The organism is Francisella philomiragia, assembly GCF_018135955.1.
GTDB lineage: Bacteria > Pseudomonadota > Gammaproteobacteria > Francisellales > Francisellaceae > Francisella > Francisella philomiragia.
On record NZ_CP063138.1, the window covers coordinates 57,672 to 173,014 of the forward strand.

Below are 115,343 nucleotides of genomic sequence, written 5' to 3' on the forward strand. Positions count from 1 at the left end.
TGGGATTAACAGTACCAGCAAGTAAGTATAGAGAAAAAATGCAAAACCATAGCATGTATGGAACACATCAGCGAATAGCTAAGCATATACAAGCGTATGGAGATAAGGCTTAAATCTATATCTCTTTTTATAGTCTCTATTTCGAGGGTATTAAAATGGGCAGACAAAAAACATTAGAACTTCTGTTATTAATATTAGCAGGAGGAGTTATATATCCAATAGTTTATCTTAGGCAAAACTTTCAGGATCAAATGCTTGCAACCTTTAATATAAGTATTTTTCAATTGGGTAATTTGTATTCAATATTGGGCTTATCATTTTTCTTGGGATATGTTCCTGGTGGTTGGTTAGCAGATAAGATTTCGATGAAAAAGCTAATTACATTCTCTCTAATTGGTACAGGCTGTATTGGTTTTTATTTTTCAACTGTTCCATCTTTTTACTCTTTATGCTTTGTATATTTAGGATGGGGTATAACTACAGGCTTATCCTTTTCTGCAGCCTCTTTGAAACTGATAAATATCATTGCTGGTAAAAATGCTCAAGGTAAGTTTTTTGGAGCCTTTGAGGGAGGTAGAGGTCTTGTTGAAGCTATATTAGCAACAGCTGCAGTATATATTTATTTTATAACCGCGAAGAAAACTTCCGATAAAGATCCTCAAGCTTTAATAAATGTCATATTAATGTATTCTGCTATTTGTATTTTTGTCGGTATAATTTTTTGGTTCTGCTTCAAGCAAAGTCCAGATATAAAGAAAATTGAGAGAATAGTTAAAGGTAATTTATTAGAGAATTTAAAGATTATATTTAGAAATAGAAGATTTAAATATGTTGTACTTATAATTTTTTGTGCATATCAAGTATTTTGGTCAACATTTAGTTTCTCAGGTTATTTAAATGAATCAGGATTTGGATTAACGACCTATATGGTTGGAGGCATTATTGCTTTGAAACTTTGGACAAAGCCTTTTGGTGCAATGTGTGCTGGAATTTTTGCTGATAAGTTTTGTATATTAAAAACTCTGCTATTAATCATGATTTCTTTGTTTTTATTGAGTATTTCAGCTATAGCTATACCTATGTTTTTTAACAATACCTCGATAATTATTGCTATTATAATGTTGTTTGGAATAGTAACTTATGCAGCAAGAGGAACTTATTGGTCTACTATAGAGATGTGCGATTTTCCAAAAGAGATATTAGGTTTAGCTATAGGTGTGGCAGCAATGTTATCTTTTTCACCAGATATATTATTACCTATACTAAATGGATACTTATTAGAAACCTATCCCGGTGTATTAGGGTATCAGCTATATTTTGTGTATATGGCTATAGTCTCTTTAATTGGTGTCTACTCATGCATTGCTTTTTATAGATTAGATAAGAAGATTAAAACTAAGGCTTATGCAGAAAATTTTAGTGATTATGAAATATAATTAAGATAAAAAAATGGCACAAATCATCGAACTGCTAAGCATATGCGAGAATATGGTCATAGAGTCTAGTTTCTAGTAAATATCCTATCAGTTTCTTCGTCTAAGAGTATATAAATCTTTACGTCTATCTCTTAGATTTTTGACACTACCAAACTGATTTAATTCACGAAGTAGATTAATATCAACATCTACTATTAGTATCATCTCAGTATTTGGGGTGGCTTCAGCTTTTATACCTGTAGGAGGGAAGGCAAAGTCACAAGGTGTGAATACCATAGATTGAGCATACTGGATATCCATGTTGTGTACATTCGGTAAGTTACCCACACTACCTGCTATAGCAACATAGCACTCGTTTTCTATAGCTCTAGCTTGAGCGCAGTTTCTAACTCTTGAGAAGCCGTTTTGAGTATCTGTCAAAAATGGTACAAAAAGAATATCCATGCCATCTTCAGCAAGTATTCTACTTAATTCAGGGAACTCTGAATCATAGCAAATCAATATACCAATTTTACCGCAATCAGTATCAAATACTTCAAGCTTGTCACCACCTTGAAGTCCCCAAACCATAGCTTCATCAGGAGTTACATGAAGTTTTTCATACTTCTCTACAGTACCATCTCTACGGCATAGATAGCCAACATTATATAGCTTTCCATCTTTCATTTCAGGCATACTTCCTGTAATGATATTGATGTTATAAGTTATAGCGAATTCTGAGAATTTATCAGTAATTGTTTGAGTATGTTTTGCAAGTTCTCTAATTGCTTCAGGTTCTGATAAATGATTATTCTCAGCCATTAATGGAGCATTGAAAAACTCTGGGAATAATGCAAAATCAGATCTATAGTTTGACACAGCATTTACGAAGTACTCCGCATGTTGCATTAGCTCATCTAAGCCTTTATATGGGCGCATTTGCCATTGAATTAATCCAAGACGTACATCTTTTTTGATAGGAGCAGCTTCTTTTGCTTCTTCTTCATAATAAATATTTGTCCATTTTAGTAATACTGCAAAGTCATTAGATTCGGTATCACCTTCTAAATATGATTTGACAACTCTAATTGGCTGAAAGTCATTACTCATCTGAAAGCGTAAAACAGGATCGTGTAGCTCTTGTCTTTTAAGTTTGTTGATATACTCTTGAGGAGTCATTTTATCAGCATATTCATGATATCCAGGTATTCTGCCACCGATAATAATGCTTTTTAAGTTTAATCTTTCGCATAAATCTTTTCTGTAATCATAAAGTCTACGACCTAGACGCATACTTCTAAATTCAGGCTTAACAAATAGATCTATACCATATAGTACATCACCTTCATCATCGTGGGTATTGAACGTATCATTTCCAGTGATTTCTTTATAAGTATGTTTATGACCAAATTTTTTGTAGTCAACAATAATTGATAATGCACATCCAGCTAACTGATCATTAACTTTTATAACGACTTGTCCTTCCGGGAATTTCTTTATTAGAGTATCTATTTGGTGATCTTCCCAGTAAGGGTTTCTAATATTGTAGACTTCTATCATAGCTTCTTTGAGTTCTTGATAGTCATCTGGGCTTAAGTAATCAAGTTTGATATTTTCTACATTTACCATTTTTTAGTTGTTTGAGTTTAAAAAGATAGTTAATACAAAGTATATTACTATAAACTTTAGTTTGTAAATGCCTTGACCAAATTTAATTTAGTATTGTAAGCGTATTAAATTTTCATAATTATCTAAATTTTTATTTGTATCAACTTAGTCTTCTCTATTATTTCTTGCTATAATATCGTGATTAAATTTTGTCTATTTATTTTTTAAAAACTTTTGAAGGGTTGATTTAAATGAGAACACATTATAGTTCAGATGTTAATGAGAAGTTACAAAATCAAAAAGTAACAATTTGTGGTTGGGTGCATAGACGCCGTGATCATGGTGGTGTTATTTTCTTAGATATTAGAGATAGAACTGGTTTAGTTCAGTTAGTTTTTAATCCAGAGAGTAAGGCTTTTAAAGTAGCAGATAGCTTAAGAGGTGAGTATGTAATCAAAGCTACAGGTACTGTGAATCTACGCCCTGAAGGTCAAGAGAACAAAAATCTTGCTAGCGGTAAAGTAGAAATTATTGGTGAAGATTTAGAGATTGTAAATAAGTCTAAAACTATCCCGTTTCAGTTAGATGATTTCCAATCAACTGGTGAAGATGTCAAGCTTAAGTATCGTTATATTGATTTACGTCGTCCGGAAATGCAAAACAAATTAATTACACGTTCTAAAGCTATTAGATATGTGCGTAATTTCTTAGATAATAATGGCTTCTTAGATATCGAAACGCCATTTTTGACAAAAGCAACTCCAGAGGGTGCTAGAGACTATCTTGTACCAAGTCGTAATTTTAATGGGAAGTTCTATGCCCTTCCTCAATCGCCTCAGCTATTCAAACAGCTTTTGATGGTTTCAGGTTTTGATAGATATTATCAGGTTGTTAAATGTTTTCGTGATGAAGATTTGAGAGCTGATAGACAGCCAGAATTTACACAGATAGATATCGAGGCTTCATTTATAGATGAAGCGTTCATTATGTCTACTATGGAAAAAATGATTGCTGGTCTTTTTGATGCAACTATCGGCGTGAAATTCGATACTCCGTTCCAAGTAATGACTTATGCAGAAGCTATGGATAAGTATGGTTCAGATAAGCCAGATCTTAGAATCCCACTTGAGTTTGTAAATATCAAAGAAGATATGAAAAACGAAGAGTTTAAAGTATTTTCAGGACCGGCAAATGATCCAGAAGCTCGTGTGGTAGCTATGCGTGTACCAGGTGGTAATGATAAGCTTAGCCGTAAGAAAATTGATGAATATACTAAGTTTGTTGGTATCTATGGTGCAAGAGGCTTAGCATATATCAAGATTAACTCACTATCTGAGGGTAAAGAAGGGTTACAGTCTCCGATTGTGAAAAATATCTCTGAAGAGACACTATTCAAGGTGATTGAAAAAACAGGTGCTCAAGTCGGTGATGTATTATTCTTTGGTGCAGCTAAAGCTAAGATTGTTAATGATTCTATGGGAGCATTGAGAGCTAAAATTGGTGAAGATTTTGAAATATTCACTAAGGATTGGGCACCATTATGGGTTGTTGATTTTCCTATGTTTGAGAAAGATGATAATCGTTTATATGCTGTTCATCATCCATTTACAGCTCCTAAGGTTGAGACTGTTGAAGAGCTTACTAAAGACCCAGAAAATCTACTTTCAAGAGCTTATGATATGGTTATCAATGGTTATGAAGTTGGTGGTGGTTCTATTCGTATTCATAGACAAGATATGCAGGCTAAAGTATTTAACTTATTAGGTATTTCTGATGAAGAAGCCCGTGAGAAGTTTGGATTTATGCTAGATGCGTTATCTTATGGTACGCCAATTCATGGTGGTATTGCATTTGGTGTGGATAGATTAATCATGTTACTTACAAATACTACAAATATCCGTGATGTGATAGCATTTCCTAAAACTCAGACAGCTAGCTGTTTGATGACAGAAGCGCCATCTAATGTTTCTCTTGAGCAATTAAATGAGCTTGGTATAGCTGTTAAGAAAGAAGATAAGTAATCTCTAAGTTAATTCAATTTTTCTCAAAATTAGCATTATTGATTTTTGCTAGTTATCTAAGATAAATTTTAGTAAGTTAAGATTCTAGAATATCTTTGTTAGCTGTTTTTGTCCAGTGAGCATTTGGTCTATCAATATATTGAAAATAATCACTAGTGAAAGCTCCTTGTATACAAGTCTCTCTACTATGTCTAAAAGTAGTGTTTTCATTATTCATGATTGCTTCCATCACACCAGGGCCTGTTAAATACCAAACTCCTAAATCAGATCTGTTGGCTTTGATATTCTTAAGTATAATATCAATGTATTCTTTAATTTTTGAATTATTAGGAGCAGCAGCAAAAAAGTAGTTAGTTGCGTAGTACTTTTTAGACTCATCTGTTTCTTTTCTATGTTTAGCTTTTATAAACATTTCATTTTTATCTTTTAAGAAGTTCTCAGGTCTAGCTACAAGACAGCCATCCATATCTATATATAGACCACCATTTTTGTATATAGCCAATAGTCTCCATAAATCTGCTTTAGCTGCTCCTACGGTTAGCTTTTTATACGCGCTTAGAGCTTCTGGATGATTTTCGGCAATATATTTATCTACAGCATCATTATCCATGAATCTATACTCATAGCGTGGAGCCATAAAACGATTAAACAAATAATTTACATATAATGGCAGAGTTACTTTATTAGTAAAGTTTGTTTGCCAAATAATTCTAGGGACATTTGATTGATTGTTTGTTTTTATAAGTGGTTTGCTATAGTTTGGAAGAGTGAATCTTTTTTTTGGGAATATCTTATGAAAAAGCTTGGATACTAGCTTGACTATATTTCCTATAATTCTGATAAATCTACTGCGTATAATATCGACATTTAGCATAAAAATATAAACTATTGAATGTTATAATCTCATCATTATAACATCCGAACTTTTTTTATGTTACTTGAAAATCAGAGCATCAAAAATGCCTTAGTAATTTTTAAATCAAAACCTGCAAAGGTTGTAGAGATATTAGATAAAAAAATAGAAATAGAAACTTTAGATAGTAAGAATATAAAATTACCTGCAAAAAATGTCCAAATACTCAGAGTTATAGAAAATGATTTTGATTTGGATAAACTTGAGAAATTAGAAATTCCTGAGTTGGAGTTAACATGGGAGTTATTACAAGAGCAACAACAAACATCAATTGATGAGTTAAGTGAGCTTCTTTTTGAATCCGTAGGAGCTAATCAAGCTTATACTGTATGGCTTTTGGTTTCAGAGGGAGAGTATTTTAGCTTTAATGATGACTTTACTATCAATATTCATTCACAAGAGCAAAAAAATGAAATAGTTAGCGATAAACAAGAGAAGCTCAGAAAAGAACAAGAACTAAATGATTTCATAGAGCGTCTTAATAATAAGACTTTTAATGTTGAAGACACAAAGTTCCTTAAAGAGATAGAGGCTTTAGCAACACTTAAAAGTACTAAATGTCGTTTCTTTAAATACTTAAATATGGAAGAGTCTGAGAATAGTGCGTATAAGCTACTCTTGGATATTGGTTATTGGGATGAATTCTTTAATCCTCATTTATATCGATATGGTGCCGAGTTAGAAAGTAATCCTGCGGAATTTAAATATAATTCTGGGTCAGATAGTCAGCGTGTCGATCTAACGCATCTAACTGCTTATGCTATAGATGATGAGGGTAGTAATGACCCTGATGATGCGATAAGTTGGGATGCTCAACAAAATAAAATGTGGGTTCATATAGCTGATCCATCTTCTAGTATTAGTTTTGGCGATGAAGTAGATCTTGAGGCTAGAGCGCGAGGTTCTAACTTATATGTGCCAGAGCATATAATTACGATGTTGCCACCTCAAGCAACACAAAAGTTAGGTTTAGGCCTACAAGAAGTATCTCCAGCTTTGTCAGTAGGATTTAGACTTGATGAGTCAGGTGATATTCATGATATTGAGATATGTTTTAGTAATATAAAAGTTACTAGATATTCTTATGAGTTCGTTGAAGAAAATATCTCTGCTCTAGAACTTGGAGACATAGAGGTTTATGCTAAATATTTCACTGATAAGCGTTTGGCAAAGGGAGCGGTAGAACTTGATTTTCCTGAGATAAAAATATCATTAGATAATGATAAGAATGTCAAGCTAACTGACTTACCACGTTTAAACTCAAGAACATTGGTACGTGATACTATGCTGATGGCTGGAGTTGCGATTGGACAGTTTTGTAAAGAAAATAATATTTGTGTACCTTTTTCGACACAGCCAGAGCATGATCTTGAGCAAGATGATTTAGAGAGTATTGACTCGATAGCCGATATGTTTGCAACACGTAAAAAGCTCCAAAGGGGTAAATACTCTACAGAACCTGATGTTCACGCAGGTATGGGTTTAGACTCTTATGTACAAGTGACAAGCCCTCTAAGAAGATATTTAGATTTACTTGTTCATTATCAATTACGTAATTTCTTAGAAAATAAGCAGATGATTGGTATTGCGGATGTTGATAATATAATTGCTCAAGTAGATATTCCTATTAAGTCAAATAGACAAACGGAGCGTTTTTCTAATTCTCATTGGAAATTAGTCTATCTAATGCAGAATCCTAATTTAGAGTTCCAAGCTGCAGTCATTGAAAAATTAGATAAAGGTCGTTTAATGGTTTCTATCGCAGATTTAGCGATGACTAAAAAACTTGCTGTTAGTGGTAAGTACGACTTAAATGATCAAATAAAATTACAAAACACCTCTGTAAACCTTGTTACACAAGAGGCTTTCTTTAAGGTTATTGAAGAGAATTAACCGAGTTCTAACAATAAATTAACAGTTTTATCCACAAGGTATAAAAAATAGCAGCAAATAAATAAGTAAGTATTTTCTTGATCGTTAAACCATTGTATAGCAATGGTTTTGGGCTTCTTTCTAATCTCTACTAAATTGGTAAATCAATACTTTTAACAAAAATTTCATATAGATATAAACAAACTTATCCACAATTGGTGTTGATATTATTCTTTCACAGCTTGAATTACTTAACGTGCAATGCTTTGAGGATGGTTTAACTTTTTAGATATTAATAAATTTTTCAAATTAATGTATCATTCTAACTAATATTAGAAGAATTAGAATTTTTATGAATTACGAACTTATTGAGTCACCAAAGCAGTCTAAATTTTGCGTTATTTGGTTACATGGTCTGGGTGCAGATGGACATGATTTTGTTGATATTATCAATTATTTTGATGTTTCATTAGATGAAATTAAATTTGTTTTTCCTCATGCTGATGTTATGCCTGTAACTATAAACATGGGGATGCAGATGCGTGCTTGGTATGATATCAAGTCACTTGATGCAAATAGTCTAAATAGGGTGGTTGATGTTGAAGGTATAAATAGTTCAATAGCAAAAGTTAACAAGTTAATAGATAGTCAAATTAATCAAGGTATTGATAGTGAAAATATTATCTTAGCAGGCTTTTCTCAAGGCGGTGTAATCGCAACTTATGCGGCTATTACATCTCAAAGGAGGCTTGGTGGCATTATGGCTTTATCTACATACTTGCCAGCATGGGATGATTTTAAAGATAAAATTACACCTATAAATAAAGGATTACCTATACTAGTTTGCCATGGTACCGATGATCAAGTATTGCCTGAAGTTCTTGGTCATGATTTATCAGAAAAGCTAAAATCTAGTGGTTTTGCTAATGAGTATAAACACTATGTGGGTATGCAACACTCTGTATGTATGGAAGAAATAAAAGATATATCAAACTTTATCGCAAAGACATTTAAAATATGAAACAAATCGTTATAGCTAGTCGCGAAAGCAAACTAGCATTGTGGCAGACAAATTACGTCAAAGACCGAATTCAACAAGAGCTAAACATTCCTTGTCAGATAAGTACTATGAAAACACAAGGAGATATTATTCTTGATAAGCCTCTTAATAAAATTGGTGGTAAGGCATTGTTCATGAAAGAGCTAGAAATAGCGATGCTTAATAACAAAGCCGATATTGCTGTACACTCTCTTAAAGATGTACCTTATCAACTGCCTCAAGGTTTTTGTTTAGCAAGCTTTATGCCTAGGGAAGACCCTAGAGATGCCTTTGTGTCAAATAAATATAGTAGCATAGATGATTTGCCAAGAGGTGCAATAGTTGGTACATCAAGTTTACGTCGTAAAGCTCAACTTTTGCATTATAGGGATGATCTTGAGATTAGAGATTTAAGAGGAAATGTTCAAACAAGATTATCAAAGCTTGACAATGGCGACTATGATGCGATTATCCTAGCAAGTGCGGGTCTTATTCGTTTAGAGCTTAATGAGAGGATAACACAGTTCATTCCTGTAGAAATATCTTTACCAGCTGTGGGTCAGGGTATAGTAGTTATAGAAGCTTTGGATAAAAGTAGTGAAATTTTACAAAAGTTACAAAAGCTAAACTGCAGTGATAGCTTTTGTGTTGCGACTGCTGAAAGAGCATTCAATCAAGAGCTAAAAGGTGGCTGTCATGTTGCAATTGGTGCATATGCAGAGTTACATGATAATCAGATAACTCTTACAGCAATGGTTGCAAGTAGTGATGGTAAAAACATCTTAAAAAGAAAACTTACAGGAGATGATCCTATGAGGCTCGGTAAATTACTAGCTCAAGAAATGATCGAGCTAGGAGCATATAAAATATTGGAGAAATAAATGGGACTTTTATTAATATTAGTTGGTATTGGTGGCGGGCTTGGTGCCATGTCAAGATTTGCATTGACTCAGGCGACGGCAAGTATTTCTAAGCAAATTCCTATAGGAATACTATTATGTAATATTATCGGTTCATTGATCATAGGTATGATGGCAGCCTTTTTGATACAAACTAAGCTCTTTAATGAAGATATTTCGACATACGTTCGATCTCTTTTTGTTACTGGTTTTCTTGGAGGATTTACTACTTTTTCTAGCTTTAGTTTAGATATCCTCAATTTGTTACAGCGTGGCGAAGCATTATTGGCTATCAGTTATATACTAGTGAGTGTGATTGTATCCTTGATAGCTGTAATCTTGGGCTTTTATTTTATTATGGGAATTTACAGATGAAAAAGAAACTGATTGTATTGATTTTAGTATCTTTGTTTATTTCAAGTTGTATACCATTTCTTGGTGGTGATATGGTAGTACAAGATGATAGATTTGAAACTGATAGGGGCAGGCATGGAATAGAAATGCAACAGGGCACTACAGTTAAACAGGTTTATCAAGCAATTAAAGAGGCTATAAAACAACATCCTGATCAATTTGAAATAAAAGGAGATGATTATAGTGATCAAAAATCTACAGTATGGACCTATTGTGATAAATATAAAGAGCCTGTTATATTTGAGGCAACTCAAAGAAATGGTAGAGTATACTTAGAAGTCAGTATCGGCGAACAGGGTCAGGCTAAACAAAATATGCAAGCTATCTACTATATCCAAGATTTAGTATTGAATAATTTACAACAATCTAATAATTAAAAACTATCATTTAATAATATCTACTTCTTAAAATCTTTTTTATAGAAAGGATTTAATCATACCCCATATATCAGAAAAACTTATATGCGAAATAAAAAATATCAATTTGAAGTAAGCTGAAGTTTAGTTTTTAATATGTCAAAATTTATGGTTATCTCAGGGCTTTTGCCAAGTTGATAAATATGGAGTGATAAGTTATGAAATTTATAAAAAGACTATTTGTATTAGTATTGATAGTAACTATCACATTTTATGTAACTATAAATAATAACTCAAATACTAAAAATGGAGTCTTAGTAGGTAGTATCGTAGGAGCTATTTTAGGACTAATCTGGAGTGTTATAACGTTAAGTATACTGTATATCCCATTATAGTAGTCGACATTTATGACGTAGTGGTAGCTAGTCAAGATATAGCGCTAAATTAGAGTTGTTATTGATCGTAATAAATAAGGAGCATCATGAAGAAGTATTCGGTAATAGTTTTGTCAATATTGTTAATAGGATGTTCAAGTAATCCAAAAATTACAGAAGTAGGGCCTGGAGTAATCGTTTCTGAGAAGCTGCTATTGACTAAAGAGCAAATAAAAAAACAAGACACTAAGGATGATGTTCTTACAGGTACAGGTGTTGGCGCCGGGTCTGGGGCCGTTGTTGGAGCCGGCGTTGGAGCTATGGGTGGAGCAATGTTAGGGGGAATGCTTGGTATAATTGGTGGTGGTTTGTGTACTATTGTTACTCTTGGTCTGGGTGCGGCACCATGTTTTGCTGCAACTGTTGGTGGAGGTATCGCAGTAGGAGCAGCTGTAGGAGCTGGATCTGGTGCCGTTATTGGAGCAGGAACAGGAGGATTGGTAGGTGCGGGCGGTAGCTATATTTACGCATCTACTAAAGATGTAGATAAAATAAAAGGTAAATATCAGTTTGAGGTTTTAGAGGATGGTAAATCTTCACCGATAACATTTGAGCAGTTTACAGATGTTGAATATGCTTCAGGAGACAAAGTAGATATTTATCAAAGTGAGTATAAGGATGTAAAGACATACTTTATAAAGCAGTTAGGTCAAGATAACAATGAAGATGCAAAGATAGAAAAAGATTAATTATTTTTCTACTTTAAAAACTGTGCCACAGTATGGGCAAGTATTAGTTTTCTTATCTTTAAGATCTATATACACTCTTGGATGTAGATTCCAATTTTCATGGTATTTAGTAGGACAAGAGACTCTTTCACCAGGATTTACTTTTATAACTTTTTGTTCTTTTTTCATTTTGGCAATTTAACAATGATTATAGTTACCTTGATTCTAGCAAAATATTATCAAATTTATAATACAAAAACAAAGCTAAATAGCATATACTAAAGGCGTTGTTGAAAAAACCAAAGGGTTTTGACATATGAAAAGGTTATACAATTCAAATATGTCAGCGAAGGTTTCTCGTACCAAGTGGGATATTTTAGCTTTATCAATTATACTTTTAATATTAAGTGTATTTGTATGGTCAACTTCTGACTTAGGCGGAAGTATAGATTATACTAGTCAATCAAGTGTTCAGCAGTATTCTGAAGTTTCTTTAGATCTTTGGCTTTTGCCGTATTATACTGCAGAAACAGTAATGCGAATGTTTATTGGCTTAGGTATTTCACTACTAATTACGTTTACATTTGGAGCATTAGCAGCCAAAAGTAAAAGAGCCGAAAGTATAATTATTCCAGCAGTTGATATTTTGCAGTCTATTCCTATTTTAGGTTTCTTTGCTATCACTGTCACTGGATTTTTAGTTCTGTTCCCAAGCTCCTTATGGGGTGCGCAATCAGCTGTAATATTCGGGATTATAACGGCTCAAGCATGGAATATGATACTAAGTTTTTATCAATCTTTAAAAACTGTGCCCAAAGAGCTAGTTGAAGCGGCTGATATGTATCAGCTTTCGGCATGGCAGAGATTCTGGAAAGTAGAAGTACCATTTTCTATGCCTGGACTTGTTTGGAATACTATGATGTCGATGTCTGCTTGTTGGTTTATGATAGTTGCATCAGAAACAATCATTGTTAACTTTAGTGCTTCGCAGTCGATACCAATTAACTTACCAGGTATAGGATCATTTATAGATGCAGCAAATAATGCCCAAGATTTTAGAGCAGTTGGTGCAGCGATAGTAATGATGTTAGTTACTATCATATTATATGATCAGTTATTGTTTAGACCACTAGTGGTATGGTCAGAGAAGTTTGTGCTAGGTGAAAATCAATCAGAGGTTTATAGTAAGTCTTGGTTTTTGAAGATATTACAAAAATCAGCAATAACTAAACTCTTTTCTAGCATCTTTGGAAGTATAAGCTCAGCTTTAATTAATATAAGATTCTTTAAGAAAAATTTAAACAAAGTTTATAATCAACCACGCCATAGAAAACAAGAAAAGCAAGAAACATTATTACAGAAGATATTATGGACTATATTTACGTTGATGATAATTATCGGTTTATTTTATTTTGCTTATCAAGCGGTGTATGGAAATGGTTCAGATATCGGTTTATCAGAAACTTTTAAAGTTTTTGGATATGGTTTATTAACAGGCTTCAGAGTTATTGTACTTATTTTTATAACTTCGATAATTTGGGTCCCAATAGGTGTTTGGGTTGGTATGCGACCTAGAATAGCTCAAAAAGTACAGCCTTACGCACAGATGGCAGCGGCATTCCCTGTTAACGTTTTATATGGCATTTTCGGAACATTAGTGATTACGTTGGGTCTTAATTTTAATATTTGGTGTATTTTATTGATGGCCCTTGGAACACAGTGGTATATCTTATTTAATGTGATTGCCGGTGCTTCAGCAATTCCAGACGAGCTGAAATTAGCGGCTAAGAATATGCAATTAAAAGGCTTTATGAAATGGCGTAAGTATTTGTTCCCAGCAGTTATGCCATATTATGTCACAGGAGCAATCACTGCTGCAGGTGGTGCATGGAATGCTAGTATTGTGTGTGAATATATCAATTGGGGAACAGGAGATCAGTCAATAATTCAAGCATCAGGTCTTGGAGATTATATTACATATTATACAAACCTTCAGGGAGATCATACGGCAAATGTCTTGTTGGGAGTGATAGTAATGTGTGTATTGGTAGTAGCATCTAATAAACTATTCTGGCGCAGATTATATAACTATGCAGAAAATCGCTTTAGTATGAATATGTAAGCATAGGAGATTTTTAGAAAATGAGTTCAAAAAAAATTTTTACAGTAGAAAAAGTTAATAAGCAATTTAACATCAAAGGTGGTCATACACTTAAAGTACTAGATAATATAGACTTTACTTTACATGAAGGTGAGATTGTTGCGTTGCTTGGTAAATCTGGCTCTGGTAAGTCAACTTTACTTAGAATTATTGCTGGTTTATTAAGCCCAAGTTCAGGTGAAGTAATGTATAGAGGTAAGAAAGTCTCGGCTCCTGTTCCAGATATTTCAATGGTCTTTCAAAGCTTTGCGCTTATGCCATGGCTTACAGTTCTACAAAATGTTGAACTAGGTCTTGAAGCACGTAATATTCCAGCAAAAGAGCGTAGAAAAAGAGCATTGAAAGCAATCGATATGGTAGGTCTTGATGGTTTCGAAAATGCTTATCCAAAAGAACTTTCTGGAGGTATGAAACAGCGAGTTGGTTTTGCTAGAGCTCTTGTACTAGAGCCAGATGTTTTGTTGATGGATGAACCTTTTTCTGCTCTTGATATTCTTACAGCTGAGAACCTTAGAGAAGACTTACTTGATCTTTGGGAAAATAATGAGGCAATGAAAGGTATTTTGTATGTTACTCATAGTATTGAAGAAGCTGTTTTGACGGCAGATAGAATTATTATATTTGGGAGTAACCCGGGGTTTATACGCGGTGAGTTGAAGATAAATATTCCTCATCCAAGAAGCTCACAAGATCCTAGCGTAGCCGATCTGGTAGATCAGGTCTATCGTATGATGACTACTGCTCAAACTAAAGAGCTATCTGAGCGTATGAATAAGAAGACCGCCATAACTATTGGTTATCGTTTACCAGATGTGGATATTTCAGAGATGAATGGTCTTTTAGATGAGATGGCTGAGATCAAGGATGTTGAGGCAGTAGATCTACCACAGTTAGCAGATGATCTACATCTTGATATTGATGATTTATTCCCAATTATTGAGATTCTATCAATTTTAAGATTTGCAGAAGTATCTGATGGTGATATAAAAATGACTGCTATGGGGCGTAAGTTTATTGATTCAAATATTGATGAAAGAAAGTTTATTTTTGGGAGATTATTCTTAAAGTATATTCCATTGGCTCGTCATGTTGTTAAAGTTTTAAGTGAGAGAGAAAGTCAATCAGCTCCTAAGAGTAGATTCTTAGCTGAGCTTGATGATTATTATCCGATGGAAGTTGCAGAGCGCGTCTTTGATACATTTATTGACTGGGCTCGTTATGCTGAGCTTGTTTACTATGATGCTAATACAGGTGTTATCTCATTGGATGATAATGCTGCTGAATATATCAAAAAAATGTAAATGTAACTTCTTTTTCCAATCAATAATTAATGTCTGCCATCAAATATTAATATTTAGCGTTTATCATAAATAAAGTAATCTATTTCAACTTTTATTCAAAGATTTGATTATGTGAAACTATTTTCTAAATCAATACTTATATTATTTTTTTTAATCACAATAAAAGTATATGCTAGTGAACCTAGTGAGAAATCAGGCTTGTCAAAGCAGGAAATGCAAATAATTTCTGATCTTCAGCAACAAATTTCTATACTTAAACAAGAAATTGGTAAAGTCCAGTCTCAAAATGTAGAAGCTAATAATAAGTCACAATTTAGTACTTATCGTCAGAAAATAGCTAATGATAGCTTTAATCAGCTTGAGTTAGGAGGGATAACTCCCCAAGATATAGCTTCTAATATAGCTAGTGATGGCCAATCCTTAGGAGATAGTACAGGCTCTCAAGGAGTCTTTGTATCAAATGGCAGAATTGATGTTGGTGGGACACCTGCAATTACGACTCAAGGTCAAATAACTTATTTAGGATCATATTCGGGTAACAACAGTATACCTATAGGAATGATTTCAAGTAATCTTTTTGCATCGACAATATTAGGACAAAGAGATACTTTTGATGATTATTCAGTATTTTTTGGTGGTTATATAGAAGCGGATGCCCAAACATGGTTTGGAAGTCAAATAAGTAGAGCAGGGGGTGCTCCGAATTTTCCTGCTAATGGTCAAAATATTTACCTAACTAATTCGAAACTATATTTTTTATCTAATTTAGGTCATTATGTAACAGCTCAATTTGATTTTGATACAGATGAAACAGGAGGATTCGGTTTAGGGAATGCTTTTGTCATCTTTGGTAATTTAGATACATCTCCATTTTTTGTAACTGCTGGTAGGAATAAGCTTTCAGTAGGATCTTATGGTGGTGGTGGACCTTGGACTAGTGGTATTATCGATGAGTTTTTATCTCCTGATAAAGTTACTAACGTTTCGTTAAACTATAAGAATGATATTATAAACACTAATATTACAGTTTTTGGCTCAGATGATAAAAGAGCTAATTTTTCAGCTGGATTTTTCTATACAGATTCTTGGACAGAAGATTTATCAGTTGGTTTTAATGCTGGATATGTTTTTAATATTGCTGGTGCTGGTAATGGAAGTATTTCTCAATTCTTAGATAATATTGGAGAGAGTGAAAAGAACATTGGCGTGTTAAACTTTGATGGTACTATGGCATATTCAATGCTTGGAGGAATCTGGCAGCTGCAAGGTGGGTGGTCAGCTACAACAAATAAACAAGATTTTCACAAAAATGGGTCTAGTGTAAATACTGGTGCGTGGTATTTAGGTGTAGCTTATGCTCTTACCTTAGGTGGAAGAGATACTAACTTTAACATTACGTATGGTCAATCATATAATGCTGAGAATATACCTATGCCAACATCAAACGCATCTCCAACATTTGGTCTTACATCTTCAGGAATCAAAAATCAGATGATTGCATCGGCACAAAGGGCATATTTTGACAATAATGTTTTATTTGGTCCAGAATACTCATATCAGAGGTTATATAATGGTGAGCATATGAATACGTTAACGTTGGATTTATCGGTATATATCTAGAGTAGAACCTATAAACTATAAAGTGTTTTAGCCTATCAATATCATAGCATGTTTATGATAAAATACTGTTAATATATGTTTCATTATTTTTATTTTCCAAAGAGATTTATTCCATGCGTACAAAGAATTATTTAATCACAGGAGCAAGTTCAGGTATCGGTAGAGCTGTTTTGAATCAGTTGGTATCAGAAGGTTTTACTGTTTATAACATAGATATTGTCACTCCAGAAGAAGTTCTTGAAAAAGAGATATTTATCAAGTTTGATTTGTCTAAATATATGGATATTGATGCTATTTTGCCAAAAGGTATAGATTTTGATGGAGTATTCTTTAATGCTGGAATTCATCAAAGTGGGTCGATATTTTCTCAGTCTTTGGATGAAATAAATAAGTGTATATCAATCAACCTAATATCTAGTGTGGTCATTTTGAAATCTTTGGCTGAGAATATTAAATCAGGAGCTTCTATAGTTTTTAATGGTTCAGATCAATGCTTTGTTGGAAAAACCAATAATTTTGCTTATGGTTTAACTAAAGGTGCTATAGCACAGATTACAAAATCATTAGCACTAGATTTAGCACCTAAAAATATAAGAGTAAATACTGTTTGTCCTAGTACTACAGATACTCCACTGTATAGAAAGGCAATAGAAAAATACTCTTTAGTAAGTGGAATTGATTTAGCCGATATCGAGAAAAGTGAGGCAAAAGAAATACCTATTAACAGAGTAGCCACTGCAGAAGAGGTTGCTAATGTTGTGATTTTTCTTTTGAGTGATAAAAGTTCATTTATGACTGGATCTTTAGTTCCTGTAGATGGTGGCTATACAGCGAGATAACTATTATGCAAAGAATAATTGATTCACATATTCACTTTTGGGATATTGATAATGGTTACAATAGATGGGTCAAGGATACTGACTTGCCTACAAAAGTATTACCGTCTGATTTTAAAATAGATGACTTTGTACATATAGAAGCTCATACTGAAGATGTTGACCATTTATGTGAATATAAGTGGTTAGTTGCTAATTTTAGCAACAAAAATATAAAAGTTATTGCATTTGTAGACTTTACACAGAGTGTACAATCATTCGAGCAAAAAATAATTGAACTGTCATATTATAAAGATATAGTAGGTGTTCGACAAATAATGTCTAAGGACTTTGATGCCAAATATAGCCCTTTTGATAAAGAAATTCCATCAGACTTGTTTGAAAAATTAGTCATCCTAAAAAGGTATAATATGATATTTGAATGTCAGATGTATCCCCAACAATTTGTTAGTGCTGTATTAGATATTCTTAAATCAAATGTGACTTGTTGTGTTGAGCATTTTGGGCTACCTATAAAAACAAGAAATGATAATCTTCTGTATTGGAGAGATTTGCTTAGGTATGTTGATAATCATCAAAATCTATATCTAAAGCTGTCAGGAGGAGATCTAAATAATGACGAGGACGATATTAAAGAGATTTTAGATGAGATAAGAGATAGTGTTGATACATCTAAACTTTGTTATGGTTCTAATTACCCTGTATCAAATAAAGATAATTATAATAAGTGGTTTGATATGGTTTATAGCACATTTACAGATGCTAAATCACAGCAAGATATATTTTTTAATACAGCTAATAAACTGTATGGATTTAACCTTTTGTAGAGACTTTTGCTGATGTGTAGATATTTTTGAAGAATATCAGATATATGCTTGTATAGGCTGTTATAAATATCATATTAATCGTGAAGTTTGACCAATACATAGTCCACAACACACTTTTATCTTTTATCATAATAGGAAGCATTACAATATTGTTTATCAATATAACTATCGCAACACTTATTATAGTTGAGAAGAAGATATTATTTTTTAAGAGTTTCTTATAAATCCAACTAAAAATTGAGACTTCTGCTAGATTTGTCACAAAGGTGCTTAACATTCCTGATAAAAATAGCAGTATCGTCGGCTCAGCGATTTGGTGTATAGCACTTGATCGTAAGTGATTATTATCGCCAATTATTGATACATCAGCTAAATGAAAAAATGATGATGAGTAAACCCCAAAAGAGTATATACCATCCATTACCATTGCTAGTATTATGAGTTTGTAGGTATTTTTTAGTCCATAAATTATTGAGCAAACATCTAATACCACAAAAATTCCTGCATAAACTAAAGAAGATTGTGTTATTACTAAATGAAAACCCCAAAAATCTATGCTTATAGTGTTAAGAAATAACGGATCACATAATATTTTTAACGTAATAAAAAGAGCTGCGGGAGCTATGTATTTTATAAATTGTTTTGACTCTAGGTTATTAAATGCGATATTTTCCATAATATTTCTATTGATGTTAAAACAACTTAGATTGTATATTTTTTGTTGAAGAAATACGATAAAAATGTTGAATCGATATGACTTAAAGCTCGCTATACTATGTTATGTCATTGATAAAAAAGCTAATAAGGCTATAATGTTTAAAATCCTATTATTAATAATTGATTAAGGGCTACTACTTTGGATAATAGTTTGCAACTATTTCAGCACTCATCTAACTATATTCTATTAGCATCAGGTCTAATATTATTTTTCGCGATTGTATCACAGTTTTTATCATGGAGGCTGAAGCTTCCATCGATATTATTTTTGATTCTTAGCGGGATTATTCTAGGACCTTTATCTGAGGTAATATTTCAAGAGGGATTTAAGCTCGTAGATGGTACTATTATTTTTGGTGAAGCATTGTCTCCATTTGTATCAATTTGTGTGGCTATTATTCTATTTGAAGGTAGTTTATCTCTTAACTTTAGTAAAATTAAGAGTGTTAGTAGTGTTGTGATACTTTTGACTACTGTAGGGTTGGGAATTACTGTAATACTTACGGCAATGTTCTGTTATTATGTCATTGGTTTAAATTTAGAATTGTCTATGCTTATAGGCGGTATTACATGCGTAAGTGGGCCAACTGTTGTACCACCACTAATGAGAACTGTTAGACCCAAAAGACATATTGCAAGTATTCTAAAATGGGAATCTATACTTGTAGATCCGATAGGTGCATTAGTAGTTGTTTTCATGTTGGCATGGTTTGTTATTGGTGGTAACTATGCGAATCAGCCTAATGGAACAAGTATATTTATAGCATATATAATTTTTGTATGTATTTTAGGTATAACTTCAGGTTTTGTTTTTGGTTATCTTATAGGCTTGAGCTTTAGAAGACATTATATTCCTGAGTATCTAAAAAGCTTTTTTGTATTAGCGGTAATAGTGGTAGGTTTTATAATAACTGATGCTATGATGCACGGTGCGGGATTGTTGATGGTAACAGTTGCTGGTCTTGTGATGGCTAATATGAAAGATATAAAAATGTCTGATATTTTGTCATTTAAAGAAAATCTAAGTATTGTTATTATCTCGGTTCTTTTCATTGTATTAGGAGCAGAGATAGACTTTAGTTTATTCAAGGATTATTGGTTAGACTTAATAGAGGTTTTCTTATTTTTGCAGTTTATTTTGCGCCCAATTGTAGTTCTATTATGCTCTATTAAATCTAAAACAACTTTCGCAGAAAGAATTGTCATGGGAATTATATATCCTCGAGGTATTGTAGCGGCATCGGTAGCGGCATTAGTTGCTGTAAGAATTACTAAATCTCATCCTGAGTTATATAGTGAAGCAAATACTTTAGTATTTTTTGTCTTTATGATAATTGTTTTTACTGTAGTTTTTCAGAGTATATTTACTCCATATATTTCAAAATTACTTAAGGTTACAGAGCCTGAAGGTAAAGGATTTTTGATAATAGGTGGAAATAGGTTTGCACGTGAATTAGCAGAGGTGTTGGTCAGGAATGATATTGAGGTTGTAATTACTGATTCATCATGGGCAAATGTCCAGAAGTGTCGTCAGCTGGGTTTAAATACTTATTATGGTAGTCCTGTATCAGCTCATGCTGATTGGAGTATTAATTTGGTAGGTATCGGGGCGATGCTAGGATTATCTACAAGCGAGTATGTGAATGCTGTGTCCGCAATGAAGTATAAATATGAGTTCGGATCAAATAATGTTTTTGTATTAAGAGCATCTCAGAAAGAAAGCTACAAAGGTATAGGATCGATAGAAACCAATCTAGCAAATCTGCTATTTGATGAAGGAGTCGATTTTAATACCTTGATAGATAGGCTAAATCAAGGAGCTTCGATTAGAAGTACGAATATTACTCCTAACTATCCACTAGAGAAGTTTTTTAAAGATAATCCTAATGCTATAGCACTCTTTATTATTGATGATAATGGTTACGCTCAACCATTTGATAAAGATAAAAGACTAAGATTTGATAGCTATAGTTTGGTATCATTAAGGGATGATGTTAATAAGACTAGAGATCAGTTATGTCTAGATGTATAAGAAGTTTTAATGGTAAAGTACCTAAGGTTGATGAGTCTGCTTATGTTGATGAATCAGCAGCTGTAATTGGTGATGTTATTTTAAAAGAGAATGCATCAGTATGGCCACAAGTTAGTGTTAGAGGAGATCTTTTGACAATAACTATTGGAAAGGGTACTAATATTCAAGACTGTAGTACACTACACACTACAGAATATCCAAAAGATTCAGGTCAAGGATATCCACTAACCATTGGAGATGATGTAACAGTAGGTCATGGTGTGATATTGCATGGTTGTGAGATCAAAAATAATTGTCTAATAGGCATGGGATCTATAATTCTTGACGGAGCTGTTGTTGAGTCTTGGGTTTTTTTGGGAGCAGGAAGCTTGGTTCCTCCGGGTAAGATTCTAGAGTCAGGTTATATGTATTTAGGTTCGCCAGTCAAAAAAATTAGACCGATTAGTGATCATGAGAGACAAATTATCAAAGAAAATGCAGAGCATTATGTTAAAGTCAAAAATAGATATAAAGCTCAAGATTAGATTAGTATTAGTTTTGATATTCGTATCTTTATTAGTATCATGCGCTAGTATGCAATCTAATGTTACTCCAATAGCGGATAATGTTACATTTGATCAAAAATTGACATCTGAAGAGCTTTTGCAATTAAATAAGTGGCAGGCAAAAGGAGTTATTGGGATTATTTATAATAATCAGGCAGAGTCTGCTAATTATGTATATGCTCAAGATGGTGATAATTTCAGTATTAGCCTGTATGGTCCTTTGGGTATAGGAAGTATTGAAATAAATGGAGATGCTAATGAGGTATCGCTTGAAAATAGCAAAGGTCAGAAGATAACGGCTAAAGATGCTAAAACTTTAATGCTGGAGCAATTAGGCTGGTATGTTCCTGTTGATGGACTTAAGTACTGGATCAAAGCTATAGCTATACCAAATATTAAACATAATACAGAGCTAAATTCAAAAGGGTTGCTAAGTAAATTATCTCAAAATGGTTGGGATATTTCTTATCAAAACTATGAGTTAGTTGATTCTAAGTATCCGTTGCCGGCTAAAATTAGAATGACTAGAGAGAATCTAATATTAAAGATCATTATAAAATCATGGCAAATATAAAACTTAAGAATTATCAAAGTTATGCAAAAATTAATTTGTTTTTGCATATATTGAATAAGCGAGATGATGGCTATCATAATTTACAAACTTGGTTTACTTTTTTGGATCTAAAAGATCATATTAGCTTTAGATTTAATAACTCTAATAAAATTGAAATTACAAGTAATATACAAATAGCTTCAAAAGAAGATAATCTAATTTATAAAGCTGTCAAAGAGTTTCAGAAAGTCTATAAAATAGAGAGTGTAGGTGTTGATATTGATATTATCAAAAATATACCAATGGGTGCCGGTCTTGGAGGAGGAAGCTCAAATGCTGCAACGACCTTAATAGCACTACGTGATTATTACTTGCCAGAACTATCAAACGAGCAGATGATACCATTAGCTACGAAGCTTGGTGCAGATGTGCCTATATTTGTATATGGTAGGTCAGCATGGGCTGAAGGAATTGGAGATGTTTTGTACTCTAAGGATTTTGAGCAACAATATGTATTGCTAGTTAAACCTAATATTCATATTAGTACTAAAGAGTTTTTTGAGAGTGAAAGTTTAGTAAAGACAAAGAATATGCTACCGAGAGATTTAAGTTTTGATACTAGTGTTATGCATAATGACTTTGAAAATGTTTTTTTTGCAAAATATCCTGAGTTTAAAAGCCAGCTAGATGAGATTGATCAGGATTTTAGAATGACTGGTACAGGCTCATGCTTTTATCTACTTTCTAAAGATCTTAATAAACTACAACAACTTGCAAGAAAAGTTGATAAATCTCTTGACAAATGGGTAGTCAAAACATTAAACTATGCGTACTAACTTTCGTTAGTGTCTATGTTGGGCTATCGCCAAGCGGTAAGGCAACGGGTTTTGATCCCGTCATTCCCAGGTTCGAATCCTGGTAGCCCAGCCATAAAAATTCCTCATAAAAATAATTGCAAAAGCTTAAAATTTTTAAAGATAATAAAGTTTTTTTCTTTAATTTTCTAAATTAAGTCAGAACTTATAAGTTTTTGATAAATAATAAATAAAATTTTGCAGAGACAGGCTATTAATCGTTATACTATTTGCATAAATGAATTTTATTATACGGAATTAATATGTCTACACAATATCATATTGGAACACCTGGTAAAAAGTGGGGCTCTGAAGAAAAAGTCCAATGGTTATCAGAGCAAAGCAAAAAAAGATCGTACAAAGAAGAAGCTGAAAAAAAAATTTTGGCACTATCAAATGATTTTGATATCGATGTCTATGGAGAGCTTGATTATCCAGTAGGCAGTTATAAGTTGTATGCACTTAAAACTAAAAACTGGGATGCTAGTAAGCCCTATGTTTTAGTTACAGGCGGAGTACATGGCTATGAAACAAGTGGTGTACAAGGAGCTATTAGTTTTGCTGCAACTAGAGCAAAAGAGTTTGCAAGTGATTATAATATCTTGATCCTGCCTTGCTTAAGTCCTTGGGGATATGAAACAATTAACCGCTGGAATCCTAATGCTATGGATCCTAATAGATCGTTCTATCTAGAGAGTGGTTGTGATGAGTCGGTTTTTGCAATGAAATATATTAACTCGTTGAATATTGAACTTCTGATGCATATAGATTTGCATGAGACAACAGATACTGATGACAGTGAATTTAGACCAGCATTAGCAGCTCGTGAGGGTATAACTATAGATAAATGGGGTATTCCAGATGGATTTTATTTAGTTGCTAACAATAGAAATCCACACTATGACTTCCAGAAATATATAATTGATGCAGTAGCAAAAGTTACTCATATTGCTCCTACTGATCCTAGCATAAATATATTAGGTGATGATATTATCAGAGATGGAATTATGGCATGTGATTCAGACAAAGAAAAATTATGCATGTCTTTATCAAATGCTGAGTATACAACTACGACGGAGGTTTATCCAGATAGTCCAAGAACAAATCCTCAAGAATGTATACTTGCTCAAGTAGAGGCGATAGTTGCAGGTTTGAACTTTATTAGCCAGCAAAAATAAAAGGAAAATATAAATGTTAAATGGTTTGATTAATGTAGCGACTTTTTTGATAGATATTGTCTTTGGCATTTATGCTTTTATACTACTGTTTAGATTTTTCTTACAGTGGGTAAAAGCAGATTTTTATAATCCAATTTGTCAGATGATTATGCGAGCGACAAATGCTGCTATATTACCTCTCAGAAAATTTATACCAGGATTTTTGAATCTAGATTGGTCATGTATAGTAGCTGTGTATATTGTTTTTGTGGTGCAGGACTTACTTGTAGGCTTATTAAATGGGATAGGTCTTAGTTTGATGTTTATTTTCTTTAAACCGCTGATTGATATAGTTTTTGCAGTTATTAATATGTATGTATATTTGATAATAATAAGAGCAATATCTAGTTGGTTTGTTCAAGGAGGCTATAATCCAATTATTATGGTTATATATCAAGTTACGGAGCCATTATTATCAAGAGCTAGAAATATAATCAAACCAACTAATTCAGGATTTGATTTTTCTCCAATTATTGTATTAATTGGTCTATTTTGTATTCAGATATTCATACAAAGCATTATTGCACAGTTTTTTCATTACTGATTAATAGCATGTAGAGTCGAGCTAATATCTTTAATAACTATTCTAGTTGAATCACATTCGAGATCACGAGGATAGTTAAGTTCTATAGTTTTTTCTGATGCTATACGTCCTGGATTACTATCAAGAATTATTACTCTATCTGCCATATTTACAGCTTCTTCAATATTGTGTGTAACAAGAACAATTGCTTTTGTCTTAGCTTGACCAGTATGCCATAGACGCATAATGTCATCTCTTAGAGTTTTAGCAGTGACTATATCAAGTGATGAGAAAGGCTCATCAAGAAATAGAATCTCTGGCTCAATCATTAGTGCTCTAGCAAATCCTACGCGTTGTTTCATGCCACCAGATAGTTCACTTACATAGGCATCCTCAAAACCATTTAAGCCAATCTTTTTGATAATCTCAAGAGCTTTAGGTTTGCTTTGTGATCTAGGTATGCCAAGAGAGTCTGCACCAAAAAGAACATTTTCTAAAACATTTAGCCATGGTAGAAGGGCAAAGTTTTGAAAAACCATACCGATGTTTTCTAAAGGACCATCAATAGCCGAACCCTTATAAAAAAGTTTTCCAGAAGTTGGTTTTAATAGTCCGCTTAGTATTCTTACAAGACTAGATTTTCCTGCTCCTGATTTGCCAACTATAGCGATTATCTCATTTTCTCTTACTTTTAAAGTTAGATTTTCGATTACTCTTTTTATATTCTTTTTATCTTGCTTATAATCTAGGCAAATATCGTAGCAATTTATTAACGTGTTATTTTTAAATTCAGTCATGTTCATTCTCCTTTTAGATATTTAGGGATTAGTTACATTTGTATTTTGTTTCAGCAAGTTTATATAATGGCTTCCAGATAAATATCACACACAAAGCCACTAATGAGCACAATGCAACTACCGCTAGAGCTGCTTCATGAAGTTGGTTATTGCCTGTTGTGGTAGATACCAGTGCGCCAATTCCATCTACCTTAATAGTATTTGAGCCCCATATTACCAATTCAGCTGCAATTGCCGAGTTCCAAGCGCCACCTGCAGCACTAATAATTCCGCAGACTATATATGGAAATACAGCAGGTATTGCAAACTTAAACCACCATTTCCAACCTTTTAGATGGAAAGATTTTGTCATTTCTATTATTTCTGTAGGCAAGCTAGACACACCAGCAATTACATTAAATAGTACATACCAAGAGGTTCCTGTCATTATTAATGGAATACACCAAACATTTAGTGATCCACCACCACCTAATATAAGTACAGCAACAATCGGGAAAAATATCGGTTGTGGTATTGCTGCGCCTATTTGTATTATTGGCTGAATAGCTTTTGTGCGTTTGCTCGACATACCTATCCATATGCCTAATGGTGTGCATATAGAGACACTTATCATCATGGCGATAGTCACACGAACAGTTGTCTCTATCATTAGTGGTATCAAATAACTCATATCACCATCTGGGAAGAAGTGCCACAGAGCATTACCTGCCCATACACATGCTGAGATAATTACTATATACCAAGCAATATAGCTAAGCTTTTTCAATATCTTGATATCTCTAATCGGTGATTTGAGATTAATTTTTTTATTTAAAAAGCTAGCGCCATTAATTAACCAAAATACAATAGTGCTGAAAATAGGCTTTATAGCATTTACAAATTGAGATTTTTTATATGAGCGATAAAGCCAAGGGCTGTCTGTAGTTTTATTGTTGATAGATTCGTATTTGAATTTCTCTGACCATTTGACTAAAGGTCTAAAAAGTAGCTGATCAAATAGAGCTATATTAATGATAATGGTCACAAGAGCATATAAGATAGCTGTTATATTTGAGTCAGTTAATGCCAGTGCTATATACGAGCCTATACCAGGTAAGCTAACATCGCCTGTGATAGTCGGGATAGCTTCACTAGCTGTGATAGCGAACCAAGCAGCTGATTGAGAAACCATAATATTCCAAAGTAAACCAGGTACCGAATAAGGTAGTTCAATCTTCCAAAATCTTTGCCATGCATTGAGTTTGAAAGCAGTTGCAGCTTCTGTTAGCTCTGCAGGCACTATTCGTATAGTTTGGTATAAGATTAGTGCCATATTCCAAGCTTGAGATGTAAATATCCCAAAGATTGCTGCAGCTTCTAAACCCATAATTGAGTGTGGAAATAGAAAAAGAAAAAACGCGGTGGTAAATGTCAAAAATCCTAATAAAGGTGCAGATTCTAGGAAATTTATGATTGGCAAACATACTCTAGCGAAGTGTTTATTCTTAGCGCATGCATATCCAGCTATCAATGCAAAAGCAAATGAAAATATCATACCTATAATCAATCGCATAGTAGTACGCAACATATAGTATGGTAAGTGGCTTGGATCAAGTGATATTGCTGAAACTGATGAAGCATCAATAAATGATTGATGCATATCATTCCAAGCATAATAAGCTAGTGCGCTAACAACTAATATTAAAGCTACTATAATCACATCAGCTTTATTTGGTAGAAATCTCTTTTTTGTTATTGTATAACTTGCGAACATTATTATTCTCCTTAGTAATCGAATCAAGTTATCTTAGAGTTACTAATTTTGTGATTATATGAACTTATAGGGCTTATATATCTTAATGGCTATAAAAGTATTACAAGTCTATTTCTAATTCATTAACTTGAATTAAATAAATAGACTATTTGTAAGTAATTTAGCTTTAGATACAACTATCCCTATACAGGCAACCTAAGGATATATTTGGTTAAAAATAGCCCTTAAACTGATTACACAAAATTAGTTATATGAAGTTAGTTGTGACTAACAACTCGGAGGTTGTAGTGTGTGAGTTATAAACATTTGATGCCTCCTTGTGAGAGGTTGCTACTACAGTAGCGCTTATTTTGCGGAGATTCTAGCGCTATAAATCATGTTTTGCAATATGTTTTAGCAGATTTTATAGTAATTACCTTAGAAAGAGTCGATTAACTTGAGTTTTTTCTTATAAGAATCATTTTATAAGCAGAATCGCCATTCTCATAATAGCTATTAATCTGCTTATTTATAACAAATCCTAGCTTCTGATATAAAGAGATAGCTATTAGATTGTTTGTATTTACTTCTAGTGCAATATTTTTGTCAGAGTTGTTTAAAATGTATTCTAATAGTTTTTTACCAATACCTTGACCTTGATAATTTTTACTAACAGCAATAGAGTATACTCTAATAGTTTTTTTATACTCAAAGCATAAAATATATCCAGCAAGTTCATTGTTGATTTTAGCTACAAAAAAGTATTTTTGCTTATTAATATTACAGACAAATTGCTTTTTTGAAATTTTATCAGACAAAAAAGTAGAGTTCTCAAGTTCTACAAGTGTTTGAAGATCAGTTAATTGAGGCTTAGATATTTGCATAAGGTAACTTCTTGTAGTTCATTCTATTTAGAAATTCTAGCATTATAGTCGTATAAAGTTGGTCGCCAATATAAGCATCTTCAATATCCGAATCTAAGGATGGGTTATCATTAATTTCTATTATAATAGGTTTATTGTCTACAACTTTTATATCAATACCGTATAGTCCATTGCCGATAGTTTTTGCGGCTTTAAGGGCTATTCTTAGCACAGATTTATCAACCTGATGGATCGCAAATGCTTCAGAGTTTCCATGCTGAGTAGTTTTCTTATTATGATTGGTAATTTGCCAATGTCCTTTCGCCATAAAGTATTTACACGCATATATTGGCTTATTGTTCAATATACCAATACGCCAGTCAAAATCAGTATAGTAATATTTCTGAGCTATTATGATCGAAGATTGTTCGAACATGGTATCTAGAATTTGCTTGAGCTCCTCTGCCGAATTAGCTTTTTTAACACCTTTTGAAAATGAACCATCTGGGATTTTCAAAACTATAGGAAGACCTAACTCACTGATTAATTCTTCAGCTGCAAAGTTATCATTTTTAAAAATAAGTTTACCTTCTGGGGTCGGTATTTTATTTTTAATCATTAGGTTGTGTAAATAAACCTTGTTGGTACAGCAAGTTATGGATTTTGTATCATCTATAACCACTAGGTTATTGTCCTCAGCTTTTTTAGCAAAACTGTAACTGTAGTGATTAATAGATGTTGTTGTTCTGATGAAAAGTCCATCATATTCAAGCAGACTCATATAATCATCTTTGGTAATGAGATCAGTATAAATACCTAAATCGTGAGCTGCTTTTTGGAAATTTTTAAGAGCTTTAGCATCACTTGGAGGTAATATTTCATTAGGATCATGTAGTATGGCTAAATCATAGGAGTAGTTTTTTTTGATTTTTCGCTTACGCCAAACTTTGCTACTAAAATTATTAAGAGCATTTGCAAATATAGTCTGCTCATTATCATTTAGAGAAGAGATATGCCCAATTTTAATAGTTTTTATTTTCCATAATGAATTTTGCTTTTCTAAAGTTACTTCTAATATTGGTGCTGGATATTTTTCAAATATTTTTTTAGCAATTTTTTCTATACCTTTTAGGTTAGCTATTCCAAAGAAAATCTTGATAGCTAATAGGTTTGTATTTAAAGCGTTTAACGATTTATGCTCTCTACTATTAATTAAATTAGATAATTGAGTTTCTTCAAAGTGGCTAATGCTATTGAGTGTTTCAACAGTAGGTATAATAGTATCTTTATTTGAGTGTGCTAAAAGACAAGCGTAATAGCCTTGCTCAAGATAATTCATTTGCTCAGATAAGTTAATGATATAGTTAGGCTTGTTACTAATGTTCTGTAAATATTGATGTGTAGTTTCTAAGTTTGAATATGGATAGTATGGTGACCATGTGTCTTGATTATCAATAAGTATTTTTAAGGGTTTCATATAACCTTATGTTGAGATTAATGCGAGCGTATTATCTGCTTTTTTTTATAAAATGCAAGAATTTTTATTATGATTAAACTTAGTATTTTTTAAGCTATTAGTTATCGTTGAATTAAGCTAATATAAAAATAAGGGAAGAGTCGTTATTTGTCATATGTTATACAAAAAATGTTTGCTTATAATGCTTTTGTTTATGAGTGTTTATTCTTGTTATTCATACGATGAAATTGAAGATTTTAAATATAATCAGAATATCTTATTAACAGGAGTAGTTGGTAGTATTCCTAAGTTAGAAGATAACTATTATCAGTTTATTTTTCATAGTTATAAATATGGAGATATCTTATTAAAGGCTAATAAGTCATATCGACATTATTTGATACCAGCAAATAAGCTAGAGTTAGAAGCAAAAGTACATAAACCTCAAGAGTATGATAATGTAGAGGCTTTTAACTATTCTGAATATTTAGATCATAATGATATTGTTGCCATAGGGCGGATGGTGGATAATACGGATATTATCTACAAAGGCACAGCAAGCTTATACTTGCCAGAAAGGATAAGGTATTATTTATTTAATAAACTAGAAAAAGATTTGCAAGGAAATGAATTTAAACCTTATATTCTAGCATTACTTATCGGTGATAAAGAGTTTAGTCAATCTCAGCAAAATTTGTTGATAAGTTCTGGTACATCGCATCTTATGGTAATTTCAGGATTACACATTGGGCTTTTGGCATTTATTGCTTTTGCTCTTTTTAGAGGTTTATGGTCATTATCTCCACGCTTATGTCGTAAGTTGCCAGCACAATATGCTGGTGTTATCGCCTCTGTGATAGTGGCTTTTATATATAGTTTATTAGCAGGTTTTAGCTTACCAACTCAACGAGCATTGATAATGCTTTTAGTAGTAGCTTTCTTATGGTTGTTGGGTAAGCGTATTTCGATAGTTAAGTCACTGAGTATAGCTTTAGGTATTATAATATTGATTGATTTTGAATCAATATATAGTGTGAGCTTATGGTTGAGTTTTTCAGCTGTTATGCTCTTGGTTATTATCTCTATAGTACTACAACAATATAAGTCAAAATTGGCAAAAACATTACTTGCACAAATATATCTAGCAATCTTTTTAGTGCCAATTTCAGTTTATTATTTTGGTGGGTTCTCAGTTATTTCGATTTTAGCAAATATCGTTGCAATTCCATTAGTTAGTTTTGTTATAGTGCCATTACTGTTAGTGTGTTTACTGCTCTCTTATGTTGGACTAAGCTTCTGGATAGTTCCTAGCTTAGTTATTAAACTATTAATTGCTTATTTAAGCTTTTTGACAAGCTATGCTGGTTTTATTGAATATTGGAGTTATTTTTCATTTTTTAATCTTATAATTATTATTTTTGGGATTATTTTAGTGATTTTCCCATTTAGTAATTCAATTAGAGTACTTGGGTTAGCTTTATGCTTAGTATTTTTGCAATCTTCAGAAAATACTTCGCAAAAGAATCAATATTTTCAAATCCATATTTTTGATACTAAAAATCAAATAGTGCTAATTGAGGAAAATGGTCAAAATATTTTATACATCTCGGCAAAGAATCTAGCTAATAATTATGTTTTATCAAATGCTTTAGGTAGTTATTTGAGGTTAGTAGGAGTTAAACGGATTAACTATATGATTGTGGTTGATGCTGATGATGAGGGCTTTAACACTGATTTTATTAGACAGATAGTTCCTATTGAAACTATTATTACAAATTTAAAGACGGAGAAGCCATTTCAAAAGTGTAGTTATAAGAATAGCTTCAACTTAAGTCAAAATACAAAAGTGAAACTCCTCTCAAATGGTACAAGTTGTTTTATCTCAATTAAATATAATAACGAGGAGTTTTTAATTACAGATAATTCAAATGCTAAGTATCAGCAGCAAATTTACACTTTGTATAATAGAATTATTAATCCGAATATAGTGATTAGCCCTTTAGTGATTGATACTAAGTTTTTTAAACCTAGTAGTGAGTATCTTATATACACTTCAGATCAGCTATTGAATCCACAGACTTATAAAAACATTAACATAAGTGTATTTGATACATATGCTAATGGAGCTATAACTATTACTGTCGATAATGATGGTACCTTAAAAATAAGATCTTTGTTTAAAAAATATTAGCTAAAAGTGATTAATATTTTTTATAGTCTTTCAAAAAAGTTTTTATTAATGGTAAGATTTAAGTCAACAGTCAATAATTTAAACGGTCCTCAATGATAAATGTTATTAAGTACGCTTACTATGGATTATTTTCGCTGGTATGTTTGATGTCTACAGCTATAATTGCTTTTATACCAGTATTTATTTTTTCGTTAGTTAAGCTTTTGATACCTATAAAGAGTATAAGGTATTTCTGTACATCGGCTGTTCAATACTCTGTGAGCTTATGGGTAAGTTTTGTTATTCTAATTGCTAAGTTTTTTTCACCTACTAAAATTGAGGTTGAACAAAATAAAGAGTTAGATAAAAATGGTTCATATCTTATTATATGTAATCATAAAAGTTGGCTTGACACTTTTGTGTTGATGATGATTTTTCACAAAAAAATAGCCTTTCCTAAATTCTTTATGAAGTTTCAGGTTTTTTTCATACCTGTATTAGGTTTGATTGCTTGGGCTTTAGAGTTTCCTGCGATGAAGCGCTATAAGAAAGAATATCTTAAAAAGCATCCTGAGAAAAAAGGTGAAGATCTTAAGAAAACAGTTGAGTATTGTAAAAAATTATCTTCTAGACCAACAACTATCGTTAATTTTGTTGAGGGTACTAGATATACTTCTCACAAAGCTCTTAAAAGTGCTTACAAAAACTTGCTTAATCCTAAAGCAGGTGGCATAGCAGTTATTTTAAAAAGTCTCTCTGATAGAATGGTAGGAGTTTTAAATACCACTATAGTTTATGATAACCCAAAGCAAACTTTGTGGGATTATATGATTAGAAAGACAAAAAAAATCAAAGTTAAAGTAGATCTTATTCCAATATCAGAAGTGCCTATGGGTGATTATTTTACTAGTGAAACAGATAAGGAATATTTTCAAGTTTGGTTGAATAAGCTTTGGCAAACTAATGATGAGTATATTTCTAAAGAGGCAAAGAAAATCACTCACTAATTATCAACAACCTTTTCTACTAAATTATATACAACCACAGGGGTAAAATATCACGCTCAATTTATTTTAGTAACATATATTCAGCACTAGTTCTAAGCTGTTTTGTTACCTATGATATTTCGGCTATAAAATATAGTTAGCCCATTAAACTAAGCGATAGGCAATCTAGTAAAATAGTTTATTTTGAAATATGGTTATGAAAAGAAACTCTTAGAAATAAAAATTAGTTTAATGTATGCGGAAGCCAGTTAAGCTCAACAAATAAGAACAAAGCTGAATAAATACCCATAAAGATAAAAGGCATATAAATCTCAAGAATTCTAATAGGCTTGAAAGATCCTTTTTGTTCAGCGATATGTTCTTCTGTTAACCATACTTTTGAAGGAAGACGCTTCTCAAGAGATGGTACGATACTATTTTTTATCTGTATATGATGTCTGAAGAACCTAATAATTTTCCACCATGCATAACAGAATACTAGTCCTGCGAAATAAGGTATAGTAACAAGAATACCAGATGGTGGATTTTCAACATTGATATTATTACTAATTGCTAGAGCAACTGTACCTACAAGAACAAGGTTGAAAACCAAAAAGAATAAGTTAATTACGATTCTTCTGTAGCTAGTTCTATCTGTTAATTCAACATATATTCTATATTGCTCGATCAGCAGTTGATTATACTGCTCGTTAGATAAATTACTTTCGTCATCATTGCTCCATAATTTATCTTGTATATCTTTATGATTAATTTTTTCCATTTTGTTCCTTTTTTATCTATTAGTTCGAAAGAATTTTACAACCTTAATCCTATTATATTTTAAGACGATTATCAAACTTTTAATACTTTATAATCATCTATATCTGTCTCCAGTGATTATATCAATAATTCTAGATGGTTGTGAAGACTTAACTTCTGTTTCTAGTATGTAGATACTATTAAATATTTCATTAATTGAATGAGGGTCATTGATAAAATCACGTCCTGATATATTTGCGCTAGTTGAGATAATTGCATCATCAATTTTAGAACAGATATCGGTTATTATCTCAGTGGTAACTAAGCGTACAGCAATAGTTGGCTTACCTCCGGTTAACCATTGTATAGATACTTTACCTGGCACAATCCATGTTGTAGGCTGTTCCTGTACTGTACATATTTTTTTGATTTGCTCTTCTGATAACTTCGTAGTATCTACGTACTTTAGTAAATGCTTGTAGTTATGGGAGATTATTATAAACCCTTTGCTTGAGTCTCTTTTTTTTAGATTAATAATTTTTTCGACAGCATTTTCAGATATGTTGCAACTTAAACCGTACACTGTATCGGTTGGAAGACTAACAACTTGATCATTTGTAATCTCAGATATGATCTTATTCAAATCTTTTGTAAGCATATGTTAGATATTATTGGCTTATAAACTAGACATATTTTATTACATTTTATAAATAAAAAAACCTATAAGCTATAAATAGATTATAGGTTTTGTAAATTTAGATTCTTAAAGATCGAAGTTGAATTACTTCTTATTTAATTGCTCTTTGATTAGGTCACCAAGAGTTGTAGGAGTCATTTGTTCTACTTTGTAGTTAGACTTACCTGCAGCAGTATTATCTTCATCAACAGCTTTGATAGAAAGAGCTATGCTTCTCTTCTTAGCATCAATATTGATGATTCTAGCTTCAACTTCTTGTCCTTCACTTAGCTCATCACGAACATCTTTTGTGTGCTCAGCAGAAATTTCAGAAATTCTGATGAAACCGTCAATGTTGTTATCAGCGTCAAGCATAACTACAGCACCGTTGTCTTGTACTTTAGTAACGTTACCTTTTACTAAAGAACCTTTAGGGTGAATGTTTATGAAGTTCTTGAATGGGTCTTCAGAAAGTTGCTTCATGCTAAGAGCGATTCTCTCAAGATCAGTGTTTACAGAAACTAATACAGCTTCTACATCATCACCTTTCTTAAGCTCTTTGATTGCTTTAGCTGGGTTATCCCATGCAACATCTGAAATATGTACAAGACCATCAATACCACCTTCTAAACCGATGAATACACCAAACTCAGTGATTGATCTAATCTTACCAGTTACTTTATCGCCAGGCTTGTAGTTTTTCTCAAATTCATTCCAAGGGTTAGCTCTACATTGCTTGATACCTAGAGAGATTCTGTGATTATCAGCATCTAACTCAAGTACGATAACTTCAACTTCTTGACCGATTGATACAGCTTTATGAGGGTTAACGTTCTTATTAGTCCAATCCATTTCAGATGTATGAACAAGACCTTCGATACCTTCTTTTAACTTAACAAAACAACCATAGTCAGTAATGTTAGTTACTGTACCCATAAGCTTAGCACCTACAGGAAGCTCGTTAGCAATATTTAACCATGGATCTTCACCAAGTTGTTTGATACCTAGAGATATTCTTTGTTTCTCTTTGTCGAACTTGATTACTTTAACATCGATTTCTTGGCCGATAGATAGTACATCTGTAGGGTGGCTGATTCTGCTCCAAGAGATATCTGTGATGTGTAATAAACCATCAACTCCACCAAGATCAATAAACGCACCGAAATCAGTGATGTTTTTAACGATACCTTGAAGAACACTACCTTCAGAGATTTTCTCTAACATAGCATCTCTATCGCCAGAATTGTTTTCTTCGATAACTGCTTTTCTAGAAACAACGATATTGTTTCTCTTAGTATCGATTTTAACAACTTTTAATTCGATATCTTTGTCTTCTAAATGAGCTACATCTTTGATAGGTCTTGTATCAACTAGTGAACCAGGTAAGAATGCTCTTAAGCCTTCAACATCCATAGTGTAACCACCACGAACATGATTAGTGATTTTACCAAGAACAGTTTCATTGTTTTCGAATGCTTTTTCGATTCTATCCCAAAGCTCGATTTTCTTAGCCTTATCTCTTGATAATCTAGTTTCACCGCAGCTGTTGTCTAGAGCTTCTAAAACAACGTTGATTTTATCACCAGCAGCTACTTCTAGTTCGCCATTACTGTTTTTTAGAGAAGAAACAGGAATGAAAGATTCTGACTTAAGACCAGCATCAATCATTGCAAATTCTTTGTCTATGCTTACTACAGTTGCTTCGATGATTTTACCTATTCTCATCTCTGTTTGTTTTAGAGATTGCTCAAATAGTTCTTTGAAATTTTCTGACATTTTTTTGATTTCCATTTCCAGTGTGGTTGGTTATACATAGTTTGACAAGTACCCACTGGTTCAATATAAAAAGTACTAGCAAACAATTATGTAATGTATTATCTTATCTAAGAGACTCAAATTCTTCAAGATAAAATTACTAAAACTTATGTCTAATTATCCACAACATGATATTTTTTTTATGCAGAAAGCTTATGAGCAAGCGTTCTTGGCTTATAAGGCTGGAGAAGTTCCGATAGGCGCTGTTCTCGTCAAAGATAATCAAATAGTAGCCCAAGATTTTAATAAAACTATAATGCTTAACGACCCAACAGCTCATGCGGAAATTTTAGTTTTACGACAAGCGGCCAAGGAGCTTGAAAACTATAGATTAGTTAATACAAAATTGTATGTTACTTTGGAGCCATGTATAATGTGTTTGGGTGGTTTAATTCAGGCTAGAGTGTCTGAGTTGATTTATGCTTGTGATGATACTCGTGTTGGAATTTTCTCTCGGGAGAAGTTGCATCAAAGTAAGAATATTAATCATAATCTTAAAGTAACATCTGGCGTGATGACTGAGGAGTGTAGTAAGCTCTTGAGAGATTTTTTTAAATTAAGAAGAAGTTAGGTATTTATGCAAAAAGAAAAAATTGTCGTTTTATATGGTGGGGACTCTCCAGAGCGTGAGGTGTCTCTAAAATCTGGTAAAGCAGTTTTAGATTCTTTACTAAACCAAGGTTATGATGCTGTTGGTTTAGATGCAAGCTCAAAAGATTTGGTTGTTAAACTTTTCGAGTTAAATCCTGACAAATGTTTTATTGCGCTACATGGTGAAGATGGAGAGAATGGTAGAGTTGCAGCGCTGCTTGAATTGCTGGGGATTAAGCATACAGGTTCAACTATGAAATCATGTGTTGTAACAATGGATAAGATGATTTCCAAGGAAATCCTAATGCATCATCGTATGCCCACACCAATGGCAAAATTTCTTACAGATAGATTGGTTGAGGCTGACGAGATCAGTTTCCCAGTTGCTGTTAAACCAAGTAGTGGTGGATCTAGTATAGCTACTTTTAAAGTAAAAAGTTTTGAAGAGCTTGAAAATGCTTATCAACAAGCATCAAAGCATGGTGAAGTGATGATTGAACAGTGGGTTACTGGGAAAGAGATAACAGTGGCTATTGTTAATAATGATGTTTATTCATCTGTTTGGATAGAGCCATTAAATGAGTTTTATGACTATGAGTCAAAATATAGTGGCAAGTCTATATATCACGCACCAAGTGGATTATGTGAGCAAAAAGAGCTAGAGGTTCGACAGTTAGCTAAGAAAGCGTATGATCTATTAGGCTGCAAAGGTCATGCTCGAGTAGATTTTATATATGATGATAAGGGAGATTTCTACATTATGGAGATTAATTCATCTCCAGGAATGACAGAGAATAGTCTATCTCCTAAGTCTGCGGCGGCTGAGGGTATTGACTTTGACAGCTTTGTTAAATCAATACTAGAACAGGCACAATGCTAAAGATTTTTAAGAAATTTTTTATACTAGGTTTTATTTTTGTAATAGTCTTAGGCGCTACAGTTTTTATTGTTAGCAAAACCGATAAGAAAATTTCAAGAGTAGATGTGGTTTCTAATGATGGTCTAGTCTATATTTCAAAACAAGATTTGATCGACAAAATAATAAGCTTAAACAACAAACAATGGTTTGATCTAGATATCGATACTGTTGAGAAGTATTTCTATAATATGCAGGGGGTTGATTATACTTTAGTAAAGAAGGTATGGCCATCAACTTTGGTTGTTTATATTTATGATCATAAGCCTGTGGCGTATTGGAATAATAACCAAATTTTGCTTGATAATATGGATATTATTACTCCTGTTGTTTTTGATTACGATAAAAATTTACCATATATAGATAGTAATGATGACACAAGTAAAGACTATATTTATGAAACTTTGCTAGAGTTAAATAAGCTTGCTAAAAATAACAAAATGCAAATAGTCAAAATATCATACAGAGGCAATCAATTTAGTGTTTTACTTTCTGATGATATTGAAGTGGTCTTAGGTTCGGTAAAACTAAAAAAAAGATTAGAGCTATTTTTTAAGTCATATAAGGATGTCAAAAACTATAAATCCGCGAAATATTTTGATATGAGATATAGTGACGGTTTTGCAGTAAAGTATAACTAGAAAAAGATTTATTTTATTGGTTTTCTATGATAATAAGCTTATAATGTAATATAAGTGTATGAAAGTAAAAATATCTGTCTTAGATTGGGGCTTTATATAATGGGTTTTGGGAATAGTAATTTTTGTGCGGTAGATTTGGGCTCTCATAAAATCACCGTTGCAATTGGACAACTTGCTGAAAATAACAGTATAAAAATATTAGGAGTTAGCCAAAAACAATCAAAAGGTATAAAACAAGGTTCTGTAATTAACCTTGAGATGGCTATGGAAACACTAAATGCAGCTTTAGATGAAGCAAAGAGCATCGCAGGAGTAGATATTAAAGAAGTTACTCTTGGAGTAAGTGCTCCTAGTATCAGTGGTTTTAACTCTTATGGTTTAGCAGCTGTCGAGAATGGAGAAGTAAGTTTAGAAGATTTGGCGATGGCTATTAAGACAGCAAAAGCTGTACCAATGTCTGCTGATACTGAAATGCTTCATGTTCTTCAAAGAGATTACATAGTAGATGGTCAGTCTGGAGTTACTGAGCCAATCGGTATGTTTGCGGTTAGGCTTGAGTCTAATGTCCACATTATCGTGGCATCTTCTAGAATGTTGCAAAACGTCCGCAAATGTGTTTCAAGTTGTGGCTATGCCATAGAAAACTTGGTTGTAGAACATTTGGCTGCGAGTAGTGCGACTCTGACTGATAATGAAAGAGAAATGGGCGTTTGTCTTGTAAATATTGGCGCTGATTCAACGAGTTTTTCTGTGTTCGCAGATGGAGGTATTTGTTATACTTCGAGTATTAAGACTGGTGGAGCGAGTATTTCTTCAGATATATCTAAAGTATTTAGGCTTCCTATTGAAGCAGCTGAAAGTTTGAAACTACAATTTGGCTATTCAGCGAGTAAGTATCTTAAAAATCCAGATGAGAAAATAGATATACCAAATTCATTAGGTAATGCTAAAAAAAGAATATCATTGCAGGACTTGTCTTTGGTTATAGAGGCTAGAGTTGAAGAGATATTTGAATCTTTATATCGCGAATTAGATCAAAACCGTTTGTTGGAAGTAATTTCTTCTGGTATTGTTTTCACTGGTGGTGGTGCTAAGTTAAAAGGATTAGCAAGGCTTGCCGAAGATATGTTTAAACTTCCTGTAAGAGTAGGTGGCCCTATCGAGGTTTCTGGTGCAAGTGAGGTTGTACACAATCCATCATATTCAACAGTTGTGGGATTGTTGAAGTATGCTGCAGAAAATAGTGATGCAACTAATGATCAAAAAATTGATGATGATGTTATGGAGATAGATGAAAGTACAACTAAGTCTAAGAAAAAGATAATATCATCTGTTAAAGGTTGGTTTTCAAATAATTTTTAAGTTAAGTAGTAAGTGAATCTAAAAGTAAAGGAGTAATTATATGTTTGATTTTAATGATTCAATGGTTTCAAATGCCATAATTAAAGTTGTTGGTGTTGGTGGTGGTGGCGGTAATGCTGTACAACATATGTGTGAAGATGTTACAGATGTTGAGTTTTTTGCACTGAACACTGATGGTCAAGCATTATCTAAGTCAAAAGTACAAAATATATTGCAAATAGGTACTAATCTTACAAAAGGTCTAGGTGCTGGTGCAAATCCTGAGATCGGTAAAAGAGCAGCAACTGAAGATAGAGCAAAGATCGAGCAACTTCTTGAAGGTGCAGATATGGTTTTCATCACAGCTGGTATGGGTGGTGGAACAGGTACTGGTGGTGCGCCTGTAGTTGCTGAAGTAGCAAAAGAAATGGGTATACTAACTGTAGCTGTGGTCACTAAGCCTTTCCCATTTGAAGGACCAAGAAGAATGAAAGCTGCTGAGTATGGTATTGATGAGCTAACTCAACATGTTGACTCTATAATTACTGTACCAAATGAGAAGTTACTAAGTGTACTTGGCAAAGGAGCATCGCTAATAGATGCTTTCAATGCTGCTAATGATGTATTAGGTAATGCTGTTAAAGGTGTTTCTGAGCTTATCACTAAGCCAGGTCTTATCAACGTTGACTTCGCTGACGTTAGAGCTGTAATGACTGATATGGGTCTAGCTATGATGGGTATGGGTGAAGCTACTGGTGAAAATAGAGCAAGAGAAGCTGCTGAAGCTGCGATTTCTAGTCCATTACTTGAAGATATAAATCTTGATGGTGCTAAAGGTGTAATCGTAAATATTACAGCTGGTATGGATATGTCTATTGGTGAGTTTGAAGAAGTTGGTGAAGTGATTAGATCATTTATTTCTGATGAAGCTATCGTAATTGCAGGTACAGTTATTGATCCTGATATGACTGACTCTATGAAAGTAACTGTTGTAGTTACTGGTATAGAAAAAGTAGCTATGAAAAGAGGATTTGGTGTAGAGAAGACAACATCTAATCCGTCACAAGGTTACTCAAGCAAGCCTTCACCATCTTTTTCAAGAAGTGAGGATGTTTCTAGCTCTGCTAGTGCTCCGAAAACAGAATCTGAAGATGTTAATAAATCAGATATTCCAAGTTTCCTTAGAAGAAGATAATTTCTTATAGATTTTTCTTATTGTCAAAATAATTTAAATATATTGCTATAGCTCTAAAATCTTATTGATTCTATATCAATATAGTTCTTTGACATATATAATTTAGATATTGATGTTTTGCATATACGTTTTGTTTGTGGACTGTCATGTCGAAATATATTGAGTATTTCCGACTGTGCTTTCTATGATAACTTGATTGTATATATTTAGAGAGGTTAAGAATGAAGCAAAAAACTATTTCAAAAGAATTTTCGGTTACGGGTATTGGCCTACATTCTGGTGTAGATGTTTCTATGACTGTTAAGCCAGCTAGTACTAATATTGGTATAGTATTTCGTCGAGCTGACCTTAGTCCTATAGTAGATATCAAAGTTACACCATCTAATATCAAAGAAGCTATAATGTGTACATTATTAACAAAAGATGGTGATCAAAGTTTGTCAGTATCAACTATTGAGCATCTAATGTCTGCATTTGCAATGTTTGAAGTTGATAATGTTCTAATCGAAGTTAATGCTCCAGAGTTACCTGTAATGGATGGTAGCTCTTATGAGTTCACACAATTATTAAAAGATGTTGGTGTAGTTGAGCAAGAAGCTGACCGTAAAGGGATCAAAATTCTAAAGTCTGTAAAAGTTGAACATGAAGGTAAATTCGCAGAAGTTTTACCTAGTGATACTCTTAAGTATGAATTTAAGATTGAGTGGGATCATCCAGTAATCGCTGCAACAAACGATCATATCGTATTTGAGTATAGCCTTGATGAATATATCAAAATGGTTTCAAAAGCGAGAACATTTGGTTTTTATGAACAGCTTGCATATTTGCATCAAAATAATTTGGCAAAGGGAGCTTCTTTAGATAATGCTGTAGGTATTACTAATGATGGTGTTCTTAACGAAGGTGGCTTACGTTACGAAGATGAATTTGTAAGACATAAACTATTAGACGCAATTGGTGACTTTTATGTTGGTGGTTATATATTGGGACATTTCAATTGCTTTAAATCTGGTCATACTCTTAATAATAAACTTTTACATGCTGTTTTTGCAGATAAAGATGCATGGGAGTATATTTAGTCTGTTAGAACTATATCTTCATCGTTGATTTGTATAGCTAAAGATTCTTTTATTAGCTTCACATTTTGATCATTATGAATTTTCTTAACTGCATTTTCACGCTTAATTTCAGCGGGAGATTTGTGATTAGAGCTATTGGAAGTTGGTAGATTTTTAATATCTAGTCTAAAGCCTGGGCTATCTAAATGCTGACTAATAGCTGATTGCAGCTTTGCTATACTTTGAGGTTCAAGCTCAAGAATTTTCTTAGCATCTTCATTAAGTTGAATTTCAAATGTGTCATTAGTTTCATTTATTAGGTGGCTGTTAAATGCTAAGGTCTTTGTAAAACCCTTTAGTTTAATTGCATTTAGCAGATTGAACCATTTTTTATCCAAAGATTCTTCTGAAGTATTGTTTTGTCTGTTAGATTCGCTAAACTGCCTTTGTGGCTGTGGCTGTGGCTGTGGCTGTGGCTGTGGCTGTGGCTGTGGCTGTGGCTGTAAAGCATTCTTTAGGGCTTTAATGTCATTTTTTGTCTCTGAAGAGATCTTCGGGGTAGTGTTTAATGAATGATTACTAGTTAAGTTTTTTTTTTGGAAGGCTATCAGTCTAAGTACAGCCATTGTTACACCAGTTTCAAAGCTAGGAGCTAGGGATATATCTTTTTTAGCAGTAATTGTAAGTTGATATAAAAAGTGTGCTTGTTCAATAGAAATTTTATCAAGAACCTTATTGATAATATCTATATCAATATCAATAATCGCATCTAGAGACTGTGTAAAACTATAAATACAACAAGCAAACCATATCTCAGCGATTCTATCTAGCACTGCATCAGCATTGCTTTCTGTAAGAGTTAAATTTTTTACAGCAGGTAATACCGCGCTTGGGTTATTTTCGATAATAGCTTCGATAATGTTATAGACCTCTTCACTATCTATAATTCCAAGCATTTGTTTAATTTGTGCTTGCTTAAGCTCACCACTACAAAAGCTTATAGCTTGATCAAGTAAACTTAGAGCATCTCTTAGACTACCTTTTGCATGATAAGCAATATAGTCTAGTGATTGTTCATCTGAGCTTATATTTTCTTTATTAAGAACTACTTTTAGTTGATCCTTGATATCGGATTGTGAGATATGCTTTAGGTGTAGTTGAATACAACGTGAAAGTATTGTGACGGGTATTTTATGATAATCTGTGGTTGCCAATATGAATTTGACATATTCAGGTGGCTCTTCTAATGTTTTTAGTAGAGCGTTAAAGCTCTGTTTGGATAACATGTGAACTTCATCTATTAGATAGACTTTGTAGCGACCTTGAGACGGCATATATTGGATATTATCTAAAATCTCTTTTGTCTCTTCGACTCCTGTACGTGATGCAGCATCAATCTCAATCAAATCTATAAAACTATTATTATTAATCGCCAGGCAGTTTTCACACTTATTACATGGCTCTGCTGTAACACCAGTTTTACAGTTTAGACATTTTGCTAGTAATCTACCAAGTGTTGTTTTACCTACACCACGAGTGCCTGTAAATAAGTAGGCATGATGGACTTTTTGTGTTTCTAGAGCATGTACTAGACTATTAAGCGCATGCTGTTGTCCTGCAACTTCTGAGAATGATTGTGGTCTATATTTACGAGCTAATGCTTGATATGACATCTGTAAATTTTTTATTAGAAATCTTATAATAAATGATAACAAACTTAAGCCAAAAGAATAAGAGAGTATTTAAATAACTTTCAATACTCTTTGTTTGTAAAATTCAGCACAAAAATATAAAATCTATACACAAATTCTAATCAATAAAAATCAATAAAATGGAATCTATAAATTACAAGATTGTATTAAAAGATCTAACGGCCCGTATTGAATCTTTACGGGACTATCTTTGACTATGATGTCAAAAAAGAAAAGCTAACAGAAGTCTTAATGGAGCTAGAAGATGGCTCTATTTGGGATAATCCAGAGTATGCACAAAACTTGGGCAGACAAAAAGTAGAGCTTGAGAATGTTGTACATAATTGTGAGTATATTTCAGAAACCCTAGAAACCTTAACAGAGCTACTTGAGCTTGCTGAAGAAGATGAATCTTTGATGCAAGAAATTGCAAAGGATACTCAAGAGGTCACAGCTGAAATAGAGAAACTAGAGTTTCGTAGAATGTTTTCTGGTCAGATGGATCCTAATAATGCCTTTTTGGATATTCAATCAGGTTCAGGTGGTACAGAAGCACAGGATTGGGCAGAGATGCTAATGCGTATGTATATGCGTTGGGCAGATGGTCACGGCTTCAAGGTAACCGTTGATGATGTATCAGATGGTGATGTTGCAGGTATTAAGGGCTGTACTCTAAAAATAGAAGGCGAATATGCTTATGGCTGGCTGAGAACTGAGACAGGGATTCATCGACTAGTAAGAAAATCACCATTTGACTCAAATAGCAAACGTCATACATCTTTTGCATCAGTGTTTATATCGCCTGAAGTTGATGATGATATTGATATAGAAATCAACCCAGCAGATCTGCGTGTTGACACATATAGAGCATCAGGAGCTGGTGGACAGCATGTCAATAAAACTGATTCTGCAGTCAGAATAACTCACATTCCTACAAATATAGTTGTACAAAGTCAAAGCGATAGATCACAGCATAAAAACCGTGATAGTGCAATGAAACAGCTTAAGTCAAAACTGTATGAGATGGAGCTACAAAAACGTAATGCTGAAAAGAGTGCTCTTGAAGACTCAAAAGCAGATATTGGCTGGGGTAGTCAGATTCGCTCTTATGTGTTAGATCAGTCTCGAATCAAAGATTTAAGAACGGGTGTTGAGAATACAAATACTCAAGCAGTTTTAGATGGTGATTTAGATAAGTTTATTGAGGCTAGCTTAAAAAGTGGGTTATAATATTTAGTTATTGTAAATAAAATTCGCTACTTAACTGCGTAAGTTTTAGCGATATGTTTTTTTATGGCAGAAAAGTATGCACAACTACCTAGCACTTGCTACTGCTTATTTGCATTATCATTAGCAAAAGCTAACCATAAAAGTGTAAAAAATATAGGGTGAAAAGATGAGTAGTAAATTAAAAGATTTAATAAAAAATTCGATTAAAGAATATTTAGATGCAAATGAGATAACAGTAAAAGATGCTGTTAGAGGTAAGATTAGAGAACAGATTAGCGAGTCTCTTGATCAAGTGAGTGAAATAAATGATGATGTTGTAGAGCAAATAAAAACTCTTGTTAAAAAGCATATAACGGATATGCAAGAAAACTCACAAATAACATTAAGAAAAGAAAAACTACAGGCACTAGCTGAACAAAATAATGGTATTAGCCATCCAAATAGCTTTAGAAGAAATGTTGTTGCTCATGCTTTACAAAACCAATATGCACAATATTCAAAACAAGAACTTGAGGAGCTTGAGGATAAAAAGCAATACAATATCACAGGTAGGGTGGTTCTTCGTCGAGTGATGGGTAAGGCTTCTTTTATTACGTTACAGGATTATTCAGGTAGAATACAGGTTTATCTAAAAAAGAGTGATTTACCAGAAGGGCAATATGAAACTTTTAAAAATCTATGTGATTTAGGTGATATAGTTGGTATTACTGGGACTATGTTTAAGACTAATACAGGTGAGCTTTCTGTAGAGTCTAGTCACTTTGAAATTTTGACAAAAGCTATCAGACCTTTACCAGATAAGTTCCACGGTTTAGCAGATCAAGAGATGAGATATCGTCAAAGATATGTTGATCTAATTACAAATGAAAAAGCTCGTGAAGTTTTTAAAGTTCGTTCAAAAGTTGTGAGCTTTATCCGTAACTATTTTGATAAATTGGATTTTATGGAAGTAGAGACTCCTATGATGCATGTTTTACAAGGTGGGGCAGCGGCTAAGCCATTTAAAACACATCATAACGCTTTGGATATGCCATTATACTTGCGTATAGCTCCAGAACTTTATCTAAAAAGACTAGTTGTTGGTGGCTTTGAGAGAGTATATGAGATAAACCGTAACTTCAGAAATGAGGGTGTATCTTCACGTCATAATCCAGAATTTACAATGCTAGAGTTCTATATGGCGTATGCTGACTATAATGATCTTATGGATCTAACAGAGGATATGCTATCTAAGCTTGTACAAGAGGTTATAGGTAGTGAAATACTTGAGTATGGTGAATATAAGATTAACTTTGGTGGTAAGTATGAGCGTATTTCAATGGTTGATTCAATCGTCAAATATAATGATGATATTACCAAAGAAGATTTAGCAACATTTGAATCTGCAAAAGCACTTGCTGAGAAGCTGAAGATAAAAGTAGAAGCTTATCACGAGCTTGGTCACCTAATAAATGAAATATTTGAAGAAACTGTTGAGCATCAACTAATTCAACCAACATTTATCACAGATTATCCAGCTGTAGTTTCACCTTTAGCGCGTAGACAAGATGGTAATCCTGAGTTTACTGATAGATTTGAATTCTTTGTTGGTGCACGTGAGATTGCTAATGGTTTCTCTGAGCTAAATGATGCTGAAGATCAGGCAGAACGTTTCAGAAAGCAGGTTGAAGCAGCAGCATCTGGTGATGATGAAGCTATGCCTTATGACAAAGACTATATCCGAGCATTAGAGTATGGTATGCCTCCTACAGCAGGTCAAGGTATCGGTATTGATAGATTAGTAATGTATCTGACAAATTCGCAGTCTATCAGAGATGTAATATTGTTTCCACACATGAAGCCTGAGTAAGAAGTGTCGAAAAAAAGCTTATTAAAATCTTTATTTGAAAATATCTATAATCCAAATATTGATCCCGAAAAGTTTATTCAAAAATTTGTACGCTTAGACTATAAACAAGTTGTTGATGGTCATAAGATTGATTACGATGGCTTTATTGAGCACATCAAAAAACAACGTGAGGTTGTTGAGAGTGTTAGATTTGAGTTTATTCATCTAGTAGAGGAGGGTGATATGGTAGCCTCTTTACATAGGGTATATGCCAATATGAAGCTGGATAATCGTAAATTAATAGCTGAAGTTCATGCTTTCTTTAAATTTGATAAAGATATGTTAGTTTCTTGTGATGAGCGTACTAGAATTATCCAAGGCAAGCCTGAGGATGAAGATCTAGGGCGTAGAAAATAATATTTAGGATAGTAAAGTTACTAGTGATCATCATCGTAGCTAGCTTTATGAGATTTACCTTCTATATATGAAGTAAATGCGATTAGTAATGCTGATACCACAAATACTAAGTGGATAGCTGCTGACCATGCTAAGTCTCTATCAGATGAATGAGATACTTCTAGAAACTTCTTCAAAAGAGAAATAGAAGATATACCTATGATAGAACCAGCAATCTTTAATTTAACTGCATTTGGAGATAACTTTTTAATCCAAACAGGTTGACCCCCACCTTTTTTATCAAGGTTCATTTTACTTACGAAGTTCTCATAACCACTTATGACTACAATGACTACAAGGTTTGCTACTAGTACAACATCACATAGTGTCAGAGCTAATATAATAAGTTGATCTTCATCAATGCTGCTATAAGCAGTGAATAAATGGTGAAGTTCATGATATATCTCATAGATAAACCCAAATAAAACTAGTGATAAAAGCAAATAGATTGGGGCTTGAAGCCAACGAATCCCAAATATAAACATTTCTATTACTGATAGTATTTTATTAATGAATCTACTCATGAACTGAATCCTTATTTAGCGGTTTTAAATTAACTATTCCGTAAGTAAAGATATATTAGACAAAACTTAAAAGCAACTAGCAACTATCAAATAATATTATAAGTGATATAAGTAAATATTATATGAAAAATTAAGTATCTCTTTACGAAGAGACTTTTTCTAATAATCTAACTATATGAAAATGGTTGTTGGCTTTAGCATCTTCAAGAGGAGTTCTACCCCATCTATCTTTTGCATCAGGATTTGCACCTTTGCGTATAAGATATTTGACTACTTCTTCATGACCCTCAGCTGAAGCTAGGTGTAGAGCAGTTCTTTTGTCGTAGTCTCCTTTGCTAATATCTACTCCCAACGCTACAGCTCTTTTGATTTCTGATAAGTCGCCATTACTCGCTGCCCAAATTAGTTCAAGAGTTAGGTTTGAATCTATAGTTCCTCTACCTTCAACAGGATTGATTTTATCGCAATGAGCAATATGATCATAGTTATGAAAACTAAATTTTTCTACCAATCTTTTACTAAATTCAACCCCTCTAACAGAGTTGTGATTATTGTCTAAACGTGGAGAAAAAATTGCGAATCCGCCAACATTAGGTATAGCTATAGCTAGTGCTCCTGATACACCTGATTTAGCCGGTAACCCAACTGAGAATGCATATTCTCCAGAAAAATCATACATTCCACAAGAATACATCATTGATAAGCAGTTACGAATTGTTGTTGGAGAGAATATTTTTTTGTGTGTGAAAGGACATATACCTCCATTAGCAATAGAGCTCATAATCTTGGACATTTTTTTAGCATTTACTTGTATAGAACATGTTTGGAAATAAAAGTCTAAAGAAGTGTCAATATTTGTATTTTGTGGGAATGCTCCAACTTCTTTCATAAAGTATGCGAGAGCATAGTTTCTGTTAGCTGTTTCTTTTTCAGAATGATACACAGCGTTATCAAAACCTATAGTTTCACCACCAGCTAGATTCTCCCAAACATTAGTTATATATTCAAATCTATCAGCAAGGTTCCACTCTGGTTTAATCAATGAGCACATCATTATCGCACCAGAGTTTATCATCGGGTTGTGAGGGCGGTCATATTTGTTTAGTGCTATTGCATTGAATGTAATACCACTAGGCTCTCTTCCAACATGCTTATGAACCTTATCTTCTCCGTTTTCTTCTGTTGCGATACAATATGTGATAGGTTTAGCTGTTGATTGAACACAATATGGATGTTCAAAGTCGCCAAGTGTAATCATCTGACCATCTACACTACAAAAGGCAACAGCAAAAAGTTCGGAATCAACTCTTGCTAATTGAGGAATATATGCAGCATTTTTACCAGAATTATTTTTTTTAGTTTCTTCAAATATTTGTTCAATCTCTTTACGGAAATCTTTGAAATTTGGAATTGTAAATCCTTTGCTGACAGATTTCTCAATTATACCGCTACTATCAGAAGTTATTTCTTTGAATTTTTTAAAGTCAATTTTGTCTATGACTGTTAGTCTATCTAGTTCTGCTCTTAATTTCTTGGTGCGCGGATCATCATTAGCTATACCCGCATCATCTAGGATAGTTGCTATATCAAATTTGGTCAAAAAACCATCATTGTTGCAGATGGCATTGAAAATGTTTTTATAATACTCATCTCCAGAAGACCTAGTTCTAATTAGTTTGTTTTTCATTTAGATGATTTAATCTTGAGTTACGTAGATGGTATTTTACCGAAAAAAAGAAAGATTTGATATATAGATAATATTAGTTGATAGCGGCATTTGCTAGAGCCATAGCGATTACATAAGGATCTGCATTTGCGCCAGGTCTTCTATCTTCAAGGTAACCATAACCTTTAAGTGCAACAGGTCTAGGGATTCTAATAGAACATCCTCTATCTGCATCTCCTACACTGAAAGTGTTCATGTCAGAAGTCTCTAGTTTTCCTGTTAATCTTTCATGAAGATTATAACCATAGTTTAAGATATCTTTTTTATGATTTTTTTCTAATGAATCACATATTTTCTTTATAGCTTCTCTTCCTGTTTCAGGATTTCTTGTTTTGCTTGTAGAGAAGTTAGTATGAAGGCCAGCACCATTCCAATCACCTTTGATAGGTTTGTTATCAAACGATATGTCTATACCGTACTCTTCACCTAGTCTTTCTAGAAGCCATCTTGCTAAGTGTGTATGATCAGATATGTTTAGTATCCCAGCATCTTCACCTTCAACTCCTCTGTAGCCGATTTGGAATTCCCATTGTCCAGGCATAACTTCTGCATTTATACCATAAAACAGTATTCCAGCATCTAAACAAGCTTGCATATGAGCTTCTACTAAATCACGACCGTAGGCTTTGCTATTTCCAGCACTACAATAATAAGGACCTTGTGGACCTGGGAACCCTGTAGTAGGCCATCCAAGTGGTCTACCATCTTTGAACATTGTATACTCTTGTTCAAATCCTGCCCACATATCTTGGCAGTCAGCACTAGCTAATAGAGCTCTTAGTTTAGCTCTATTATTTGTGGCATGCGGAGTTTCTCCATCTGGATTATAAACTTCACACATAACAAGATATCCACACTCTCTCAAAGGATCGATTACAAAATTAACAGGCTTTAGAATGCAGTCTGAATTATCACCTGTAGCCTGATTCGTAGAAGAACCATCAAAGCTCCATTCAGGAAAGTCATCAGCAGTCTCAAAATCTTTAAATGGTAAAACTCTTCCCTTAGATCTAAGGCTAGGTACAGGATCTGAACCATCAATCCATATATATTCAGCGGTCACTACTTTCATATCTTTATTATATTCCTTAACATTGATTGATTAATCCTGATTAATGATATCAATTGTCTAAAAAAAGTAAATAATACTTATAGCCTCGTAACAAAAAAACTCAAAACCATAGCTAGAAAACTTCAAAAATTATTTCATTAAGTTTGAGTTTAATATTGCCTTTTTTAGCACCTTTAATATACAAATCAGTTTGTAGACATTTTTCAAAACCTATAGATATTTTTTCAGTACTAGTCTTATTTGCTAAGCTAATATAGAATTTCTGTTTTGAAGGCCAGATATTATTGTCTTTGAATATCTTTTGGTGATATGTTGGTTGTGTATTTTTAAGTTGTGAGATTATTCTTAATTCTCTTTTGATAGCCCATAGCACTAGAGGCGGTTTGTCATTTTCAGTTAGAATACTATTGAGAATTTTTAGTGCTTTAGTTTTTTGTTGAGAGAGAAGGGCTTCAGAAAGATCAAATACATCAAAGTTCGCATGTTCGTGTATAAATGGACGAATTGTGTTTTCATCATAGGTCTGAGTACTTTGGCGTGATAGTAGCTTGATAATTTGTTTAGAAGCAATCAGGTTACCTTCTGTTTTTTGAACTAGTAATTGAACGGCAGGTTGCGTGAGACTTAATCCTAATTGTTTTGCTTCATAATCTATTATATTTATAGCGTTATCTATATTGGGGTTAAATATGCTTATATGTATAGCTCGATGCTCCAAGCTTTGGAACCATTTAGCTGAGGTGTTTTGTTTTTTCATACCACTGAAAACTAGCAAGTAAACATTATCATCTTCACTTATTAATTTATCAGCTAATGCTTGCTGTAGTTTTTTCTGAGGAGGCTTATCGAAGTTGAACTGGATAAGTTTATCCATAGAAAATAGGCTTAAGCTATCAACTTCACCATACAACACATCTAAGTTCTGCTCATTTAAATCATGGTATGAAATCTCATAGCTTTTTGCTTTAAATTGATCTGTTATTTTTTCTATAATATTATGTTTCTGTAAAGGCTCATCACCTGTAATCATAAAAAGCTTATATTCTGTTAAATCATTTTTTTTGAGCAGATCAAAATAACTTAGTTGCATAATATTAAAAAAGTTTAATTATAGTTAGATATCATAGTTAGTTTACTATACTGATTAATGGATAAAAAACTAAAAGCGTACAATATGAAAAAAATATTATCAATAACTCTGGTTTTGCTTGCAGTGTTATTAACAGGCTGTGTAACAAAACCGGATAATATTAAGCCGGTTGAGAATTTTCAAGCACAAAAATATCTAGGTAAATGGTATGAGATAGCTAGATTTGATAATAGTTTTGAGAAAGGCATGACAGAAGTGTATGCTGAGTATAGCCTAAATCCTGATGGTTCGATAAAAGTTGTAAATAGTGGTATTACTCCAGAAACTGGTAAGAGAAGCTATGCAACAGGTATTGCTAAATTTGTAGATGGAGATGATCAAGGCTATCTTAAAGTGTCATTCTTTAGACCATTTTATGGAGCTTATGTAGTATTTAAACTTGATGATAATTATAAGTACGCGTATGTCGCAGGAGTAAATGAAAATTACTTATGGCTACTATCTAGAACCAAAACTGTACCTCAAAGTGTCAAAGATGATTTTATCAAAAAAGCTAAATCACTAGGTTTTGATACTAATAATCTAGTGTGGGTTAAGCAATAATTGCTCTCAAAACAAAATAATCTTCATAAAGCTTCTATTCCCTCATTTTTAATCTAACAGAAAAAGGCTAAAATATGTCTATTCTTATTAGAGCTTTTTAAAAGATGAAAGGATTGGCAGATTTCAATAGATTTGATTTTGGTTGGTTAGTCGTTAGTATTGGCATGGCTGTTGGTGCAGGGATTGTATTGGTGCCTGTGAGTGTAGGGGTTGTTGGTTTTGCAGTTTTTGTAGTGTCAATACTGATAGCTTATCCTGGTATTTATCTGTTTCAAAAGTTATATATAGAAACTTTATTTGCTGCAAAACAACCCAAGCCATATAAAGAGACTGTAGCCGAATTATTGGGCAATAAATGGGCTGTTTTTTTAGGGGCGGTATATTTATTGATGATGCTAACATGGACTATTATATATGCTGAGGTTGTTGCAAAATCATTAGCAGCATATCTATATATGTTTCATCTCAGCTCAAATCCACATTTAGAACAAAATGCGTTATACAGTGCTATATTGATGATTATTTTAATATTTACTGGTATGAAAAGCCAAAGGCTATTTGTAAGAGTATCAACTTTTTTAGTGTTTATATTAATCATAGCGATTGTATTAGTATCTATATCTTTAATTCCGCTATGGTCATTTAAGAATGTTGTGGAAATACCTGCAAGTAGTAGTGAGTTTGTTGCTAAGAGTATCATTATGTTGCCATTTTCTTTGACATCAATATTGTTTATACAGTCCCTAAGTCCGATGGTTATTGGTTACCGTAAGTATTATCACAATAAGGATAAGGAATTTGTTTTATCTAAAACTCTAAAAACTATGACTTTAGCATTTGTGATCTTAGTTGTTATTATTGGTTTTTATGTTCTATCATTTTCGTTAGTTATCCCTAGAGCCGATGCATTAGAAGCAACACAAAATAATCAATCAGCATTTATACTTTTAGAGAAACAGCACATATCAAATATGCTAATATATGGATGCGGAATTGTTATTAGCTTATGTGCTATTTTGACATCTTTTTTGAGTGTATTAGCAGGTATGGAGGAATCCCTAAAAGGCTTGCTGCGAAATAGTGCTATCAAATTAGGGCTTAAAGAGGACTCGAAGGGTGTTTTTAGTTTAAATACGCTTGTGATAGGAATAATTTTTTTAATGACATGGCTTTCAATAGTTTTTGATGCTCCTGTGTATAAATTAGTACCTTTATCTGGACCTGTCTTTGGTATATTGGGCTGCTTAGTGCCTGCGTATATTGTTTTTAAGATACCTAGTCTTGAGAAATATCGAACAAAAAGTATTTATTTTATTATTTTTGTTGGAATAATATTAGTGATATCACCACTGTTGACATCGGCATTATCTTAAAAATAGTGACTATATAGTTAGAAGATGTAAATCGATAGATTTAAATAAGATATATGTTTTTAAAAGGTTAATGTCTAAAATGTCTCATACCTGTGAAGACCATAGTTATACCAGCTTTGTTAGCAGCGTCAATAACTTCTTGGTCATTCTTTGAGCCACCTGGTTGGATTACAGCAGTTGCACCAGCTTTGATACACTCTTCTAAGCCATCAGCGAATGGGAAAAAGGCATCTGAAGCTACAGCAGAACCTTTAGCACCCTCATGAGCTTGTGCTTTTTCTGCTCCAATTCGAGCAGAATCAACTCGTGACATTTGCCCAGCACCAATACCGACTGTTTGAGTATTTCTAGCATAGACAATAGCATTAGATTTGACATATTTAACAGCTTTCCAAGCAAACATCATATCAGCCCATTCTCTGTCAGTTGGAGCTCTGTCAGTTACAACTTTACAGTCGTTTATTTCAACACCACCGTTGTCATAAGATTGAGATAAAATACCACCATGAATATTTTTGCTAATCATACGCGATGATTTTGTATCAAAAACTTTGCCAGTCTCTAGTACTCTAAGGTTCTTTTTAGCAGCTAAGATATCAAGTGCTTCTTGAGTATAGCTTGGAGCAATTATTACTTCTAAGAACATCTTGCCTAGAGATTCTGCAAATTCTTTATCAACCTCGCAGTTAAAAGCAACAATGCCACCAAATGCGGAAATTGGATCACAAGCTAGGGCTTTTGTCCAAGCTTCATAAGCATTTTTACCAGATGCGATACCACAAGGATTTGCATGTTTGATAATCGCACATGAGGGTTCTGAGTATTCACAAACCATTTCAAATGCACCATCAGCATCATTTAGGTTGTTGTATGATAGTTCTTTACCTTGTAGTTGCTTAGCATTTGTAATGCTTATACAGTCAGTATCAGTAGAGTATAAGGCTGCTTTTTGATGAGGATTTTCACCATATCTTAGTACTTGCTTTAGAGTTCCTACTGAAAATAATTTTTCTGGGTACTCTTCATCAAGTTCCTTGCTAAACCAATTTGCAATATGGCTATCATACTCAGCAGTATGGGCAAATGCTTCTTTGGCAAATTTACGACGAGTAGCTGGAGTCGTTTGACCGCCATTATCTGCCATTTCCTTTGCAACTATTTCATATTGGTTAGGGTTGGTTACGATAGTTGTGTGCTTATGGTTTTTTGCGCATGAACGTACCATTGACGGCCCACCTATATCGATATTTTCGATACAAGTGTCAAAGTCAGCGCCTGATTTAACAGTATTAACAAAAGGGTATAAGTTAACTACAACCATGTCTATTGCACCGATATGATTATCTGTCATAGCTTGTAGATGCTCTGAGTTATCTCTATCTGCTAAGATGCCACCATGAATTAGTGGGTGAAGAGTTTTTACGCGACCATTCATGATTTCTGGGAATTGGGTGTGATCAGATACATCTTTTACATTTAGCCCAGCTTCTTTAAGGGTTTTTGATGTTCCACCTGTTGAAAGTATTTCGACATTATATTTACTTAACTCTTTGGCAAATTCAACAATACCTGTCTTGTCAGATACAGATATAAGAACCCTCTTTATTTTTGACATGATTTTTCCTTGTTAATGATATGTTAAAGCTTAAAATTAAAATCTTATTATAACAATTTTAATCACAAAATCTTAGTCAAAACGCTTTTGTTTATGGGATATTTTACTAGTAAAATAGTGACTAATATATTAGTATATTTAATATCAGAACTTTAATCTTTAGATATTCAATTTAATATGTCAAATATTGTAATCGTTGGTGCTCAGTGGGGCGATGAGGGCAAAGGTAAGATTGCCGATACATTAGCCGAAAAATCAGATTTAGTTGTTCGTTATCAAGGTGGTAACAATGCTGGACATACTCTAGTGGTAAACGGCAAAAAAACATTTCTTCATTTGATTCCATCAGGTGTTTTGCATAAGCATACAAAATGCGTAATAGGTCATGGTGTAGTTGTTGATCCTATAGCTCTTGATACAGAAATTACACGTCTACAAGATACAGGTATTGAGATATCTGCAGATAATCTGTTTGTTTCAGAATCTTGTACAGTTATTACTTCATATCACAAGCTTTTAGATGCTGTTAGAGAGAATAGCACTACTGAGAAGATTGGTACAACTGGTAAGGGTATCGGCCCAGCGTATGAGGATAAAGTATCACGTAAAGGTATCAAATTTAAGCATTTGTTTGACAAAGATGTCCTAAGATCAAGATTAGCACTTTCTTTGGCTGAGAAAGAGACTCTATTTAAAGATTTATATAAAGTAGAGTATCCATCTTTAGAAGAAGAGTTTGAGAGATTGTATACACTAGGGCAAAAGCTTAAACAATATTCGGCTGATACTTTCTCTATCATCGATCAAGCTGTTTCTACTGGTAAAAATGTTGTATATGAGGGTGCTCAGGGAGTACTTTTAGATATTGATTATGGTACATATCCATTTGTGACATCTTCGAACACATCTGTAGCGGGTGTGTACTCAGGTGCAACAACAGCAGGACATAATCTTGATCATGTAATAGGTATTACAAAAGCTTATACTACTAGAGTTGGTGAAGGTCCTTTCCCAACAGAATTATTTGATGATACGGGATTATTTATACAGAAAAAAGGTGGTGAAATTGGTGTAACTACAGGTCGTATCCGTAGATGTGGTTGGCTAGATTTACCATTGCTTAAGTATTCTGCTAAGTGTTCAAATTTGACATCTATAGCATTGACAAAAGTTGATGTTCTTTCTGATTTAGATACCCTAAAGATATGTATTGGCTATAAGTATGAAGGTAAAGAAATATTCTGTGCTTATCCAGGCATAGATCTATATAAAGTAGAGCCTATACTGGTAGATATGGAACCATTCTCTCTTGATGAAGTTGTAACAAAAGAAAATATGCCTACTGCTCTTAAAACGTATTTAAGAACTATAGAAAATCATATTGGTATTCCAATATCTTCATTGGCTTATGGCCCATCTAGAGAGCAGATTTTATTCTTTGAAGATTATTTCAAAAAGGGTTAGTTATGAGTTTTGCTAAAGATAATACAGAAGTATATATAAGTGCCGAGCAGCTAGAAACTGAGATTACAAAGCTAGCTGATAAGATAAATAAAGATTATGCAGGTCAAGAGATTGTATTGATTTGTGTATTGAAGGGCTCGTTTATGTTTTTTGCGGATCTAACTAGGAAGCTAGAAGTTGATCTTAGAACTCACTTTGTGACGGCTTCATCTTATGGTTCTGGTACAGTTAGTTCGGGTAAGGTAATCTCCACTATTGGCTCCTTGAAAAAAGAGTATATTCAGGGTAAAAACGTAATTATAGTCGAAGATATTGTTGATACTGGACATACTTATCATAAGCTTATGGATGGTATAAATGAGCTAGAACCAAAGAGCTTAAAATTTGCAACTTTACTATTCAAACCAGCTAGGCTAGAAAGAGAAGTAAACCTAGATTATATATGCTTTGAAATTGAAGATAAGTTTATAGTTGGTTATGGTCTAGACTATAATGATAGATATCGCCAGTTGCCATATATCGGTATCATGAAAGATACTAAGTAAAATTTTCTTAAAAGATATATCCACGAAACATCATTATTAGTTATTTTATAACTTTGAGGTACTCAATAGACAGTCTTTAATACTCTGTACTTTATAGAGTATGTTAGTAACTAGATGAAGCCGATGTTTCTGGTTTTTTATGATGATGACAGCTAGTTACAAGTGTAGTCATAATTATTAGCATAATAGGTATTATTAGTAGCTTTTTCATATGTATTTTCCTTCTTAATTCTTTATAAGTACATATAATGTATGATCTTTAATTAATATTAATTTGGTAGACCATAAAATGATAATAATTAATTACTTATAGATATACAAGTTATTCAGGAGTAAGAGGACTTTTTTTAAAGAGTTTGAATTTGCTAAGATGGTTATTAAAAATAACTACTGACAAAAGTCTCTCTCAAGAAATCTTCAGCAAGCTTCCAAGCTCTTTTGTTTGACTCTTTGCTAAATACAGTACCAAACTCAGGATCATTAGCATTAGGGTTAGTAAAAGCGTGATATGTATTACCAAAAGTATGTAGTTGCCAGTCAGCTTTACGCATATTCATCTCTTGTTGAAATCTATTGACTTGCTCTGGTGGTACCATAGGGTCATTATAGCCATGTAGTACAAGTATTTTTGTGTCTATTTTTTGCTCTTTAACAATGTTAGATTCTAGCAAGCCGTGGAAGCTAATAGCAGCTTTTAATTCAAAGTTCGATCTAGCCATATCTAGAACACATTTACCACCGAAGCAAAAGCCTATAGCAGAAACACTTGACTTATCTACGCGAGGCATCTTTCTAACAATATTGTATGCAGACCTAAGTCTAGTCATAAGAGCGTGTTTGTCTTCAAGTAGGCTATTCATAAGAGTTGCATTTTCTTCTTTAGAACTGCCTACTTTACCTTCACCATATATATCTATGGCAAAACCTAGATAGCCTTTTTTTGCCATAGCGATTGCTTTTTCACAAGCAAAATTATCTCTACCAGCCCATGTCGGTGCTACCAAAACTGCCGGTAAATGCGCTCCTCTATCAGGGTATGCACAAAAGCCTTTTAATAAAACACCATCACCACGGTATTCAATTTCTTTGGTTATTATCATTTTTCTAAATTAAGTATACTAAAATTAGCATAATTATAATCGCAAATATGGCTTCGGTATAGTGACAACTTACTAGATTAGCAAAAATTAATAGAATTTACTTTTTATGATACTTATTAGATATAAAATACAGATAATAGTGGTAATAAAAAAGCTAATAGGAACATCGATATAATAGGCAGCTACAATCCCAGACCAAACAGTCAAGATGGATATAACTGTACTTAGAAATATAGGTTTATAAAAGCCATCTATCCATTGAGTAGCGATCGCAGCCGGACCTATAAGTAGTGAGAACACTAATAGTATACCAACAACTTGACAAGCCATAGATACTGTAATCGCAATGCAGATGAAAAGTAAGATGGACAGAAATTTATTGGGGATCTTTTTTGATTCAGCAAATACAGGATCTATCGATGATATAAATAATGGTCTAGCAATCATAGCTAAAAGAGCTATAGTAAATATAGCAAGAGTAAGTAGTATATATATTTGCTCTAGTGTCACAGTGAGGATATCACCAACAAGGATGGACATCACAGAGCCTGAATAGCCACTTTGATATAAAAACAGGAAGTAAGTACCAAGACCCAAAAAGAAAGTCAAAACGATGCCTATCGCGATATCATTTTTTTTGATTTTATCACCAAAGGCACCCATAAGAAGACCTGCGACTAGGTTTATGACAAGCTGTCCAGTCATGGCTGATAAATTTAGTAGAACTGCTCCAGAAGCTCCGGTAAGACTAATATGACCTAAAGCATGAGATGCAAATGATAATCTTCTGATAATCACAAAAAAACTAATAATACCGCATATAAGAGCGATTATGGTTCCAGCTATAAAAGCATAGAGCATGAAAGTATAATTAAACACAGATATCCTCCTGTAGACATGGCATCTCATTACAATAGTGACATTGACCATCCTTAAAGTGAATAAAAGCATCTAGTTGTGAGCTAATCTCTTTCATATCATGAGAGATTAGAAGTAATGTAATACTTTCTTTTTTGTGAATTGCTTTTAAGCATGCTAGAAATCTTTGCTTTGCATCTGGATCAAGATCTGATAGAGGCTCATCTAACAAAAGAACCTTAGGATTATTTATAAGAGCTTGAACTAGATATATACGCTTTTTTTGACCTCCAGAAAGATTCTTAAAAGGCTTGTGTATATAGTCTTGAGTCTGGGTCAACATAATAAGATATTCCAACTTTTCTCTGAAATTCTTATCAAATAAAGGTAATCCCCATGAGTTTGGTTTATAACTGTATTTTACCAGAGTATAGCCAGATGTTTTTTCTTCAAAATTGATTTCTCTTTCTTGTGGTATATAGCTAATGCTATTGATATCAACTTTTGCATTATTGATAGTAATAGAACCAGAGATACTTGGTATCTTACCCAAAAGAGTTTTGAAAAAGGTTGATTTACCAACACCATTTTTACCTACTATACCTACCCAAGCATTTGTTGGGATTTCAAGATTAAGAGGTTGTGTGATTGGCTTGTTATAGCCAATTATCAGATTAGAACATTTGATCATTTTATTGGTTAGATTTGTCTAGTGCTTCAGCAGTTTTTTGTAATGTTTTTACCATCCATGTAATAGCATCTTCATTTGTAGGCATCGTTTCTGTAATACCAACTACGGGTATATCGTTTTCTTCTGCTAGCTCTAACATTTTATTAGTGACATTATCAGTAACTTGCTTATTATAGAAAAGAGCTTTAACTTCTTTATCCATGAAAAGTTTTTGATAATCAATCATCATTTTAGGACTAGGTTCAGACTCATTCATAATAACCCATTGGAATGCTAGACCTTTCATATCTAAGCCTAGAGCACTTGCCATATAACCAAATAGAGGTTCTGTAGCTGTAACTGGAGTGCCTGCGCTAGATTGTTTGATTTGTTTAACAAGATCGTAGACTTGTTGATACTTATGTTCAAAATTAACATAGTTTTTCTCAAATAAATTACTATCAATGGAGTCTTCTTTAGAGAATACTTCCTTTAATTTTTTCGCGAGAGCAGGGAATGTGTCAGGATCATACCAAAGATGAGGATTGATACCAAATTTTGGAGTTTCAGGATAATCTACAAGATCTTGTACTTTAATGATTGTAGCATGTATATTACTCTTAAGAATAGGTATAATCCATGAGTCATAATCTGCACCGTTGTATATAATTACGTCAGCTGATGCTAACAGCTTAGCATTTTTGACCGAGGATATAAAAGTATGCGGATCGCCATCAGCATTGTTTATGATATTAGTAACTTTGACATTACTACCGCCTATAAGCTGAGCTATACTTCCATATTGGTTTTCAGCAGCAACTACAGTTATATCATGAGATCCTTTTGTTGTTTGTGGTTTAGTTGTCTCTTTTGTTAGAAAGTTAACAGCTACAAAAGCTATGATGATTATTGCCATCGCAGCAGCGATTATTAATTTTTTCATATTTTATATAGGTTCAAAATTTTATAACAAATAATAGATTAAAAAAAAGTTAGAGTAAAGCAGTATATATTTTAGTTATTTGAATCTTTGATAAACAAGGCAATTATAAATGAAAGAATCATTAATATAGGAATAATTATTAATGTGTTTTGGAAAGCATATAATGTCTCATGTGATTGCTTAAGATGAGTTATTAATGCTCCTGTAGCTGGTTGTAAGATTCCTCCACTTAGTGGTAAGAACATATTTACTACTGCTAATCCAGTTGCAATTTGTGTCGCAGAAACAGTATTTCTTAGTGCAGAATAATTAAGAACATGAACTGCTTGGACAGCACCAAATAGGATACATAAGATTACAGCTACAGGAAAACTTGTATTGAAAAATAATAAGTATGTAACAATAAAGAATCCAAAGATAGGTGTAATTAATAAGAATTTCTTCTCGCCGTCAAATATTGAGGCAATAGCTCCCCATATTGGACTAGATATAGCTACACCAATAAAGATTAGTGAGGTACAGTAACCAGCATTGGCTTGAGAGAAACCGGTCAGTTGTAGATATTTTATTCCCCATAAATCAGCAAAAAGAACAGTGGTTCCATAGATAGTAAAGCAATACAAACCATTAAACCAAATTTGTTTATTTTTGAATACAGTAACAATATCTTTCAGACTACTTGTCTTTTGTTCATTTTGCATATTCTGTTTAGAGTAGTCAGGATGTACTCTTATTATAAATATACTAACAAGTAGTAAAATTACAGAAATTATGAATATTAAAGCCATAATTTGTGAAATGCTTAAATGTCTAGCTAAGAACACTAGAGGTGCGGCTGAAAGCGTAGCCCCAACGTATAGTACAAATTGAGTTAGGCCTGTAAATGCAGGGAACAATCTATTTGGTAACCATATCGCAATCGCTTTTATAGCACATAAAATGGCAAATCCTCCACCAAAGCCTGCTAATATTCTATAGGTCAAAAGCATTGATTCATTATGAGCTAGAGTGGCAATTAGCATCGCTACGGAAAATATTGCAGAACTTACTATCATGACTCGTTTAATGCCAAATTTGTCTACAAGAATACCTGCTGGGATCTGTGAAATTATATAGCTCCAGTAGAAAGATGAGCTAAACATTGCAGTTGCTGCAAGGGTAAGGTTATATGGCTCTTCTGTAAAGCCATCAAGCAGAGCTCCTGTTGATGATCTTACAAAATACTCAAGAGCATAAAAAAATGCACAGGCGAACCATATACTTAACCCTAAAGCGGTAACTTTTTTCTTATACATTTTATTAGATTCCTCTTTTATCAAAAAAATTGCTTAGCAAAGATGAATAAAGGCTAAGCATTATAGGGGATGACAAAAATGATATACTAAACGATAACTTTTGTGAAAGCAAATTTTACTTATTTTTAATATTGGTTTTTAGTTTTTTGCAGGAACAATTCTAGTATTGTTGCCAGACATATATATAGTCACTTCATCGCCAATATTTAAGCCATGTTTATCTTCTTGTAATATGGCAAGTGTTTCACCATTACTTAACTGTATTGTAAATTGATATCCTTTTGAAGATGTTATGGCATCTTCTGTAGCACCACCTGCAATACCACCAACTACAGCACCACCAATAGAACCAGCAATACTAGTAAGCATATTACCACTACCCGCTAGAGCTCCACCAAGCCCACCAGCAAGACCACCTACACGAGCACCTACATTGTCAGAACCTTTGATATGAACTTGCTGAATATCTATGATTTTACCTTGTTTGACTTGAGATACTTGACCTACAGAGCTAGCCGAATAGCTTGGCTCTGATGTACTACAACCACCCAATATCAAGAGTGATAAAAATATTAAAGTATAAAAAATATTTTTCATATAATATTCTCCTAACAACAAAGTTTATTTGCAATATCAGCTACTCTTTTACCTAGTGTTTTACATATTTTTATTTCATCGTCAGACATGGTTTTGTTTGGTGAAAATGTATTTAGGTGAGATGCTCCATATGGAGTGCCACCTGTACGAGTATGTTCTAATGCTTGCTCGCTATATGGTACACCAACAATTAAACAACCATGATGTATAAAAGGGATCATCATTGATAGTAGTGTACTTTCATGGCCAGAGTGCATTCCTGAAGCTGCGGTAAAAAAGCCAACAGGTTTGCCGATTAGGCTACCTTTGAACCATATATCACTATGAATTTCTAAAAAGTATTTCAAAGGTGATGCCATATTGCCAAAGTATGCGGGACTTCCAACTATCAAACCATCACAATTGGCAAGATCTTCTTTTGTAGCATATAGATCGCCATTATCTGGAATTTTAGAGTCAATTTGCTCAGTTTTTGCTGAGATATTTGGTACCGTACGGACTATGGCTGTAGCACCTGTAGCTTCTACACCTAGGGCTATAGTATGAGCCATTTTCTTTGTACTTCCACCTTGGCTGTAGTATAGTATTAGTATGTTTTTCATTGTTGTTTTTCTATGTTTGATATCAAATTATACAAAAAATATTTGTCAATATTTAAAAACTATTGGATCTGGGTCTTCAAAGAATATCTTCGTAAAGATTGTCCAACAGTAGCTGCGGCTATAACTCTTACGAGTTTGTTTGCTATCGTACCAGCTTTTTTCATTATAATAAATATTTTGAATGCTTTTAACGCATTTAGTTCTCTTTCTGAGAATTTACAGAATTTTCTTTTTCAGAATATGCTTCCCGAGACTGCAGCGACAGTCCAGCAGTACATCACAAGTATTTCTGAAAAGATGACCTCTTTGCCAATTACATCAGTTATAGTTTTATTGGTTGTTATTTTTCTAATGATTAAAAGGTTGGAAATTACTTTAAATAAAGTTTTTTATGTTAATAAACAAAGACCGCTGGTTCAGAGTCTATTGGTTTATTGGGCTTTGATGACAATGGGGCCTATACTTATGGGTTTTGTATTTATTTCTAGTACATATCTTATTTCTATGGCTTGGTTTGTAAAAGATATTGGTATTGAGCAATATCTTTTAAATGGATTATCTTTAATTTTTTTAATAGCAGGATTTTTTGTTTTTTATAAGATATTACCTAATACAAGGATTAACTCAAAAACGGCATTAATTGTAGCGTTTTTGGTGGCTATAGTTTTCTCTATTGCAAAAAAACTTTTTGCTCTATATATGTTCTATGTACCTACTTATTCAGTGATTTATGGTTCATTATCTTTGATACCTATCTTTATACTATGGGTCTTTGTTGCTTGGCAGATTACACTTCTAGGAGCTGTAATGATCAAAGCTATACAGTATATGGAGGTGACACTAGACTTTAAGAAAGAAGTAAAAAGAGATGATCTAAGTATTAGTGTGTGTATGCTTAAAGAATTACATGTGGCTCAAAGAGAGTCGAGAAATGGAATCAGTATTGACCAAATGTATCAAAAAATGGCGGTTGCTGATTACGATAAAGTTAAGAAAATCTTATATGACTTAGAAACCGCCGGAGTTATTAGAATAACTGCTCAAGATATTTGCTATTTAAATTGTGATGTATTTAGTACAGACTTGTATGAGATATATTTGGCGTGTAATCCAACAATTAATTTCAAAACGAGCTCTATAAGAAAAATTAATGTAATAAAGTCTGACTTATACAAAGATCTTGATATAAAATTATACGAGTGTTTTTAGGCGTATAAGGATTTATGTAATGTTATTTGAGACTCTTGATTATTCAGCATTGATTATAAATGTGTTGTATACAATATACTTAGCAAGGCTTAAAGTGTGGTCTTGGTCTTTAGGTATAGTAGGTGCGATACTTTTGTTATTTTTGTTTGCAATGAAAGGTACATATTCACTGGTATTACTCCAATTTGTTTATGTAATATTCTTCAGCTATGGTTGGTATAAGTGGTATACACAGGGTATAGATGGTGAGCATAAGACTGTTAAGTGGATGAAGAGAGCTGACTATTTTCGTTATATTGTCTATCTAGTGATACTATGTATTTTTAGTATTGTATTTAACTATATCACTAGTTCAGCAGATATATTTTCAACAGGTATTCTCACAGGTATTACATTTACAGCAATTATTATGACTATAGAGAAGTTTATGGAAAATTGGATTGTATGGATTATTTCGGATTTATATTTCGTTGTAGTCATGTATCAACAAGAACTGTATGGACAAGTGCTCCAGAACTTTATATTTTTCATTACAGCTGTTTATGGCTTTTATTACTGGTATAAAAATACAAAAACTGCAGAAGTTAGATAATGATTGTTAAGGTTGCTCTAGCAGTACCTCCAAGTTACTTGCTTGATTACTCTATTAAAGATACTAATGTCGAGCTATTTAGCAGAGTTTTGGTACAGGTGGGTAAGCGTCAACTTATAGGCTTTATTGTAGCTAAAGATATAAAGATTGATTATGAGCTTACAAGAGTAAAACCTATCCTAAAGATTATAGACCAACCTATTAGCGATGTTGTACAAAGACTTATTTTGTGGTTGTCGCAGTATTATTGTTGTGATTTATATAATGCTATACGTTTGGCTTTACCAAATGATTTTTTGAAAATCGAGAAAGTTTCTCCTCAGAAAGATACCTATGTATATTTAGATCAAATAGAGCTACAGCAACATAAACTGACTTCAAAGCAACAAGATGTTCTAAAAATTTTTGCTAATAATGAAGCGCTTCGTTTTGAGGATCTAAAAGAACTAGCCTCTAGCTATGTTATTAATAAACTGCTTGATAAAAACATCCTCAAAAAAACTTATAAGTTAAGACAGTCTAATAATACTATAGAATCAGACTTACCTAAGTTGCTTAATCCAGAACAGCAATATGCTTTTGAGCAAATTACATCACAATCGGGTTTCAAGGTATCTTTACTTTATGGAGTAACTGGAAGTGGCAAAACAGAGGTTTACTTACATACCATTCAGAGTTTTTTAGCTAAGTCTCAACAAGTTCTTGTCTTAGTGCCAGAAATAAATCTTACACCACAGACAATCAAAAGATTTGAGAAGAGGTTTATATATAAGAATGTTGTTGCACTACATTCTAAACTAAGTGATAAAACTAGGTTAACTAACTGGTTAAAAATAAAAAATGGCGAAGCTGATATTGTAATTGCTACTCGAAGTGGAGTCTTAGCTGACTTTAAGAATCTTGGGATTATCATCGTTGATGAAGAACATGATAGTTCATATAAGCAACAAACAACAACTATTCGTTATAATGCTCGTGATGTTGCTATATTTCGAGCTAGTCAGTTTAATGTTCCAGTCGTTCTGGGTAGTGCTACACCATCTATTCAAAGTTACTATAATTATCTTATTGGAAAGTATAATTTGCTCAAGCTTAATAAAAGGGCGCTAAACTCACATCAGAATACGATTGAGCTATTAGATCTAAAATCAAGTATTGTTGATAATGGTATTAGTAATACTCTTTTTTCATTGATTGAACAGAATATTAACGATCATCAGCAGTCATTAATATTTATCAATAAATTAGGCTTTGCTAAGGCTTTGGTCTGTAAGGGCTGTGGTGAGGCTGTTGAGTGTAAGAGATGTGATAAGCCATATACATTACATACACATCCATATCAGTACTTAGAATGTCATTTTTGTGGTTCTCGTAAACCAATAGTTACAGCTTGTCCAAGTTGTAATGCTGAAGAGCTTTTTGCTTATGGTAGTGGTACTGAGAAAGTTCAATCAAGAATAGAAGCCAGATTTCCATATAATAAGATAGTGCGCTTTGATAGATCAAATATCAAAACTATGAATGACCTACATAGCATTAATCAAATGATAAATGATAAGCAAGTTGATGTTATAGTTGGTACTCAGATGATAGCAAAAGGGCATCATTTCGAGAATATTACCTTAGCAGGATTAATTAATATTGATGCTGGTTTATATAGTACTGATTTTCATGCAATAGAACGAACTGCACAAACGATAGTTCAAGTCTCTGGAAGAGCTGGGAGGGCGGATAAACCTGGAAGGATAATACTTCAGACATATCAGCCTGATAATAAACTTTTACAGTTATTGGTAAATAGTGACTATCTTGAGTTTCTGGATTATCTTCTAGAGCAAAGAAAGTACGCGAGCTATCCACCATATACCTATCAAGCACAAATCATAGCTGAATCAAAAGATGAGAATAAAGTCTTAAATATGTTGGAGCAAATATATTTGAGTTTGACAGATAGCTCCGGTGTACAAGTATCTAAACCTCTACCAGCTCTTCATTTGAAAAAGAATAATGTATATCGCTATAGTATACTTTTAACCTCAAACTCTCGTAGTCAGATAAATTCAATAATTAAATGGGTTGCTAATACTCAAATAATGTCTAGTTTAAAAAACTCAGTTAAGATGTATTTTGATATTGACCCGATAGAGTTAGGTTGATTCAGAGAACTTTTATTTTTCTGAATTCAAATATTGATGAAGAATTTTAGGATTATCTTTTATCCAGTCATTAAACTTATTAGCGAGATTTTTCCCTGCTGGAGTGTTATTAAACATAAAAGCCTTATATGAAATACTATCATCAACTTTAATTGGTACTTGGCAAATATTTGGATTTATAGAGTGCTGGTACGCAATTTCAGGCGAATCGGTAAACATTATATCTGGATATATACCATCTATGCCATCGGTGATAGATTTAACCGCAAGCTTATTATTAGCGATAATTAATAATTGAGCATTTTTGATTTTCTGTAAAGCAAAGTTCTCATTTGTTCCACCTCTATTTTCGATGATTAGAGTGTTTGGGTTATCTATATCTACAAAGCTTTTGAACTTAGGTAAGTTTTTGCAGTTAGTCATGGCAGCTTTACTAAAAGAGCCTAATGGAGTAGAGAATGTAAATTTTGCTTGACGAGTAGGAGTTATTGTCATACCTCCTACAAAGACATCAAATTTACTGTCTTTTAGATCACCTTCAGCAGTTGCCCAAGTGGTTTTAACAAATTTAATATCTTCATTATTTGCTTTAGCAAAAGTTTTTATGAGATCAATATCCTTCCCAGAGAATTTATTATCGTTTTTATCATAAATTGAAAAAGGAGCATAATCTCCAGTTGTTCCAACAATAATATCTGCATAACAATTAGATGTTATAACAAAAAATAAAGAGATAGTTAGATATATTATTTTTTCATTTTTTTAAACAAATAAAATTTGAATGAAAAAATTTTATATCAAAGAGAAGAAATAAAATACAAGAAAATAGCAGATAGAAAATTAGTCTTCTTTTTTGTCGATTCTGCTAGCTACGAAACAACCAGCACCAACAGCTACAAATGCAGATGTAATCCATAATAAATAAAACATACTAGTCTCCTCTTAGTATAACTCGTGAGAGTTTGCTTTAACTTCTTCAGCAGATACTCTACGACCATTTGCCCACATTTTCTTATACACAAAGAATGTATAAGAGAAGATGATTGGAAGTATAATAACAGCTGCACATAATATACCTATTAGAGAAGTTTGGCTACTACTTGCGTTAAATACTGTTAAGCTATATTGGAAGTTACCTACATTAGACACCATAATGAATGGGAATAATGCAAAGCCAACTGTTAATACAGCGCCTAGTAGAGAAGCCATACTAGCTATGAAGGCAGCACCATCTTTATCTTTGTTGTTAAACTTGATAACAAGTAATGCACCAACAAAAGCTAGGATAGGAGCAAACCACATCCAAATAGTTTTAGCTTGTGTGAAGTTGTAATACCAAGAGTGATCACTAGTAATAACTCCAGCACTAAATGGGTGTTGTAATGCTTCTGATGCGTATGTACAACTTGCACCAGTAGAATACTGATATCCTGGTATTAGAGCAATCCAAATAGCTGCGACTACAAATAAAACTAAGTAGATAGTCGCTGTAACATTTGTGATTTTTCTAAATCTATCTCTTAGGACACCATCAGTTCTAAGCTTAGCATAAGCTGAACCATGCATTAGTGACATATTTAGAGCAAATATACCAAATAATAGTGCAAATGGAGTCAATAAGTGTATTAAAGTAACCCACATAGACTGATATTGACCATCAGTAACTGTGCCGTATATTAATCTTGCAGTATCATCATAAGATATTGGGAAACCTAAGTATAAGTTACCAACAGCTACACCCATAACAACTATAGGGATAACACTTCCTAATAAAAGCATCCAGTCCCAGAAGTTTTTCCATGTAGGATTGTCTATCTTCTTTCTGTACTCAAAAGCAGGCGGTCTTAAGAAAAGTCCCCATAGCACTAGTAAGATAGCAATATATAAACCTGAGAAGCTTGTAGCATAAACTTGCGGCCAAATAGCAAATATGGCACCACCAGCTGTAATAAACCAAACTTGGCTACCATCCCAAGTAGGGCCAACTGTATTTATGATAGCTCTTTTTTCGTAGTCATCTTTACCAACAAATTTGGCAAGAATACCTACACCAAAGTCAAAACCAACCGTAGCAGCTACTAAGAATATTAGAACTCCTACAACTAGCCAAGAGATAATTTGTAAAACATCTAATAACATTTATCTCTCCTTATTTATCATTTTTGTTTTGTTCAAAATGGTATTTACCAGTGCCTAACGAGCTAGGTCCTAGTCTTGCATATTTGAACATTAAGAAAACTAATACAGCAAATAAACTCAAGTCTATTAGACAGAAGATTGCCATAGAAGTACCAACATCTGCTGCAGTAAGAGCTGAAGAACTTATACTAGTAGGAAGTTCTCCATATACTGTCCAAGGCTGACGGCCATGCTCTGTTACGAACCAACCAGCTGAACAAGCAATAAATGGTAATGGAATTGACCATAACATTACTTTTAGTACGAATCTGCTGAATTTAGTACCACCTAATGAGTTCTTAGCAAGTAGTATTAGCCCAACAAACATTAGAGCAAATAATAGTAAACCAATAGCAACCATTATTCTAAATGCCCAGAATATGCTAACAACTTCAGGAACCATATTAGTAGCAGCTGCTTTTACTAATTCAGGATCGTTAGCAACTTTTGCTATAGTTTCAGAGTCAGCTTTACCATATTTCTCTTGAGCCACTTGTACAAGTAACTTACCGAAGCCCATGTATCTTTGGTATTCAGGATTGTTATAGTTAGCATAACTACCATCTGGAGTATCGCCTTCGTGACCAGTTTCTCTCCATTTTAGAAGATCTGCATACGCTAAACCACCATCTCTAATCATAACTACCGCAGCAGGTACTTTTTCGTACTTAGCAGGGTTAGCAGCAGCTACTTCTGGAGATACATCAGCAGTTTCACCTGTTGCGATATCTCTGTAGTACGCAAGATTAGGATCTCTAGTGCCATTAGCATCTGCTTTTCCATAAAGGATAGCTTTGATACCAGGGACTTCTACATCTGTAGAGTGAGTAGCGATTAGGCCAAGTACAGCAGGGATCTCTACTGCATAATGGTTTTCTTGATCAGCATTGCTCGGGATAGCTACAGCATTGAAAGCAGCAGGAGCTTTAGAAGTATCCCATTCAGCTTCTATTGAAGCCATTTTTAATGGTTGTACTTTAAATGCATCTACACCGTTTGCATCACCAAAGAACATTGCCATAGTACAAGCAACGATACCAAAACCTAAGCCAACACCTAAAGATCTTTTAGCGAATCCATTATCACGATTTTTTAGTAGATAGAAAGCACTGATACCGATTACAAAAGTCGCACCAGTTGTATATCCAGCTGTTATCACGTGACCAAAGTTTGTTTGAGCTGTTTCATTTAGGAATACTTGAAGTAAGCTTACAGTTTCCATTCTCATTGTAGAGGCAACGAACTCAGAACCTACCGGGTGCTGCATATAACCGTTAGCAACTAAGATTAGTAGAGCAGAGAAGCTTGAACCTATTGCTAAACAGAATGTAGACAGTAAGTGTTGTTTCTTTGACAATTTATCCCAACCAAAGAAGAATAAACCAGCAAAAGTAGACTCAAGCATAAATGCTGCTAAGCCCTCAATAGCTAAAGGCGTACCAAAGATATCACCTACTGATTGAGAGTAGTATGACCAGTTAGTACCGAATTCAAACTCCATAGTTAGACCAGTAATAATCCCTAGAGCGAAGTTTATACCGAGTAATTTACCCCAAAACTTCACCATATCTTTATATACTTGCTTACCTGTTCTTACGTACATTACTTCCATTGTGAATAAAATCCACGTTAGACCTAATGTTAAAGGAACAAATAAGAAGTGAAATGATGCTGTTAAACCAAACTGCAATCTTGCTAAGTCAACAGACATGAGCGTTGGTAACATGTTGCTTCTCCTTATAGTTCTAGTATTTTAGTGTTATTTCCTTTTTGTAAAAGAAGTGGAAAGAAAAAATCTTATAACTTAATGATTTAGAGGTCTTTTCTTACCTTTAATTATACAGATCAAATTGTAGCATATTAATAGTCTAAATCAAAAATTAAATTCGTGTCAAAATGTTGAAAATAAAGGCTTTGAGTATACTGAAATGGTATAGTATCTATTTAAAACTAAAGATATTAAATGGACAAAATTAATATATCTATTAGCTTTTAGAGTGGTTTTGTAGGAAATAAATAATTCATCATAATTAAATTTGATATCAGAAATCCTTATTTATGATATTAGAAATTTAAATGAGTAAAAAATTAGATAATAATCTTTATAGATCGATTTTTAGACTTTTTGCTAGCGCTTTGAGTTTTTTCATGGTTTCTGGAAGTTTTCTGATAGCAATCCATTGTTTTGCTAACTCAGTATCTTTGTAAGCTGGGTATCCCATATGACTCTCACCAGCAGGGACATCCCACATTACACCAGCTTTACCGCCGATACGAGCACCACTACCAATCTTAGTATGGTCTTTGACACCAGCATTACCAGCAATAACTACTCCATCGCCAACCACTACAGAACCACTGATACCAGCTTGTCCACATATCATACAGCCTTTACCAATAATGACATTGTGACCTATCTGGACTAAGTTATCAATTTTTGTATAATCACCAATTATTGTTGATCCATATTTAGCGTTGTCAATACAAGTGTTTGAACCGATATCTACAAAACTACCAATCACAACATTACCGATATGCGGAATTCTGACAATGCTTCTACCATCTTCAGAAGGTCTGTAGCCAAACCCATCTGTACCTATAGAGCAGTTAGAATATAGTCTACAGAAGTGTCCTATGACTGTTCTATCTCGAATTGTAACACTAGGCCATATAATACAGTTAGTACCAATCTTTGTATCGTTATAAATACATACATTAGCGTAGATTATTGTATTATCTCCAATCTCAACATTTTTACCGATGTATGCTCCTGGACCGATTGAGACATTTTTGCCGATTTTTGCTGTTGGGTCAATAACAGCCTTTTCATGAATGCCATTTTGTTCAGGGTATGCTACAGAAAAAAGCTCTAATATTTTAGCCATTGCTAAATCTGCGTTATTCACTACCAATAGTGGCTTATCATTAATTTTTGCTAACTCAGTGCTGATCTTATCGCTGACAATAGCAGCAGCTGCTTTTGAGTTTTTCCAAAGTTTGATATGTTCATGCTGATCTATCAGAGTTAAATCATTTTCATTTGCTAAATCTGCGTAATTAAGTCCTGAAATGGTGATTTCATCAGAAGGTGCGTTGATTATTTTTGCTTTCAGAGTATCTGAAATTTGTTTTAAAGTGTGTGGCAACATCTTCCCCAAATGTATCTTTATACTACAAAGATATCATATTTGAGCGTATTTTGATATCAACTAAAGCCGCATCAGTCACCAACCCCAAAATCAGTATTACTAACAAGTATTTCAAATTGAGGATCGTTGAAAAGATCTTTGTATTCTTCTAGGAACCATTTTTTGAGCTCTTCATCTGCTTTTATTGATGTTGTGTTGTTTACATACAGGTTCAAAGTGGTGTGATTGAAGTGTTTTTTAGCAATCTCAATATCTTTTTTTATTATTTCTTTTGATTGACCTTTGACACCAATTAAAAGACAAACAGAATCAAACAATTCACTTAATTGTTTTGGAGAGCTATGAAAGAAGCCTTTATTTAATACTTTTTCTCTAAATTGATTATCAAAACTTTCTAAACCTGTTTTGATAAAGATATCAGTCTCAAAAAGATCTTTGATTTTGTGTAGATGGTCTTTGTACATCCAATGCGCTTCAACAAATAATAATCTGATATTTTTCTCTTTGACTATCTCTTTGATACGCTGTTTAGTTGCCTGAGGAAGTTCAAATATATTGCCGGAATTTATTATTTCCAGAATACCAAACTCTCCGGTAATATTGTTTAAAATATCAAGGTTAATAGCGTTGATTTCATCGATATTTTTTGAATTATCTAATATGTAATCGCAAAATGTACATTTTCCATAAGCACAAGGGCGACTTTTTAATAGTACAATTTCTCTTTTGTAGCGATGAACATCTGTGATTTTGCTATAACGATCCATTATTTGATGTACTCCTGTGCTTGTATTAAGGCTAGTTCATCAGTGTTTAATTCGTGTGTAACCCTGAAGATACCATCTAAGCACTTGGTAACTAAGTTTAGAGCTTCATCTAGTGTTTTGCCTTTCAGAAGATAACTTAAAAACATCGCTGCTGTGATATCACCTGAGCCACTAACTTTAGGTTGGACCTTATATTTAGCGGATTCTATATATGAGAAGTTGTCGTTTTGATATATCGCTATACCAGTTTTATTTTTATCAAAAGAAACACTAGTGGTAATTATTATTTGTTTTTTATTTTTTGTTTTTGAAATTAGTTTTTGGCATGCTTTGACTATATCACTATAACTGTTTATTGTCGTATCACTTAGTACACTTAGCTCAAATAGGTTTGGTGTGACTATATCAGCTAGTGGTAATAGGTGTTTTAAGAAGATTTTAGGATGGTCATTTGATGCAAAAATATGCCCTGTTTCATCTTCATCATATTTGTCACCAAATACAGGGTCACAGCAGTATAGACTAGCTTGTTTTTTTTCTTTAAGTAAAGTGACTGTATTTGCTATAACTTTAGCAATATCAACATTACCAATGTAGCCAGATAATATGGCATCTTGCTTTTCTAGAAAACCATTGGAAATCATTCCATCAATAACATTTTGGATATCTTCAGCACTAAAAAAAGATCCTTTAAAAAAATCATATTGAGTATGGTTTGAGAGCTGTACTGTATATATTGGAGAGACTTCTATACCAAGTCTTTGCATAGGAAATACAGCAGCTTTGTTACCCGCATAGCCGTATGCTACATGAGACTGTATAGACAATACTTTAGGGATGTTCACATTCATATTATAATCCTAGATTGCTTCTGATATTTGCTAATAAGTTAACTGAAGTTTGCTGATCTCCAAATTTACCCATCTTAATAAATAAACTTACAGTATCATCTTTGGTCTTGAGTAGCTTGATATCAAAATTATCTATACCTGCTTTATTAAAAAAGCCTTTGTCTACAGTATATGTACCTGTGATTTCAGCAGAATTATTGTCTATATTATTAGTTTTTATTTTATCGCTATTATTATTTAAAGCTAAAAGAGTGGCGTTGTAGACACTCTGTAGGCTGGTGTTATTTATTTCAGCACTAAGCGTACCGTTAGCAAGTCTTACAATTGAGTCTCCTGTTGCACTTAGGTCCTTAGATAAATCAGTGTTGTTAGAGCAACTAGTAAGAGCTAGATTTACTAGTATAAAAAGAGTCAATAATTTAAGGGTTTTCATGAGGATTATACTAATTTATAGATTAATAGCTTAAATTTTATAGCAGTATTAAGTCTTTGTAAATTAGCTATATCGAGCCTAGGCTCTTGAAAAACTAATAACAACCCCTATACTCTACAAAAGAAGATAAGAGGTTTTGGAGAGACTGTGTCTGTATATAATCAGTTTGAAGAATTATTAGAATTCTTAAACAATCGTGTTGTTGGTCAAGAAAATTTAAATAAGCGTTTATTGATAGCATTGCTAGCTGGAGGACACTTACTCGTAGAAGGGGCTCCAGGATTGGCTAAGACAACCGCGATCAAAACATTGTCTGAAAGTATAGATTGCTCTTATCATAGAGTGCAGTTTACACCGGATCTTTTACCAGCAGATTTGACAGGTACAGAGATATACATACCTCAGCAACAGAGCTTTGAATTTCAATCTGGGCCATTATTTCATAACCTATTACTTGCTGATGAGATAAATAGGGCGCCTGCAAAGGTTCAGTCAGCACTGCTTGAGGCTATGGGAGAGAAGCAAATCACAGTGGGTAAGAAGACTTATCCCTTGTCTAATCTTTTTATGGTGATGGCTACGCAAAACCCAATTGAGCAAGAAGGTACTTATCCACTTCCTGAAGCACAGTTAGATAGATTTATGCTTTTTGTGAAGATTGAGTATCCGGATCCAAAAACGGAAGCAAAGATTCTTGCTATAAGTAGAGGTGAGGCATTAGGGCATAAATTACGCTACCCAAATATCTCTCAAGAAGCAATTTTTGCAGCACAAAAAGAAGTTTTGAATGTTCAGATGTCAGCAGCTCTTGAGCAATATATTATTGAGTTGATTCTAGCTACTAGAGACCCATCAAAATATAGTCCAAGTATCAAAAAATGGATTGCCTTTGGTGCAAGTCCTAGAGGAACTATAGCATTAGATAGAGCAGCTCGAGCACATGCTTGGTTATCTGGCAATGACTATGTATCTCCAGGAGATGTTCATGCAGTTATATATGAAGTCCTACGTCACAGAATATTATTAACATTTGAAGCAGATGTTGATGGTATTAAAAGTGATGATGTGATTACTGAATTGCTAAAGGCTGTGCCAATCCCTTAGAGTATCCTCAATGAAAAGTTATAAAGGTGTTAAGGCTGATATTCAAGAGCTTTTGAATCATCGCTATCAGGCAAAGTCACTAAAATTATTTGCTAATCAGAAAGTTAATACGACTAATGCTGGTACAAATATCTCTAATGCAAAAGGTCGTGGTATGGACTTTGATGAGGTTAGACATTATCAAGCAGGCGATGATATTAGATTGATGCACTGGTCACTTACGGCAAGACTTGGTAAGCCATACACTAAAGTTTATCATGAAGAGCGTGAACGTAGTCTGTATTTTATTGTTGATCAAAATAGTACAATGAATTTTGGTACAAGGGAATGCTTTAAATGCGTTAAGGCTGCTAATACACTAGCATTATTAGGGTTTGGAGCGTTAGAAGCACATGATAGGGTTGGTGGCATTATTTTTGATGATCAAGGCTATAATTTCTACCCCGCGAAACAAGATAAATCAGCGCTGATCAAAATGTTTAATTTTATAACGACTGATCACAAAGATTATCAGCTTAAATCTCAAAAGAAACTAGCAGATGTTATAAAGTTTCTGTATGCGAAAGTTCGTAGTAATAGTGTGATAATTATTATTAGTGACTTTAGTAGTTTTGATGAGCAAGCAAAACAGTATCTTAAATTATTGAGAGCTAAAAATGAGGTTATAAATATCTTTAGTTATGATCTTATAGAAAAGGAGTTGCCTGCTTTAGATACATATTATTTTAGTGATGGTAAGCATCGTATAGTATTAGATGCTGCGAGTAAGAAACAAAGAAGTGTTTATAAAAATCTTTATCAAGAAAGATACACTGCGATAAAGGATTTTTCACGTAAGAATAAAACGGGGTTTATTGAGATAGCGACAAATGATGATCTGGTTAAAGCAATAAATTATGGGATAGCTAATTATGCAAACTAATGATCTTTTGGCTCAATTAAAAGATATTTATTTGCCTGCAAGGGTCTCTCAATGGTGGCCTTTGGCTTATGGTTGGTGGTTACTTTTAGGTTTGATTGTACTAACTTTTATTATCTTCTTGATTATTCTATATTTTAGGAAAAAGAGAAATAGTTACAAGGATTCTATTGTTAATGATTTTAGAAGGACAATAGAAGAGACTCAACAAAAAAAACCTAAAGAAGCTTTGCAGAATATCTCGGTATATCTAAAAAGAGTAGCATTACAAAAATTTCCAAACCAAGAAATCAAAACTCTACATGGTGAGCAATGGCTTGAGTTTCTTGACTCTAAAATGAAAAAGCAAAATTTTAAAAATACCAAAGCTAATATGCTGGTAAATAGTTATAGAGCTATCGAATTAGATAGACAAACGCTAAATGAAATTTTGACTGTGGCAGAGCAGTGGCTAAGGAGAGTATTGTGATTAATATAGAATATCCTTGGTTTTTGGCTTTGGTTATTTTACCTGTTATTAGCTATTGGATATTTCCAGGGGTAAAACATGATAAGCAACTAGCACTAAAAACTCCATTTTTTGATCAGTTGGAATCTCAGTTGAGAGGCAATAAAAATGGAGACTTTACCAAAGCGAATTATCTTAAATATATTCTAAGTACTATTTGGATATTATTGATTATTTCAGGTTCTGGTATTCAGTGGTTAGGCAAACCAGTTAGCTTGCCGCAAAGTGGTAGGGATCTAATGATGGCTATTGACCTATCTGGTAGTATGGCTATCCAAGATATGCAGAAGTCTAATGGTAAAATGGAGTCAAGATTTGATCTTGTAATGCGTGTTGCTAATGAGTTTTTAGATACACGTCAAGGAGATAGGGTCGGTTTGATACTTTTTGGTACTTGGGCATATTTGCAGACCCCGTTGACTTTTGATATTCCAACTGTCAAAAAAATGCTTGATGATGCTAGTATAGCTCTACCAGGTCCACAAACTGCTATAGGCGATGCTATAGGTTTGGCAGTTAAGAAGCTCAAAAGATATCCAGGTGATTCTAAAGCTCTTGTTTTGCTAACAGATGGTGAAAATAACTCCGGAGCGCTACAACCTTTGCAGGCAGCAGAACTTGCAAAACAGTATCATATAAAGATATATACCATAGGTTTGGGTGGTGGGCAAATGATGGTTAAGACTACTTTTGGTGAAAGATTAGTTAATACATCAGAGGATCTTGATACAGAAGTATTACAAAAAATTGCCACAATGACCGGAGGGAAGTTTTTTAGAGCTCAAAATAGTGCTGATTTGAAACAAGTATACGAGTCGATAGATCAGCTAGAGCCGATAGAGTCAGACAAAACAGTAGTTAGACCAGTTACATATCTATATCAGTGGAGTCTTGGTCTTGCATTGCTGTTAAGTTTTGTAATGACTACGGTATGGTTGAAGCGTAGGAGAGGATATTAGTATGGATTTTCATTTTCTGCGTCCGTGGTGGCTGTTAGCATTAGTACCTATTGTAGTTTTTGTAATTTTACTTTTTAGAAGTTCTTCACAAGCAAATAGTTGGGCTAAGTATTGTGATAGTCATTTATTAGAGCATATACTTGTAGGTAAGCAGTCAAAAACTAAAAAATCATTAGTACCATTTTTGTTTTTGTGCTTGTGGATTGTATCTGTGGTAGCATTGGCAGGTCCTACATGGAAGTATAAAGATGTTCCTGTATATCAAGAAAATGTTTCGAGAGTTATAGCTTTAGATGTTTCACAGTCTATGGACACTACAGATGTTTCTCCAACTAGGCTTGAGAGAGCTAAATATAAGACTTTGGATATTTTGCGTAGAATAAAAGAAGGTCAGGTTGGGATGATAGTATTCTCAAGTGAGCCATTTGTTGTTTCGCCATTAACATCTGATGCGAATACTGTTGAGAACCTTGTCCCTGTTATCAATTCAGATATCGTGCCTGTGCAGGGTAATAATATCTATAAGGCTATAGAAAAATCTGCTCAGTTAATTACTCAGGCAGGTGCAAAAAAAGGTCAGATAATTTTGATAACAGATTCAACACCATCAGCGGATGCTATCGCTAAAGCAAAACAGTTAGCAGAGCAAGGTATAGATACTGATGTATATGCAATAGGAACCCCAAAGGGAGGTATTGCTAAAGATGACAAGGGTAATTATATAAAAGATGATGGAGGCAATATTCAGTATTTTGGTATAGATCTGAATCAACTTGAAGCATTAGCAAAAGCTGGATCTGGAAAATTAGTGACTTTAACTGCTAATAATACTGATGTTAAAAAGTTATTATCAGATACACAAGGCAATGGTAAAAAGAAATCAGATAAAAAGTCGGCAAATATCTTTTGGCAGGATGAGGGGATTTATTTTATTTGGTTACTGGTGGCTATGAGTTTACTGTTTTTTAGAAGAGGTATTTTGGAGAGAATATGTCGCTAAGAAAATTAATATTTATCTTGTCACTATTGCCATGTTTTTGTTTTGCGAATAAGTGGAATGATTTATGGCAAACAAGAGATCAACAAGGCATGAGCTATTATGATAGTGGTAATGCAAAAAAAGCGGCTGAAGCTTTTGAAAACAGTAATTGGAAAGGTTCTTCATACTATAAGGCTGGAGACTATCAAAATGCATATCAAGAGTTTAAAAAAGATGATTCAGCTAAAGGGTTGTATAATCAGGGTAATGCCTTAACGCATATGGGCGAATACAAAAAAGCTATAGAAGCATATACAAAAGCTATACAAAAAAGACCAGATTTTGCAGATGCAAAAAATAACTTAGAAGTAGCAAAAGAGCTAGATAAACAAAAAGATAATCAGCAGAATTCTCAAGACAACAAAGACAACAAAGACAACAAAGACAACAAAGACAACAAAGACAACAAAGACAACAAAGACAACAAAGACAACAAAGACAATAAAGACAATAAAGACAATAAAGACAATAAAGACAATAAAGACAATAAAGACAATAAAGACAATAAAGACAATAAAGACAATAAAGACAATAAAGACAATAAAGACAATAAAGACAATAAAGACAATAAAGACAATAAAGATAATAAAGATAATAAAGATAATAAAGATAATAAAGATAATAAAGATAATAAAGATAATAAAGATAATAAAGATAATAAAGATAATAAAGATAATAAAGATAATAAAGATAATAAAGATAATAAAGATAATAAAGATAATAAAGATAATAAAGATAATAAAGATAATAAAGATAATAAAGATAATAAAGATAATAAAGATAATCCTGAGCAATCAGATGCAGCAGATCAGCGCCAACAAGAACTAAATGACAAAGAGGCGAATAAGCTTCTAGCTGCGATAAATGATAATCCAGGGGGACTTCTTAGAAATAAATTTGCACGTGACTACCAGAGGATGATAGGAGATAAGCGTGAGAACTAAATTATTAAAATTAGTAAGTATACTTTTGCTGTTAATCGCTGGATTGAATATTAGTTATGCTAATGTCACAGCTAGTGTCGATAATACTCATCTTGAGTATGGAGAAACTTTTGAGCTAATACTCCATCTAGATGATTTTGACACCCAGCCTGACTTAGATGTTTTAGATAAAGATTTTACAGTTTATAACACTAGTACCAGTAGTAAGACTACTGTTATAAATGGTAAATCAAGCTCACAATTTGAGATGATTGTCACGCTTATGCCAAATAGATCGGGTAATTTGACAATACCTGCAATTGATGTTGGTAACCAGTCAACAAAGCCAATCTCTATAAAAGTAGATAAAAAACTCTCAAGTGAAGAAGCAAGTAATTATCAGGATATATTTGCTATAGGAACATTAGCTACAAGCGAAACTTATGTTAATGTGCCTGTGTTATATACTTTGAAGCTGTATTATTCGACACCTATTTTGAGTTTAAATCCTAGAAATTTTGATATAAAAAACTCTGAAATAAAACAAACTAATCATAGAAGAACTTATCAAAAGCGCATTAATGGTAAAATGTATGATGTTGTTGAAGAAAGTTTTTTGATAATTCCACATAGAACAGGAACTATTGCTATCCCAGCTATCGCAATGCAAGCGACTATTCCTAATACATTTGGTCAGTTAGGAACTAGGGTCAAGAGCTTCTCTACGGATGCTAAATTCTTAAGAGTTAAACCAATTCCTCAAAAGATTGCTATTAAAGATTGGTTCCCTGCATCAGATGTTAAGATTAGTGATAACTGGTCAGCAGGAGATACCATAAAAGAGGGTGAACTACTAACTAGGACCGTAACTATTAAGGCAAAAGGTGTCCTAAGTGAAGATATTCCAAAATTAGAATTTAAATCTTCGGATGCTTTTAATGTTTATCCTGAAAAGCCAGTACTTGAGGATATCGAGCAAGGTGGCCAGCTAATAAGTACAGCGACCTATAAGATTGGTTATATGCCTATTAAGCAAGGTAAAACAACAGTTCCTGCTGTTACGTTAAAATGGTTCGATATTGACAATAGTAAATCACAACTTGCGACAATAGCTGCAAAAACGTTTGATGTCAAAAAAGGCACTATACCTAGTACAAGTTTTAATGTGGGTAGTCAAACTGCACCACAAGTTATTAAAAAGGTTATTGAAGATACTTTTTGGCGAAATGTGGCTATAGGGCTTTTTGTACTATGGCTGATTACATTTATGTTACTCATAAAATGCAAACTAACTCGAAAAACTAAAAGTCCACGTAAGGAAGCGCTTGCTACAGATGATAAAAATTCTGTAAACATAAAAGATATTAAAAAAGCATGTGCAAATAAAGATAATATACAGCTTCAAAAAGCAATTATTGGTTGGGCAAATACTAAGAGTGATAAGCGACTCTTTTCATTATTAGAGGTTGCTGAGATATTCCCACAATTAAAAGAGCAATTAAAATCTTTAAATGCGAGCATATATGCCGGAAAAAGTTTTAGTAATTACCAAGAACTGTTAAGTTTAATTAAAAGTACAACAAAAAATACTAAATCTAAATCTGATACACTAATTAAAGGTTTGTATGAATAGGTAGCTAACATGACAAAAGATTGGAAATATTATTTAGGATTGTTGTTATTTATCTTATCATTTGTGCCTTATATTGTGGTTTTTTGCATAATGCCTTTTTTGGGATTATCTACATCTAGCTATTTGGCGATTTCATCAATTTTGCTTGTTAGTGCGGAGGGAATTTTTCTAATATCAGTTATGCTACTAGGTAAAGTAATAATTGATACGATAAAGTCAGCGATTAAGACAATATTTAAATCAGCTTTTACAACACAGAAGCCGATTAGTCGTACAAGGCATAGCATTGGTTTAGTGATGTTCTTTGCTAGTTTGGTATACCCAACATTATTGCTTGAGATGATACTAATTTTTGACAAAATTAACCAAGTTGGTCAGCTAAATATGATGCTTATCTTGTTTAGTGGGGATATTATTTTTGTGGCTAGTTTTTTTGTCTTAGGTGGTGACTTTATCAATAAGTTAAAATCAGTATTTAGGTACAGTAATTAAGCATAACTCAAATAGAGGGTATAAGAAGATATGTTTCATAGATTTAAGTTAATAGTTTGTTTAACTCTAGTACTATTGCCTTTTAGTCTTTATGCAAAAGATAAAAAGTTAGATTATTCTAATTTTCTCGGGACTTGGACTAATGTGGATAAAAATACTCAATCTATAGTTAAGTTTGAAATAACTGCCGATGCTAAAGGCAATCCTTTGATTAGTCTAAAGGGAAATTGTTCACCAACATTTTGTGATATTGGGCCGTATAAACTAGTGCTATATGGAGATAGTGTAGCATCTAAAAAAGCGGTATCTGCTATTGCTAATTATGATATTGATTGGTCGAAAGGATATTATGTGCTAAGACTAGAATCAGCTGATAAAGTGGAGCTTTCTTCGTATACTAGTTATGATGATTTTAGGACTAATAGCTATACTTCAGGGGTCTTTGTAAAGTCAGACTCAGTAGATAAATAGTATCTAGTCATTTGTCTATAGATTCTATTTGTATTATTATGGTTGTGTATTTTGGTAGATAGCTAAATTGTAATTTTTGGAGTGGTAATATTTGTGATGAAAGTAGAGTTTAGAGTTTTACAAACGCCAGATATTAACCAAATGCTAGAAGTGTTGATTGATACAGTTATCAAAGAATATGATGAATGCAAAACAATAGCGATTCTTGCTCCTACAGGTATTGCAAAACAACTTGATGATGATTTGTGGCAAGATGGTCAAGATTCTTTTATACCGCATCATTGTGCTATAGCTGCTAGAGAATATAACCAATATAAAAATATTCCGATTCTTATCACAGATAATTTATTTATCACTTCAGGTTATGATGTTTTGATTAATATCATGGAAGTAGCAGTTGATCCTAAACGAGTTAAAATCAAAGAGTTAAAAGAGTTTGTTTATCAGGAAGATAGAGCTTTACAGGCTTCGCGTAAGAAGTATGTTTACTATAAGAACTCAAATTTAGAAATAACTACTACCAAAGATAGTTAGTGTTGCTATTGGACGTGGTTAGCTTATTGATGATAAACCTGTAGTATTATTTAACTAGTGACTAATAGTACTTTCTAAAGAACTTTGTTAAAATTATCAGCATTAATTTTTTCTATAAACTTATATATTTAGGCATTATAAATGACTCAAGAAATGAATAAAAACTATAATCCAAAAGAAATAGAGCAGTCTAATTATCAAAATTGGGAAGCTTCAGGTAAGTTTGCATGCGGTAATACTGACTCAAAAGATACTTATACAATCATGCTACCACCACCAAATGTAACAGGTACTTTGCATATGGGACATGGTTTCCAGATGTCATTGATGGATATTTTAATCCGTTATAATCGTATGTCTGGCAAAGATACACTTTGGCAACCTGGTACCGATCATGCGGGTATCGCTACGCAAATGGTAGTTGAAAGACAGCTTAACGCTCAAGGTATCTCAAGACATGATTTAGGGCGTGAGAATTTTGTAAGCAAAATTTGGGAATGGAAAGAGCTATCAGGTGGCACTATTACATCACAGATGCGTAGAATAGGAGCTTCTCCAGATTGGGATCGTGAGAGATTTACAATGGATGATGGCTTATCTGATGCAGTTAAGAAGTGCTTTATCAAACTATATGAAGATGGCTTAGCATATCGCGGTGAGAGGTTAGTAAACTGGGATCCTAAGCTAAAAACAGCAGTTTCAGATCTTGAGGTGGCTCAAGTAGATAAGCAAGGCTCTCTTTGGCATTTTGTATATCCAGTAGCTGATAGTGAAGAGAAGATTATAATTGCAACAACTCGTCCAGAGACAATGCTTGGTGATATGGCTGTTGCAGTTCACCCAGAAGATGAAAGATATACTCATTTAGTTGGTAAGATGATAAATCTACCGCTTACAGACAGACAAATTCCAATTATCGCTGATGATTATGTTGAGAAGGATTTTGGAACAGGTTGTGTCAAGATCACTCCAGCTCATGATTTTAATGACTATGAGATGGGCAAAAGACATGATTTGCCAATGCTAAATATTCTAACTGATGATGCGACATTAAATACAAATGTACCATCAAAATATCAAGGATTAGATAGATTTGAAGCGCGTAAGCAAATAGTTGCTGATATGGAAGCTTTAGGTCTTTTAGATAAGATAGAACCACATGCGCTAAAAGTGCCAACTGGAGATAGAACAGGAGAAATTCTTGAGCCATATCTAACTAAACAATGGTTTGTTAAAGCTGATGTGCTAGCAAAACCAGCTATAGAAGCAGTTGAAAAGGGTGATGTAAGATTTGTTCCAGATAACTGGAAAAATACTTATTTTGCGTGGATGAGAGATATTCAAGACTGGTGTGTATCTCGTCAGTTATGGTGGGGTCATAGAATCCCAGCTTGGTATGATGAAGCAGGTAATGCTTATGTCGGCGAAGATGAGGCAGATGTTAGAGTTAAATATAATTTGGCTGAAGATGTCACTATCAAGCAGGATGAAGATGTATTTGATACTTGGTTCTCTTCTGCATTATGGCCATTTAGTACATTAGGTTGGCCTGAGAAAACTCCTGAGTTAGCAAAATACTATCCAACAAGCGTACTTGTAACTGGTTTTGATATTATCTTCTTCTGGGTTGCTAGAATGATGATGTTTGGCATGTATTTTATGAATGATGTGCCATTTAGAGATATTTATATCACAGGACTTATTCGTGATAGCGAAGGACAGAAAATGTCAAAATCTAAAGGTAATGTATTGGATCCTGTAGATTTGATAGATGGTATTTCACTAGATGAGCTTCTGAAAAAGAGAACTACTGGTCTAATGCAACCACAAATGAAAGCTAAAATTGAGAAAGCTACTAAAAAAGAATTCCCTGAAGGTATCAGCGCTTATGGTGCTGATGCGGTGAGATTTACTTATGCAGCACTAGCTTCTACATCGCGTGATATCAGCTTTGATACTGCGAGAGTTGAAGGGTATCGTAACTTCTGTAATAAGCTATGGAATGCTTCAAGATTTGTGATGATGAACCTTGATGATTATAAAGTTTGTGATAACTATGAGTTAGGTGTGGCTGATAAGTGGATTTGGAGTGTGTTAAACACTGCTACTGCTGATGTACATAGACATCTTGCAAATTATCGTTTTGATTTAGTAGCAAACACTATTTATGATCTTGTATGGAATAACTATTGTGACTGGTATGTTGAGTTTGCAAAAGTTGCTTTAAAAGATGATTCACTATCAGAGCAACAAAAAAATGGTGTTAAATATACACTGACTAAAGTTTTGGAAAATATCTTAGCTTTAGCGCATCCGCTTATACCATTTATTACAGAGAGTATCTATCAGCAGTTAAAAGCACATTTAAATGATGCTAAAGATACAATTATGGATGTATCTTATCCTGTAGCTACTCAGGATTTAGAAGCTCCAGAAGCTGAAAAAGCTATCGTATGGTTACAAAATGTTGTTACAACTCTACGTAATATGCGTAGTGAAGTCGGTATCAAGCCATCTTTAGAGATTTCTCTAATAGTCAAAGATGTTGCCGATAAGGACAGAGAATACTTAGCTCAAACAGAAGGGTTTATAAAGGCTCTAGCAAGAGTAAGTAATATTGAGTTTAATGATAATCCACCAACATCTTTATCACAGATTGTCGAAGGGCTTGAGTTAAATATTCCATTAGCAGGTTTGGTTGATATCGAAGCTGAAAAAGCAAGATTAGATAAAGAACTTGATAAGCTAAAAGGCGAAGTTGATAGAGTACAAAAGAAACTTTCTAATGAAAGGTTTGTCTCAAATGCACCTGAGGCAGTAGTTGCTGCAGAGCAAGAAAAGTTAGCTAAGTATCAAGAGCTATATACTAAAACGCTTGAGAAGAAAGAGGCTTTGGGATAGTGAGTGAGCTGCAAATCATAGATGATGAAGTTGTTTCATTTGATAGTAATGCTAACTGTAGTTTTGAGAGTTTCTTAAATAATCGCAGAGCCAGTTATATTCAGCTTATTCAGTGTAAAAAAATACATATAAAAATAGCTCTTCTTATTATAGAGTCTTTTTGGAATAAGTTTGCTATAAATGAAGGTGATAGAATTATTTCTATAGGCAGTTTTGATAAAGATAATAAGTTTTTTAATGCTAGTCTAATATATAGTATAACGATGAAACGTTATATTTTTGACTATTCTTACTTTTACATTTTTAATACTTTTGCCATATCTATTTTAACTGTGATGCTTCTTGTGATGCAGGGAATTACTCTAGGGTTTGGTTTTTTTGCTTTGATTTGGTATTTTCTAATATATTTTTGTTTACAAAAATCTATAAATTTAACTCAAGATAAGAAGTTGATAAGTAAATATTTAGATAAAAATATTGGAATAAAAGAATGAGTTGGGATAGGCTTAAAAGTAATATGTCAGTGTTTGAGAGTCAAGTAGATAACATTAATGTTAATAAAATCCTACTTGGTGAAGAATATGAGATTCAATGTTCTAACAAGTTGTTAAAAATAAAACCTCTTCAAAGATTAAGGAAGCTATCTATTGGAGATAAGCTTATTTATGTAGATTACCTATCAAAGTCAAAGTATGACAGAAAGATTTTTTCGCCATCTGTAATTTATAACTTGACTAAGAGAAGATATGTCACTGGTAGTATATTCTATGATATGACAATGATGCTCGTGGCTGTTTGTTTTGGTTATGCTATCTTTAATAGGATTAATTTTTTAATTGATATAGTTGGAGGTTTTTTTATTTTATACCTACCTTTTTTATTGAAAAGTAATGTTAAAAGTCGTTCACTCATAAAAAAGTATATAAAACAAAGAGATTATTGATGATGTTGTTAAAAAACAAACTAAACATCACAAACCAAATAGAACTAGCAAAAGCTGAAGAAAAAATCAGTAAGCAAAAAGCCCGCCAGTTATTTGATTCGCGTGATATTGATAAAGTAGAAGTTGGCACTTTTAAAGGCTTATCATTTATTCATGGTTACTTATTTGGAGATATTTATGATTTCGCTGGTAAAGTCAGAGATGTAAATATTGCTAAAGGTAATTTTCGTTTCGCTCCGTTGATGTATCTTGAAGTCTCTCTAAAAAATATCGATAAAATGCCTCAAAAAAGTTTTGATGAGATTATCGAGAAATATGTCGAGATGAATATTGCTCATCCATTTCGTGAGGGTAATGGTCGTGCCACACGAATTTGGCTTGATTTAATTCTTAAAAAAGAGCTAGGGCAGGTTATCGATTGGAATGTTGTTGGCAAAGAAGACTATTTGTCAGCAATGGAAAGAAGTCCCGTAAAAGATGTAGAAATTAAAGTTTTGCTAAAATCAGCATTAACTAATCAAATTAATGACCGTTCACTATTTATGAAGGGTATTGATGTCAGTTATTTCTATGAGGGTTATAGTGAGTTTAAAACGGAAGATCTTTAATTAAATTATCACTTTTATATAGAATTCTGATTAGCATTTATATTAGCTGCTAGAGATTTTTTGATTATAGTTTTTAGAAGCTTTTTATGCCTGTGATTAGGATTTTTTCTTAGGCAGTCTAATGCATATTGCTGCAATATAACCAGAGGTAGAGTTATATCATCTCGCATTTTGATAGATCTCTCTTTGACAGGATTTGCATGCAAGAAGCTCTCATCTTTTTCAGTTACAGCTAACAGATATTTTTTAGCTAACTGATGTTCATCGAACAATTGTTGCCAAAAGACGTTGTATTTAGGATCTTTACTTATATGCTTTGTAATATTGAAATTTGTTTGAGCGATACTTTGTAGAGCATTGTCAAATATTCCTTTGATTATAAGTGAGCGTTTATATATTTTTTGTAGTGCGGTTAGATTGTTGTTATCTTTTGTCACTACGGTACTTATAGCTGTTCCTAAGCCATAAAATGCCAAGATATTCTGTCTCATTTGAGTCCAAGCAGCACCATAAGGTATAGCTCGAAGGTCATCTAGTTTAAATTTATCGCTAGAGTTTCTTTTAGCGGGGCGAGATCCGACATTCATTTCACTAATATATTTCAAAGGAGTGATTTCGGTAATATAGTCAATAAATTGCGGATGATTTTTTAGATTGATATAGGTATCGAAAGATAGTTTTCCTAGCTCATTTATAAGAGAAGTCTCTGTAGGATTAAGTCTATGTGCATTGTGTAAGTTCAGTTTGCCATATAAGCCAGATGTCAAAATTTGCTCAAGATTATATTGAGCGCTATTGGTATTACCAAATTTTGAAGAGATACTTTGTCCTTGGATAGTTATCTGTACATCATGATTTGAGACAACATTAGATAGTCCTTTGTAGAATAGGAACATATCTCCACCTCCACGTGAAGGAGGGCCACCACGGCCATCAAAAAATATTGGTTTGATACCTTTTGAACTAAGATATTTGCTTAGAGCTCTCTTTGCCTCAAGGATAGACCAGTTAGCCATGAAATAACCACCATCTTTGGTACCATCAGAGAACCCAAGCATAATAGTTTGAGTATTTTGCCATACTTTGAGATTATCTGTGTAGAGCTGTATTTTGAGTAGTTTATCAAGTATTTTTGTCGAATTTTTGAGATCTTCCATAGTCTCAAATAAAGGTACTACTTCAATTTTTATTTTACTATTAGTATCGATATCTTTGTTGAAGAGTTTAAATATTGTTAAAACCTCTAGGATACTTACAGTAGAGTCAGCATTACTTATGATATATCTTTGAATAGCATCGTAACCACTATGTTGCTGAATATATTGTATAACTTCAATAGTTTCTAGAAGTTCTCTAGCTAGGTCGCTGTTGACTTCTAGTTCTTTAAAAGATTTTTGTTCAGCAAGTTCGACAAGGTGTTTAATTTTCTCGGAGCCATTGAGTGCTTGATAGTCAAGGTTATAGTTCTCACTAAAAAGTTCATTAAAAAACTGATTATGTATTTTTGCATTTTGGCGAATATCCAATTTAGCAAAATGAAAACCAAAAATTTTGACCTTTAGGATGAGATTATCTAGTTTATCGACAAACAAAGAGTCATATTCACTATCTACGACATTTTTTACTTTGACTAAATCATCCAAGAATGTTTGTGCATTGCGATATTTATTAGTTTTTAGCCTTTTGCGTATTTTTGTAAGCTCTTCATGGACATTTTCAAAAGTAAGCTTTTTGATTAATCTTTTTAGATCTTTATTGTAGCTATTTAATATACTTGTTCTTAAGTGTTTAGAAACTTTTTTGGTAACACTTGCTGTCACAAAAGGGTTGCCATCACGATCTCCACCTGGCCAAAATCCAATTTCAATATTAGTGCTATCATTAGTTAGTTTATGTTGGATTTTTGGAATCACATTATAAAAAATATTATTTAGATACCATATTATTGAAACAGCCTCATCTTCAGGTGTTGGTTTAGCTTTATTGCTGAATTTAGTTCTTCCCATTTGTAGGAAAATATCCTGAATTTTATTTATATCATTGTCGATAATCGCCTTTTTTAGATCATGAATAATTGGTAGTACTAATTTCGCATAAAATTGCGTAGGATGAGCTGTGAGTACAAGTCTTGTTTTATACTCTTGTAAGGCTCTATTTAAAGCATTTTGTTTATCGTGTCGCTCGACTCTTCTAGCTAGCCTTGTGATACTATACTCACCATTTAAATCATGTGTTTTTGCATAAGCAGCTTCTTCAAGAGCATCTATCAATACTGTTTGTCGTTCAATATAGCGTATGAATTTGACAAAGATTTGAAGCTTTTGCTCTTCTGAAATTTCAGGATATAGATTTTCAATAGTCTCTATAGGGTCTTTAGCATTTTTAATGAGATCTTTACAGATATTAGCAAATGTTGCTAGCATTGCATTCGCATTGTGTTCTTTATCAAGAGGAGTACTCAAAAAAAGACCGTTTAGCATCTTATACTTAAGCTCAACTTCAGATTTATAGCTCTCTACTAGTTCATTTTGGATCGAATAAAATGACATTGGCAACTCCTCAAATTTATAAGAACATATGAATAAACATTTAAAACTATTTAGTATATAGAGTATATATTTATACGCTTATTTTAGTAATTTTCTATAATTATTGCTTTAGTTTTGAGCTAATGAATAAGAGCATATTAAATAACTGTCTTGAAACCATCAAATTTCTAGTTTAATCTTAAAACAATTTTATTTGCATGATATTTTAGATTGGGAATTTGTAGATATGAAAAAATCTTTTGTATTGCTTGACTATATTTTGAAAAACTTGTTTACAGCAATATTTTGGTTTGTTGCTGGTCTTTTTGTTGGTTATTTAGCAGTAAGCTTTGCAGCATCAGAACATGTTTATAGTGTTCTAAAGTCTTATGGTTTTGTTTGGATGTCAATATATGGGGCTATTAAGATTTCGGGAGTGCTTAGTATTATTTTTGCTATTATTTTTGCTGTATTTGATGAAAATAAAAAGTTTTTGATAATACCGATGATAGTTACCGTCGCTGTTTTATATTTTATTCAATATTTTTTGACTCATTTCATATTTCACTGTTTAGCATAAAATCATGTTGAATCAACTTGCTGAAAATATCTGGGTTGTAGATGGCGGAGCAGTTCCTTTTTTTGGTCTTCCGTATACGACAAGAATGACGATTATAAGGCTTGAGAATAATGATTTATTTATTCTCTCACCAATTAAGCCAAATAACGAGCTAATGCAAGAAGTATCAAAGCTTGGTAATATTAAGTATCTAATCTCCCCAAATAAAATCCATCATCTGTTTTTGCAAGATTGGTTAGAGCTTTATCCTAATGCCGAGGTATATGCTTCACCAGGTCTTAGAGAAAAAAGAAAAGATATTAATTTTACTGCTGATCTAAAAGATTTTCCTAAAGCTCAATGGCAGAATGAAATTGATCAGCTAATATTTAAAGGTAGTAGGGTAATGCAAGAGGTTGTGTTCTTTCATAAGCCTTCTAAAACTTTGATACTTACAGATCTTATAGAGAATTTTGATGAGAGTTATTTCTCAGGATTTAAAGGCTTGATAGCTAAGTTATCAGGTATAGTTGCCCCAAATGGCAAAACTCCTATAGATTGGAGGATGTCATTCTTTTTTGGTAAAAAACAGGCTCGAGAGTGTTTTGAGAGAATCTTGGCTTGGCAACCTGAGAGAATAATTGTTGCTCATGGTAAAAATATTGAAACAAATGCTGTAGACTTTCTTAAAAAATCATTTAAATGGCTAGGGAAGTAAATTAATGATTCATGCAGCAGCTTTTGTCGCTATCAAAGATAATAAGATTCTTTTGACTAGAACTAGAGATAATACTATTTGGTATCAAGCAGGTGGCAAAATTGAGCAAAATGAAACACCTATCCAAACTATTGTACGTGAGCTAAAAGAAGAGTTAAGTCTGGAGCTTACAACAGATGATATGCGTTACTTGGGGAACATAACCACGGATAATCATGATAGAACTACAACGGTATCTTTAGAGTGTTTTACAGCCGATATTAATCAAGAAATTAAGCCGTGTGCTGAAATTTCGGCCATCAAATGGTTTGACTTTGATGATACTGAGTTCGTTGCACCAGCTGTATTAGAGGTTATTGCGAAATACAAAAGTGGTGAATGGCAAATATAGATATTCTAGGTACTCTTTTAGACTTTAAATCATAATTTTTTCAAATACATATTTAAATGATTAAATAAACTCATAAGCTAGTATAAACTTGTTTCAAATTGCTAATGAATTATCAAAAAATATGCAAAGAAAAGAGCTACTAAATGAGGTTAAGAGAATAGTTGTAAAAGTTGGGACTAGTACTTTAACTCATCAAACAGGTCTACTAAATATTTACCGAATAGAAAAGCTAGTTAGACAGTTATCAGACCTTCATAATCAAGGCTATGAAGTAATACTTGTAACATCAGGAGCTGTTGGTGCGGGTATGGGTAAGTTAGGGCTGCAACAAAAGCCAAAAACTCTACCAGAGAAGCAAGCTGTAGCTGCAGTAGGGCAAGTGGCTTTGACTCATTTATATCAAAAGCTTTTCTCTGAATATGGTAAGAATATTGCTCAGTTGCTTCTGACAAAAGATGATGTTGCTAATAGAGAAAGATACCTAAATGCGCGAAATGCTTTTTCAGCTTTATTGGCAAAGGGAGTTATCCCAATCGTTAATGAAAATGATGCGGTAGTAGTTGATGAAATAAAGGTTGGTGATAATGATACTTTATCGGCATTAGTTGCGAATTTAATAGATGCTGATTTATTGATTATTCTCTCGGATATTGATGGTCTGTATACAGCAAATCCACGTATAGATAGTTCAGCAAAACTTTTAAATATTATCTCAGAAATTTCAGATGATATTCGAGCTATGGCTGGTGACGTGGGTTCTAAATTTGGTACAGGAGGCATGGCTACTAAGATTAAAGCAGCTGAAATAGCCGTAGCTGGTGGTGTTAATATGGTTATTGCCAGTGGAGAAGACCCTAAAATTCTTTTGGAGATAATATTAGGCAATGATATCGGCACACTATTTGCAAAGAATAATAAAAAAGAAATCACAGCTAAAAAGCATTGGATAACTTATAGTAGCCACAAGCGAGGACAAATTATAATTGATAAAGGAGCTGTTACAGCCCTAAAACAAAACAAGAGTCTTTTACCATGTGGAATTATTTCTATAAATGGAGATTTTCAAAAGGGTGCTACGGTTGTCGTTTGTAGTGAAGATATTCAAGAAATAGCCACTGGATTGGTTAATTATTCATCACAAGATTTGGCAAAAATCAAAGGGTGTAAAAGCTATGATATTGCTAATATTTTAGGGTATTGTGATTATAATGAAGTTATCCATATTGATAATATGTTTTTAAAGGAGTGTTAGATGAGCTTGTCTATCGTAGAAATGGGTAAAAATGCTAAACAAGCTGCCAAAGAGTTAGCTAAAGTAAATACAGAGCTTAAGAATAATGTGTTACAACAGTTAGAAAAATCATTGTTAGACAATGCTGAGTATATTTTGCAACAGAATCAAAAAGATCTAGATAATGCTAAAAAAAATAATTTATCAAAAGCATTCATTGATAGATTAACACTAACCTCAGCACGAATAGAATCTATGGCTCAAGGGGTTAGACAAATTGCTGACTTTGCAGATCCTATAGGCAAGGTTGAGAAAGGCTTTAAGCACCCTAGAGGAATGACAATCTCTCAAGTTAGAGTGCCATTAGGTGTAATCGCAATGATTTTTGAATCACGCCCAAATGTAACTATAGATGCTGGAGCATTAGCATTAAAATCAGGTAATGCTATTATCCTTAGAGGTGGTTCTGATGCTTTTCATACAAATATTGCTTTGAAAAATATTTTCCAAGAGGTATGTGAAAAGCATGGGTTATCAAAAAATATAGTACAGTTAGTCGAGGATGTTGCTAGAGAGCGTGTAACAGAGTTAGTAACACTAGATAAATATATTGATGTGATAGTTCCAAGAGGTGGCAAAAGTCTTAAAAAAGCTATCCAACAGCAGGCTACTATTCCAATGATAGAAACAGGGGCTGGTATTTGTCACACTTATATTGATGAGTTTGCAGATTTAGATAAAGCTATAAAGATAGTTATAAATGCAAAAACCCAGCGTCCTGGAGTTTGTAATGCTTTAGAGAGTCTTTTGGTTCATCAAAATATAGCGGAGAAATTTTTACCTAAGTTAGAAATAGAGCTTGCTAAATACAACGTTGAACTAAGAGCCGATAATGAGAGTCTAAAATATCTAGGAAATGCTATACTAGTGACCCCTGAGGATTGGGATACAGAATATTTAGATCTAGTACTTTCTATTAAAACAGTGACAAATATTAATGAAGCTATAGAGCATATTAATACCCATGGTAGTATGCATTCAGAGTGTATAGTCACTGAAAGTTATACAAATACAGAGATTTTCTTAAATGAAGTAGATGCCGCCGCGGTATATGCTAATGCTTCAACTAGATTTACAGATGGTTCTGAATTTGGTTTTGGCGGTGAGATTGGTATTAGTACGCAGAAGCTTCATGCTAGAGGACCAATGGGTATCAATGAGCTTACAACTCTAAAATATATTATTAGAGGAAATGGGCAGGTTAGGGGATAGTCTTATTTTACTAGTATAGATTTATCTACATTATTGATATCTGTGAAACCACAAAATGCCATAGTTTTATCCATTTCTTGATGGAAAATTTCAAGTACTCTATAAGCACCTTGTTCGCCATAAGCACCAAGACCGTAAACCATTGGTCTACCAATTAGTCCAGCTTTAGCTCCGAGAGCTTTTGCTTTGAGTAAATCTTGACCGCTACGAATACCACTATCAATTAGAACTTCAAGCTTTGGATCTACTGCATCAACTATCTCTTCAAGCATAGATATGCTAGAAGGCGCTCCATCTAACTGGCGACCGCCATGATTTGAGACCACTATTGCATCAGCACCAGTATTTTGCGCCATAATAGCATCTTGTGTATCCATAATCCCTTTGATAATCATTGGACCATTCCATTGCTTTTGTACCCACTCGACATCATGCCAATTTAAGCTTAAATCAAATTGTTCATTTGTCCATTTACCAAGAGATGCAAAGCCACCTTTATTTTCAGCGTGATTTGCAATATTACCAAAGGTTCTATTTTTGGTTTTTAACATATTCAAGCACCAATATGTTTTAGTACTTAGGTTAATTAGATTTTTAAGAGTAGGTTTTGGAGGTACTGTTAAGCCATTTTTTATATCGGCATGGCGATTACCTAGCATTTGTAGGTCAGCAGTTAGTACTAGGGCACTACAACCAGCATGCTTTGCGCTTGCTATAAGATTTGCCATAAACTTTCTATCTTTCATCATATATAACTGAAACCAAAAAGGTTTGGTTGTATGCTTAGCTACTTCTTCTGTAGAGCAGATAGACATTGTCGATAGTGTAAAAGGAATACCAAATTCTTCAGCTGCTTTGGCAGCATGAATCTCGCCATCTGCATGTTGCATTCCAAGTAGACCAATTGGAGCAAATGCTAAAGGCATACTGTATTCTTGTCCAAGAATTTTGGTTTTTAACGATCGATGTTGGATATCAGTTAGCACTTTTTGCCTAAAAAAGTATTTATCAAAATCTTTTTGATTATGCTCTAGAGTTTTTTGTTGCCATGAGCCTGATTCACAGTAATCAACAAACATTTTAGGAACTCTGCGATGATAAATTTTACGCATATCATCAAGAGATGTGATTTTTAGTAGATTTTTTTTCATAAAAGCTTTCTCAACTATAATGATATTTTTATCAAAACCGTAATGGTGATGTAATAAGCTAAATTTCTGTAAATATTTTATCTTCAGGTAGTCTAGATTTTGGTAATTTAGCATTAAAATCTTCTTCTGAAGCATAACCAACAGTTACAACCACGGATGTTTTATAACCTTTTTCTCTTAGATTAAATTCTTCATCTATTATATGAGCTTCGATGCCTTCCATTGGTGTAGCATTTATCTTCAGTGTTGATAATCCTAATAGAATATTACCAAGGGCAATATAAAGCTGCTTTTCTGTCCAAATCTGTAATTCTTGAGGTTTGTCTTTGTATGCTAGAGCAAATTTATTGCGTACATCTCTTTGCATATTTTCAAAATCTGAAGTAGGGAATCTACCATCTTTACGCTCTTGATCAAGAAGTAGCTGTAGATATTTATCATCGATATCAGTTTTTAGGCAAAATACTATGGCCAAAGCACAATCTTTAATATTTGTTACATTTTTTGGGTGTATATTTTCAGCAGCTTTTGAAATTTTGGCTTTTGCCTCATCAGATGTTGCTAGGATAAAATGCCATGGCTGTGAGTTTACACTTGACGGTGTGAATCTTAGCAAGTCTTTTATTTGTTGGATTTGTTCAGAGGTTAACTTTTTTGTTGGATCATAAGCTTTTGTAGTATAGCGAGTTTTGGCATATTCGACGATATTCATAATTAAAAAGTAAAATTTTATCAAAAGATTAACTCAGTATATTTGATTCAAAAATATACAACAATGTTTTTTAATCTAGAGATATTTATATTTTTTTGTAATCATATTGTTTTGTAAGGATTAATTTTTAAGGATATGTAAATGAGAAAAAAGATTTTAGTAACGACGCTTGGTGTTTTTGCGGGATTATCGTTTGCAAATGCAGAGAATATAGAGCAGCTTAGAGATAGTTCGCAAAAGATTGTTAGCGTAACCCCTAATTTTGTTGAAATTGATGTTTCAGCATATAAGCATAATCTAAAAGTAGTGAAGAGCATTATTGGAGATGATGTTAAATTATGTGCAGTAATGAAGTCGGATGCTTATGGACATGGATTAGATAATTTGATTGATGCTACAGTCAGCTCGCCTGCTGTTGATTGTATTGCTGCAGTTGACAATAAAGAGTTTGCGATTATCTCTCCCAAAATTCAGCAAAGTGGAAGAAATATTACAGCTCTAAGAATTGCTCCTGTTACTAAATCTGAACTAATTCAGGCCATTAATAATGGGTGGGATATCGAAGAGATTATAGGCTCTTATGAGCAAGCAAAGATTATTTCTGACACAGCTCAGCAGATGAGTGAAATTCTTGGTAAGAAAGTGATAATAAAAGTTTCTATAAATATAGAGACCGCGATGGGAAGAATGGCTTTTAGGAAGGTTGAAGATATAAAAAAAGCTATGAAATTACCAAACATTAAAGTAGTGGGAGTTATGACACATTTTGCTAAAGATTATGAGAGTGAGAGTGTAGCAGAGCCTGCAACAAAACAGCAATTAGCAAAGTTTGATGAGATAGTCTCTCAACTAGATTTACCAGAAGGAACTATACAGCATGTTGCTAACTCAGGTGCAGCTGCAAAATATCCTTGGGCAAGAAGAGATATGGTTAGAGCTGGTTCTCTTATTTATGGTGAAGATCTTGATGATTTGCAAGATCCTAAGCATGAACTTCGACCTGTGATGAAATCATTTAGATCAGAAGTTGCGATTATTGAGAGAGACATACCACCACATTCACCAATTAACTATGATGCTGAGCAATATACTCGTTCGGATAGAAAATCAACAACAGCGACATTAAGAACAGGCTATAACTATGGTTTCCCTCAAAGAGCTTATAAAAGTAAAATGCAAGTTATTATCGATGGTGTCAAATATCCTGTTATTGGTAAAACATCTATGAATATGCTTGTTGTGGATATTACAGATGAACCGAAAGATAAGAGGGTTAAAGTAGGCGACCAAGCATTATTAGTAGGTAAGTACGGAGATAACTATATTTCTTGGCAACAGTTTGCACAACAAAATAATATGGGAACTACAGAGGAGGTTCTAGTGGTTGGTAGTCTTAACAAAAAGATTAATACTACAGCTGATTAAGAATTATTTTTAATTGGACATTTCCAATTAAAATTTTCTGGTAACTTCGCTATTATTTTTGGGAAATCTTTTTTTAGAAATATTATTAGTGAAATTGATCTTAAAGTTTTTATATACATCAGTAACATAAATATTGAGATCATAGTTTCATAGAAATATCTCATTATTTTTATACTGCCTTTTATTTCAAAGTTTAGATAGATGATTTTATCAAAGACTATTAATACTAAAAATGCTAGCAGTGTTAAAAGTATAAATGTAATAAAACTAGTAATTACTTTCCTTAGGATTTTTGAACTTGAAGTAATATAAAAAGTATTGTTTTTATTATCAAAAATAATGGCTTTTAGTTTGTTTAACTTTTTTATCTCTTGAAAAGAAAGATACTCAGTAAGTTTATTTAGCAAATAAATATCTCTAAATCTCGGTGGAACTATCGCAAATTCTCGTTTGAGAAAGTTTTTATGATCTATCTTAAATTGTAAATACAAAGCTGCTCTAGCGATAGGGTCTGTAGTAGAATTTATTTTCTCTATTATTTCAGCCATATCTTTTATCTTATGATGACTAAAGACATTTACTTTCTCAGTTTCGCCAAATAAAAAATTAAGTGCATAATAGAGTATTGCTACAGGGATAACTAATAATAACTTGTAGTTAGGATCAATCAAAAACTCAAATAATTCCATGGTAACTGATATCCATAATTAGCTTATAAGTAATATTTAATATTCTTTAGTTACTAAATTCAATAGTGATCTATTTATGCTATTTGTTAAGTTTGTTTTTAGTGTTATTGATGTTATCTTAGATTTATCAAGATGTTCACTGTGGATTATGGCTTTGTATAGAATAGAAACTGATAGTATGGGGGAAGTCAAAGTTGATGACAGATATTATTGGGGTGCTCAAACTCAGCGATCTATAGAGCATTTTTCTATAGGTAAGGATTTGATGCCTATAGAAGTTATTAAGGCTTTAGCTATTATCAAAAAAGCAGCGGCAATTACCAATAATGAGCTAGGTATTTTGCCTACAAATAAGCGAGATATCATTGTTACAGTTTGTGATGAGATAATTTCCGGCCAGCTTAATAATCACTTTCCACTACATGTTTGGATGACCGGCAGTGGTACGCAGTCAAATATGAATGTCAATGAGGTTATTTCAAACAGAGCGATTGAGCTACTAGGTGGCAAAAAGGGTAGTAAATCTCCTATTCATCCAAATGATGATGTCAACATGTCACAATCATCAAATGATGCCTTTCCAAGTGCGATGTATATTGCTACTGCCTTTGAGATAAATAAACAATTATTACCAGCTCTCGAATACATGTATGAGGATCTAAAAAGAAAGAGTAATGACTGGCAAACTATCGCTAAGATTGGTAGAACTCATATGCAAGATGCTGTGCCGCTAACTCTCGGACAGGAGTTTTCAGGCTATGCGGCTCTACTTGAGAAAAACATTCAAAGAATTAAAGAATCTCTAAAAGATGTATATCAGCTTGCTTTAGGTGGAACAGCTGTTGGTACTGGCTTAAATGCGCCTGATAGTTTTGCTGAAGTGGTAGCGAAACATATTGCTTCTATTACTGGGTTACCATTTGTTACAGCTACAAATAAATTCGAGGTGCAAGGTTCACATGATGCTTTAGTTGCGATTATGGGGCAACTCAAAACTTTAGCAAATTCATTATTTAAGATTGCTAATGATATTCGTCTATTAAGCTGTGGTCCTAGAGCGGGACTTCATGAGTTGTTAATCCCTGAGAATGAGCCTGGATCATCAATTATGCCAGGAAAGGTTAATCCTACACAATGTGAAGCTATGGCAATGGTTGCTGCTCAAGTAATGGGTTATGATGTTGCTGTTGGTATCGGTGGTTCTGCAGGATATCTTGAAATGAATGTCTATAAACCCTTGATTATTTTTAATATTATTCAATCGATTAAGATTATTTCAGACAGTTGTGTAAACTTTACAAAATATCTTTTAGAAGGAATGACGCCAAATCATGACAAAATAGATTTTTATCTCAAAAATTCATTAATGCTTGTTACAGCTCTTAGTCCAGTGATAGGCTATGATAAAGCTTCTAAAATGGCGCATTATGCAGATAGTAACAACTTATCGTTAGCTGAGGCAAATAAAGCTCTTGGTTTTTTGTCTGAAGAAGAGTTTAATAAAGTAGTTGATCCATACAAAATGACAAAAGGTGGTATTTTGTAGTGAGTAATTCTTTTCAAGAAATAGCATCTTGATTAGATATGGTAACACTTATTAATCGTTTGCTTTAACCCTTGCAAGAAGCCCGTTTCTAGTTTAATCTTTAAGCAATTTTATATTCAAGGTATTTTGTTATGATTACAACAAGATTTGCACCAAGTCCAACAGGCTTTTTACATGTTGGTGGGGTACGTACAGCACTTTTTAGTTGGCTTTATGCTAGACACAATAACGGTAAGTTTTTATTAAGAATCGAAGACACAGATCTTGAGAGATCTACTCAAGCTGCTGTAGATGCTATTTTAGATGGTATGAGCTGGCTTGGTCTAAAAAATGATGAAGAGATCTATTATCAAACGAAAAGATTTGATAGATATCATGAAGTTATTAAGCAATTAATAGCAGAGGGTAAGGCATATTATTGTAACTGTTCTAAGGAAAGATTAGATGAGTTAAGAGAGCATCAGCAGGCAAATAATCTTAAAACTGGCTATGATGGTAAATGCCGTGATGCAAGCTATATTCCTCAAGAAGGAGATAGTTTTGTAGTACGTTTTAAAAATCCGCAAGATGGTCTTGTCAGCTGGAATGATGCTGTAAAGGGTAGGATTTCAATTTCAAATCATGAGCTTGATGACATGATTATCCAAAGAACAGATGGCTCGCCGACATATAATTTTTGTGTGGTGGTTGATGATATTGATATGGCTATCACGCATATTATTCGTGGTGATGATCATGTTAATAATACTCCTAAACAAATCAATATTTATAAAGCCTTAAATGCTCATGTTCCGGTATTTGCACATGTTCCAATGATTCTTGGTCCAGATGGGGCAAAGTTGTCTAAACGACATGGTGCGGTCAATGTTGTGCAGTATCGTGAAGATGGTTATTTACCTCATGCTATACTTAACTATTTGGTTAGACTTGGGTGGTCGCATGGAGATCAAGAGATTTTCTCTATAGATGAGATGATAAAATCTTTTAATTTAGAGCATATCAATGCTTCACCTTCACGTTTTGACTTTGACAAGCTTAAGTGGTTGAACAAACACTACATCAAAGAATCTAAATTTGAGGATATTAGGACAGAAGTTGAATATCATTTTGCAAAAGCTGGTTTGGATATTGCTAATGGTCCTGATCTTCAAGACCTTGTGGCTGTGATGGCAGAAAAAGTTGATACTCTAGTAGAGCTTACTGAGAAATCGAGCTACTTTTATAGTGATGATATCGTTTATGATGAAAAAGCAGTCAAAAAGCATGTTAAAACGACAACAGGCGAGATATTTATTAAGCTTTTAGAAAATTTTGAAGCTCTAGAAACTCAACAATGGCAAGATCCAGATACTTTGCATAACGTAGTCGCATCAACAGCAGAGCAGTGCGAAGTTGGTATGGGTAAAGTAGGTATGCCCTTGCGTATAGCTATCACAGGTTCAGGTCAATCTCCTGATATTGGTATTACTTTGAAGCTTTTGGGGAAAGAAAAAGTACTATCTAGATTACAAAGAGCAATAAAAGAACTATGTAATTCATAAAAAAATAAAAATATTAACAAAAGGGCTTGACTAAGCCATAAAAGTCATTATAATACACATCATATCGCTGAAGACAGTGATTAAAAGTCTTAAGTCCCGTTCGTCTAGAGGCCTAGGACACCGCCCTTTCACGGCGGCAACAGGGGTTCGAATCCCCTACGGGATGCCAAATTAAAAAGCCACCTTGAGTGGCTTTTTTTATGTCTATTAGAAATACTTTTATTATTCTGTAAAATGCAAAAGTTTGTTTATTTTGTTTGGTTATCAGTTTGACATTCAGGCTGCTACAAAAGTTTCAGAACTTTGTGATAGATTTCCTGTTTACAAATAGATATCTTAATTTTATTTTCAGCAATATCAAGCCTAATCTTCAAAACTAAATCTTAATGATTAATTTTAAATTTTACCAAAAGTCTTTTATTTTATTTATTTCTATGTCTTGAAAACGTGCATATTAAAGTATTTTATTAAGTAAAGGTGAATTATTTAAATATTATCTTAATTTTAATATTGACATAAAATTAATATTAAATATAATATCCCCGTATTCAAATACTTTAGTAACATTAATTTAATATTTTATTAATCATGGGGATTATAATGAAAAAAACTATCACTATCGCTCTTTTAGGTTCAATCGCAGCTACTTCTGTTTACGCAGATGATTTAAATGCTAATGTTGTAAACAATTCTATTGTTAACTATTCTAACAAAGTTGAAGCTGCTGCTGATACTGATCCTAACTCTGCAATCTATGCTGTCAAAAGCATGGCTGCTGATGCTGCTGATATACAAGCAAATGGTGAAAAAATAGCTAGAGGTTTAGTTCTAACTAATAATGGTAGAGTTAAAATACCTAACGCTGTTAAACCTAAAGATATGTATATGAAGGATCAAGCATCTGCTGCTCAAGGTCTTGAGAAATATAGAGCTGAAAGAGATGGTATTAATAAAAATATTGAAAAGCTGCAATCTGAAAAGAAATTAGGCTGGAAGATTAAGGTTGCTGCTGAACAGGCTAAACTTAAATCTATCAACACTAAGATAGATATCCTAAAAGGTATCGAAAATGGTGATAAGGCTTATGCTGAAGAGAAGATTGCTCAGTTTAATATTATCAAAGAAATTACTGTAAATGGTCCTACAGCATACTACAATAATATTGCTAAGCCTATTTCTGCTGAGTTAGAAGCTGCATGGAATTCAGCTACTGCTCTTGATTATGCTGGCTATAGAACTAATATAGACATGTTCTGGAATGCAAGAGTTGCTCTTTGGAATGGTCAATACAATATCAACAGTAAAGATGCTGATACTGCTGTAGCGTTTAACGATATTACTAACTATTTAACTATTCAAGCTATTGAGCTTATACAGGGTGGAAGTAATGAAAAAGCTATCGCTACATATGCTAATGTAAATACACTTGCATATACAGTAACTACATTAGGTGATTTAGAGAGTGGAATTCAGCAGAAGATTGCTTCTCCAAGAACAGCTCTATCAATATGTGAAGCTAACTTGCTTGATGTTAGAGCAAATAGTAATATTGCTACAGCTAGAAATGTTATAAAAGATTTGTCTGATGAAAAAGCTGTTGATGCTATCCTTACGCAATTCTTAGATATTATTAACCTTGGTGATATTAAGGTATATGACCTAGATAAGTTAGGTGAAAACTGGGCTGTTAAAGCTGCTGTTAATGCAATATCTAAAGCAATCGGTACAGAGGGTGTTGTTTATGTTAAAGATCATACTTTAATGTTAAGACCTGCTAGTGCTATAGCAGCTCCTGTAGCTAATGCTATTGCTGAAAATGGTATATATAAACAAGTAAGTGATGCTGATAGTATACTATTTGGTGTAAATGCTTGTAATTTTGCTGCTGCTCAAAATAGTCAAAGTCCTGTTGCTAAAGCTATGGTTGCAGCTACTAAGCAAATTTCTAATCAGTTAGCTAAAGGTCAAACTATTGATGCTGCTTTCCAAGAACAAGTATATGCAGCTCTTCAAGCTACTATGTTCGAAAACTTAAGCAAAATTGCTTAGTAAATGTTCAATAAGTATAAATGTATACAATAAATAAAAAAGGATAATTTTATGTATAAATCAAGATTAAAACGAATATCAGTAATTCTGTTATCGGCATTTGTAGCAGGTCAATCTATGGCAACTAGTATTGATAGCTATACATCTGTTAAAAATAATGCATATTCAAAATCAGTAGTACACCTGTATAATAATCACTCTTCTAATCGTGGTATTGACAATTGGGGATGGACTAGTAAGGCTGATTGGAATGATGCAATTGTTGTAAAACCTGGTCAAACTAGAGTGTTATCATCAGGTCATTATCATCAAAATTTAACTGATGCGGAATTTTATGGGATATTAGGTGGTGGTATAGCTGCAACTTTAGCATCGTCTCTTGTTGCTAATGCTATTTATAATAATACTGCTGCTACAATAGCTAACAACGTCGCTATCTTGGAAGAGAGGTTAACTCAGGCACAAGCTACAGAAGCTGCATTAGCGGCTGTAGATTTTGGTAAAGTATATGGAAAACCTATTACAGGTTCACAAAATGTGTTGCGAGCTTTTTATGTATCTGGTGAAAAAGTAGCGAGAGCACAACGAATTGCTGCTGGAATACCAGAACTAGAAGCTGCTCTTTCTGCTGCAAGAGCAGCTACTCCTTTAGCAGCAAACCCTTATACAGGTATTGCTATAACAATCTCGGTATTGGCTCTTTCGGCAACGATAGCTATTCTTCGTAATGATATGTTAAAAGGGGCGTATTTATACGATCAGTTGTGGATGGCTCCAGAGGGCGCTGATCATGGCGATCCTGGATTTAAGAAGATGTTAACAAATATGTGGGAAATCCAAAATAATACTCAGAAAATTCGAACAGCGATTGAAAGTGATACTGACCACAGTTACGTCAGTGATCTGATAAAACCTCAATTAATAAAAAAAGCTGTAGTATTTAGGTTTGTCGACATAGAAAGTCAGGATCTCCTGAGAGTACAACAGTTTATTATTGATGGCTCTTTCCTTATACCTTATGAGTTTGGCGGTAATAATCGTAATAACAATAATTATTTAATTGATTCTTGGGGTGTGGGTAGTGTTACTTTAGATAATGATGGTGCTTTCGCTACTGATGAAGACAGAAGTAAGTTTGAGCAAGCATGTTATGTATACCAATCTAAAAATCCTGATAAAAAGGTATATATTTTTAATAACTATTGGCAAAATGATGATGAATATAAGTGGTGGGATGATATAGTTAGTAAAAAAAGAGATAGCTTAAGAGAATGTTTAGAAACTATTAATAAATTAAACTTCATTTTCTATGTGGGAACTGATCATGAAGACGAAACTGCACCTGAACAGATATTAACTAGTTTGAATAATTATGATGTTATAATGGATTCTGGGAAGAAGTCGGTTTATGGCGAACCAAATTATGTTAAATAATGGTTTATTCTAAAAAGTATTGGTTTTATTTGCTAATACTAATTTTGATACAGTTCAAGCTGTACTTCCTGCTATGAATAACTATACTAATTTGTCTTATTTGTATGAACTTAATTTACTTTTATGATCATTGCTATTTTAATATAACATAGTTATCTGGGATGCTCTCTTAAACTATTTTGCTGTTTGAGAAACTATATTTGGCTGTGTTGGTAATGCAGTAGTATATGCTTCCATGCTTTCTGTTATTACACTATTTGGTGATATTCTGCAGTGTTTGCCAATAGTTATATTACCTAAGATTTTAGCACCGGCTCCAATTATTACTTCATCTTCAACTGTTGGATGACGTTTTGTGTATCTCAGCTTTGGATTTCCAGATGAACCAAGAGTTACACCATGGTATAGTGATACATAATTTCCAACTATTGCTGTTTCACCAATTACAATACCCATGCCATGATCAATGAAACAATATGAGCCGATAGTTGCTCCAGGATGTATTTCGATTCCTGTCAGAAATCTAGATATATGAGACAAGAGTCTACCCAAAAATTTTAATTTACATCGCCATAGTAGATTTGCGGGTCTGTGAAGTAATATTGCATGTAATCCAGGGTAAGCAAATATCGTTTCAAGAATGCTTGGAGCAGCAGGATCTTGTTGTTGATAGTATCGTAATAGTTTGATCATAAGACTCCAAAGTGTTGTTTTGATTTTAATATACTATTATAAAACCAATGTTTTAGCCATCTAAATAAGATAGAATGGCGGTAGGTTATTGTGTGAATATAAAAGGTTATAGCTATGAATATATGTAACAATTTTACTGAAACTATTGGTAAGACTCCTATGGTTAGGCTTTGTAAAATAGAGGAGCTGTTTGGGTTAAAAGTCAAGTTGGTTGCTAAACTGGAATTCTTTAATCCATTATCCTCTGTCAAGGATAGGGTGGCTCTAAATCTTATTGAAAGTGCAGAGAAGGCTGGTAATATCAAGCCAGGTGTTACAACGTTGATAGAACCAACATCGGGCAATACTGGGATAGGGCTTTCATTTATTGCTGCTGCAAAAGGTTATGACATAATTATTACTATGCCAGAGAGTGTATCCGTTGAAAGACGTAAGTTGATACAGCACTTTGGTGCTAAGCTTATTTTAACACCTGCAGCTGAGGGTATGGCTGGAGCAATTGCCAAAGCTAATGATTTATTAAAAGAGCTTAATGATGGTGTTATATTGGGTCAATTTACTAATCCAGCCAATCCACAAGCACATAGAAATACAACAGCTTTAGAGGTTTGGCAAGATACTGATGGTGAAGTAGATATTCTAGTGGCGGGTGTCGGTACCGGAGGTACTATTACAGGCATTGCTGAAGTTCTCAAACAGAAAAAACCTACTATCAAAATTGTAGCTGTAGAGCCTAAGTCTAGTCCCGTTTTGTCAGGTGGTAAGCCAGGCTCTCATAAAATTCAAGGGATAGGCGCTGGCTTTATTCCAGAGATTCTAAATACATCTATAATTGATGATATTGTTACAGTTAGTGACGTAGATGCTTTAGAGTATGCACGTTTAGTAGCACACAAGGAAGGTGTGCCTGCTGGTATTTCATCTGGAGCAGCATTAAAAGCGGCGATTGAGATAGCTCAACGTACTGAGAGTGAGAATAAAATGATAGTGGTTGTTTTTGCTTCTAGTGCGGAGAGATACTTATCTACAGCTTTATTTGCCGAAGATTAAATAGAGGCTTTTTCATATACGGCAAACGTGAAGTCAAACTCGTTTTTATCATCTTTTTTGAATTGTTTATGGCCTATGCGTTTGTATTTAGATTTGTCCCACTTAGGAAAGAAAGCATCAAGATCACTCATTTCTGTATCGACTTCAGTTATGTATAGTCTATCGGCATATTGCAAAAATTCTTTATAAATCTGAGCACCACCAATTATAAAAATCTCATAATGAGGTTTTGATTGCGCGAAGTTTAGAATTTCTTGAACACTGTTAATTATTAAACACTTATCCTGCTTATAATCTTTATCTCTAGTTAAGATAATGTTTTTACGGTTTGGCAAAGGGCGACCGATTGACTCAAAAGTTTTTCTACCCATTACAATATAATTATTCTCGGTTATCTTTTTGAAGTTTTTCAGGTCTTCAGAAAGTTTCCATGCTAGAGTATTTTCTTTACCTATACCTAGATTTTTGTCATAAGCAACTATTAATGAAATCATTTTTGATCTCTATTTTTTTAATTTATTTTGCGACATTTTAGCATTTTAAATAAATATAAAATACCTTTTGTAATTTATAAATTAAGTGTGATAAAATTTTACGGCTTGTATTATATATGAGCTAATGTTTAACTAATAAATCATGTATCTTCAAAATTAGAAGTTGTGCCAAAGGGTGTCTCATATGATATTTGGCATAACTAAGATACTAGATATAACCCAAATAAGGAAAATCAAAATGTCTTTAATGAAAGAAATGTTATCTGCGGGTGTTCACTTTGGACACAAAAAAGCTTTCTGGAATCCTCAAATGAAAGAATACATCTTTGGTATTAACCATGGTGTACACATTATCAATCTTGAGAAAACAGTTCCTCTTTTCCAAGATGCAGTTAACTTTGTTGGTAAGACTGTAGCAAATGGTGGAAAAGTTCTTTTTGTTGGTACAAAAAGACAAGCTCAAGATATCATAGAAGCAGAAGCTAAAAGATGTGGTATGCCGTTTGTTAGCCACAGATGGTTAGGTGGTATGCTTACTAACTACAAAACTGTTAGACAATCTATCAAGAGACTTGCTCAGTTAGAGAAGATGAAAGAAGACGGTACTTTTGAATCGTTAACTAAAAAAGAGATGCTTCAAAATATCAGAACTATAGAGAAGTTAGAAAAAGTTCTTGGCGGAATCAAAGAAATGGGTGGTTTACCTGATGCTATTGTTGTTATTGATAGTAACAAAGAGCACATTGCTATTCAAGAAGCTCAAAAGCTAGGTATTAAAGTTGTATCAATTGTTGATACTAACTCAAACCCTGAAGGTATCGATTATATTATCCCTGGTAATGACGATGCTGTTAAGTCAATATCTTTCTATATGAAGAAATTTGCTGATGCTGTTATTGATGCTCAAGGCTTAGATAGAGCAGTAGAAGCAAAAGCTGAAGAAACTACAGAAGCATAATAAACAAACAAGGATAGAACAATGTCAAATATTTCTGCTAAATTAGTAAAAGAACTTAGAGAAAGAACTGGTGCTGGAATGATGGAGTGTAAAAAAGCTCTAGTTGAAGCTGCTGGTGATATTGAAAAAGCTGCTGAAGAAATGAGAATTTCTGGACAAGCAAAAGCTGACAAAAAAGCTTCACGAATTGCAGCTGAAGGTGTTATCGAAGTTTATGCTGCTGATGGTAGAGCTGTTTTACTTGAAATCAACTCAGAGACAGACTTTGTCGCTAGAGATGATACTTTCAAGAAGTTTGCTCAAGAAGCTGTAAAAGCAGCTCATGCGGCAAAAGCAGAGACTATCGAAGAAGTTTTAGCTGCTAAGACTTCAACTGGTGAAACTGTTGAAGAAGCTCGTAAATCACTAATTGCTAAAATCGGTGAGAATATTCAAGTTCGTAGGGTTAAGACTGTAGCAGCTAGTACTTTAGGTGCTTACATACATGGTGGTAAGATCGGTGTTGTTGCTGCTCTAGAGGGTGGTGATGAAGAGCTTGCTAAAGATGTTGCTATGCACGTAGCAGCTGTTAATCCTATGGTTGTATCTGGTGATGAAGTTCCTGCTGATGTAGTAGCAAAAGAGAAAGAAATTTTCACAGCTCAAGCAAAAGAAAGTGGTAAGCCTGCTGAAATCATCGAGAAAATGATTGTTGGTAGAATTCGTAAGTTCTTAGATGAAGTTGCTCTTTTAGGTCAAGATTTCGTTAAAGATCCTAGCATCAAAGTTGAAAAACTTGTTAAAGACAAAGGCGCTAAAGTTGTTAGCTTTATCCGTCTAGATGTTGGTGAAGGTATCGAGAAGAAAGAAGAAGATTTCGCAGCAGAGGTGATGAGCCAAATCAAAGGTTAATATATGTCTAATGATTCGTTAGAATGTTCTCAAAATACTCCAAAGCTTAAGAGGGTTCTTCTTAAGTTAAGTGGAGAGTCTTTATCGGCAGATCAAGGTTTCGGTATAAATGTTGAATCTGCTGCTCCTATCATAAATCAAATCAAAACACTTGTTAACTTAGGTGTTGAGCTTGCGATAGTCGTTGGTGGTGGTAATATCTTACGCGGAGGTAGGGCTGATTTTGGAGACAAAATTAGAAGATTTACAGCTGACTCTATGGGTATGATTGCTACTATGATTAATGCTCTAGCTCTTCGTGATATGCTTATCAGTGAAGACGTTGATGCTGAGATTTTTTCAGCAAAAGGTGTTGATGGTTTGTTAAGGGTTGCTAGCGCGCATGAGTTTAATCGAGAGCTTGCAAAAGGCACGGTTTTGATATTTGCGGGAGGTACAGGCAATCCGTTTGTAACAACTGATACTACAGCTAGCCTTAGAGCGGTCGAGATTGGTGCGGATGCTTTGTTGAAGGCTACGACTGTTGATGGTGTGTATGATAAAGACCCAAATAAATATTCAGATGCTAAGCGTTTTGCTAAGGTTACTTTTTCCGAAGTTGTTAGTAAGGAGCTAAATGTGATGGATTTGGGAGCATTTACTCAGTGCAGAGATTTTGGTATACCAATCTATGTGTTTGATTTGACTCAGCCAAATGCTTTGGTTGATGCTGTAGTTGATTCAAAGCATGGTACTTGGGTCACTTTAGACTAATTAATTTTCAAAAGAAAGGATTGTTTTTATGATAAACGATATTCTAAAAGATGCTGAAAATAGGATGAGTAAAACTTTAGAAGTTTTAGCTGATGATTTAGCTAAGATTAGAACCGGTAGAGCTCATCCTGATATTTTAGCTCATGTAACTATAGATTATTACGGTTCTGCTACGCCGATTACTCAGGTGGCTAATGTTACAGTTCTTGATGCTAGAACTCTAGGTATTACTCCTTGGGAGAAGGGGCTTGCAGGTAAGATTGAGAAGGCTATTATAACTTCTGATTTGGGGCTTAATCCAACTAACTTAGGTGATAGTTTGAGAGTTCCTATGCCAGCACTTAATGAAGAGCGTAGAAAAGAGCTTGTTAAACTTGTTAAATCTGAGACTGAGAGTGGTAGAGTTTCTATCAGAAATATACGCCGTGATGCTAATGGCGATATCAAAGAACTTCTCAAAGAGAAAGAGATAACAGAAGATGAAGCTAAAAGAGCAGAGGATAATATTCAAAAAATTACTGATAAGATGATTGCACAGGCAGATGCTCTTGCTGTTAAAAAAGAACAAGATTTAATGGTGGTCTAATTATTAGATTTCTTAATAAAACTTGTATTTCTCTTTATTCTTTCTTATTATTTATCTAGTTTAAACTTTATATTTTACTCATTATGAGCTTGGCTAACGAAAATGCCCTTAAGCATGTTGCTATAATTATGGATGGTAATGGGCGCTGGGCCAAGAGTAGATTGAAGCCAAGGATATTTGGTCATAGAAATTCTATATCTAGTGTAGATGCTGCTATAGAGTATTGTGTTGAGCGTAATATTCAGATGTTAACTCTCTTTGCATTTGGTAGAGATAATTGGCTTAGACCAGCTAAAGAAGTTTCTGATCTAATGGATCTTTTTTATAAAACTCTCAAAGATAAAACTCCAAAATTACATAGTAATAATATTGTCCTTAAAGTTATTGGAGATAGGTCTAGATTATCAGATAAGCTTATACAAATGATTGATTATAGCGAGTCTGTTACTAAAGATAATACGGGACTTCAGCTTAGGCTAGCGGTTGACTATGGTGGGCGATGGGATATCATTGGTGCTGTGAAATCTATCATTGATGATATCGGCAATGATAAGATAGCGCTGGATAGTATATCGGAGGATAATTTCGGAAGTTATACGGTCGCTGGTCAAATGCCGGTTGACTTACTTATTAGGACTAGTGGTGAGATTAGATTAAGTGATTTTATGTTATGGCAGTTGTCTTATGCTGAGATGTATTTTACTGATCTTATGTGGCCTGAGTTTACAAAGTCAGAGTTTCAGAAAGCAGAAGAGTATTTTTACTCGCGCCAGAGAAGGTTTGGTAAGAGTGGTGAACAACTTGAAATGAGGAATGTATGAAAGAGAGGATAATAACTGGTTTATTGTTGGTAGTTTTTGTTTTTGCAGGACTTGTGTATGCAAATGACTATCTTTTTGGCGTTGGTGTTTTTTTGGTTGCGATGCTTTCAGCATATGAATGGCTTAAGTTTACAAAGATCAGTCAACAAGAAACAATAAATTATCTTGTGATATTTATGATAGTGTTGTTTGTTGTGTCAGAGTTCTTTGTTTACATTCAGTATATTTTCCCAGTATTTTGGCTATATGCGATTTATAGACTTAGTGGATATGAGCGCCAAAAGTTTGATACATTATCTGTTAATGAAATGTTGATACTCGGCTTATTTGCAATCTCACCATTTGCAGCATCGTTGTACGTACTTCATAGTAATTCTGTTGCGTGGATATTCATGTTTATATTGGTTGTTGCAGGTGCTGATAGTGGAGCCTATTTTACAGGTAAGGCAATGGGTAAGCGCAAGATGCTTCCGCGATTGAGTCCAAATAAAACTATTGAAGGTTTGTTGGGTGGGATGGCTTGTGCGGTAATTATCGCCATAGTGTTTTTGCTATTTATGGATTTAAGTATTTTTGAGTACTTATCAATGGTTATTATTTCAGCTTTAATAGCAGTTTTATCTGTTGTTGGAGATGTTTTTGAAAGTATGATGAAGCGTATCGCTGGAGTTAAAGATAGTGGCAATATCTTACCAGGTCATGGTGGAGTACTTGATAGGTTGGATGGTTATATGCCTGCATTACCTATTTTTGTGACACTTGGTTATTTGGCTGGTGTGTTTGTTGTATAAGCGGGGGATTTGTTTTGAATATAGAGTTGAAGCTGTTGAATAAAGAAATTATTAAAGAAGTACCTGAGTATGGTACAGTAGGGTCGGCAGCGGTTGATTTAAGAGCTTGCTTATCTGAAGCAGAGTTCTTGAGTCCTGGTGAGTGTAAGTTGATAGGTACTGGAATTGCTATCAATATAGCAAATCCAAATTATGCGGCAATGATTCTGCCAAGATCTGGTTTGGGTCATAAAAAAGGCTTGGTGCTAGGCAATGGTACTGGTCTTATTGACTCTGATTATCAAGGAGAATTAATGGTGTCTTGCTTTAATCGTTCTCAAGAAGTTATCGAAATTGAGCCTATGATGAGATTTGCGCAGCTTGTGGTTGTTCCAGTGGTTCAAGCAAAGTTCGATATTGTAGAGGAGTTCTCTCAGCGGACTATTAGATCTGCTGGAGGATTTGGACATACTGGGGTTTAATATATGTTTTTCAATATCCCTAATATTTTAACTTTTGGTCGCTTGGCGTTAATTCCTTTTATAGTTATATGTTATTATTTTGAGTTTCCACACCATCATGGTATTACGGCTACATTATTTTTATTAGGAGCAGCTACTGACTGGTTGGATGGCTATTTGGCACGCAAATGGGAGCAGACAAGCAAGTTAGGAGCATTTTTAGATCCTGTTGCTGATAAGTTGATTGTTGCTACTGCTCTTTGTTTGTTTATTGAAATGTACCCATATTGGTGGGCTACTATTCCGGCGATTGTGATGATTTGCAGAGAAATTGTTGTTTCTGCATTGCGAGAGTGGATGGCTGAGCTTGGGCAGCGTAGTGTTGTCAAGGTTGGTGTATGGGGTAAGATCAAAACTACGGCTCAGATGGCCGCACTTTTTATATTCTTAATTAAGCCCGCAATAGATTTTAGACATTCATTAGACTACGCTAGTTTTAATACATGGTTTATTCTTTTGGGGTTTTTGATGCTTTATGTAGCTGTAATACTTACTGTTTATTCTATGTGTAATTATCTTTATGTTGCTTTTAAATCTGTTTTTGGCAATTCTCATAAATAATACTTTTTCTTTTCTTTTTTTTGCTTTTTTGTTATTATGTCTGTCTAATGCTATTTTTGCATAGGTCCTTCCTCTGCTTGGCATTTGAAATTATTTAAATCAAAAAAACTGATAAAAAACGGAGAATAATAACTAATGGCAACTATAAATCAGTTGGTGAACAGCCCTCGCAAGAGATCGGTTGTTAAGTCTAAGGTTCCTGCGTTAAAGGCGTGTCCTCAAAGAAGAGGTGTATGTACAAGGGTATATACTACTACTCCTAAGAAGCCTAACTCAGCACTTAGAAAAGTAGCTCGTGTAAGATTAACGAGTGGATTTGAGGTTACAAGCTACATTGGTGGTGAAGGTCATAACCTACAAGAGCACAGTGTTGTGCTTATCAGAGGTGGTAGGGTTAAAGATTTGCCAGGTGTGCGTTACCACATTGTTAGGGGTGCTTTAGATACTTCAGGTGTTAATAATCGTAAGCACGGTCGTTCAAAGTATGGTACTAAGCGTCCTAAGTCTTAATTTGTGTTTAAAGTTTAACATTTGAAGAAGGTGTAAAAATGTCTAGAAGAAATAGAGCTCCTAAAAGAGATATTCTACCTGATCCTAAGTTTAAGAGTCAGGTTGTTGCTAAGTTTGTAAACCATATTATGCTAGATGGTAAGAAGTCTATTGCAGAGAAAATTGTATATGGTGCGTTTGATAAGATTAAAGCTAAAGATGCTTCTGCTAATGAAGTTGAAGTTTTTGAAAAGGCTTTAGATAGTGTTAGTCCTATGGTAGAAGTTAAGTCACGCCGTGTTGGTGGTGCTACATATCAAGTTCCTGTAGAAGTTAGACCAGAGCGTCGTCAAACTTTAGGTATGAGATGGATTATAGATGCTGCGCGTAAGAGAAAAGAGAGTACTATGGGTGATAGAGTTGCTGCGGAGATTCTAGAAGCTATAGAGGGTAGAGGCGCTGCTGTCAAGAAAAGAGAAGATACTCATAAGATGGCTGAAGCTAACAAAGCATTTGCTCACTTTAGATGGTAATAGGAGATTAGAAAATGCCTCGTAATACAGCTTTAGAAAAATATAGAAATATTGGTATCTGTGCTCACGTTGATGCTGGTAAAACAACAACTACAGAGCGTATCCTTTTCTATACAGGGTTATCTCATAAGATCGGTGAGGTACATGATGGTGCTGCTACTATGGACTGGATGGAGCAAGAGCAAGAAAGAGGTATTACAATTACTTCTGCTGCGACAACTACTTTCTGGTCTGGTATGGATCAGCAGTTTGATAAGCATCGTATAAATATTATTGATACTCCGGGTCACGTTGACTTCACTATTGAAGTAGAGCGTTCTCTTCGTGTACTAGATGGCGCGGTTGTTGTGTTCTGTGGTTCATCAGGTGTTGAGCCTCAGTCAGAAACTGTATGGCGCCAAGCTAACAAATACGGTGTTCCAAGAATTGTATTTGTAAACAAGATGGATAGATCAGGTGCTGACTTTGAAAGAGTTTGTGGCCAAATCAGAACTCGTCTTAAGGCTAATGTTGTTCCTGTTCAGTTGAATATTGGAGCAGAAGAAGACTTTAAGGGAGTTGTAGATCTAATTAGAATGAAGGCAATCATGTGGAATGAGGCAGATCAAGGTCTTACTTACGATCTTGTTGATATTCCTGCTGAGCTTCAAGATAGAGCTGAAGAGCTTCGTATGGAAATGATGGAAGCAGCTGCTGAAGCTTCTGAGGAGCTTATGGATAAGTATCTTGAAGAAGGCGAGCTTTCTAATGAAGAGATCAAGCAGGGTCTTCGTGCTAGAGTGTTGGCAAATGAGATTGTTCTAGCATTCTGTGGTTCTGCGTTTAAGAACAAGGGCGTTCAAGCAGTTCTTGATGGTGTTGTTGAGTACTTACCAGCTCCAAACCAAGTTCCTGCTATTAAGTGTGAGACTGAAGATGGTGAACCAGCTTCTAGATCTTCATCTGATGATGAGCCATTTGCAGCTTTAGCATTTAAACTTGCTACAGATCCGTTTGTAGGTAACTTAACGTTTATTCGTGTTTACTCTGGCGTGCTTAAGTCTGGTGATGCTGTATATAATCCTGTTAAAGGTAAAAAAGAGCGTGTAGGTCGTATCGTACAGATGCACGCGAATAAGCGTGAAGAGATTAAAGAAGTTCGTGCTGGCGATATTGCTGCTTGTATCGGTCTTAAAGATGTAACTACAGGTGATACTCTTTGTGATCTTGATAAGCCGGTAATTCTTGAGAGAATGGATTTCCCAGAGCCAGTAATTTCTGTTGCTGTTGAGCCTAAGACAAAAGCAGACCAAGAAAAAATGTCTATAGCTCTAGGCAAGTTGGCTGCAGAGGATCCATCTTTCAGAGTTAAGACTGATGAAGAGTCAGGTCAAACAATCATTTCCGGTATGGGTGAGCTTCACTTGGATATTATTGTTGATCGTATGAGACGTGAGTTTAAGGTTGAGGCTAATGTAGGTAACCCACAAGTTGCTTATAGAGAGACTATTCGTGGAACTGTTGAG

At 33.7% G+C, this 115,343-nt stretch carries 113 protein-coding genes and 2 tRNA genes (2 of these 115 cut by a window edge); 77 read left to right on the forward strand and 38 right to left on the reverse strand.

The window, feature by feature from the left end:
• Window positions 1–113 carry the 3' end of a homocysteine S-methyltransferase family protein gene (locus tag IMS64_RS00305; RefSeq protein WP_211490578.1) on the forward strand. 958 nt of this gene lie to the left of the window's left edge, so 113 of the gene's 1,071 nt are visible here — the last part of the coding sequence; its start codon lies beyond the left edge, outside the window; the stop codon is at window positions 111–113.
• 42 nt (window positions 114–155) lie between these two features.
• A complete protein-coding gene (locus tag IMS64_RS00310; RefSeq protein WP_211490579.1) occupies window positions 156–1,436 on the forward strand; it encodes an MFS transporter in 1,281 nt (426 codons plus the stop codon).
• An 87-nt stretch (window positions 1,437–1,523) separates the two neighbouring features.
• Here IMS64_RS00310 and IMS64_RS00315 read toward each other — a convergent pair whose 3' ends face one another.
• A complete protein-coding gene (locus IMS64_RS00315; protein ID WP_088820677.1) occupies window positions 1,524–3,044 on the reverse strand; it encodes a carbon-nitrogen hydrolase family protein in 1,521 nt (506 codons plus the stop codon).
• 230 nt (window positions 3,045–3,274) lie between these two features.
• Here IMS64_RS00315 and aspS point away from each other — a divergent pair, with 230 nt between their 5' ends.
• Window positions 3,275–5,044: an aspartate--tRNA ligase gene (gene aspS, locus IMS64_RS00320; protein ID WP_004286724.1), complete on the forward strand. Its 1,770-nt coding sequence runs from the start codon at window positions 3,275–3,277 to the stop codon at window positions 5,042–5,044.
• Between the two features lie 76 nt (window positions 5,045–5,120).
• Here the strand turns inward: aspS and IMS64_RS00325 are convergent, their stop codons facing one another.
• Window positions 5,121–5,918 (reverse strand): glycosyltransferase family 32 protein, encoded by a 798-nt coding sequence (locus IMS64_RS00325; protein ID WP_211490580.1) that lies wholly within the window; start codon window positions 5,916–5,918, stop codon window positions 5,121–5,123.
• 57 nt (window positions 5,919–5,975) lie between these two features.
• Between IMS64_RS00325 and IMS64_RS00330 the strand changes: the two genes are divergently transcribed.
• The 7 genes from IMS64_RS00330 (at window position 5,976) to IMS64_RS00360 (ending at window position 11,660) form a co-directional block, all read left to right on the forward strand.
• Complete coding sequence (locus tag IMS64_RS00330) at window positions 5,976–7,850, forward strand: ribonuclease catalytic domain-containing protein (protein WP_211490581.1); 1,875 nt, start codon at window positions 5,976–5,978, stop codon at window positions 7,848–7,850.
• 331 nt (window positions 7,851–8,181) lie between these two features.
• Window positions 8,182–8,850: a dienelactone hydrolase family protein gene (locus tag IMS64_RS00335; protein WP_211490582.1), complete on the forward strand. Its 669-nt coding sequence runs from the start codon at window positions 8,182–8,184 to the stop codon at window positions 8,848–8,850.
• Complete coding sequence (gene hemC, locus IMS64_RS00340) at window positions 8,847–9,749, forward strand: hydroxymethylbilane synthase (protein ID WP_200162619.1); 903 nt, start codon at window positions 8,847–8,849, stop codon at window positions 9,747–9,749. Before IMS64_RS00335 ends, hemC begins: the two co-directional genes overlap by 4 nt.
• Complete coding sequence (gene crcB, locus IMS64_RS00345) at window positions 9,750–10,142, forward strand: fluoride efflux transporter CrcB (protein ID WP_012280128.1); 393 nt, start codon at window positions 9,750–9,752, stop codon at window positions 10,140–10,142.
• A complete protein-coding gene (locus tag IMS64_RS00350; RefSeq protein WP_211490583.1) occupies window positions 10,139–10,558 on the forward strand; it encodes a hypothetical protein in 420 nt (139 codons plus the stop codon). The genes crcB and IMS64_RS00350 overlap by 4 nt, the downstream gene beginning before the upstream one ends.
• 197 nt (window positions 10,559–10,755) lie before the next feature.
• Complete coding sequence (locus IMS64_RS00355; protein WP_155269614.1) at window positions 10,756–10,932, forward strand: hypothetical protein; 177 nt, start codon at window positions 10,756–10,758, stop codon at window positions 10,930–10,932.
• 86 nt (window positions 10,933–11,018) lie between these two features.
• Window positions 11,019–11,660, forward strand: coding sequence for a hypothetical protein (locus IMS64_RS00360; protein WP_211490584.1), 642 nt, complete (start codon window positions 11,019–11,021; stop codon window positions 11,658–11,660).
• Here IMS64_RS00360 and IMS64_RS00365 read toward each other — a convergent pair whose 3' ends face one another.
• Entirely contained in the window at window positions 11,661–11,828 is a 168-nt protein-coding gene (locus IMS64_RS00365) for a zinc-finger domain-containing protein (RefSeq protein ID WP_012280125.1), read from the reverse strand.
• Window positions 11,829–11,955: 127 nt separating this feature from the next.
• Between IMS64_RS00365 and IMS64_RS00370 the strand changes: the two genes are divergently transcribed.
• The 5 genes from IMS64_RS00370 (at window position 11,956) to IMS64_RS00390 (ending at window position 18,384) form a co-directional block, all read left to right on the forward strand.
• Window positions 11,956–13,761 (forward strand): ABC transporter permease, encoded by a 1,806-nt coding sequence (locus IMS64_RS00370; RefSeq protein WP_211490585.1) that lies wholly within the window; start codon window positions 11,956–11,958, stop codon window positions 13,759–13,761.
• Between the two features lie 20 nt (window positions 13,762–13,781).
• The gene (locus tag IMS64_RS00375) at window positions 13,782–15,101 is read left to right on the forward strand and encodes an ABC transporter ATP-binding protein (RefSeq protein WP_042517309.1); all 1,320 of its coding nucleotides are present in this window, start codon (window positions 13,782–13,784) and stop codon (window positions 15,099–15,101) included.
• A 111-nt stretch (window positions 15,102–15,212) separates the two neighbouring features.
• Window positions 15,213–16,721: a DUF3573 domain-containing protein gene (locus IMS64_RS00380; protein WP_211490586.1), complete on the forward strand. Its 1,509-nt coding sequence runs from the start codon at window positions 15,213–15,215 to the stop codon at window positions 16,719–16,721.
• Between the two features lie 113 nt (window positions 16,722–16,834).
• Window positions 16,835–17,560 (forward strand): SDR family NAD(P)-dependent oxidoreductase, encoded by a 726-nt coding sequence (locus IMS64_RS00385; protein WP_211490587.1) that lies wholly within the window; start codon window positions 16,835–16,837, stop codon window positions 17,558–17,560.
• Between the two features lie 5 nt (window positions 17,561–17,565).
• Window positions 17,566–18,384, forward strand: a complete 819-nt coding sequence (locus IMS64_RS00390) for an amidohydrolase family protein (protein ID WP_211490588.1) — start codon at window positions 17,566–17,568, stop codon at window positions 18,382–18,384.
• Here the strand turns inward: IMS64_RS00390 and IMS64_RS00395 are convergent.
• Entirely contained in the window at window positions 18,371–19,060 is a 690-nt protein-coding gene (locus IMS64_RS00395) for a VUT family protein (protein ID WP_042524331.1), read from the reverse strand. The genes IMS64_RS00390 and IMS64_RS00395 overlap by 14 nt on opposite strands.
• 192 nt (window positions 19,061–19,252) lie before the next feature.
• Here IMS64_RS00395 and IMS64_RS00400 point away from each other — a divergent pair, with 192 nt between their 5' ends.
• The 7 genes from IMS64_RS00400 to IMS64_RS00430 all read left to right on the forward strand — a co-directional run bounded on the left by IMS64_RS00400 (window position 19,253) and on the right by IMS64_RS00430 (window position 24,846).
• Entirely contained in the window at window positions 19,253–21,133 is a 1,881-nt protein-coding gene (locus IMS64_RS00400; protein ID WP_430886726.1) for a cation:proton antiporter, read from the forward strand.
• Entirely contained in the window at window positions 21,118–21,657 is a 540-nt protein-coding gene (locus IMS64_RS00405; RefSeq protein WP_042517316.1) for a gamma carbonic anhydrase family protein, read from the forward strand. The genes IMS64_RS00400 and IMS64_RS00405 overlap by 16 nt, the downstream gene beginning before the upstream one ends.
• A complete protein-coding gene (lolB, locus tag IMS64_RS00410; RefSeq protein WP_211491069.1) occupies window positions 21,608–22,252 on the forward strand; it encodes a lipoprotein insertase outer membrane protein LolB in 645 nt (214 codons plus the stop codon). The genes IMS64_RS00405 and lolB overlap by 50 nt, the downstream gene beginning before the upstream one ends.
• A complete protein-coding gene (gene ispE / locus IMS64_RS00415) occupies window positions 22,240–23,067 on the forward strand; it encodes a 4-(cytidine 5'-diphospho)-2-C-methyl-D-erythritol kinase (RefSeq protein ID WP_211490590.1) in 828 nt (275 codons plus the stop codon). Before lolB ends, ispE begins: the two co-directional genes overlap by 13 nt.
• A gap of 19 nt (window positions 23,068–23,086) precedes the next feature.
• Window positions 23,087–23,161, forward strand: a tRNA-Gln gene (locus tag IMS64_RS00420).
• A 187-nt stretch (window positions 23,162–23,348) separates the two neighbouring features.
• The gene (locus IMS64_RS00425) at window positions 23,349–24,263 is read left to right on the forward strand and encodes a M14 family metallopeptidase (protein ID WP_211490591.1); all 915 of its coding nucleotides are present in this window, start codon (window positions 23,349–23,351) and stop codon (window positions 24,261–24,263) included.
• A gap of 13 nt (window positions 24,264–24,276) precedes the next feature.
• On the forward strand, window positions 24,277–24,846 hold the full coding sequence (locus tag IMS64_RS00430) for a YggT family protein (protein ID WP_013921934.1): 570 nt from the start codon (window positions 24,277–24,279) through the stop codon (window positions 24,844–24,846).
• On the opposite strand, the gene IMS64_RS00435 is transcribed toward IMS64_RS00430, so the two are convergent.
• The 4 genes from IMS64_RS00435 to IMS64_RS00450 form a co-directional block, all read right to left on the reverse strand.
• Window positions 24,840–25,622, reverse strand: a complete 783-nt coding sequence (locus IMS64_RS00435; protein WP_004286705.1) for an ABC transporter ATP-binding protein — start codon at window positions 25,620–25,622, stop codon at window positions 24,840–24,842. The two genes, IMS64_RS00430 and IMS64_RS00435, sit on opposite strands and share 7 nt — an antisense overlap.
• Window positions 25,623–25,650: 28 nt before the next feature.
• Window positions 25,651–27,375 carry an ABC transporter permease subunit gene (locus tag IMS64_RS00440; RefSeq protein WP_211490592.1) on the reverse strand — a complete coding sequence of 575 codons (1,725 nt, stop codon included), beginning with the start codon at window positions 27,373–27,375 and terminating at the stop codon, window positions 25,651–25,653.
• A 431-nt stretch (window positions 27,376–27,806) separates the two neighbouring features.
• Window positions 27,807–28,238 (reverse strand): GNAT family N-acetyltransferase, encoded by a 432-nt coding sequence (locus IMS64_RS00445; protein WP_211490593.1) that lies wholly within the window; start codon window positions 28,236–28,238, stop codon window positions 27,807–27,809.
• Window positions 28,225–29,694 (reverse strand): RimK family ATP-grasp domain-containing protein, encoded by a 1,470-nt coding sequence (locus tag IMS64_RS00450; protein ID WP_211490594.1) that lies wholly within the window; start codon window positions 29,692–29,694, stop codon window positions 28,225–28,227. The genes IMS64_RS00445 and IMS64_RS00450 overlap by 14 nt, the downstream gene beginning before the upstream one ends.
• 154 nt (window positions 29,695–29,848) lie before the next feature.
• Here IMS64_RS00450 and IMS64_RS00455 point away from each other — a divergent pair, with 154 nt between their 5' ends.
• Window positions 29,849–31,864, forward strand: a complete 2,016-nt coding sequence (locus IMS64_RS00455; RefSeq protein ID WP_211490595.1) for a ComEC/Rec2 family competence protein — start codon at window positions 29,849–29,851, stop codon at window positions 31,862–31,864.
• 92 nt (window positions 31,865–31,956) lie between these two features.
• The gene (gene yihG / locus IMS64_RS00460) at window positions 31,957–32,850 is read left to right on the forward strand and encodes a 1-acylglycerol-3-phosphate O-acyltransferase, YihG family (protein ID WP_012280107.1); all 894 of its coding nucleotides are present in this window, start codon (window positions 31,957–31,959) and stop codon (window positions 32,848–32,850) included.
• A gap of 223 nt (window positions 32,851–33,073) precedes the next feature.
• Here the strand turns inward: yihG and IMS64_RS00465 are convergent, their stop codons facing one another.
• The 3 genes from IMS64_RS00465 to rpsA all read right to left on the reverse strand — a co-directional run bounded on the left by IMS64_RS00465 (window position 33,074) and on the right by rpsA (window position 36,040).
• Window positions 33,074–33,610, reverse strand: a complete 537-nt coding sequence (locus IMS64_RS00465; protein ID WP_012280106.1) for an intracellular proliferation membrane protein RipA — start codon at window positions 33,608–33,610, stop codon at window positions 33,074–33,076.
• Window positions 33,611–33,703: 93 nt separating this feature from the next.
• Window positions 33,704–34,246: an L-threonylcarbamoyladenylate synthase gene (locus IMS64_RS00470; protein WP_211490596.1), complete on the reverse strand. Its 543-nt coding sequence runs from the start codon at window positions 34,244–34,246 to the stop codon at window positions 33,704–33,706.
• A gap of 123 nt (window positions 34,247–34,369) precedes the next feature.
• Complete coding sequence (gene rpsA, locus IMS64_RS00475; RefSeq protein WP_004286697.1) at window positions 34,370–36,040, reverse strand: 30S ribosomal protein S1; 1,671 nt, start codon at window positions 36,038–36,040, stop codon at window positions 34,370–34,372.
• A 148-nt stretch (window positions 36,041–36,188) separates the two neighbouring features.
• Between rpsA and tadA the strand changes: the two genes are divergently transcribed.
• From tadA to lpxC, 6 genes are all read left to right on the forward strand, one after another.
• Window positions 36,189–36,650 (forward strand): tRNA adenosine(34) deaminase TadA, encoded by a 462-nt coding sequence (gene tadA, locus IMS64_RS00480; RefSeq protein ID WP_211490597.1) that lies wholly within the window; start codon window positions 36,189–36,191, stop codon window positions 36,648–36,650.
• A 6-nt stretch (window positions 36,651–36,656) separates the two neighbouring features.
• Window positions 36,657–37,550 carry a D-alanine--D-alanine ligase gene (locus IMS64_RS00485; protein ID WP_211490598.1) on the forward strand — a complete coding sequence of 298 codons (894 nt, stop codon included), beginning with the start codon at window positions 36,657–36,659 and terminating at the stop codon, window positions 37,548–37,550.
• Window positions 37,544–38,227, forward strand: coding sequence for a cell division protein FtsQ/DivIB (locus IMS64_RS00490; RefSeq protein WP_035737488.1), 684 nt, complete (start codon window positions 37,544–37,546; stop codon window positions 38,225–38,227). Before IMS64_RS00485 ends, IMS64_RS00490 begins: the two co-directional genes overlap by 7 nt.
• A gap of 99 nt (window positions 38,228–38,326) precedes the next feature.
• Window positions 38,327–39,589 carry a cell division protein FtsA gene (gene ftsA, locus IMS64_RS00495; protein ID WP_035737490.1) on the forward strand — a complete coding sequence of 421 codons (1,263 nt, stop codon included), beginning with the start codon at window positions 38,327–38,329 and terminating at the stop codon, window positions 39,587–39,589.
• Window positions 39,590–39,629: 40 nt separating this feature from the next.
• Window positions 39,630–40,763: a cell division protein FtsZ gene (gene ftsZ, locus IMS64_RS00500; RefSeq protein ID WP_012280100.1), complete on the forward strand. Its 1,134-nt coding sequence runs from the start codon at window positions 39,630–39,632 to the stop codon at window positions 40,761–40,763.
• A gap of 221 nt (window positions 40,764–40,984) precedes the next feature.
• Entirely contained in the window at window positions 40,985–41,842 is an 858-nt protein-coding gene (lpxC, locus tag IMS64_RS00505) for a UDP-3-O-acyl-N-acetylglucosamine deacetylase (protein WP_211490599.1), read from the forward strand.
• Here the strand turns inward: lpxC and dnaX are convergent.
• Complete coding sequence (dnaX, locus tag IMS64_RS00510) at window positions 41,839–43,494, reverse strand: DNA polymerase III subunit gamma/tau (RefSeq protein WP_211490600.1); 1,656 nt, start codon at window positions 43,492–43,494, stop codon at window positions 41,839–41,841. The two genes, lpxC and dnaX, sit on opposite strands and share 4 nt — an antisense overlap.
• Before the next feature lie 158 nt (window positions 43,495–43,652).
• Between dnaX and prfB the strand changes: the two genes are divergently transcribed.
• From prfB to IMS64_RS00525, 3 genes are all read left to right on the forward strand, one after another.
• Window positions 43,653–44,742 (forward strand): peptide chain release factor 2 gene (prfB, locus tag IMS64_RS00515; protein ID WP_211490601.1). Its coding sequence is split into 2 segments (ribosomal slippage): window positions 43,653–43,724 and window positions 43,726–44,742, totalling 1,089 coding nucleotides; the frame shifts between segments, so codons are not numbered across the junction.
• Window positions 44,743–44,908: 166 nt separating this feature from the next.
• Window positions 44,909–46,591 (forward strand): lysine--tRNA ligase, encoded by a 1,683-nt coding sequence (gene lysS, locus IMS64_RS00520; RefSeq protein ID WP_211490602.1) that lies wholly within the window; start codon window positions 44,909–44,911, stop codon window positions 46,589–46,591.
• 3 nt (window positions 46,592–46,594) lie between these two features.
• Window positions 46,595–46,987 (forward strand): nuclear transport factor 2 family protein, encoded by a 393-nt coding sequence (locus IMS64_RS00525; RefSeq protein WP_211490603.1) that lies wholly within the window; start codon window positions 46,595–46,597, stop codon window positions 46,985–46,987.
• 20 nt (window positions 46,988–47,007) lie between these two features.
• Here the strand turns inward: IMS64_RS00525 and IMS64_RS00530 are convergent, their stop codons facing one another.
• The 4 genes from IMS64_RS00530 to holA form a co-directional block, all read right to left on the reverse strand.
• Complete coding sequence (locus tag IMS64_RS00530; RefSeq protein WP_004286684.1) at window positions 47,008–47,550, reverse strand: TIGR00645 family protein; 543 nt, start codon at window positions 47,548–47,550, stop codon at window positions 47,008–47,010.
• 142 nt (window positions 47,551–47,692) lie between these two features.
• On the reverse strand, window positions 47,693–49,237 hold the full coding sequence (gene glsA / locus IMS64_RS00535; protein WP_211490604.1) for a glutaminase A: 1,545 nt from the start codon (window positions 49,235–49,237) through the stop codon (window positions 47,693–47,695).
• 73 nt (window positions 49,238–49,310) lie between these two features.
• Window positions 49,311–50,348, reverse strand: coding sequence for a glutamine synthetase beta-grasp domain-containing protein (locus IMS64_RS00540; protein WP_042524355.1), 1,038 nt, complete (start codon window positions 50,346–50,348; stop codon window positions 49,311–49,313).
• Between the two features lie 112 nt (window positions 50,349–50,460).
• Window positions 50,461–51,438, reverse strand: a complete 978-nt coding sequence (gene holA / locus IMS64_RS00545; protein WP_012280091.1) for a DNA polymerase III subunit delta — start codon at window positions 51,436–51,438, stop codon at window positions 50,461–50,463.
• Window positions 51,439–51,522: 84 nt separating this feature from the next.
• Here holA and IMS64_RS00550 point away from each other — a divergent pair, with 84 nt between their 5' ends.
• Window positions 51,523–52,041 carry a lipocalin family protein gene (locus IMS64_RS00550; protein ID WP_211490605.1) on the forward strand — a complete coding sequence of 173 codons (519 nt, stop codon included), beginning with the start codon at window positions 51,523–51,525 and terminating at the stop codon, window positions 52,039–52,041.
• 104 nt (window positions 52,042–52,145) lie between these two features.
• Complete coding sequence (locus tag IMS64_RS00555; RefSeq protein ID WP_211490606.1) at window positions 52,146–53,414, forward strand: aromatic amino acid transport family protein; 1,269 nt, start codon at window positions 52,146–52,148, stop codon at window positions 53,412–53,414.
• Between the two features lie 67 nt (window positions 53,415–53,481).
• Here the strand turns inward: IMS64_RS00555 and purH are convergent, their stop codons facing one another.
• Entirely contained in the window at window positions 53,482–55,029 is a 1,548-nt protein-coding gene (gene purH, locus IMS64_RS00560; RefSeq protein ID WP_088820715.1) for a bifunctional phosphoribosylaminoimidazolecarboxamide formyltransferase/IMP cyclohydrolase, read from the reverse strand.
• Between the two features lie 177 nt (window positions 55,030–55,206).
• Here purH and IMS64_RS00565 point away from each other — a divergent pair, with 177 nt between their 5' ends.
• Together IMS64_RS00565 and hpt are read left to right on the forward strand one after the other, a co-directional pair.
• A complete protein-coding gene (locus tag IMS64_RS00565) occupies window positions 55,207–56,493 on the forward strand; it encodes an adenylosuccinate synthase (RefSeq protein WP_042524359.1) in 1,287 nt (428 codons plus the stop codon).
• Window positions 56,494–56,495: 2 nt separating this feature from the next.
• Entirely contained in the window at window positions 56,496–57,038 is a 543-nt protein-coding gene (gene hpt, locus IMS64_RS00570) for a hypoxanthine phosphoribosyltransferase (protein ID WP_012280086.1), read from the forward strand.
• Between the two features lie 377 nt (window positions 57,039–57,415).
• Here the strand turns inward: hpt and IMS64_RS00575 are convergent, their stop codons facing one another.
• The 7 genes from IMS64_RS00575 to wrbA all read right to left on the reverse strand — a co-directional run bounded on the left by IMS64_RS00575 (window position 57,416) and on the right by wrbA (window position 63,103).
• A complete protein-coding gene (locus tag IMS64_RS00575) occupies window positions 57,416–58,138 on the reverse strand; it encodes a dienelactone hydrolase family protein (RefSeq protein ID WP_088820718.1) in 723 nt (240 codons plus the stop codon).
• Between the two features lie 87 nt (window positions 58,139–58,225).
• Window positions 58,226–59,089: a metal ABC transporter permease gene (locus IMS64_RS00580; protein ID WP_430886727.1), complete on the reverse strand. Its 864-nt coding sequence runs from the start codon at window positions 59,087–59,089 to the stop codon at window positions 58,226–58,228.
• Window positions 59,010–59,687 (reverse strand): metal ABC transporter ATP-binding protein, encoded by a 678-nt coding sequence (locus tag IMS64_RS00585; protein ID WP_004286673.1) that lies wholly within the window; start codon window positions 59,685–59,687, stop codon window positions 59,010–59,012. The genes IMS64_RS00580 and IMS64_RS00585 overlap by 80 nt, the downstream gene beginning before the upstream one ends.
• A 1-nt stretch (window position 59,688) precedes the next feature.
• Window positions 59,689–60,609: a metal ABC transporter solute-binding protein, Zn/Mn family gene (locus tag IMS64_RS00590; RefSeq protein ID WP_211490608.1), complete on the reverse strand. Its 921-nt coding sequence runs from the start codon at window positions 60,607–60,609 to the stop codon at window positions 59,689–59,691.
• A gap of 71 nt (window positions 60,610–60,680) precedes the next feature.
• A complete protein-coding gene (locus tag IMS64_RS00595; RefSeq protein WP_211490609.1) occupies window positions 60,681–61,904 on the reverse strand; it encodes an MFS transporter in 1,224 nt (407 codons plus the stop codon).
• A gap of 138 nt (window positions 61,905–62,042) precedes the next feature.
• The gene (locus tag IMS64_RS00600; protein ID WP_042516969.1) at window positions 62,043–62,501 is read right to left on the reverse strand and encodes an outer membrane lipoprotein; all 459 of its coding nucleotides are present in this window, start codon (window positions 62,499–62,501) and stop codon (window positions 62,043–62,045) included.
• Between the two features lie 11 nt (window positions 62,502–62,512).
• The gene (gene wrbA, locus IMS64_RS00605) at window positions 62,513–63,103 is read right to left on the reverse strand and encodes an NAD(P)H:quinone oxidoreductase (RefSeq protein ID WP_012280080.1); all 591 of its coding nucleotides are present in this window, start codon (window positions 63,101–63,103) and stop codon (window positions 62,513–62,515) included.
• Window positions 63,104–63,115: 12 nt separating this feature from the next.
• Here wrbA and IMS64_RS00610 point away from each other — a divergent pair, with 12 nt between their 5' ends.
• The 3 genes from IMS64_RS00610 to priA are packed head-to-tail and all read left to right on the forward strand — an operon-like array spanning window position 63,116 to window position 67,060.
• A complete protein-coding gene (locus IMS64_RS00610; RefSeq protein ID WP_004286668.1) occupies window positions 63,116–64,312 on the forward strand; it encodes a YihY family inner membrane protein in 1,197 nt (398 codons plus the stop codon).
• A 19-nt stretch (window positions 64,313–64,331) separates the two neighbouring features.
• A complete protein-coding gene (gene pnuC, locus IMS64_RS00615; RefSeq protein WP_035737525.1) occupies window positions 64,332–64,904 on the forward strand; it encodes a nicotinamide riboside transporter PnuC in 573 nt (190 codons plus the stop codon).
• A complete protein-coding gene (gene priA / locus IMS64_RS00620; RefSeq protein WP_211490610.1) occupies window positions 64,904–67,060 on the forward strand; it encodes a replication restart helicase PriA in 2,157 nt (718 codons plus the stop codon). Before pnuC ends, priA begins: the two co-directional genes overlap by 1 nt.
• 12 nt (window positions 67,061–67,072) lie before the next feature.
• Here the strand turns inward: priA and IMS64_RS00625 are convergent, their stop codons facing one another.
• The 8 genes from IMS64_RS00625 to IMS64_RS00660 all read right to left on the reverse strand — a co-directional run bounded on the left by IMS64_RS00625 (window position 67,073) and on the right by IMS64_RS00660 (window position 74,438).
• A complete protein-coding gene (locus IMS64_RS00625) occupies window positions 67,073–67,777 on the reverse strand; it encodes a transporter substrate-binding domain-containing protein (protein WP_211491070.1) in 705 nt (234 codons plus the stop codon).
• A 123-nt stretch (window positions 67,778–67,900) separates the two neighbouring features.
• On the reverse strand, window positions 67,901–67,990 hold the full coding sequence (locus IMS64_RS00630) for a hypothetical protein (RefSeq protein WP_030003323.1): 90 nt from the start codon (window positions 67,988–67,990) through the stop codon (window positions 67,901–67,903).
• A gap of 12 nt (window positions 67,991–68,002) precedes the next feature.
• Window positions 68,003–69,199: a cytochrome d ubiquinol oxidase subunit II gene (gene cydB, locus IMS64_RS00635; protein ID WP_004286664.1), complete on the reverse strand. Its 1,197-nt coding sequence runs from the start codon at window positions 69,197–69,199 to the stop codon at window positions 68,003–68,005.
• Between the two features lie 10 nt (window positions 69,200–69,209).
• Window positions 69,210–70,964 carry a cytochrome ubiquinol oxidase subunit I gene (locus IMS64_RS00640; protein WP_088820734.1) on the reverse strand — a complete coding sequence of 585 codons (1,755 nt, stop codon included), beginning with the start codon at window positions 70,962–70,964 and terminating at the stop codon, window positions 69,210–69,212.
• Between the two features lie 376 nt (window positions 70,965–71,340).
• Window positions 71,341–72,384 carry a UDP-3-O-(3-hydroxymyristoyl)glucosamine N-acyltransferase gene (lpxD, locus tag IMS64_RS00645; protein WP_211491071.1) on the reverse strand — a complete coding sequence of 348 codons (1,044 nt, stop codon included), beginning with the start codon at window positions 72,382–72,384 and terminating at the stop codon, window positions 71,341–71,343.
• A 74-nt stretch (window positions 72,385–72,458) separates the two neighbouring features.
• Window positions 72,459–73,154 carry a radical SAM protein gene (locus IMS64_RS00650; RefSeq protein ID WP_012280073.1) on the reverse strand — a complete coding sequence of 232 codons (696 nt, stop codon included), beginning with the start codon at window positions 73,152–73,154 and terminating at the stop codon, window positions 72,459–72,461.
• The gene (pdxY, locus tag IMS64_RS00655) at window positions 73,154–74,005 is read right to left on the reverse strand and encodes a pyridoxal kinase (protein WP_200160177.1); all 852 of its coding nucleotides are present in this window, start codon (window positions 74,003–74,005) and stop codon (window positions 73,154–73,156) included. The genes IMS64_RS00650 and pdxY overlap by 1 nt, the downstream gene beginning before the upstream one ends.
• 1 nt (window position 74,006) lies before the next feature.
• Window positions 74,007–74,438 carry a DUF3568 family protein gene (locus IMS64_RS00660; RefSeq protein WP_211490611.1) on the reverse strand — a complete coding sequence of 144 codons (432 nt, stop codon included), beginning with the start codon at window positions 74,436–74,438 and terminating at the stop codon, window positions 74,007–74,009.
• Between the two features lie 147 nt (window positions 74,439–74,585).
• Here IMS64_RS00660 and IMS64_RS00665 point away from each other — a divergent pair, with 147 nt between their 5' ends.
• The 14 genes from IMS64_RS00665 (at window position 74,586) to fic (ending at window position 87,472) form a co-directional block, all read left to right on the forward strand.
• Entirely contained in the window at window positions 74,586–75,542 is a 957-nt protein-coding gene (locus IMS64_RS00665) for an AAA family ATPase (RefSeq protein WP_004286658.1), read from the forward strand.
• 10 nt (window positions 75,543–75,552) lie between these two features.
• Window positions 75,553–76,464 (forward strand): DUF58 domain-containing protein, encoded by a 912-nt coding sequence (locus IMS64_RS00670; protein ID WP_211490612.1) that lies wholly within the window; start codon window positions 75,553–75,555, stop codon window positions 76,462–76,464.
• Window positions 76,454–76,930, forward strand: coding sequence for a DUF4381 domain-containing protein (locus IMS64_RS00675; protein ID WP_211490613.1), 477 nt, complete (start codon window positions 76,454–76,456; stop codon window positions 76,928–76,930). The genes IMS64_RS00670 and IMS64_RS00675 overlap by 11 nt, the downstream gene beginning before the upstream one ends.
• Entirely contained in the window at window positions 76,927–77,928 is a 1,002-nt protein-coding gene (locus IMS64_RS00680; protein WP_211490614.1) for a vWA domain-containing protein, read from the forward strand. The genes IMS64_RS00675 and IMS64_RS00680 overlap by 4 nt, the downstream gene beginning before the upstream one ends.
• A 1-nt stretch (window position 77,929) precedes the next feature.
• Entirely contained in the window at window positions 77,930–78,928 is a 999-nt protein-coding gene (locus IMS64_RS00685; protein ID WP_211490615.1) for a vWA domain-containing protein, read from the forward strand.
• Window positions 78,919–79,911: a tetratricopeptide repeat protein gene (locus IMS64_RS00690; protein ID WP_211490616.1), complete on the forward strand. Its 993-nt coding sequence runs from the start codon at window positions 78,919–78,921 to the stop codon at window positions 79,909–79,911. Before IMS64_RS00685 ends, IMS64_RS00690 begins: the two co-directional genes overlap by 10 nt.
• Window positions 79,901–81,523, forward strand: a complete 1,623-nt coding sequence (locus tag IMS64_RS00695; protein WP_211490617.1) for a BatD family protein — start codon at window positions 79,901–79,903, stop codon at window positions 81,521–81,523. Before IMS64_RS00690 ends, IMS64_RS00695 begins: the two co-directional genes overlap by 11 nt.
• A gap of 9 nt (window positions 81,524–81,532) precedes the next feature.
• Window positions 81,533–82,015 carry a transporter suffix domain-containing protein gene (locus IMS64_RS00700; RefSeq protein WP_211490618.1) on the forward strand — a complete coding sequence of 161 codons (483 nt, stop codon included), beginning with the start codon at window positions 81,533–81,535 and terminating at the stop codon, window positions 82,013–82,015.
• Between the two features lie 30 nt (window positions 82,016–82,045).
• Window positions 82,046–82,486 carry a hypothetical protein gene (locus IMS64_RS00705; protein WP_150465683.1) on the forward strand — a complete coding sequence of 147 codons (441 nt, stop codon included), beginning with the start codon at window positions 82,046–82,048 and terminating at the stop codon, window positions 82,484–82,486.
• Window positions 82,487–82,582: 96 nt separating this feature from the next.
• Window positions 82,583–83,020: a DNA polymerase III subunit chi gene (locus IMS64_RS00710; RefSeq protein WP_211490619.1), complete on the forward strand. Its 438-nt coding sequence runs from the start codon at window positions 82,583–82,585 to the stop codon at window positions 83,018–83,020.
• 141 nt (window positions 83,021–83,161) lie between these two features.
• Complete coding sequence (locus IMS64_RS00715; protein ID WP_211490620.1) at window positions 83,162–85,921, forward strand: valine--tRNA ligase; 2,760 nt, start codon at window positions 83,162–83,164, stop codon at window positions 85,919–85,921.
• Window positions 85,921–86,415 carry a hypothetical protein gene (locus IMS64_RS00720; protein WP_211490621.1) on the forward strand — a complete coding sequence of 165 codons (495 nt, stop codon included), beginning with the start codon at window positions 85,921–85,923 and terminating at the stop codon, window positions 86,413–86,415. The genes IMS64_RS00715 and IMS64_RS00720 overlap by 1 nt, the downstream gene beginning before the upstream one ends.
• Window positions 86,412–86,864 (forward strand): hypothetical protein, encoded by a 453-nt coding sequence (locus tag IMS64_RS00725; RefSeq protein ID WP_211490622.1) that lies wholly within the window; start codon window positions 86,412–86,414, stop codon window positions 86,862–86,864. Before IMS64_RS00720 ends, IMS64_RS00725 begins: the two co-directional genes overlap by 4 nt.
• Entirely contained in the window at window positions 86,864–87,472 is a 609-nt protein-coding gene (gene fic / locus IMS64_RS00730) for a protein adenylyltransferase Fic (protein ID WP_430886728.1), read from the forward strand. The genes IMS64_RS00725 and fic overlap by 1 nt, the downstream gene beginning before the upstream one ends.
• Before the next feature lie 14 nt (window positions 87,473–87,486).
• Here fic and IMS64_RS00735 read toward each other — a convergent pair whose 3' ends face one another.
• Complete coding sequence (locus tag IMS64_RS00735; protein ID WP_211490623.1) at window positions 87,487–90,021, reverse strand: phosphoenolpyruvate carboxylase; 2,535 nt, start codon at window positions 90,019–90,021, stop codon at window positions 87,487–87,489.
• Window positions 90,022–90,247: 226 nt separating this feature from the next.
• Here IMS64_RS00735 and IMS64_RS00740 point away from each other — a divergent pair, with 226 nt between their 5' ends.
• The 5 genes from IMS64_RS00740 to IMS64_RS00760 all read left to right on the forward strand — a co-directional run bounded on the left by IMS64_RS00740 (window position 90,248) and on the right by IMS64_RS00760 (window position 94,171).
• Entirely contained in the window at window positions 90,248–90,580 is a 333-nt protein-coding gene (locus IMS64_RS00740; RefSeq protein WP_012280054.1) for a hypothetical protein, read from the forward strand.
• A 4-nt stretch (window positions 90,581–90,584) separates the two neighbouring features.
• Window positions 90,585–91,277, forward strand: a complete 693-nt coding sequence (locus IMS64_RS00745) for a DUF4336 domain-containing protein (RefSeq protein WP_211490624.1) — start codon at window positions 90,585–90,587, stop codon at window positions 91,275–91,277.
• Between the two features lie 4 nt (window positions 91,278–91,281).
• Window positions 91,282–91,668 carry an NUDIX hydrolase gene (locus IMS64_RS00750; protein ID WP_088820761.1) on the forward strand — a complete coding sequence of 129 codons (387 nt, stop codon included), beginning with the start codon at window positions 91,282–91,284 and terminating at the stop codon, window positions 91,666–91,668.
• A 121-nt stretch (window positions 91,669–91,789) separates the two neighbouring features.
• Window positions 91,790–92,920, forward strand: coding sequence for a glutamate 5-kinase (proB, locus tag IMS64_RS00755; protein WP_211490625.1), 1,131 nt, complete (start codon window positions 91,790–91,792; stop codon window positions 92,918–92,920).
• Complete coding sequence (locus tag IMS64_RS00760) at window positions 92,921–94,171, forward strand: glutamate-5-semialdehyde dehydrogenase (protein WP_211490626.1); 1,251 nt, start codon at window positions 92,921–92,923, stop codon at window positions 94,169–94,171. It begins immediately after the preceding gene.
• A 2-nt stretch (window positions 94,172–94,173) separates the two neighbouring features.
• Here IMS64_RS00760 and IMS64_RS00765 read toward each other — a convergent pair whose 3' ends face one another.
• Together IMS64_RS00765 and nfsB are read right to left on the reverse strand one after the other, a co-directional pair.
• Window positions 94,174–95,322, reverse strand: coding sequence for an alpha-hydroxy acid oxidase (locus IMS64_RS00765; RefSeq protein ID WP_211490627.1), 1,149 nt, complete (start codon window positions 95,320–95,322; stop codon window positions 94,174–94,176).
• A gap of 58 nt (window positions 95,323–95,380) precedes the next feature.
• The gene (gene nfsB, locus IMS64_RS00770; protein WP_211490628.1) at window positions 95,381–96,034 is read right to left on the reverse strand and encodes an oxygen-insensitive NAD(P)H nitroreductase; all 654 of its coding nucleotides are present in this window, start codon (window positions 96,032–96,034) and stop codon (window positions 95,381–95,383) included.
• A gap of 141 nt (window positions 96,035–96,175) precedes the next feature.
• On the opposite strand from nfsB, the gene alr reads away from it, so the two are divergent.
• Window positions 96,176–97,459: an alanine racemase gene (gene alr / locus IMS64_RS00775; RefSeq protein ID WP_211490629.1), complete on the forward strand. Its 1,284-nt coding sequence runs from the start codon at window positions 96,176–96,178 to the stop codon at window positions 97,457–97,459.
• On the opposite strand, the gene IMS64_RS00780 is transcribed toward alr, so the two are convergent.
• The gene (locus IMS64_RS00780; protein ID WP_211490630.1) at window positions 97,456–98,148 is read right to left on the reverse strand and encodes a hypothetical protein; all 693 of its coding nucleotides are present in this window, start codon (window positions 98,146–98,148) and stop codon (window positions 97,456–97,458) included. The two genes, alr and IMS64_RS00780, sit on opposite strands and share 4 nt — an antisense overlap.
• Before the next feature lie 154 nt (window positions 98,149–98,302).
• On the opposite strand from IMS64_RS00780, the gene fumC reads away from it, so the two are divergent.
• From fumC to IMS64_RS00805, 5 genes are all read left to right on the forward strand, one after another.
• Window positions 98,303–99,694 carry a class II fumarate hydratase gene (gene fumC, locus IMS64_RS00785; protein WP_211491073.1) on the forward strand — a complete coding sequence of 464 codons (1,392 nt, stop codon included), beginning with the start codon at window positions 98,303–98,305 and terminating at the stop codon, window positions 99,692–99,694.
• 131 nt (window positions 99,695–99,825) lie between these two features.
• Window positions 99,826–101,235, forward strand: coding sequence for a glutamate--tRNA ligase (gene gltX, locus IMS64_RS00790; RefSeq protein ID WP_211490631.1), 1,410 nt, complete (start codon window positions 99,826–99,828; stop codon window positions 101,233–101,235).
• Window positions 101,236–101,328: 93 nt separating this feature from the next.
• Window positions 101,329–101,404: transfer RNA gene (locus IMS64_RS00795), tRNA-Glu, on the forward strand.
• 431 nt (window positions 101,405–101,835) lie between these two features.
• Window positions 101,836–103,284 (forward strand): hypothetical protein, encoded by a 1,449-nt coding sequence (locus IMS64_RS00800; protein ID WP_211490632.1) that lies wholly within the window; start codon window positions 101,836–101,838, stop codon window positions 103,282–103,284.
• Window positions 103,285–103,335: 51 nt separating this feature from the next.
• Window positions 103,336–104,718 carry a hypothetical protein gene (locus IMS64_RS00805; RefSeq protein ID WP_211490633.1) on the forward strand — a complete coding sequence of 461 codons (1,383 nt, stop codon included), beginning with the start codon at window positions 103,336–103,338 and terminating at the stop codon, window positions 104,716–104,718.
• A gap of 174 nt (window positions 104,719–104,892) precedes the next feature.
• Here the strand turns inward: IMS64_RS00805 and epsC are convergent, their stop codons facing one another.
• Window positions 104,893–105,411 (reverse strand): serine O-acetyltransferase EpsC, encoded by a 519-nt coding sequence (gene epsC / locus IMS64_RS00810; protein ID WP_042516942.1) that lies wholly within the window; start codon window positions 105,409–105,411, stop codon window positions 104,893–104,895.
• A 114-nt stretch (window positions 105,412–105,525) separates the two neighbouring features.
• On the opposite strand from epsC, the gene cysK reads away from it, so the two are divergent.
• Window positions 105,526–106,461, forward strand: a complete 936-nt coding sequence (gene cysK / locus IMS64_RS00815; protein WP_211490634.1) for a cysteine synthase A — start codon at window positions 105,526–105,528, stop codon at window positions 106,459–106,461.
• Here the strand turns inward: cysK and IMS64_RS00820 are convergent.
• Window positions 106,458–106,955 carry a dihydrofolate reductase gene (locus IMS64_RS00820; RefSeq protein ID WP_200148300.1) on the reverse strand — a complete coding sequence of 166 codons (498 nt, stop codon included), beginning with the start codon at window positions 106,953–106,955 and terminating at the stop codon, window positions 106,458–106,460. The two genes, cysK and IMS64_RS00820, sit on opposite strands and share 4 nt — an antisense overlap.
• Window positions 106,956–107,193: 238 nt before the next feature.
• On the opposite strand from IMS64_RS00820, the gene rpsB reads away from it, so the two are divergent.
• From rpsB to fusA, 11 genes are all read left to right on the forward strand, one after another.
• A complete protein-coding gene (gene rpsB / locus IMS64_RS00825) occupies window positions 107,194–107,913 on the forward strand; it encodes a 30S ribosomal protein S2 (RefSeq protein WP_041268077.1) in 720 nt (239 codons plus the stop codon).
• 21 nt (window positions 107,914–107,934) lie between these two features.
• Window positions 107,935–108,804, forward strand: a complete 870-nt coding sequence (gene tsf, locus IMS64_RS00830; RefSeq protein WP_004286628.1) for a translation elongation factor Ts — start codon at window positions 107,935–107,937, stop codon at window positions 108,802–108,804.
• A 3-nt stretch (window positions 108,805–108,807) separates the two neighbouring features.
• The gene (gene pyrH, locus IMS64_RS00835; RefSeq protein WP_035737582.1) at window positions 108,808–109,557 is read left to right on the forward strand and encodes a UMP kinase; all 750 of its coding nucleotides are present in this window, start codon (window positions 108,808–108,810) and stop codon (window positions 109,555–109,557) included.
• A 28-nt stretch (window positions 109,558–109,585) separates the two neighbouring features.
• Window positions 109,586–110,143 carry a ribosome recycling factor gene (frr, locus tag IMS64_RS00840; RefSeq protein WP_004286626.1) on the forward strand — a complete coding sequence of 186 codons (558 nt, stop codon included), beginning with the start codon at window positions 109,586–109,588 and terminating at the stop codon, window positions 110,141–110,143.
• A gap of 83 nt (window positions 110,144–110,226) precedes the next feature.
• Window positions 110,227–110,964, forward strand: coding sequence for a polyprenyl diphosphate synthase (uppS, locus tag IMS64_RS00845; protein WP_211490635.1), 738 nt, complete (start codon window positions 110,227–110,229; stop codon window positions 110,962–110,964).
• Window positions 110,961–111,755, forward strand: coding sequence for a phosphatidate cytidylyltransferase (locus IMS64_RS00850; RefSeq protein WP_200149191.1), 795 nt, complete (start codon window positions 110,961–110,963; stop codon window positions 111,753–111,755). The genes uppS and IMS64_RS00850 overlap by 4 nt, the downstream gene beginning before the upstream one ends.
• A 14-nt stretch (window positions 111,756–111,769) precedes the next feature.
• Window positions 111,770–112,216 carry a dUTP diphosphatase gene (gene dut / locus IMS64_RS00855; RefSeq protein WP_211490636.1) on the forward strand — a complete coding sequence of 149 codons (447 nt, stop codon included), beginning with the start codon at window positions 111,770–111,772 and terminating at the stop codon, window positions 112,214–112,216.
• A 3-nt stretch (window positions 112,217–112,219) separates the two neighbouring features.
• Window positions 112,220–112,816, forward strand: a complete 597-nt coding sequence (gene pgsA, locus IMS64_RS00860) for a CDP-diacylglycerol--glycerol-3-phosphate 3-phosphatidyltransferase (RefSeq protein ID WP_004286622.1) — start codon at window positions 112,220–112,222, stop codon at window positions 112,814–112,816.
• 135 nt (window positions 112,817–112,951) lie between these two features.
• A complete protein-coding gene (rpsL, locus tag IMS64_RS00865; RefSeq protein ID WP_004286621.1) occupies window positions 112,952–113,326 on the forward strand; it encodes a 30S ribosomal protein S12 in 375 nt (124 codons plus the stop codon).
• A 38-nt stretch (window positions 113,327–113,364) separates the two neighbouring features.
• Window positions 113,365–113,838 carry a 30S ribosomal protein S7 gene (gene rpsG / locus IMS64_RS00870; protein WP_004286620.1) on the forward strand — a complete coding sequence of 158 codons (474 nt, stop codon included), beginning with the start codon at window positions 113,365–113,367 and terminating at the stop codon, window positions 113,836–113,838.
• Between the two features lie 14 nt (window positions 113,839–113,852).
• Window positions 113,853–115,343: the 5' portion of an elongation factor G gene (gene fusA, locus IMS64_RS00875; protein WP_004286619.1), read on the forward strand. The gene runs 627 nt beyond the window's last position; the window shows 1,491 of its 2,118 coding nt (coding positions 1–1,491); its start codon is at window positions 113,853–113,855; its stop codon lies beyond the right edge, outside the window.

What these genes read in the sequence shown, in the direction of transcription:
- IMS64_RS00315 (WP_088820677.1), bottom strand. Translation starts at nt 3,044, where the DNA reads ATGGTAAATGTAGAAAATATCAAACTTGATTACTTAAGCCCAGATGAC.
- IMS64_RS00390 (WP_211490588.1), top strand. Translation starts at nt 17,566, where the DNA reads ATGCAAAGAATAATTGATTCACATATTCACTTTTGGGATATTGATAAT.
- IMS64_RS00725 (WP_211490622.1), top strand. Translation starts at nt 86,412, where the DNA reads ATGAGTTGGGATAGGCTTAAAAGTAATATGTCAGTGTTTGAGAGTCAA.
- IMS64_RS00760 (WP_211490626.1), top strand. Translation starts at nt 92,921, where the DNA reads ATGAGCTTGTCTATCGTAGAAATGGGTAAAAATGCTAAACAAGCTGCC.
- IMS64_RS00490 (WP_035737488.1), top strand. Translation starts at nt 37,544, where the DNA reads ATGCTAAAGATTTTTAAGAAATTTTTTATACTAGGTTTTATTTTTGTA.
- IMS64_RS00375 (WP_042517309.1), top strand. Translation starts at nt 13,782, where the DNA reads ATGAGTTCAAAAAAAATTTTTACAGTAGAAAAAGTTAATAAGCAATTT.
- IMS64_RS00405 (WP_042517316.1), top strand. Translation starts at nt 21,118, where the DNA reads ATGTCTAGATGTATAAGAAGTTTTAATGGTAAAGTACCTAAGGTTGAT.
- IMS64_RS00735 (WP_211490623.1), bottom strand. Translation starts at nt 90,021, where the DNA reads ATGTCATTTTATTCGATCCAAAATGAACTAGTAGAGAGCTATAAATCT.
- IMS64_RS00780 (WP_211490630.1), bottom strand. Translation starts at nt 98,148, where the DNA reads ATGGAATTATTTGAGTTTTTGATTGATCCTAACTACAAGTTATTATTA.
- IMS64_RS00425 (WP_211490591.1), top strand. Translation starts at nt 23,349, where the DNA reads ATGTCTACACAATATCATATTGGAACACCTGGTAAAAAGTGGGGCTCT.
- IMS64_RS00365 (WP_012280125.1), bottom strand. Translation starts at nt 11,828, where the DNA reads ATGAAAAAAGAACAAAAAGTTATAAAAGTAAATCCTGGTGAAAGAGTC.
- IMS64_RS00385 (WP_211490587.1), top strand. Translation starts at nt 16,835, where the DNA reads ATGCGTACAAAGAATTATTTAATCACAGGAGCAAGTTCAGGTATCGGT.
- wrbA (WP_012280080.1), bottom strand. Translation starts at nt 63,103, where the DNA reads ATGAAAAACATACTAATACTATACTACAGCCAAGGTGGAAGTACAAAG.
- uppS (WP_211490635.1), top strand. Translation starts at nt 110,227, where the DNA reads ATGAGCTTGGCTAACGAAAATGCCCTTAAGCATGTTGCTATAATTATG.
- IMS64_RS00450 (WP_211490594.1), bottom strand. Translation starts at nt 29,694, where the DNA reads ATGAAACCCTTAAAAATACTTATTGATAATCAAGACACATGGTCACCA.
- IMS64_RS00745 (WP_211490624.1), top strand. Translation starts at nt 90,585, where the DNA reads ATGTTGAATCAACTTGCTGAAAATATCTGGGTTGTAGATGGCGGAGCA.
- IMS64_RS00820 (WP_200148300.1), bottom strand. Translation starts at nt 106,955, where the DNA reads ATGATTTCATTAATAGTTGCTTATGACAAAAATCTAGGTATAGGTAAA.
- IMS64_RS00470 (WP_211490596.1), bottom strand. Translation starts at nt 34,246, where the DNA reads ATGCTTACAAAAGATTTGAATAAGATCATATCTGAGATTACAAATGAT.
- alr (WP_211490629.1), top strand. Translation starts at nt 96,176, where the DNA reads ATGAGAAAAAAGATTTTAGTAACGACGCTTGGTGTTTTTGCGGGATTA.
- ftsA (WP_035737490.1), top strand. Translation starts at nt 38,327, where the DNA reads ATGGGTTTTGGGAATAGTAATTTTTGTGCGGTAGATTTGGGCTCTCAT.
- IMS64_RS00750 (WP_088820761.1), top strand. Translation starts at nt 91,282, where the DNA reads ATGATTCATGCAGCAGCTTTTGTCGCTATCAAAGATAATAAGATTCTT.
- ispE (WP_211490590.1), top strand. Translation starts at nt 22,240, where the DNA reads ATGGCAAATATAAAACTTAAGAATTATCAAAGTTATGCAAAAATTAAT.
- pdxY (WP_200160177.1), bottom strand. Translation starts at nt 74,005, where the DNA reads ATGAATGTGAACATCCCTAAAGTATTGTCTATACAGTCTCATGTAGCA.
- IMS64_RS00395 (WP_042524331.1), bottom strand. Translation starts at nt 19,060, where the DNA reads ATGGAAAATATCGCATTTAATAACCTAGAGTCAAAACAATTTATAAAA.
- IMS64_RS00585 (WP_004286673.1), bottom strand. Translation starts at nt 59,687, where the DNA reads ATGATCAAATGTTCTAATCTGATAATTGGCTATAACAAGCCAATCACA.
- IMS64_RS00350 (WP_211490583.1), top strand. Translation starts at nt 10,139, where the DNA reads ATGAAAAAGAAACTGATTGTATTGATTTTAGTATCTTTGTTTATTTCA.
- IMS64_RS00850 (WP_200149191.1), top strand. Translation starts at nt 110,961, where the DNA reads ATGAAAGAGAGGATAATAACTGGTTTATTGTTGGTAGTTTTTGTTTTT.
- lolB (WP_211491069.1), top strand. Translation starts at nt 21,608, where the DNA reads ATGCAGAGCATTATGTTAAAGTCAAAAATAGATATAAAGCTCAAGATT.
- IMS64_RS00565 (WP_042524359.1), top strand. Translation starts at nt 55,207, where the DNA reads ATGTCAAATATTGTAATCGTTGGTGCTCAGTGGGGCGATGAGGGCAAA.
- IMS64_RS00335 (WP_211490582.1), top strand. Translation starts at nt 8,182, where the DNA reads ATGAATTACGAACTTATTGAGTCACCAAAGCAGTCTAAATTTTGCGTT.
- gltX (WP_211490631.1), top strand. Translation starts at nt 99,826, where the DNA reads ATGATTACAACAAGATTTGCACCAAGTCCAACAGGCTTTTTACATGTT.
- dnaX (WP_211490600.1), bottom strand. Translation starts at nt 43,494, where the DNA reads ATGTCATATCAAGCATTAGCTCGTAAATATAGACCACAATCATTCTCA.
- cydB (WP_004286664.1), bottom strand. Translation starts at nt 69,199, where the DNA reads ATGTTATTAGATGTTTTACAAATTATCTCTTGGCTAGTTGTAGGAGTT.
- IMS64_RS00660 (WP_211490611.1), bottom strand. Translation starts at nt 74,438, where the DNA reads ATGAAAACCCTTAAATTATTGACTCTTTTTATACTAGTAAATCTAGCT.
- rpsG (WP_004286620.1), top strand. Translation starts at nt 113,365, where the DNA reads ATGTCTAGAAGAAATAGAGCTCCTAAAAGAGATATTCTACCTGATCCT.
- IMS64_RS00715 (WP_211490620.1), top strand. Translation starts at nt 83,162, where the DNA reads ATGACTCAAGAAATGAATAAAAACTATAATCCAAAAGAAATAGAGCAG.
- rpsL (WP_004286621.1), top strand. Translation starts at nt 112,952, where the DNA reads ATGGCAACTATAAATCAGTTGGTGAACAGCCCTCGCAAGAGATCGGTT.
- IMS64_RS00800 (WP_211490632.1), top strand. Translation starts at nt 101,836, where the DNA reads ATGAAAAAAACTATCACTATCGCTCTTTTAGGTTCAATCGCAGCTACT.
- IMS64_RS00325 (WP_211490580.1), bottom strand. Translation starts at nt 5,918, where the DNA reads ATGCTAAATGTCGATATTATACGCAGTAGATTTATCAGAATTATAGGA.
- ftsZ (WP_012280100.1), top strand. Translation starts at nt 39,630, where the DNA reads ATGTTTGATTTTAATGATTCAATGGTTTCAAATGCCATAATTAAAGTT.
- IMS64_RS00630 (WP_030003323.1), bottom strand. Translation starts at nt 67,990, where the DNA reads ATGTTTTATTTATTATGGATTACATCTGCATTTGTAGCTGTTGGTGCT.
- yihG (WP_012280107.1), top strand. Translation starts at nt 31,957, where the DNA reads ATGATAAATGTTATTAAGTACGCTTACTATGGATTATTTTCGCTGGTA.
- IMS64_RS00435 (WP_004286705.1), bottom strand. Translation starts at nt 25,622, where the DNA reads ATGACTGAATTTAAAAATAACACGTTAATAAATTGCTACGATATTTGC.
- rpsB (WP_041268077.1), top strand. Translation starts at nt 107,194, where the DNA reads ATGTCTTTAATGAAAGAAATGTTATCTGCGGGTGTTCACTTTGGACAC.
- IMS64_RS00430 (WP_013921934.1), top strand. Translation starts at nt 24,277, where the DNA reads ATGTTAAATGGTTTGATTAATGTAGCGACTTTTTTGATAGATATTGTC.
- tsf (WP_004286628.1), top strand. Translation starts at nt 107,935, where the DNA reads ATGTCAAATATTTCTGCTAAATTAGTAAAAGAACTTAGAGAAAGAACT.
- IMS64_RS00685 (WP_211490615.1), top strand. Translation starts at nt 77,930, where the DNA reads ATGGATTTTCATTTTCTGCGTCCGTGGTGGCTGTTAGCATTAGTACCT.
- IMS64_RS00575 (WP_088820718.1), bottom strand. Translation starts at nt 58,138, where the DNA reads ATGATAATAACCAAAGAAATTGAATACCGTGGTGATGGTGTTTTATTA.
- lysS (WP_211490602.1), top strand. Translation starts at nt 44,909, where the DNA reads ATGAGTAGTAAATTAAAAGATTTAATAAAAAATTCGATTAAAGAATAT.
- IMS64_RS00590 (WP_211490608.1), bottom strand. Translation starts at nt 60,609, where the DNA reads ATGAAAAAATTAATAATCGCTGCTGCGATGGCAATAATCATCATAGCT.
- hpt (WP_012280086.1), top strand. Translation starts at nt 56,496, where the DNA reads ATGAGTTTTGCTAAAGATAATACAGAAGTATATATAAGTGCCGAGCAG.
- frr (WP_004286626.1), top strand. Translation starts at nt 109,586, where the DNA reads ATGATAAACGATATTCTAAAAGATGCTGAAAATAGGATGAGTAAAACT.
- IMS64_RS00650 (WP_012280073.1), bottom strand. Translation starts at nt 73,154, where the DNA reads ATGGATCGTTATAGCAAAATCACAGATGTTCATCGCTACAAAAGAGAA.
- IMS64_RS00675 (WP_211490613.1), top strand. Translation starts at nt 76,454, where the DNA reads ATGCAAACTAATGATCTTTTGGCTCAATTAAAAGATATTTATTTGCCT.
- IMS64_RS00580 (WP_430886727.1), bottom strand. Translation starts at nt 59,089, where the DNA reads ATGCTTTTATTCACTTTAAGGATGGTCAATGTCACTATTGTAATGAGA.
- IMS64_RS00700 (WP_211490618.1), top strand. Translation starts at nt 81,533, where the DNA reads ATGACAAAAGATTGGAAATATTATTTAGGATTGTTGTTATTTATCTTA.
- IMS64_RS00465 (WP_012280106.1), bottom strand. Translation starts at nt 33,610, where the DNA reads ATGGAAAAAATTAATCATAAAGATATACAAGATAAATTATGGAGCAAT.
- IMS64_RS00600 (WP_042516969.1), bottom strand. Translation starts at nt 62,501, where the DNA reads ATGAAAAATATTTTTTATACTTTAATATTTTTATCACTCTTGATATTG.
- IMS64_RS00550 (WP_211490605.1), top strand. Translation starts at nt 51,523, where the DNA reads ATGAAAAAAATATTATCAATAACTCTGGTTTTGCTTGCAGTGTTATTA.
- IMS64_RS00445 (WP_211490593.1), bottom strand. Translation starts at nt 28,238, where the DNA reads ATGCAAATATCTAAGCCTCAATTAACTGATCTTCAAACACTTGTAGAA.
- aspS (WP_004286724.1), top strand. Translation starts at nt 3,275, where the DNA reads ATGAGAACACATTATAGTTCAGATGTTAATGAGAAGTTACAAAATCAA.
- tadA (WP_211490597.1), top strand. Translation starts at nt 36,189, where the DNA reads ATGTCTAATTATCCACAACATGATATTTTTTTTATGCAGAAAGCTTAT.
- fic (WP_430886728.1), top strand. Translation starts at nt 86,864, where the DNA reads ATGATGTTGTTAAAAAACAAACTAAACATCACAAACCAAATAGAACTA.
- cysK (WP_211490634.1), top strand. Translation starts at nt 105,526, where the DNA reads ATGAATATATGTAACAATTTTACTGAAACTATTGGTAAGACTCCTATG.
- proB (WP_211490625.1), top strand. Translation starts at nt 91,790, where the DNA reads ATGCAAAGAAAAGAGCTACTAAATGAGGTTAAGAGAATAGTTGTAAAA.
- IMS64_RS00530 (WP_004286684.1), bottom strand. Translation starts at nt 47,550, where the DNA reads ATGAGTAGATTCATTAATAAAATACTATCAGTAATAGAAATGTTTATA.
- IMS64_RS00710 (WP_211490619.1), top strand. Translation starts at nt 82,583, where the DNA reads ATGAAAGTAGAGTTTAGAGTTTTACAAACGCCAGATATTAACCAAATG.
- IMS64_RS00705 (WP_150465683.1), top strand. Translation starts at nt 82,046, where the DNA reads ATGTTTCATAGATTTAAGTTAATAGTTTGTTTAACTCTAGTACTATTG.
- glsA (WP_211490604.1), bottom strand. Translation starts at nt 49,237, where the DNA reads ATGAAAAACAAACTAATTAGAACTAGGTCTTCTGGAGATGAGTATTAT.
- IMS64_RS00805 (WP_211490633.1), top strand. Translation starts at nt 103,336, where the DNA reads ATGTATAAATCAAGATTAAAACGAATATCAGTAATTCTGTTATCGGCA.
- IMS64_RS00640 (WP_088820734.1), bottom strand. Translation starts at nt 70,964, where the DNA reads ATGTTACCAACGCTCATGTCTGTTGACTTAGCAAGATTGCAGTTTGGT.
- IMS64_RS00740 (WP_012280054.1), top strand. Translation starts at nt 90,248, where the DNA reads ATGAAAAAATCTTTTGTATTGCTTGACTATATTTTGAAAAACTTGTTT.
- IMS64_RS00360 (WP_211490584.1), top strand. Translation starts at nt 11,019, where the DNA reads ATGAAGAAGTATTCGGTAATAGTTTTGTCAATATTGTTAATAGGATGT.
- IMS64_RS00455 (WP_211490595.1), top strand. Translation starts at nt 29,849, where the DNA reads ATGTTATACAAAAAATGTTTGCTTATAATGCTTTTGTTTATGAGTGTT.
- IMS64_RS00690 (WP_211490616.1), top strand. Translation starts at nt 78,919, where the DNA reads ATGTCGCTAAGAAAATTAATATTTATCTTGTCACTATTGCCATGTTTT.
- epsC (WP_042516942.1), bottom strand. Translation starts at nt 105,411, where the DNA reads ATGATCAAACTATTACGATACTATCAACAACAAGATCCTGCTGCTCCA.
- rpsA (WP_004286697.1), bottom strand. Translation starts at nt 36,040, where the DNA reads ATGTCAGAAAATTTCAAAGAACTATTTGAGCAATCTCTAAAACAAACA.
- IMS64_RS00610 (WP_004286668.1), top strand. Translation starts at nt 63,116, where the DNA reads ATGTTTGATATCAAATTATACAAAAAATATTTGTCAATATTTAAAAAC.
- IMS64_RS00370 (WP_211490585.1), top strand. Translation starts at nt 11,956, where the DNA reads ATGAAAAGGTTATACAATTCAAATATGTCAGCGAAGGTTTCTCGTACC.
- IMS64_RS00485 (WP_211490598.1), top strand. Translation starts at nt 36,657, where the DNA reads ATGCAAAAAGAAAAAATTGTCGTTTTATATGGTGGGGACTCTCCAGAG.
- IMS64_RS00440 (WP_211490592.1), bottom strand. Translation starts at nt 27,375, where the DNA reads ATGTTCGCAAGTTATACAATAACAAAAAAGAGATTTCTACCAAATAAA.
- lpxC (WP_211490599.1), top strand. Translation starts at nt 40,985, where the DNA reads ATGAAGCAAAAAACTATTTCAAAAGAATTTTCGGTTACGGGTATTGGC.
- IMS64_RS00595 (WP_211490609.1), bottom strand. Translation starts at nt 61,904, where the DNA reads ATGTATAAGAAAAAAGTTACCGCTTTAGGGTTAAGTATATGGTTCGCC.
- IMS64_RS00670 (WP_211490612.1), top strand. Translation starts at nt 75,553, where the DNA reads ATGAAAAGTTATAAAGGTGTTAAGGCTGATATTCAAGAGCTTTTGAAT.
- priA (WP_211490610.1), top strand. Translation starts at nt 64,904, where the DNA reads ATGATTGTTAAGGTTGCTCTAGCAGTACCTCCAAGTTACTTGCTTGAT.
- IMS64_RS00540 (WP_042524355.1), bottom strand. Translation starts at nt 50,348, where the DNA reads ATGAAAGTAGTGACCGCTGAATATATATGGATTGATGGTTCAGATCCT.
- purH (WP_088820715.1), bottom strand. Translation starts at nt 55,029, where the DNA reads ATGTCAAAAATAAAGAGGGTTCTTATATCTGTATCTGACAAGACAGGT.
- holA (WP_012280091.1), bottom strand. Translation starts at nt 51,438, where the DNA reads ATGCAACTAAGTTATTTTGATCTGCTCAAAAAAAATGATTTAACAGAA.
- IMS64_RS00765 (WP_211490627.1), bottom strand. Translation starts at nt 95,322, where the DNA reads ATGAAAAAAAATCTACTAAAAATCACATCTCTTGATGATATGCGTAAA.
- pyrH (WP_035737582.1), top strand. Translation starts at nt 108,808, where the DNA reads ATGTCTAATGATTCGTTAGAATGTTCTCAAAATACTCCAAAGCTTAAG.
- IMS64_RS00310 (WP_211490579.1), top strand. Translation starts at nt 156, where the DNA reads ATGGGCAGACAAAAAACATTAGAACTTCTGTTATTAATATTAGCAGGA.
- IMS64_RS00555 (WP_211490606.1), top strand. Translation starts at nt 52,146, where the DNA reads ATGAAAGGATTGGCAGATTTCAATAGATTTGATTTTGGTTGGTTAGTC.
- pgsA (WP_004286622.1), top strand. Translation starts at nt 112,220, where the DNA reads ATGTTTTTCAATATCCCTAATATTTTAACTTTTGGTCGCTTGGCGTTA.
- IMS64_RS00330 (WP_211490581.1), top strand. Translation starts at nt 5,976, where the DNA reads ATGTTACTTGAAAATCAGAGCATCAAAAATGCCTTAGTAATTTTTAAA.
- IMS64_RS00355 (WP_155269614.1), top strand. Translation starts at nt 10,756, where the DNA reads ATGAAATTTATAAAAAGACTATTTGTATTAGTATTGATAGTAACTATC.
- nfsB (WP_211490628.1), bottom strand. Translation starts at nt 96,034, where the DNA reads ATGAATATCGTCGAATATGCCAAAACTCGCTATACTACAAAAGCTTAT.
- crcB (WP_012280128.1), top strand. Translation starts at nt 9,750, where the DNA reads ATGGGACTTTTATTAATATTAGTTGGTATTGGTGGCGGGCTTGGTGCC.
- pnuC (WP_035737525.1), top strand. Translation starts at nt 64,332, where the DNA reads ATGTTATTTGAGACTCTTGATTATTCAGCATTGATTATAAATGTGTTG.
- hemC (WP_200162619.1), top strand. Translation starts at nt 8,847, where the DNA reads ATGAAACAAATCGTTATAGCTAGTCGCGAAAGCAAACTAGCATTGTGG.